General features: G+C 69.5%; 126 protein-coding genes, 7 tRNA genes and 1 other RNA gene (2 of these 134 cut by a window edge). 61 read left to right on the forward strand and 73 right to left on the reverse strand.

Features of this window, described 5'->3' with window-relative positions; translation table 11 throughout:
- The 18 genes from GN153_RS07375 to GN153_RS07460 form a co-directional block, all read right to left on the reverse strand.
- Window position 1, reverse strand: a 1-nt sliver of a protein-coding gene (locus tag GN153_RS07375; protein ID WP_159901290.1) for a hypothetical protein. 1,328 nt of this gene lie to the left of the window's left edge; just 1 of its 1,329 coding nucleotides falls inside the window; only part of the start codon is in view: it crosses the left edge, with 1 base visible at window position 1; the stop codon falls past the left edge of the window.
- A gap of 72 nt (window positions 2-73) precedes the next feature.
- Complete coding sequence (locus tag GN153_RS07380) at window positions 74-811, reverse strand: isopentenyl phosphate kinase (protein ID WP_159901292.1); 738 nt, start codon at window positions 809-811, stop codon at window positions 74-76.
- Complete coding sequence (gene mvk, locus GN153_RS07385) at window positions 808-1,812, reverse strand: mevalonate kinase (protein WP_159901294.1); 1,005 nt, start codon at window positions 1,810-1,812, stop codon at window positions 808-810. Before mvk ends, GN153_RS07380 begins: the two co-directional genes overlap by 4 nt.
- Before the next feature lie 37 nt (window positions 1,813-1,849).
- On the reverse strand, window positions 1,850-2,218 hold the full coding sequence (locus tag GN153_RS07390; RefSeq protein WP_159901296.1) for a DUF5518 domain-containing protein: 369 nt from the start codon (window positions 2,216-2,218) through the stop codon (window positions 1,850-1,852).
- Between the two features lie 61 nt (window positions 2,219-2,279).
- On the reverse strand, window positions 2,280-2,666 hold the full coding sequence (locus tag GN153_RS07395; protein WP_159901298.1) for a DUF5518 domain-containing protein: 387 nt from the start codon (window positions 2,664-2,666) through the stop codon (window positions 2,280-2,282).
- Window positions 2,667-2,781: 115 nt separating this feature from the next.
- Entirely contained in the window at window positions 2,782-3,624 is an 843-nt protein-coding gene (gene rpsB, locus GN153_RS07400) for a 30S ribosomal protein S2 (protein ID WP_159901300.1), read from the reverse strand.
- On the reverse strand, window positions 3,621-4,850 hold the full coding sequence (gene eno / locus GN153_RS07405) for a phosphopyruvate hydratase (RefSeq protein WP_159901302.1): 1,230 nt from the start codon (window positions 4,848-4,850) through the stop codon (window positions 3,621-3,623). Before eno ends, rpsB begins: the two co-directional genes overlap by 4 nt.
- Window positions 4,847-5,026, reverse strand: a complete 180-nt coding sequence (locus GN153_RS07410; protein WP_159901304.1) for a DNA-directed RNA polymerase subunit K — start codon at window positions 5,024-5,026, stop codon at window positions 4,847-4,849. Before GN153_RS07410 ends, eno begins: the two co-directional genes overlap by 4 nt.
- Window positions 5,026-5,226: a DNA-directed RNA polymerase subunit N gene (locus tag GN153_RS07415; RefSeq protein WP_159901306.1), complete on the reverse strand. Its 201-nt coding sequence runs from the start codon at window positions 5,224-5,226 to the stop codon at window positions 5,026-5,028. Before GN153_RS07415 ends, GN153_RS07410 begins: the two co-directional genes overlap by 1 nt.
- 2 nt (window positions 5,227-5,228) lie before the next feature.
- Window positions 5,229-5,627, reverse strand: a complete 399-nt coding sequence (locus GN153_RS07420) for a 30S ribosomal protein S9 (protein ID WP_159901308.1) — start codon at window positions 5,625-5,627, stop codon at window positions 5,229-5,231.
- Window positions 5,621-6,064 carry a 50S ribosomal protein L13 gene (locus tag GN153_RS07425; RefSeq protein WP_159901310.1) on the reverse strand — a complete coding sequence of 148 codons (444 nt, stop codon included), beginning with the start codon at window positions 6,062-6,064 and terminating at the stop codon, window positions 5,621-5,623. Before GN153_RS07425 ends, GN153_RS07420 begins: the two co-directional genes overlap by 7 nt.
- Complete coding sequence (locus GN153_RS07430; protein WP_159901312.1) at window positions 6,061-6,411, reverse strand: 50S ribosomal protein L18e; 351 nt, start codon at window positions 6,409-6,411, stop codon at window positions 6,061-6,063. The genes GN153_RS07425 and GN153_RS07430 overlap by 4 nt, the downstream gene beginning before the upstream one ends.
- 108 nt (window positions 6,412-6,519) lie before the next feature.
- Window positions 6,520-6,604, reverse strand: a tRNA-Leu gene (locus tag GN153_RS07435).
- A gap of 123 nt (window positions 6,605-6,727) precedes the next feature.
- The gene (locus GN153_RS07440; protein WP_159901314.1) at window positions 6,728-7,504 is read right to left on the reverse strand and encodes a DNA-directed RNA polymerase subunit D; all 777 of its coding nucleotides are present in this window, start codon (window positions 7,502-7,504) and stop codon (window positions 6,728-6,730) included.
- Window positions 7,505-7,506: 2 nt separating this feature from the next.
- Window positions 7,507-7,887, reverse strand: a complete 381-nt coding sequence (locus GN153_RS07445; protein ID WP_159901316.1) for a 30S ribosomal protein S11 — start codon at window positions 7,885-7,887, stop codon at window positions 7,507-7,509.
- Window positions 7,887-8,408, reverse strand: a complete 522-nt coding sequence (locus GN153_RS07450) for a 30S ribosomal protein S4 (RefSeq protein WP_159901318.1) — start codon at window positions 8,406-8,408, stop codon at window positions 7,887-7,889. The genes GN153_RS07445 and GN153_RS07450 overlap by 1 nt, the downstream gene beginning before the upstream one ends.
- Window positions 8,408-8,926, reverse strand: a complete 519-nt coding sequence (locus GN153_RS07455) for a 30S ribosomal protein S13 (RefSeq protein ID WP_159901320.1) — start codon at window positions 8,924-8,926, stop codon at window positions 8,408-8,410. The genes GN153_RS07450 and GN153_RS07455 overlap by 1 nt, the downstream gene beginning before the upstream one ends.
- Before the next feature lie 18 nt (window positions 8,927-8,944).
- A tRNA-Ser gene (locus GN153_RS07460) sits at window positions 8,945-9,028 on the reverse strand.
- 224 nt (window positions 9,029-9,252) lie between these two features.
- Here GN153_RS07460 and GN153_RS07465 point away from each other — a divergent pair.
- Window positions 9,253-10,308, forward strand: a complete 1,056-nt coding sequence (locus GN153_RS07465) for an Mrp/NBP35 family ATP-binding protein (protein ID WP_159901322.1) — start codon at window positions 9,253-9,255, stop codon at window positions 10,306-10,308.
- Between the two features lie 54 nt (window positions 10,309-10,362).
- Here GN153_RS07465 and GN153_RS07470 read toward each other — a convergent pair whose 3' ends face one another.
- From GN153_RS07470 to GN153_RS07530, 13 genes are all read right to left on the reverse strand, one after another.
- The gene (locus tag GN153_RS07470) at window positions 10,363-10,746 is read right to left on the reverse strand and encodes a DUF7344 domain-containing protein (protein ID WP_159901324.1); all 384 of its coding nucleotides are present in this window, start codon (window positions 10,744-10,746) and stop codon (window positions 10,363-10,365) included.
- Window positions 10,747-10,850: 104 nt separating this feature from the next.
- Complete coding sequence (locus GN153_RS07475) at window positions 10,851-11,300, reverse strand: hypothetical protein (protein WP_159901326.1); 450 nt, start codon at window positions 11,298-11,300, stop codon at window positions 10,851-10,853.
- A gap of 38 nt (window positions 11,301-11,338) precedes the next feature.
- Window positions 11,339-13,141, reverse strand: a complete 1,803-nt coding sequence (locus GN153_RS07480; protein WP_159901328.1) for a Na(+)/H(+) antiporter subunit D — start codon at window positions 13,139-13,141, stop codon at window positions 11,339-11,341.
- On the reverse strand, window positions 13,138-14,871 hold the full coding sequence (locus GN153_RS07485) for a cation:proton antiporter (RefSeq protein ID WP_159901330.1): 1,734 nt from the start codon (window positions 14,869-14,871) through the stop codon (window positions 13,138-13,140). Before GN153_RS07485 ends, GN153_RS07480 begins: the two co-directional genes overlap by 4 nt.
- Complete coding sequence (locus GN153_RS07490) at window positions 14,868-16,382, reverse strand: proton-conducting transporter transmembrane domain-containing protein (protein WP_159901332.1); 1,515 nt, start codon at window positions 16,380-16,382, stop codon at window positions 14,868-14,870. Before GN153_RS07490 ends, GN153_RS07485 begins: the two co-directional genes overlap by 4 nt.
- On the reverse strand, window positions 16,375-16,740 hold the full coding sequence (locus tag GN153_RS07495) for a cation:proton antiporter subunit C (protein ID WP_159901334.1): 366 nt from the start codon (window positions 16,738-16,740) through the stop codon (window positions 16,375-16,377). Before GN153_RS07495 ends, GN153_RS07490 begins: the two co-directional genes overlap by 8 nt.
- Window positions 16,737-17,309, reverse strand: coding sequence for an MnhB domain-containing protein (locus GN153_RS07500; protein ID WP_159901336.1), 573 nt, complete (start codon window positions 17,307-17,309; stop codon window positions 16,737-16,739). The genes GN153_RS07495 and GN153_RS07500 overlap by 4 nt, the downstream gene beginning before the upstream one ends.
- Window positions 17,306-17,848: a DUF4040 domain-containing protein gene (locus GN153_RS07505; protein ID WP_159901338.1), complete on the reverse strand. Its 543-nt coding sequence runs from the start codon at window positions 17,846-17,848 to the stop codon at window positions 17,306-17,308. Before GN153_RS07505 ends, GN153_RS07500 begins: the two co-directional genes overlap by 4 nt.
- Window positions 17,845-18,159 (reverse strand): monovalent cation/H(+) antiporter subunit G, encoded by a 315-nt coding sequence (gene mnhG / locus GN153_RS07510; RefSeq protein WP_159901340.1) that lies wholly within the window; start codon window positions 18,157-18,159, stop codon window positions 17,845-17,847. The genes GN153_RS07505 and mnhG overlap by 4 nt, the downstream gene beginning before the upstream one ends.
- Window positions 18,156-18,446, reverse strand: a complete 291-nt coding sequence (locus GN153_RS07515; RefSeq protein ID WP_159901342.1) for a cation:proton antiporter — start codon at window positions 18,444-18,446, stop codon at window positions 18,156-18,158. The genes mnhG and GN153_RS07515 overlap by 4 nt, the downstream gene beginning before the upstream one ends.
- Window positions 18,443-19,618 carry a monovalent cation/H+ antiporter subunit E gene (locus GN153_RS07520; protein ID WP_159901345.1) on the reverse strand — a complete coding sequence of 392 codons (1,176 nt, stop codon included), beginning with the start codon at window positions 19,616-19,618 and terminating at the stop codon, window positions 18,443-18,445. The genes GN153_RS07515 and GN153_RS07520 overlap by 4 nt, the downstream gene beginning before the upstream one ends.
- 109 nt (window positions 19,619-19,727) lie before the next feature.
- Window positions 19,728-21,179 carry a hypothetical protein gene (locus GN153_RS07525; RefSeq protein ID WP_159901347.1) on the reverse strand — a complete coding sequence of 484 codons (1,452 nt, stop codon included), beginning with the start codon at window positions 21,177-21,179 and terminating at the stop codon, window positions 19,728-19,730.
- Between the two features lie 52 nt (window positions 21,180-21,231).
- Window positions 21,232-22,563, reverse strand: a complete 1,332-nt coding sequence (locus GN153_RS07530; RefSeq protein ID WP_159901349.1) for a PKD domain-containing protein — start codon at window positions 22,561-22,563, stop codon at window positions 21,232-21,234.
- 105 nt (window positions 22,564-22,668) lie between these two features.
- Between GN153_RS07530 and GN153_RS07535 the strand changes: the two genes are divergently transcribed.
- Together GN153_RS07535 and GN153_RS07540 are read left to right on the forward strand one after the other, a co-directional pair.
- The gene (locus GN153_RS07535; RefSeq protein WP_159901351.1) at window positions 22,669-23,709 is read left to right on the forward strand and encodes a tyrosine--tRNA ligase; all 1,041 of its coding nucleotides are present in this window, start codon (window positions 22,669-22,671) and stop codon (window positions 23,707-23,709) included.
- Window positions 23,706-24,392 carry a class I SAM-dependent methyltransferase gene (locus tag GN153_RS07540; RefSeq protein ID WP_159901353.1) on the forward strand — a complete coding sequence of 229 codons (687 nt, stop codon included), beginning with the start codon at window positions 23,706-23,708 and terminating at the stop codon, window positions 24,390-24,392. Before GN153_RS07535 ends, GN153_RS07540 begins: the two co-directional genes overlap by 4 nt.
- 229 nt (window positions 24,393-24,621) lie before the next feature.
- Here the strand turns inward: GN153_RS07540 and GN153_RS07545 are convergent.
- The 3 genes from GN153_RS07545 to GN153_RS07555 all read right to left on the reverse strand — a co-directional run bounded on the left by GN153_RS07545 (window position 24,622) and on the right by GN153_RS07555 (window position 25,340).
- Window positions 24,622-24,694: transfer RNA gene (locus GN153_RS07545), tRNA-Gly, on the reverse strand.
- A gap of 51 nt (window positions 24,695-24,745) precedes the next feature.
- Window positions 24,746-25,126: a hypothetical protein gene (locus tag GN153_RS17475; RefSeq protein WP_201287864.1), complete on the reverse strand. Its 381-nt coding sequence runs from the start codon at window positions 25,124-25,126 to the stop codon at window positions 24,746-24,748.
- Window positions 25,119-25,340, reverse strand: a complete 222-nt coding sequence (locus GN153_RS07555) for a hypothetical protein (RefSeq protein WP_159901355.1) — start codon at window positions 25,338-25,340, stop codon at window positions 25,119-25,121. The genes GN153_RS17475 and GN153_RS07555 overlap by 8 nt, the downstream gene beginning before the upstream one ends.
- Window positions 25,341-25,441: 101 nt before the next feature.
- Between GN153_RS07555 and GN153_RS07560 the strand changes: the two genes are divergently transcribed.
- The gene (locus GN153_RS07560) at window positions 25,442-26,965 is read left to right on the forward strand and encodes a cryptochrome/photolyase family protein (protein ID WP_159901357.1); all 1,524 of its coding nucleotides are present in this window, start codon (window positions 25,442-25,444) and stop codon (window positions 26,963-26,965) included.
- Between the two features lie 13 nt (window positions 26,966-26,978).
- Here GN153_RS07560 and GN153_RS07565 read toward each other — a convergent pair whose 3' ends face one another.
- The 4 genes from GN153_RS07565 to GN153_RS07580 form a co-directional block, all read right to left on the reverse strand.
- Complete coding sequence (locus GN153_RS07565; protein ID WP_159901359.1) at window positions 26,979-27,314, reverse strand: hypothetical protein; 336 nt, start codon at window positions 27,312-27,314, stop codon at window positions 26,979-26,981.
- 74 nt (window positions 27,315-27,388) lie between these two features.
- On the reverse strand, window positions 27,389-28,210 hold the full coding sequence (locus GN153_RS07570) for an HD domain-containing protein (RefSeq protein ID WP_159901361.1): 822 nt from the start codon (window positions 28,208-28,210) through the stop codon (window positions 27,389-27,391).
- A gap of 30 nt (window positions 28,211-28,240) precedes the next feature.
- Window positions 28,241-28,714: a redoxin domain-containing protein gene (locus GN153_RS07575; RefSeq protein WP_159901363.1), complete on the reverse strand. Its 474-nt coding sequence runs from the start codon at window positions 28,712-28,714 to the stop codon at window positions 28,241-28,243.
- Between the two features lie 81 nt (window positions 28,715-28,795).
- Window positions 28,796-29,050 carry a hypothetical protein gene (locus GN153_RS07580; RefSeq protein WP_159901365.1) on the reverse strand — a complete coding sequence of 85 codons (255 nt, stop codon included), beginning with the start codon at window positions 29,048-29,050 and terminating at the stop codon, window positions 28,796-28,798.
- 193 nt (window positions 29,051-29,243) lie between these two features.
- On the opposite strand from GN153_RS07580, the gene GN153_RS07585 reads away from it, so the two are divergent.
- The 5 genes from GN153_RS07585 (at window position 29,244) to GN153_RS07605 (ending at window position 32,955) form a co-directional block, all read left to right on the forward strand.
- Entirely contained in the window at window positions 29,244-29,657 is a 414-nt protein-coding gene (locus tag GN153_RS07585; protein WP_159901367.1) for an EamA family transporter, read from the forward strand.
- A gap of 71 nt (window positions 29,658-29,728) precedes the next feature.
- Entirely contained in the window at window positions 29,729-30,952 is a 1,224-nt protein-coding gene (gene aroC, locus GN153_RS07590) for a chorismate synthase (RefSeq protein WP_159901369.1), read from the forward strand.
- A gap of 147 nt (window positions 30,953-31,099) precedes the next feature.
- Window positions 31,100-32,020, forward strand: coding sequence for an alpha/beta fold hydrolase (locus GN153_RS07595; protein ID WP_159901371.1), 921 nt, complete (start codon window positions 31,100-31,102; stop codon window positions 32,018-32,020).
- 69 nt (window positions 32,021-32,089) lie between these two features.
- On the forward strand, window positions 32,090-32,845 hold the full coding sequence (locus tag GN153_RS07600; RefSeq protein ID WP_159901373.1) for a hypothetical protein: 756 nt from the start codon (window positions 32,090-32,092) through the stop codon (window positions 32,843-32,845).
- Between the two features lie 26 nt (window positions 32,846-32,871).
- Window positions 32,872-32,955 (forward strand) — tRNA-Ser (locus GN153_RS07605).
- Window positions 32,956-33,119: 164 nt separating this feature from the next.
- Here GN153_RS07605 and GN153_RS07610 read toward each other — a convergent pair.
- The 3 genes from GN153_RS07610 to GN153_RS07620 form a co-directional block, all read right to left on the reverse strand.
- Complete coding sequence (locus GN153_RS07610) at window positions 33,120-33,437, reverse strand: cupin domain-containing protein (RefSeq protein ID WP_159901375.1); 318 nt, start codon at window positions 33,435-33,437, stop codon at window positions 33,120-33,122.
- Between the two features lie 77 nt (window positions 33,438-33,514).
- Window positions 33,515-34,273, reverse strand: a complete 759-nt coding sequence (locus tag GN153_RS07615) for an ABC transporter ATP-binding protein (RefSeq protein ID WP_159901377.1) — start codon at window positions 34,271-34,273, stop codon at window positions 33,515-33,517.
- Window positions 34,270-35,346: an ABC transporter permease gene (locus GN153_RS07620; RefSeq protein ID WP_159901379.1), complete on the reverse strand. Its 1,077-nt coding sequence runs from the start codon at window positions 35,344-35,346 to the stop codon at window positions 34,270-34,272. Before GN153_RS07620 ends, GN153_RS07615 begins: the two co-directional genes overlap by 4 nt.
- 163 nt (window positions 35,347-35,509) lie before the next feature.
- On the opposite strand from GN153_RS07620, the gene GN153_RS07625 reads away from it, so the two are divergent.
- The 5 genes from GN153_RS07625 (at window position 35,510) to GN153_RS07645 (ending at window position 37,449) form a co-directional block, all read left to right on the forward strand.
- A complete protein-coding gene (locus GN153_RS07625; RefSeq protein WP_159901381.1) occupies window positions 35,510-35,809 on the forward strand; it encodes a DUF5785 family protein in 300 nt (99 codons plus the stop codon).
- A gap of 132 nt (window positions 35,810-35,941) precedes the next feature.
- The gene (locus GN153_RS07630) at window positions 35,942-36,268 is read left to right on the forward strand and encodes a DUF7344 domain-containing protein (protein WP_159901383.1); all 327 of its coding nucleotides are present in this window, start codon (window positions 35,942-35,944) and stop codon (window positions 36,266-36,268) included.
- A gap of 32 nt (window positions 36,269-36,300) precedes the next feature.
- Complete coding sequence (locus tag GN153_RS07635; protein ID WP_159901385.1) at window positions 36,301-36,882, forward strand: CBS domain-containing protein; 582 nt, start codon at window positions 36,301-36,303, stop codon at window positions 36,880-36,882.
- Complete coding sequence (locus tag GN153_RS07640) at window positions 36,882-37,364, forward strand: GNAT family N-acetyltransferase (RefSeq protein ID WP_159901387.1); 483 nt, start codon at window positions 36,882-36,884, stop codon at window positions 37,362-37,364. The genes GN153_RS07635 and GN153_RS07640 overlap by 1 nt, the downstream gene beginning before the upstream one ends.
- A gap of 11 nt (window positions 37,365-37,375) precedes the next feature.
- Window positions 37,376-37,449 (forward strand) — tRNA-Thr (locus tag GN153_RS07645).
- 282 nt (window positions 37,450-37,731) lie between these two features.
- Here GN153_RS07645 and GN153_RS07650 read toward each other — a convergent pair.
- Window positions 37,732-38,406: a helix-turn-helix domain-containing protein gene (locus GN153_RS07650; RefSeq protein WP_159901389.1), complete on the reverse strand. Its 675-nt coding sequence runs from the start codon at window positions 38,404-38,406 to the stop codon at window positions 37,732-37,734.
- Window positions 38,407-38,639: 233 nt separating this feature from the next.
- Here GN153_RS07650 and GN153_RS07655 point away from each other — a divergent pair, with 233 nt between their 5' ends.
- The 7 genes from GN153_RS07655 to msrB all read left to right on the forward strand — a co-directional run bounded on the left by GN153_RS07655 (window position 38,640) and on the right by msrB (window position 44,024).
- Window positions 38,640-39,599 (forward strand): quinone oxidoreductase family protein, encoded by a 960-nt coding sequence (locus GN153_RS07655; RefSeq protein ID WP_159901391.1) that lies wholly within the window; start codon window positions 38,640-38,642, stop codon window positions 39,597-39,599.
- 53 nt (window positions 39,600-39,652) lie between these two features.
- Window positions 39,653-39,937: a winged helix-turn-helix domain-containing protein gene (locus tag GN153_RS07660; protein ID WP_159901393.1), complete on the forward strand. Its 285-nt coding sequence runs from the start codon at window positions 39,653-39,655 to the stop codon at window positions 39,935-39,937.
- An 87-nt stretch (window positions 39,938-40,024) separates the two neighbouring features.
- Window positions 40,025-40,327: a hypothetical protein gene (locus GN153_RS07665; protein ID WP_159901395.1), complete on the forward strand. Its 303-nt coding sequence runs from the start codon at window positions 40,025-40,027 to the stop codon at window positions 40,325-40,327.
- Between the two features lie 72 nt (window positions 40,328-40,399).
- On the forward strand, window positions 40,400-40,996 hold the full coding sequence (locus tag GN153_RS07670) for a COG4315 family predicted lipoprotein (RefSeq protein WP_159901397.1): 597 nt from the start codon (window positions 40,400-40,402) through the stop codon (window positions 40,994-40,996).
- A gap of 66 nt (window positions 40,997-41,062) precedes the next feature.
- On the forward strand, window positions 41,063-41,548 hold the full coding sequence (locus GN153_RS07675; protein WP_159901399.1) for a hypothetical protein: 486 nt from the start codon (window positions 41,063-41,065) through the stop codon (window positions 41,546-41,548).
- A 140-nt stretch (window positions 41,549-41,688) separates the two neighbouring features.
- Entirely contained in the window at window positions 41,689-43,059 is a 1,371-nt protein-coding gene (locus tag GN153_RS07680; RefSeq protein ID WP_159901401.1) for a hypothetical protein, read from the forward strand.
- A 560-nt stretch (window positions 43,060-43,619) separates the two neighbouring features.
- A complete protein-coding gene (gene msrB / locus GN153_RS07685; protein ID WP_159901403.1) occupies window positions 43,620-44,024 on the forward strand; it encodes a peptide-methionine (R)-S-oxide reductase MsrB in 405 nt (134 codons plus the stop codon).
- Window positions 44,025-44,063: 39 nt separating this feature from the next.
- Here the strand turns inward: msrB and GN153_RS07690 are convergent, their stop codons facing one another.
- Window positions 44,064-44,876, reverse strand: a complete 813-nt coding sequence (locus GN153_RS07690) for a DUF7839 domain-containing protein (protein WP_159901405.1) — start codon at window positions 44,874-44,876, stop codon at window positions 44,064-44,066.
- Between the two features lie 411 nt (window positions 44,877-45,287).
- On the opposite strand from GN153_RS07690, the gene GN153_RS07695 reads away from it, so the two are divergent.
- The 6 genes from GN153_RS07695 to GN153_RS07720 all read left to right on the forward strand — a co-directional run bounded on the left by GN153_RS07695 (window position 45,288) and on the right by GN153_RS07720 (window position 50,116).
- Complete coding sequence (locus tag GN153_RS07695; RefSeq protein WP_159901407.1) at window positions 45,288-46,046, forward strand: hypothetical protein; 759 nt, start codon at window positions 45,288-45,290, stop codon at window positions 46,044-46,046.
- 54 nt (window positions 46,047-46,100) lie between these two features.
- Window positions 46,101-46,184 (forward strand) — tRNA-Leu (locus GN153_RS07700).
- A gap of 340 nt (window positions 46,185-46,524) precedes the next feature.
- Window positions 46,525-47,574, forward strand: a complete 1,050-nt coding sequence (locus tag GN153_RS07705; protein WP_159901409.1) for a Gfo/Idh/MocA family protein — start codon at window positions 46,525-46,527, stop codon at window positions 47,572-47,574.
- Between the two features lie 196 nt (window positions 47,575-47,770).
- Entirely contained in the window at window positions 47,771-47,911 is a 141-nt protein-coding gene (locus tag GN153_RS07710) for a hypothetical protein (RefSeq protein ID WP_159901411.1), read from the forward strand.
- A 131-nt stretch (window positions 47,912-48,042) separates the two neighbouring features.
- A complete protein-coding gene (locus tag GN153_RS07715) occupies window positions 48,043-48,849 on the forward strand; it encodes an inositol monophosphatase family protein (protein ID WP_159901413.1) in 807 nt (268 codons plus the stop codon).
- Window positions 48,850-48,970: 121 nt separating this feature from the next.
- Window positions 48,971-50,116 carry a DUF63 family protein gene (locus GN153_RS07720; RefSeq protein WP_159901415.1) on the forward strand — a complete coding sequence of 382 codons (1,146 nt, stop codon included), beginning with the start codon at window positions 48,971-48,973 and terminating at the stop codon, window positions 50,114-50,116.
- Window positions 50,117-50,172: 56 nt separating this feature from the next.
- Here GN153_RS07720 and GN153_RS07725 read toward each other — a convergent pair whose 3' ends face one another.
- The 3 genes from GN153_RS07725 to GN153_RS07735 form a co-directional block, all read right to left on the reverse strand.
- Entirely contained in the window at window positions 50,173-51,921 is a 1,749-nt protein-coding gene (locus GN153_RS07725; RefSeq protein ID WP_159901417.1) for a YcaO-like family protein, read from the reverse strand.
- A gap of 84 nt (window positions 51,922-52,005) precedes the next feature.
- Entirely contained in the window at window positions 52,006-52,806 is an 801-nt protein-coding gene (gene tbsP / locus GN153_RS07730) for a transcriptional regulator TbsP (RefSeq protein ID WP_159901419.1), read from the reverse strand.
- A gap of 50 nt (window positions 52,807-52,856) precedes the next feature.
- Window positions 52,857-53,837, reverse strand: coding sequence for a transcription initiation factor IIB (locus GN153_RS07735; protein WP_159901421.1), 981 nt, complete (start codon window positions 53,835-53,837; stop codon window positions 52,857-52,859).
- A 154-nt stretch (window positions 53,838-53,991) separates the two neighbouring features.
- Between GN153_RS07735 and gatC the strand changes: the two genes are divergently transcribed.
- From gatC to GN153_RS07750, 3 genes are read left to right on the forward strand one after another with little or no spacing between them, the layout of a single operon-like run.
- Window positions 53,992-54,270: an Asp-tRNA(Asn)/Glu-tRNA(Gln) amidotransferase subunit GatC gene (gene gatC / locus GN153_RS07740; protein ID WP_159901423.1), complete on the forward strand. Its 279-nt coding sequence runs from the start codon at window positions 53,992-53,994 to the stop codon at window positions 54,268-54,270.
- Between the two features lie 2 nt (window positions 54,271-54,272).
- Complete coding sequence (gene gatA / locus GN153_RS07745) at window positions 54,273-55,577, forward strand: Asp-tRNA(Asn)/Glu-tRNA(Gln) amidotransferase subunit GatA (protein WP_159901425.1); 1,305 nt, start codon at window positions 54,273-54,275, stop codon at window positions 55,575-55,577.
- The gene (locus GN153_RS07750) at window positions 55,574-56,521 is read left to right on the forward strand and encodes a PfkB family carbohydrate kinase (RefSeq protein WP_159901427.1); all 948 of its coding nucleotides are present in this window, start codon (window positions 55,574-55,576) and stop codon (window positions 56,519-56,521) included. The genes gatA and GN153_RS07750 overlap by 4 nt, the downstream gene beginning before the upstream one ends.
- 18 nt (window positions 56,522-56,539) lie before the next feature.
- Here GN153_RS07750 and GN153_RS07755 read toward each other — a convergent pair whose 3' ends face one another.
- From GN153_RS07755 to GN153_RS07770, 4 genes are all read right to left on the reverse strand, one after another.
- Entirely contained in the window at window positions 56,540-56,956 is a 417-nt protein-coding gene (locus GN153_RS07755) for a CBS domain-containing protein (protein ID WP_159901429.1), read from the reverse strand.
- 112 nt (window positions 56,957-57,068) lie between these two features.
- On the reverse strand, window positions 57,069-58,190 hold the full coding sequence (locus tag GN153_RS07760; protein ID WP_159901431.1) for a glycosyltransferase: 1,122 nt from the start codon (window positions 58,188-58,190) through the stop codon (window positions 57,069-57,071).
- A gap of 86 nt (window positions 58,191-58,276) precedes the next feature.
- On the reverse strand, window positions 58,277-59,836 hold the full coding sequence (locus GN153_RS07765) for an ATP-binding protein (protein WP_159901433.1): 1,560 nt from the start codon (window positions 59,834-59,836) through the stop codon (window positions 58,277-58,279).
- A 138-nt stretch (window positions 59,837-59,974) separates the two neighbouring features.
- Window positions 59,975-61,048, reverse strand: a complete 1,074-nt coding sequence (locus GN153_RS07770) for a glycosyltransferase family 4 protein (RefSeq protein ID WP_159901435.1) — start codon at window positions 61,046-61,048, stop codon at window positions 59,975-59,977.
- A 157-nt stretch (window positions 61,049-61,205) separates the two neighbouring features.
- On the opposite strand from GN153_RS07770, the gene GN153_RS07775 reads away from it, so the two are divergent.
- The 3 genes from GN153_RS07775 to GN153_RS07785 all read left to right on the forward strand — a co-directional run bounded on the left by GN153_RS07775 (window position 61,206) and on the right by GN153_RS07785 (window position 62,701).
- Entirely contained in the window at window positions 61,206-61,490 is a 285-nt protein-coding gene (locus tag GN153_RS07775; RefSeq protein WP_159901437.1) for a ribonuclease P protein component 4, read from the forward strand.
- An 87-nt stretch (window positions 61,491-61,577) separates the two neighbouring features.
- On the forward strand, window positions 61,578-61,823 hold the full coding sequence (locus tag GN153_RS07780; RefSeq protein ID WP_159901439.1) for a YhbY family RNA-binding protein: 246 nt from the start codon (window positions 61,578-61,580) through the stop codon (window positions 61,821-61,823).
- A complete protein-coding gene (locus tag GN153_RS07785; protein WP_159901441.1) occupies window positions 61,820-62,701 on the forward strand; it encodes a mechanosensitive ion channel family protein in 882 nt (293 codons plus the stop codon). Before GN153_RS07780 ends, GN153_RS07785 begins: the two co-directional genes overlap by 4 nt.
- 31 nt (window positions 62,702-62,732) lie before the next feature.
- On the opposite strand, the gene GN153_RS17480 is transcribed toward GN153_RS07785, so the two are convergent.
- The 5 genes from GN153_RS17480 to GN153_RS07805 form a co-directional block, all read right to left on the reverse strand.
- On the reverse strand, window positions 62,733-62,903 hold the full coding sequence (locus GN153_RS17480; RefSeq protein ID WP_201287822.1) for a hypothetical protein: 171 nt from the start codon (window positions 62,901-62,903) through the stop codon (window positions 62,733-62,735).
- A gap of 140 nt (window positions 62,904-63,043) precedes the next feature.
- Window positions 63,044-63,356, reverse strand: an RNA gene (gene ffs, locus GN153_RS07790) — signal recognition particle sRNA.
- A 42-nt stretch (window positions 63,357-63,398) separates the two neighbouring features.
- The gene (locus GN153_RS07795; RefSeq protein WP_159901443.1) at window positions 63,399-63,785 is read right to left on the reverse strand and encodes a DUF7548 family protein; all 387 of its coding nucleotides are present in this window, start codon (window positions 63,783-63,785) and stop codon (window positions 63,399-63,401) included.
- Window positions 63,786-63,892: 107 nt separating this feature from the next.
- Window positions 63,893-65,020, reverse strand: a complete 1,128-nt coding sequence (locus GN153_RS07800; RefSeq protein WP_159901445.1) for a hybrid sensor histidine kinase/response regulator — start codon at window positions 65,018-65,020, stop codon at window positions 63,893-63,895.
- On the reverse strand, window positions 65,017-65,460 hold the full coding sequence (locus GN153_RS07805) for a response regulator (RefSeq protein ID WP_159901447.1): 444 nt from the start codon (window positions 65,458-65,460) through the stop codon (window positions 65,017-65,019). The genes GN153_RS07800 and GN153_RS07805 overlap by 4 nt, the downstream gene beginning before the upstream one ends.
- Before the next feature lie 237 nt (window positions 65,461-65,697).
- Here GN153_RS07805 and GN153_RS07810 point away from each other — a divergent pair, with 237 nt between their 5' ends.
- The 4 genes from GN153_RS07810 to GN153_RS07825 all read left to right on the forward strand — a co-directional run bounded on the left by GN153_RS07810 (window position 65,698) and on the right by GN153_RS07825 (window position 69,972).
- On the forward strand, window positions 65,698-66,483 hold the full coding sequence (locus GN153_RS07810) for a helix-turn-helix transcriptional regulator (protein WP_159901449.1): 786 nt from the start codon (window positions 65,698-65,700) through the stop codon (window positions 66,481-66,483).
- A gap of 276 nt (window positions 66,484-66,759) precedes the next feature.
- Window positions 66,760-68,211, forward strand: coding sequence for a sensor histidine kinase (locus GN153_RS07815; protein ID WP_159901451.1), 1,452 nt, complete (start codon window positions 66,760-66,762; stop codon window positions 68,209-68,211).
- Window positions 68,212-68,296: 85 nt separating this feature from the next.
- Window positions 68,297-68,629 (forward strand): DUF5798 family protein, encoded by a 333-nt coding sequence (locus GN153_RS07820; protein WP_159901453.1) that lies wholly within the window; start codon window positions 68,297-68,299, stop codon window positions 68,627-68,629.
- Between the two features lie 110 nt (window positions 68,630-68,739).
- Window positions 68,740-69,972 (forward strand): LolA family protein, encoded by a 1,233-nt coding sequence (locus GN153_RS07825; RefSeq protein WP_159901455.1) that lies wholly within the window; start codon window positions 68,740-68,742, stop codon window positions 69,970-69,972.
- Between the two features lies 1 nt (window position 69,973).
- On the opposite strand, the gene GN153_RS07830 is transcribed toward GN153_RS07825, so the two are convergent.
- Window positions 69,974-70,381: a CoA-binding protein gene (locus tag GN153_RS07830; protein ID WP_159901457.1), complete on the reverse strand. Its 408-nt coding sequence runs from the start codon at window positions 70,379-70,381 to the stop codon at window positions 69,974-69,976.
- A gap of 98 nt (window positions 70,382-70,479) precedes the next feature.
- A complete protein-coding gene (locus tag GN153_RS07835; RefSeq protein ID WP_159901459.1) occupies window positions 70,480-71,112 on the reverse strand; it encodes an RAD55 family ATPase in 633 nt (210 codons plus the stop codon).
- A gap of 148 nt (window positions 71,113-71,260) precedes the next feature.
- Between GN153_RS07835 and GN153_RS07840 the strand changes: the two genes are divergently transcribed.
- Window positions 71,261-72,064 carry an enoyl-CoA hydratase/isomerase family protein gene (locus GN153_RS07840; RefSeq protein WP_159901461.1) on the forward strand — a complete coding sequence of 268 codons (804 nt, stop codon included), beginning with the start codon at window positions 71,261-71,263 and terminating at the stop codon, window positions 72,062-72,064.
- A 4-nt stretch (window positions 72,065-72,068) separates the two neighbouring features.
- Here the strand turns inward: GN153_RS07840 and GN153_RS07845 are convergent, their stop codons facing one another.
- Together GN153_RS07845 and GN153_RS07850 are read right to left on the reverse strand one after the other, a co-directional pair.
- Complete coding sequence (locus GN153_RS07845) at window positions 72,069-72,974, reverse strand: MBL fold metallo-hydrolase (protein WP_159901463.1); 906 nt, start codon at window positions 72,972-72,974, stop codon at window positions 72,069-72,071.
- A gap of 55 nt (window positions 72,975-73,029) precedes the next feature.
- The gene (locus GN153_RS07850; protein ID WP_159901465.1) at window positions 73,030-74,337 is read right to left on the reverse strand and encodes a DUF7405 family protein; all 1,308 of its coding nucleotides are present in this window, start codon (window positions 74,335-74,337) and stop codon (window positions 73,030-73,032) included.
- A gap of 184 nt (window positions 74,338-74,521) precedes the next feature.
- Between GN153_RS07850 and GN153_RS17675 the strand changes: the two genes are divergently transcribed.
- Window positions 74,522-75,277 carry a hypothetical protein gene (locus GN153_RS17675; RefSeq protein WP_236544767.1) on the forward strand — a complete coding sequence of 252 codons (756 nt, stop codon included), beginning with the start codon at window positions 74,522-74,524 and terminating at the stop codon, window positions 75,275-75,277.
- 140 nt (window positions 75,278-75,417) lie between these two features.
- Window positions 75,418-76,257, forward strand: coding sequence for an alpha/beta fold hydrolase (locus GN153_RS07860; RefSeq protein WP_159901467.1), 840 nt, complete (start codon window positions 75,418-75,420; stop codon window positions 76,255-76,257).
- 332 nt (window positions 76,258-76,589) lie between these two features.
- On the opposite strand, the gene GN153_RS07865 is transcribed toward GN153_RS07860, so the two are convergent.
- Window positions 76,590-77,024 (reverse strand): universal stress protein, encoded by a 435-nt coding sequence (locus GN153_RS07865; protein ID WP_159901469.1) that lies wholly within the window; start codon window positions 77,022-77,024, stop codon window positions 76,590-76,592.
- Window positions 77,025-77,338: 314 nt separating this feature from the next.
- Window positions 77,339-78,211 (reverse strand): alpha/beta fold hydrolase, encoded by an 873-nt coding sequence (locus GN153_RS07870; protein WP_201287823.1) that lies wholly within the window; start codon window positions 78,209-78,211, stop codon window positions 77,339-77,341.
- A gap of 359 nt (window positions 78,212-78,570) precedes the next feature.
- On the opposite strand from GN153_RS07870, the gene GN153_RS07875 reads away from it, so the two are divergent.
- The 7 genes from GN153_RS07875 to GN153_RS07905 all read left to right on the forward strand — a co-directional run bounded on the left by GN153_RS07875 (window position 78,571) and on the right by GN153_RS07905 (window position 83,358).
- Window positions 78,571-78,969, forward strand: a complete 399-nt coding sequence (locus GN153_RS07875; protein WP_159901471.1) for an ArsR/SmtB family transcription factor — start codon at window positions 78,571-78,573, stop codon at window positions 78,967-78,969.
- Window positions 78,966-79,406 carry an arsenate-mycothiol transferase ArsC gene (locus GN153_RS07880; protein ID WP_159901473.1) on the forward strand — a complete coding sequence of 147 codons (441 nt, stop codon included), beginning with the start codon at window positions 78,966-78,968 and terminating at the stop codon, window positions 79,404-79,406. The genes GN153_RS07875 and GN153_RS07880 overlap by 4 nt, the downstream gene beginning before the upstream one ends.
- A complete protein-coding gene (arsM, locus tag GN153_RS07885) occupies window positions 79,399-80,247 on the forward strand; it encodes an arsenite methyltransferase (RefSeq protein ID WP_159901475.1) in 849 nt (282 codons plus the stop codon). The genes GN153_RS07880 and arsM overlap by 8 nt, the downstream gene beginning before the upstream one ends.
- Window positions 80,240-81,403, forward strand: coding sequence for an ACR3 family arsenite efflux transporter (gene arsB, locus GN153_RS07890; RefSeq protein WP_159901477.1), 1,164 nt, complete (start codon window positions 80,240-80,242; stop codon window positions 81,401-81,403). Before arsM ends, arsB begins: the two co-directional genes overlap by 8 nt.
- A 126-nt stretch (window positions 81,404-81,529) precedes the next feature.
- On the forward strand, window positions 81,530-82,201 hold the full coding sequence (gene nthB / locus GN153_RS07895; RefSeq protein ID WP_159901479.1) for a nitrile hydratase subunit beta: 672 nt from the start codon (window positions 81,530-81,532) through the stop codon (window positions 82,199-82,201).
- Window positions 82,202-82,273: 72 nt separating this feature from the next.
- Complete coding sequence (gene nthA / locus GN153_RS07900) at window positions 82,274-82,918, forward strand: nitrile hydratase subunit alpha (protein WP_159901481.1); 645 nt, start codon at window positions 82,274-82,276, stop codon at window positions 82,916-82,918.
- A complete protein-coding gene (locus GN153_RS07905; RefSeq protein ID WP_159901483.1) occupies window positions 82,915-83,358 on the forward strand; it encodes a nitrile hydratase accessory protein in 444 nt (147 codons plus the stop codon). The genes nthA and GN153_RS07905 overlap by 4 nt, the downstream gene beginning before the upstream one ends.
- 148 nt (window positions 83,359-83,506) lie before the next feature.
- Here the strand turns inward: GN153_RS07905 and GN153_RS07910 are convergent.
- The 3 genes from GN153_RS07910 to GN153_RS07920 all read right to left on the reverse strand — a co-directional run bounded on the left by GN153_RS07910 (window position 83,507) and on the right by GN153_RS07920 (window position 85,572).
- Window positions 83,507-83,581 (reverse strand) — tRNA-Arg (locus GN153_RS07910).
- A 72-nt stretch (window positions 83,582-83,653) separates the two neighbouring features.
- Window positions 83,654-84,778 (reverse strand): phosphotransferase family protein, encoded by a 1,125-nt coding sequence (locus tag GN153_RS07915; RefSeq protein ID WP_159901485.1) that lies wholly within the window; start codon window positions 84,776-84,778, stop codon window positions 83,654-83,656.
- Window positions 84,775-85,572 carry an enoyl-CoA hydratase/isomerase family protein gene (locus GN153_RS07920; RefSeq protein WP_201287824.1) on the reverse strand — a complete coding sequence of 266 codons (798 nt, stop codon included), beginning with the start codon at window positions 85,570-85,572 and terminating at the stop codon, window positions 84,775-84,777. The genes GN153_RS07915 and GN153_RS07920 overlap by 4 nt, the downstream gene beginning before the upstream one ends.
- 143 nt (window positions 85,573-85,715) lie before the next feature.
- Here GN153_RS07920 and GN153_RS07925 point away from each other — a divergent pair, with 143 nt between their 5' ends.
- Complete coding sequence (locus tag GN153_RS07925) at window positions 85,716-86,726, forward strand: NADP-dependent oxidoreductase (RefSeq protein WP_159901487.1); 1,011 nt, start codon at window positions 85,716-85,718, stop codon at window positions 86,724-86,726.
- Window positions 86,727-86,778: 52 nt separating this feature from the next.
- Here GN153_RS07925 and GN153_RS07930 read toward each other — a convergent pair whose 3' ends face one another.
- Window positions 86,779-88,344, reverse strand: a complete 1,566-nt coding sequence (locus GN153_RS07930) for a long-chain-fatty-acid--CoA ligase (protein ID WP_159901489.1) — start codon at window positions 88,342-88,344, stop codon at window positions 86,779-86,781.
- A gap of 110 nt (window positions 88,345-88,454) precedes the next feature.
- The gene (locus GN153_RS07935; RefSeq protein WP_159901491.1) at window positions 88,455-89,078 is read right to left on the reverse strand and encodes a MogA/MoaB family molybdenum cofactor biosynthesis protein; all 624 of its coding nucleotides are present in this window, start codon (window positions 89,076-89,078) and stop codon (window positions 88,455-88,457) included.
- 147 nt (window positions 89,079-89,225) lie between these two features.
- Between GN153_RS07935 and GN153_RS07940 the strand changes: the two genes are divergently transcribed.
- Window positions 89,226-89,996: an MOSC domain-containing protein gene (locus GN153_RS07940; protein WP_159901493.1), complete on the forward strand. Its 771-nt coding sequence runs from the start codon at window positions 89,226-89,228 to the stop codon at window positions 89,994-89,996.
- 54 nt (window positions 89,997-90,050) lie between these two features.
- Here GN153_RS07940 and GN153_RS07945 read toward each other — a convergent pair whose 3' ends face one another.
- Window positions 90,051-90,962, reverse strand: a complete 912-nt coding sequence (locus GN153_RS07945; protein WP_159901495.1) for a DMT family transporter — start codon at window positions 90,960-90,962, stop codon at window positions 90,051-90,053.
- Between the two features lie 151 nt (window positions 90,963-91,113).
- On the opposite strand from GN153_RS07945, the gene GN153_RS07950 reads away from it, so the two are divergent.
- From GN153_RS07950 to GN153_RS07970, 5 genes are all read left to right on the forward strand, one after another.
- Window positions 91,114-92,223 carry a putative sulfate/molybdate transporter gene (locus GN153_RS07950; RefSeq protein WP_159901497.1) on the forward strand — a complete coding sequence of 370 codons (1,110 nt, stop codon included), beginning with the start codon at window positions 91,114-91,116 and terminating at the stop codon, window positions 92,221-92,223.
- 71 nt (window positions 92,224-92,294) lie between these two features.
- A complete protein-coding gene (locus tag GN153_RS07955; RefSeq protein ID WP_159901499.1) occupies window positions 92,295-92,744 on the forward strand; it encodes a hypothetical protein in 450 nt (149 codons plus the stop codon).
- Between the two features lie 186 nt (window positions 92,745-92,930).
- Window positions 92,931-94,073 (forward strand): substrate-binding domain-containing protein, encoded by a 1,143-nt coding sequence (locus GN153_RS07960; protein ID WP_159901501.1) that lies wholly within the window; start codon window positions 92,931-92,933, stop codon window positions 94,071-94,073.
- Between the two features lie 88 nt (window positions 94,074-94,161).
- Entirely contained in the window at window positions 94,162-95,484 is a 1,323-nt protein-coding gene (locus GN153_RS17680; protein WP_236544768.1) for an ABC transporter permease, read from the forward strand.
- Window positions 95,481-96,575 carry an ABC transporter ATP-binding protein gene (locus GN153_RS07970; RefSeq protein ID WP_159901503.1) on the forward strand — a complete coding sequence of 365 codons (1,095 nt, stop codon included), beginning with the start codon at window positions 95,481-95,483 and terminating at the stop codon, window positions 96,573-96,575. Before GN153_RS17680 ends, GN153_RS07970 begins: the two co-directional genes overlap by 4 nt.
- Here GN153_RS07970 and GN153_RS07975 read toward each other — a convergent pair.
- Window positions 96,568-96,975 (reverse strand): desampylase, encoded by a 408-nt coding sequence (locus GN153_RS07975; protein ID WP_159901505.1) that lies wholly within the window; start codon window positions 96,973-96,975, stop codon window positions 96,568-96,570. The genes GN153_RS07970 and GN153_RS07975 overlap by 8 nt on opposite strands.
- 87 nt (window positions 96,976-97,062) lie before the next feature.
- Between GN153_RS07975 and GN153_RS07980 the strand changes: the two genes are divergently transcribed.
- Window positions 97,063-97,389 carry a ubiquitin-like small modifier protein 1 gene (locus tag GN153_RS07980; protein WP_159901507.1) on the forward strand — a complete coding sequence of 109 codons (327 nt, stop codon included), beginning with the start codon at window positions 97,063-97,065 and terminating at the stop codon, window positions 97,387-97,389.
- Here GN153_RS07980 and GN153_RS07985 read toward each other — a convergent pair.
- Window positions 97,377-97,793, reverse strand: a complete 417-nt coding sequence (locus GN153_RS07985) for a MoaD/ThiS family protein (RefSeq protein ID WP_159902228.1) — start codon at window positions 97,791-97,793, stop codon at window positions 97,377-97,379. The two genes, GN153_RS07980 and GN153_RS07985, sit on opposite strands and share 13 nt — an antisense overlap.
- A 161-nt stretch (window positions 97,794-97,954) precedes the next feature.
- Here GN153_RS07985 and GN153_RS07990 point away from each other — a divergent pair, with 161 nt between their 5' ends.
- The 3 genes from GN153_RS07990 (at window position 97,955) to GN153_RS08000 (ending at window position 99,085) form a co-directional block, all read left to right on the forward strand.
- Window positions 97,955-98,341, forward strand: coding sequence for a hypothetical protein (locus GN153_RS07990; RefSeq protein ID WP_159901509.1), 387 nt, complete (start codon window positions 97,955-97,957; stop codon window positions 98,339-98,341).
- A 95-nt stretch (window positions 98,342-98,436) separates the two neighbouring features.
- On the forward strand, window positions 98,437-98,703 hold the full coding sequence (locus tag GN153_RS07995) for a hypothetical protein (protein ID WP_159901511.1): 267 nt from the start codon (window positions 98,437-98,439) through the stop codon (window positions 98,701-98,703).
- A 19-nt stretch (window positions 98,704-98,722) separates the two neighbouring features.
- On the forward strand, window positions 98,723-99,085 hold the full coding sequence (locus tag GN153_RS08000) for a hypothetical protein (RefSeq protein WP_159901513.1): 363 nt from the start codon (window positions 98,723-98,725) through the stop codon (window positions 99,083-99,085).
- 43 nt (window positions 99,086-99,128) lie between these two features.
- Here the strand turns inward: GN153_RS08000 and GN153_RS08005 are convergent, their stop codons facing one another.
- The 3 genes from GN153_RS08005 to GN153_RS08015 form a co-directional block, all read right to left on the reverse strand.
- Window positions 99,129-99,488: a hypothetical protein gene (locus GN153_RS08005; RefSeq protein WP_159901515.1), complete on the reverse strand. Its 360-nt coding sequence runs from the start codon at window positions 99,486-99,488 to the stop codon at window positions 99,129-99,131.
- Window positions 99,489-99,575: 87 nt separating this feature from the next.
- Window positions 99,576-101,516, reverse strand: coding sequence for an aldehyde ferredoxin oxidoreductase family protein (locus GN153_RS08010; RefSeq protein WP_159901517.1), 1,941 nt, complete (start codon window positions 101,514-101,516; stop codon window positions 99,576-99,578).
- Between the two features lie 239 nt (window positions 101,517-101,755).
- Window positions 101,756-103,747 carry an SLC13 family permease gene (locus GN153_RS08015; protein WP_236544770.1) on the reverse strand — a complete coding sequence of 664 codons (1,992 nt, stop codon included), beginning with the start codon at window positions 103,745-103,747 and terminating at the stop codon, window positions 101,756-101,758.
- A 99-nt stretch (window positions 103,748-103,846) separates the two neighbouring features.
- Between GN153_RS08015 and GN153_RS08020 the strand changes: the two genes are divergently transcribed.
- Together GN153_RS08020 and moaC are read left to right on the forward strand one after the other, a co-directional pair.
- Window positions 103,847-104,275 carry an acyl-CoA thioesterase gene (locus tag GN153_RS08020; RefSeq protein ID WP_159901519.1) on the forward strand — a complete coding sequence of 143 codons (429 nt, stop codon included), beginning with the start codon at window positions 103,847-103,849 and terminating at the stop codon, window positions 104,273-104,275.
- 95 nt (window positions 104,276-104,370) lie between these two features.
- On the forward strand, window positions 104,371-104,853 hold the full coding sequence (gene moaC, locus GN153_RS08025) for a cyclic pyranopterin monophosphate synthase MoaC (protein ID WP_159901521.1): 483 nt from the start codon (window positions 104,371-104,373) through the stop codon (window positions 104,851-104,853).
- A gap of 33 nt (window positions 104,854-104,886) precedes the next feature.
- On the opposite strand, the gene moaA is transcribed toward moaC, so the two are convergent.
- Window positions 104,887-105,879 carry a GTP 3',8-cyclase MoaA gene (gene moaA / locus GN153_RS08030; RefSeq protein WP_159901523.1) on the reverse strand — a complete coding sequence of 331 codons (993 nt, stop codon included), beginning with the start codon at window positions 105,877-105,879 and terminating at the stop codon, window positions 104,887-104,889.
- Between the two features lie 143 nt (window positions 105,880-106,022).
- On the opposite strand from moaA, the gene GN153_RS08035 reads away from it, so the two are divergent.
- Window positions 106,023-106,856, forward strand: partial view of a molybdopterin molybdotransferase MoeA gene (locus GN153_RS08035; protein ID WP_159901525.1) — the 5' portion only. The gene runs 378 nt beyond the window's last position; only the first 834 of its 1,212 coding nucleotides appear in the window; its start codon is at window positions 106,023-106,025; its stop codon lies beyond the right edge, outside the window.

Genomic DNA, 106,856 nt, shown 5'->3' on the forward strand with positions numbered 1-106,856 from the left:
TACCCTCACCATGGACGAACGGGATCAAAGAGCTTTCGGCCCCGTCGTCGTGGTTCACTCACTGCGGGGGCGGTCACCCGCCGCCGATCGCCGTCCCGGGTGCCCCGCCGGCGAGAAACGGCTCCAGCCCGTCGGGACCGAAGACGTGTGCGGGAGTCGATAGGTCGAGCAGCGTGCGGACTTTGCCCGCCATGCCGCCGGTGACGTCGGCCCCGGCGCTCCCGCCCAGCGCCCCGGCGGCGTCGTCCCAGCTGTCGATACGGTCGATGACCGCCCCGTCGGCGTCGAGCACGCCGGGCACCTCGCTACAGAGGCCGACGCGGTCGGCGTCGAGCGACCGGGCCAGCGAGGTCACTATCTCGTCGCCGCTGAGGATGGTCGCGCCGGCACCCTCCTGGACCACGGGGTCGGCGTGGACGACCGGGAGAAACCCCTCTCCGAGCATCCGCTCGACGGCGCCCGCTGGCAGCGAGAGGGTGCCGGCCGCGTCCCGCGAGGCGACGGCGAGCGTGTCGACCGGCAAGGCCGGCACCCCGCGCTCCTGCAGTGCCCCGACGACCGCGTCGCTGAGGTCGGTCATCGCGTCGTGGATGTCCGTCACGGCCGCGGCCTCGCGGGTTCCGTCGGTGTCGGTGACGCCGTGGGCCTCGGCCCGCGGGTGGGCGAAACTCCCCCCGCCGTGGACGAGCACGAGCCCGTCGCTCGCGGCCGCGACGGCGTCGGCGGCCGCAGCGAGCCCCGCCCCGTCGAGCGTTCCCTCGCGTTCCTTGTCGGTGATGACGCTCCCGCCGAGTTTGAGCACCGTCGTCATGTGCTGCCCCCGGCCCCGTCGCTCTCTACCCGGACGCCGTCCGTGTCGAGTTCGGCCCGGAAGGAGCGCTCGCAGCCGGGCGTGTAATCGAGCGCGGTGGCGGTCTCGCTGGTGTCGTCCAGCGCGACGATGCAGCCGCCCCCGCCCGCGCCCGTGAGCTTGGCGCCCATCGCGCCGGCGTCCCGCGCGGCCCACACCATCGCGTCCAGCGACCGGGAGGAGACGCCCAGCGCCGACAGCAGCCCGTGGTTGAAGTCCATCAGCCGGCCGACCTCCGCGACGTCCGCCTCGGCCAGCGCCCGCTCGCCACTGCGGACGATGTCGCCGATCGCGGCGACCGTGTCGGCCGCGAAGTCGTAGGACTCCCGCAACTCGCGCACGCTCGCCACGAGCGCGCCCGTGTCGCCCGCGCCGCCGTCGTACCCGATCACGAACGGGAGGTCGGGCGCGTCGGTCGTCCGGCAATCTTCCCCCTCGACGCGGACCGCCCCGCCCATCGTCGAGCAGAAGGTGTCCGCGCGCGAGGCCTGGCCGTCCTGGACCGTGTGCTCGACGCGGTAGGCCCGGTCGGCCAGCTCCCCGCGTGAGAGTTCCACGCCCAGTTCGCGGGTGGCGGCGTCGATGGCCGCGACGGCGACCGCCGCCGACGAGCCCAGTCCGGCCCCCAGCGGGATGTCGCTCTCGATGGTGATCTCGAAGCCCGCGTCGGGGGCGTCGGCCGCGTCCCTGGCCTGTTCGACGGCCTCGTTGACGTAGCCCATCGCGGCCTCCAGCAGCGTGTCCGGGACGTCCACGTCCGGGCGGCCGGCCGCGTCGCCGCTGTACTCGACGGTGAACCCGTCGAGCGTGAGGTCGGAGGAGTGGACGCTGAGCCCCTCCGGCCGGCGCTCGGCGGTGACGCTGGCGCGCTGTTCGATGGCACACGGGACCGCCGGCTCGCCGTAGACCACCGCGTGCTCGCCGAACAGGTACACCTTCCCCGGGGCGCTCGAGGTGACCATGTCCGACCCTGTGTGCGCCGGTAAATACCGGTGTCGGTTAAAATCGTCCGCGGACGCAGGCGCCAACCCACCCGCCGAGCGTCGAGAGTCCGACGATGTAGAAGACCCCGAAGGGCACAGCCGTGACCACGGCCGCCAGTCCGATCCCCTCCACGAACGAAGGCAGACCGAGCACCGCACCAGTGAAGACCGGGAAGAAGACGCTGGTGAGCGTGATGGCCAGCGCGCCGAGCAAAACGAACGCGACCAGGCCGGCCAGGAGGCCCACCTGGAACCCACTGGTCCGGTCGGTCCCGGCCACGTAGCCGCCGACACCCCCGCCAAGCAGGGGAGCGCACGGGAGCAGCGGGGCGGCCGCCACCGTCACGAGAGTTCCGACCAGGACCGCTGTGGCCGTGTCTCTCATACCGAAGGGCGCCCGCGTCCCGGAAAGTGTCTTGTGGGGCGTCCCGTCCCTGACCAGTGCCTCAGAGCAGGTCTTCGTCGTGGATGCGGACGCCAAGCCAGCCGCCGACCGCCGACAGCCCGACGACGTAGACTCCCACGAACAGCGCGCCGAGGAGGAACACGGCAACCCCGAGCCCCGAGACGAAGCCCGGCGGCGCCCCGACCAGACTCGCGATGACCACAAAGAGAAGGCTCCCCAGCAGGACGGCGAAGACCAGCAGCGCCAGGAACGCAACGACACCGGCGAGAGCCCCGACCCGGAGCCCGTCGTTCCGGGCCGTCTCTTGCTCGTCGGCCTCGAGGTAGCCCGCCACCGCCCCGCCGAGCACCGGGGCGAAGGGCAACACGGGTGCGAGCACGAGCGTCACGATCCCGCCGAGGGCGGCGTTGAGCCAGGTCTCGGCCATGGACCCCAGGTCTCCGGGTGCGCGAAAGTGTCTTGTGGTGGTCCGTCTCCGTGGTGGCCACTCACCACGGTGCGACGGAGGAGAACTGTCCTTCGACGGAGGTAGGTCAGCCGGCTCAGATCCCGGACTCGAAGTCCTCGAGGGCGTAGGCGGGCTCGGCACCGCGGCGGTCGAGCGTCTCGTTGGCCAGCAGCCAGTAGACGACCGACAGCGCCTTGCGCCCCTTGTTGTTCGTGGGGACCACGAGGTCGACGTTCGAGGTGGTGTTGTTCGAGTCGCACATCGCGATCACGGGGATGCCGACCGTGATCGCCTCCTTGACGGCCTGGGAGTCGCCGATGGGGTCCGTGACCACCACGACGTCGGGCTCGATGTAGCCGTCGTACTTCGGGTTGGTGAGCGTCCCGGGGATGAACCGGCCCGTGCGTGCGCGGGCGCCCACGGCCTCCGCGAACTTCTCGGCCGGGAACCGGCCGTACTGCCGCGAGGAGGCCACGAGGATCTGCTCGGGGTCGTAGTTCGCCAGGAAGTCCGCCGCCGTCCGGATCCGGCTGTCGGTCATCGAGACGTCCAGCACGTACAGGCCGTCGGTCCGGACGCGGTGGATGAACCGCTCCATGTCCTTGGTTTTCTGCTGGGTGCCGATGTGGACACCCGCCCCGAGGTAGTCGTCGACGGGGATCAGCAGGTCCGCTTCGCTCTCCTCGTCGGGCATCACGTTCTCGTCGAGGGTCGGGCCCGTGTCGTCGGCCTCCTCGGCGTCGGGGTCGCCCTCGCCGGCCTCGCCGGCCGCGTCCGGCTCGGCGTCCGCGTCGCTCGTCGTCTCGGCCCCGGCCTCGGGGGCGGGCTGTTCTGTCTCGGCCTCGGCTTCGTCGGACGCCTCCGGCACCGCCTCCTCGGCGGGCTCGTCGGCGTCGGACTCGGCTGTTTCGAGGCCCTCGTCGTCGTTGCCGCTCATGCGTTGTGTTCGATCCTGATGAGTTCGTTCAGCTTGGCTGTGCGTTCGCCGCCGACCGCGCCCGTCTTGATGTATGGGGCGTCGGTCGCCACCGCCAGGTGGGCGATGGTGGTGTCCTCGGTCTCGCCGCTCCGGTGGGAAACCACGGGGTCGTAGCCGCTCGCGACCGCGCGCTCGATGGCGTCGAACGTGTCGGTCAGCGTCCCGATCTGGTTTGGCTTGACCAGGATGCTGTTTGCCGCGCCGGCCTCGATGCCCCGCTCCAGGCGCTCGACGTTCGTGACGAAGAGGTCGTCGCCACAGACCAGCGTCCGCGCCCGGCCGGAGCCGCCGGGGTCGTTCCCGCCGACCCGCTCGGTCAGCCGGGCGAAACCCTCGAAGTCGTCCTCGTCGAGCGGGTCCTCGACGTAGACGAGGTCGTACTCCTCGACCAGCCCGAGCACGTACTCGACCTGCTCGTCGGGGGTCCGCTCCCGGTCGCCGTACCGGTAGACCCCCGAGTCGCCGTCGTACAGCTCCGCGCCGGCCACGTCGAGCCCGATGCGGACCTGGAAGCCCACGTCGTCCTCGACGCGGGCGACGGCCTCGGCGACGACTTCGAAGGCCTCGCTGTCGTCGATGGAGGGCGCCCACGCGCCCTCGTCGCCTTTCCCGCAGGCGACGCCGCGGTCGGCGAGCAGGTCGGCGACGGCCTCGTGGACGGCCGCGTTCGCGAAGGCCGCCTCCTCGACGCTGGGGGCGCCGACCGGCGCCGCGAGGAACTCCTGGATGTCGGTGGCGTCGGCGGCGTGCTCGCCGCCGCCGACCACGTTCCCCAGCGGGACGGGGAAGCTGTTCCCCCGGAAGGTGCCCCCCAGATGCTGGAAGAGCGGGAGGCCGGCGACGTCGGCACCGGCCTTCGCGGCGGCCATCGAGATGGCCACCGCGCTGTTCGCGCCGATGCCGGAGAAGTCGTCGGTACCGTCGGCGGCGTGCAGCGCGGCGTCGACCTCGCGCTGGTCGCCGGCGAAGACCTCGCCGACCAGCCGTGGGACCGCCTCCGCCCGGGCGGCCGCGATGGCCTCCTCGACGGGCAGTTCGACGGCCTCGTACTCGCCGGTGCTGGCTCCCGACGGCGCCTTCGCGCGACCGAACCCGCCGCTCTCGGTCTCGACGTCGGCCTCGACCGTCGGGTTCCCCCGGGAGTCGAGCACGCGCCGCAGGCGCACGTCGGTCACCAGCGTCACCGGTCGCCACCCCGCCGGACAGTGAAGGGGAGCACGTCTGCGTCGTACTCCTCGGCCGCGATGAGGATCGGCTGGGTCTGGTCGGTGTCGACCAGGACCGGCGCGCCGTAGGCGACCTGCAGGGCTCGCGCCCCGATGATGCGTGCCTTCTCGTAGCGGCTGTCGGTCCGTGCCATCACTGGTAGGGTGCCACGATGTCCACCAGGTCCTTGTGCGAGACGAGCATCCGGCGACAGCAGTGTCGCTCCACGCCGAGTTCGTCGAGCACCTTCTCGGGGTCCTCGGGCTCCTCGGCCTCGCGGGTGCGGGCCTTGAACTCCTCCCAGTGCTCGCCCACGACGTTCCCACACGTGAAACACCGGACTGGTACCATCATGGTTAGCGGTAGGACTTCTGGTAGCGGGCCCGGGCGCCGGGGCCACCCCACTTCTTCTGTTCGGACTGGCGCACGTCGTTGACCAAAAGCGACCGGTCGAAGTCCATGTACGCGTCCCGCAGCTCGGCGTCGTTCGTGTACTGGACGAGGCCGCGGGCGATGGCGGTCCGGGCCGCGTCGGCCTGGCCCATCACGCCGCCGCCCTCGACGGACACCTCGATGTCGACGCCGTCGCGCAGCTCCTCGCCGGCGATCCGGAACGGCTCCAGCATCTTGAGCTGGGCCGACTCCGGCTCGACCAGTTCGACCGGCTGTGCGTTGACCCGCACCTTGCCCTCGCCCTCGCGGACGGTGGCGCGTGCGATCGCCGTCTTCTTCTTGCCTGATGTGTTCGTTACCATGTCACGTTCGCTCCGAGTGCCTCGCTGATGTCGCCCAGCGGGACGAACTTGATGTTCGAGAGCCGGTCCAGCGACGTCCCCTCCAGCACTTCCGCTTCCACCTCGTCCTCGTAGGGGTTGCCCACGTAGACGCGGACGTTCTCGATGGCCTCGCGGCCGCGGGGTCGCTTGTGGGGAACCATCCCGCGGACCGACCGCTTGAAGATGCGGTCGGGCCGGCGGGGATAGGCGGGCCCGCGGTCCGAGCCCACCTCCCGGCGCCCCTGGTACTTCTCGACCAGCTGGTCCTCGCTGCCGGTGATCACGGCCCGCTCGGCGTTGACGACGGCGACTCGCTCGCCGTCGAGCGCGCGCTCGGCGACCTGCGAGGCCACACGGCCCAGGATGCAGTCCCGGGCGTCGACAACGAGGTCGGCGTCGAACTCCGCGACGCTCATCGGATCACCCGCACGTTCGTTCCGTCGGGGTTGTCTTCGAGTGCCTGTTCGAGTCGTTTGGTCTCACCGACCTGCTGGATCTTCGTCTCGGCCGTCCCGGAGAAGTCCACGGCGGCGACGGTGACCTCCTTGCGGAGGGCACCGCTGCCGAGGACCTTCCCCGGCACCACGACCGTCTCGTCCTCCCGGGCGTACCGCTCGATGCGGCCCAGGTTGACTTCGGCGTGGGTGCGCCGCGGTTTCTCCAGGCGGTCGGCGACGTCGCTCCAGACGTCGCCACCGCCGTTTCGGGCGGCCGACTTCAGGTCGGCGATGAGACTACTGAGTCTCGGGTTTGTCTTGCTCATGACCTACCTCCTGAAAAGTACAGGGAGCGGCTGGACAGGGGGGTTCTGAACCTCCCGGGGCCGGCCGCTCGTTCGAGTTTCACGGCTCTGTCGGGTCGAGCCGGAAGATGCAGGGAGCAGGATTTGAACCTGCGGACCCCTACGGGACAGCGCCCTGAACGCTGCGCCGTTGGCCAGACTTGGCTATCCCTGCGCGCATCCGACGGTACTGCCGGGCCCCACAAACCGCTTTCGGAACGGCCGCCGGCCGCCCCAGCCCCGCCGCTCTCCAGCGGGACTGCGACGTTGCCGGCTCGGGCTCGTGGGACTCGGACCATCACAGCTGGACTGCCTCCTTGAGTTCGGTCGCCCGGTCGTCGAGCGTTCCGACGGCCCGAGTCACGAGCTCGTCGACGCTGAAGGAGCCGTCGGTCTCGACGCTGAACACGAAGGCGTTGTCGACGTCGTGGACCTCGAGGTCCTTGCCGGGGTACCGCTGCGTGAGGTCGTTGTCGAAGGTCTCCGCGGGAACCAGGTCGCCGTTCTCGGCGTCGCCCGTCGCGTGTTCGGCCTCCGCTTCCTCGATGACGCCCCGGAGGATCTGGGGTTCCTCGTCGGCGAACTCCTCGCGGTCGCCGACGACCTCGACGCGCTGGAGGTGCCGGTACGCGACCGCCACGCCCCCCTGGTGTTTGGCGTGTTCCCGGCCCGTGTCGAGCACCGCGTCGGCCTCGACTTCCAGCCGCTGGTCCTCCTTGAGGTCGATGACCGGGATGTTGTCGTCGGCCGGCTCCACCATCGGGTCGCTGGAGACGATATCGCCGGAGTAGGCGGTGTCCGGACCCCGGACGTCCAGCGACAGCGTCACCGTGTCGCCGACCTCGAAGTCGTCCAGCGGCGTGGTCAGCGGCACCAGCCCGAGCCGGAGGCCGATCTGCTCGTCGAACATCACGCTCGAGTTCTCGATGACGCGGACGGTGTCGATGCTGAAGGTGGGCACGTCCGCGATCATCGCGCGACGGATCCCGTTGGCGAAGGCGGGAGTGATCCCGCGGACGAGAAACGTCGCCTCGCGCTCGGACCGGTCGACGAACTCGACCTCGTACTCGCTCATGGTCAGAAGCCCGCGTTCTTGGGGCCGCGGGTCCCGTCGTGGGGGATGGGGGTCACGTCCTCGATGCGGCCGATCTCCAGCCCCGCCCGGGCGAGCGCCCGGATGGTCGCCTGGGCGCCCGGCCCGGGGTTTTGCTGCTGGTTGCCGCCGGGGCCGCGGACGCGGACGTCCACGCCCTCGATCCCCTGGGCGAGCACCTCCTCGGCGACGGTCTCGGCCATCTGCATCGCCGCGTAGGGCGAGGCCTCGTCGCGGTTCTGCTTGACGACCGTCCCGCCCGACGACTTCGCGAGCGTCTCCGCGCCCGTCTGGTCGGTGATGGTGATGATGGTGTTGTTGAACGATGCGTGCACGTGGGCGATGCCCCATTTCTCGTCTGCCATTATTGGTCCTCCGCTCGTTCGGGGTGGAGTTCGTCCGTCAGCGGCGAGGCGCTGTCGAAGCCGACGCTGTCCTCCTCGGCCACCTCGACGGTGTAGGAGGGGATGCCGACCCGCTGGCCGTCGACCGTGATGTGGCCGTGGCTGATGAACTGCCGGGCCTGCTGGGGCGTGTTGGCGTAGCCCTTCCGGTAGACGACCGTCTGCAGGCGGCGTTCGAGCACGTCCGTCACGTCCAGCGACAGGACGTCGTCCAGCGAGTCTTGGCTTCCGAGCACGCCGATCCGCTGGAGCCGGGTGAGAAACTCCGCCGACTCCTCGGCGGTGCCGGCGTCGCCCTGTGCCCGGCCCAGCAGCTTCCGCGCCTCCCGGCGGTAGTTGCGCAGCTGGGACTGGGCGCGCCAGAGCTCCTCCTTGTTCTTGAGGCCGTACTTGCCGACCAGCCCGGACTCCTCGGCGATCCGCTCGCCCTGGTAGGGGTGGTTCGGCGTCTCGTAGGCCTTCGTGTTGCTTCCGAGCGCCATTACTCCTCACCCGCCTCCTCTTCCTCGGCCTGCTCTTCCTTGATGGCCTCGACGTTGACGCCGATGGTACCCTCGGTCCGGCCCGTGGACTTGGTGCGCTGGCCGCGGACCTTCTGGCCGCGCTTGTGGCGCACGCCCTTGTAGGAGTCTATCATCTTCATGCGGTTGATGTCCTGCTGGCGGGTCAGGTCCAGGTCGCTGCCGGTCTGGTGGGTCGTCTCGCCGTCGAAGAAGTCGTTGCGGTGGTTGGCGAGCCAGTCCGGCACCTCCTCTGCGAAGCCCTCCACGAGGTCGACGACCTCGTCGATCTTCTCGTCATCGAGTGCACCGATCGTCTCCCGGCGGTCGACGCCGGCCTTCTCGGCGATGATCCGGACGGCTCGGTGCCCGATGCCGTTCAGTTCCGTCAGCGACCGTTCGACGGACTTGGTGCCGTCGAGGTCGTTCTGTCCGATGCGGACGAAGTACTGGATGTCCTCCTCTTGCTCGTCCGCGTCCTCGGGTTGTTCTGCGCTCATGTGTGGGTTGGCTGTGCACGTCGTGGCTGGGATTCGAACCCAGGAGGCTTGCGCCACAGAGTTAGCAACCCTGCGCCTTGGGCCAGGCTTGGCTACCACGACACGCGGGTGGTACTCGCGCCCTCGCGGACTCGGGGCCGGAGCCCCTACACGACTGTACCCTCACTACCCCACCCGGCGTATTTAAACACAACGAAACGGGCGGCCGGCGGCTCCCCGGGTTCGCCGGCGACCGGGACCGACACCCGGAGCAGCGGCTCGCGCGGGCGAGGCGGCGGTCGAGAGCCGTTCACAACCCTTTTCGCTCCGCCAGCCGGAGGGATGCCATGGACGAATCCGACGTACGCGACCGGCTCCGGGCGGTAGAGGACCCCGACCTGGGTGGGGACATCGTCTCGCTGGGCCTGGTCAACGAGGTCGAGGTCGGCGAGACGGTCCACGTCGACCTCGCGCTCGGCGCGCCCTACTCCCCCGCGGAGACCGCCATCGCCGGCGACGTGCGGGAGGCCCTGTCGGACCTGGGGCTGGAGGTCGAGCTGTCGGCCTCGGTCGACCGCCCCGGCGGCGAGGAGGACGTGTTGCCCGGCGTCGAGAACGTCATCGCCGTCGCCTCCGGCAAGGGCGGCGTGGGGAAGTCGACCGTCGCCGTGAACCTCGCGGCCGGACTCGCCGAGATGGGCGCCGAAGTCGGCCTCTTCGACGCCGACATCTACGGGCCGAACGTCCCCCGGATGGTCGACGCCGACGAGGTCCCCTCCGCGACCGAGGACGAGCGGATCATCCCCCCCGAGCAGTTCGGGATGAAGCTGATGAGCATGGACTTCCTCGTCGGCGAGGACGACCCGGTCATCTTCCGGGGGCCGATGGTCCACAACGTCCTCACCCAGCTGTGGGAGGACGTCGTCTGGGGCCGGCTCGACTACATGGTGGTCGACCTCCCGCCAGGGACCGGTGACACCCAACTGTCCCTGCTGCAGTCGGTCCCCGTCTCCGGGGCGGTGATCGTCACCACGCCCCAGGAGGTCGCGCTGGACGACGCCCGCAAGGGGTTGCGGATGTTCGGCCGCCACGACACACCCGTCCTGGGGGTCGTCGAGAACATGGCGGGCTTCGTCTGCCCGGACTGTGGCAGCGAGCACGCCATCTTCGGGGAGGGCGGCGGCGAGCGCTTCGCCGCCGACGTCGACATGCCCTTCCTCGGCTCGGTCCCGCTCGACCCCGCCGTCCGCCAGGGCGGGGACGACGGCGCACCGATGGTCCGCGGCGAGGGCGACACCGCCGAAGCGCTCCGGGAGTTCACCCGCAAGACCGCGAACATGCAGGGGATCGTCCACCGCCGCCGGGTCAGCGGAGCCCGGGCAGGAGCCGAATCCGGAGACTGACGGCCGGGAGCCGGCACGTGCCGGCGTCCCGGTCGACACGCGGCGGCTGCGGCGTCAGCCCCCGGACCGGTCCTCGCCGGGGTCGAGTCGCTCGCGGATCGCCTCCAGGGCGGCCAGCACCTGGTCGGCGTGCTCGCCGCCCCCCACGACTTCCGCGTCCGGGTCGAAGGTGACGACCCCACCCTCGACGAGTTTCGGGATGTGTGCGTGGTACAGCGAGGTGTAGACCCCCTCGTACTCCCGTTCGGTGACCCCCGACGCCGGAACGTCGTTCTCCACCGCCGCGACAGCCGTGGCCATGTCGGCGAGCGTCCACTCGTCGTCCCGGAAGAGCAGGTAACAGAGGTACCGCCGGCGTGGATGCGCCAGCGCGTCGTAGAGGTAGTCGAGGTGGAGTGTCGCGGGAATCTCTGGGGCGTCGCCGCCAGCATCCTCCATGTGACGGTATAGCCGCCAGACACGAGATAAATACCCCAGTCAGTTTTCCGGGTTGTTACCGGCTACGGACCCGTTACGCGCCGTCTACGCCGGGAACAGACCAGTTAATCCGCGTGTCGTTGCTCGCGGAGGTCCTCCATCGTCCAGACCGTGACACGGGCCTCGACGAGGTCACGGGATTCGACGTCCGCCCCCTCCTCGTGAGCCTCCAGCGTCTCCCGGGCGGCGGCGAGCATCTCGCGCTCGACGGCCTCCTGGTCCTGGCGGTCCCGGACCTCGTTGGTCAGTGCCTCGAAGTCCTCCCGGAGGTCGAAGTCCGCACAGGCGGCGTTGCACTTCCCGATGGGGTTCATCCCGACCTCCAGCGTCAGGTCGCGGACCGTCTCCCAGTCCGCCTCACAGAAGTACAGCGACACCTCGCCGACCACGTCCCGCCAGGAGATCCGCCCGCTGCGGTCCATCGCCTCGATCGCACGTGGCGGGAGGTCCAGCCGGTGGCTGGTCTCCGGGTTCCGGCAGAGACAGCAGGGGCGCTGGCGCTTCCCGGTGTACATACCCATGACTGGGCTCGAACCCTGTTGAGCCTGGCGGTTCAGCCGACCGTCGCCAGGAACAGCAACAGGAGGCCGACGACGAGCACACCCAGCACGACGAAGGTCGCCTGGCCGATGTTGACGTCGAGTTCGGGGTCGACCTCCCTGTCGCCGTTGGCCCGGGCGTCCGGGAGCATCCACGGCGCGACGCGGTCGAGGGCGGGGACGGGGTTGCGGGCGGTCCAGACCGCCGTCCGGGCGACCCCGACGGCGACCCGGTCGACCGCGGCGTAGAGCTCGGTCACGCCGACGACGACCGCCCGGCTCCCGTAGAAGACGGCGCGGTTGTAGACGGCGTCGACGTCGGGCACCCGGCCGACCCGGGAGAGGGGGCCACGGAGCAAGGCGAACCCGACCAGCCCCAGTGCCGCGAGCCCGAAGCCCTCGACGAGGTGGCCGACGGTGAAGACGGTGTACGTGCTCGCTCCCGCTCCCGGGAGCGCGGCGTAGGCGCCGGCCTCGACCCCCGGGAGTATCGCGAACAGCGCGCCGGGGACGAGCCCGTAGAGGACACACAGGGCCGCCACCGAGCCCATCGCCGCCTTCTGGCCGAGGTTGAGTTCCCGCCCCGGGACCGGCTGCTGGGCCTCCCCGTGGAAGAAGGCGTAGTAGCCGAACTTGATAAACGAGAGGAACGTTCCGACCCCGCCAAGGAGCAGGATGTACCAGAGCGCGTCGAGGTGCTCCTTGTGGGCGGCGCCGACGACCATCCCCTTGCTGACGAAGCCGTTGAAGCCGGGGAAGCCGGCGATCGAGAGCGCGGCGACCCCGAAGATCACGCCAGTCAGCGGCATCTCCCGCCAGAGCCCGCCCAGCTTCTTGAGGTTCTCAGTCCCCGTCCGGTAGATGATCGCGCCGGCACACATGAACAGCAGGCTCTTGTAGAGAATGTGGTTGAAGACGTGGCCGAAAGCCCCGGAGAAGGCGAGCGCGGAGCCGATCCCGACGCCGGCGACCATGTAGCCGACCTGGGACTGGATGTGATAGGAGAGCAGCCGGCGCATGTCGTTCTGGAGGAGCGCGGTGAAGGCGCCGAAGACGGCCATCGCCCCGCCCATGTACGCCAGCCAGAGGTGGCCGTCCGGAAACGCCCGCCCCAGCCCGTAGACGCCGGTTTTCGTGGTGTAGACACAGAGGAAGACGCTGGCGGCGATGTGTGGCCGGGGGTAGGTGTCGGGCAGCCAGACGTGGAGGCCGACGTAGCCGACGTTGACCCCGAAGCCCAGCGCGTACAGCGCGGCGGGGACTCCGGGCGCGATCCCGTCGGCAGCCCCGAACAGGAACGACCCCACCTCGACGTAGTGCCAGACGACCCCCGCGAGGATCAGGCTCCCGCCCAGTCCGTGCCACAGCGCGTACCGGAAGCCGGCCCGGACCGCCCGTCCCCGGTAGTGCCAGACCAGCAGCGTCGAGGCGGCGGCCATCAGCTCCACGAAGAAGACGAGAGTGAGCCAGTCACCCGCGAACACGGCCAGGAGGCTGGTGCCCACGTAGCCCAGCGCGAACGCCGTCTGGGTGGTGTCGGCCTCCGTCGCGTAGGAGTAGCCCACCGCGACGGCGCCGATGAAAGCGAAGATAAGCCCCATCAACACCGAGAGTTCGTCGACGTTCAGGAGGACGGCCTCGAACCCCAGGAACGGTACCTCGAGGTAGGTCCCCGACGGGAGCAGATACACCCAGAGGAGGACGCCGCCGGTCGCGAGGAGACCCAGCGCGTGCCCGACCCGCCGGGAGAGAAGCGGGAGGACGAGCGCGGCCGCGAGGACGGCAAGCCCCGGCGGGAGCGTGGTGAGCGCGCTCACAGCACCACCCCCACGTCGGCGACGACTCGCTGGACGATCCGGAGGAACAGAGCCGTCGCGGGCACGACGCCGAGCGCGACCGCGCCGGCTGCGGCAGCGAGGATCGGCCCGAGCATGAACCAGGTCGACTCGCCGCCGGTCCACCCTCGGTCCTCCCAGCCGCCGGCGGGCGGCCCGCCGTGGTGGCCGTCGTGGTTCCCGTGGTCGTCGTGGTCTCCGCCCTCCTCGTGGCCGTCGCGTTCGTCGTGGGCACGACCCCCGGCGTGGTCCGCGCTGTCGGCGCTGTCGGTCTCGTCGGCGCCCCCGTCGGCCCGGACCGGGTCACCGACTTCCGGCCCGACGCCGGGGTCGGTGCGCCCGCCGAACCGGCCGGCCAGCAGCGGCTTCTCGTCGTGGTCGTCGGGCGTCTCGAAGAAAGCCTGGTAGACGACCGGCCAGAAGTACGCGATATTGAGCAGCCCGGAGAGGACCAGTGCCCCGGCGAAGACGGCCTGGCCGGCGGAGACGCTGCCGATCAGGAGATACCACTTGCTGACGAACCCCGCGACGAGTGGGATGCCGGCCATCCCGGCGCTGGCGACGGCGAAGGCGGCCATCGTCAGCGGCATCCGCTTCCCGATGCCGGCCATCTCCGAGATGTCGTCGGTGTGGGTCTCGACGTGGATCGCGCCGGCACAGAAGAAGAGTGTCAGCTTCATGAACGCGTGTGCGGGGATGTGCAGCAGGCCGCCGACGATCGCCTCCCCGGAGAGCACCCCGAGCCCGAGCACGATGTAGGACAGCTGGCTGATGGTCGAGTACGCGAGCCGGCGTTTGAGGTTGTCCTTCCGGAGTGCGATGAGACTCGCCACGGTCAGCGTGACCACCGCCACCGCCGCCAGCGGCAGCCCGACGCCGAGGTCCTGGACAGTTTCGGGGCCGAACACGTCGAGTGTGACCCGGGCGATACCGAAGACGCCGCTTTTGACGACGGCCACGGCGTGCAGGAGTCCGGAGACGGGCGTGGGGGCGACCATGGCGTCGGGCAGCCAGGAGTGGACCGGCATGAGCGCGGCCTTGACCCCGAACCCGCCGGCGAGCAGCGCGAACGCCAGCCGGGCGAAGACCGGGTCCGACGTGACCAGTTCGGGGATCCCTCCCGCCGTGAAGGCCGTCGTGCCGGTCATCCAGAAGAGGAGGACGGTGCCCGCGAGCACCGCCACCCCGCCGATGAAGGTGTACGCGAGGTACTTCCGGCCGGCGGCCCGCGCCTCGGGGGACTCGTCGTGGGCGACCAGCGGGTAGGTCGCGACCGTCAGCAGCTCGTAGAAGATGAAGAGGGTGACCAGATTGCCCGCGAAGGCGACGCCGATAGCGGTGCTGAGGCTCGCGGCGAAGGCCGCGAAGTACCGCGACTGGTTGTGTTCCGACAGCCCGCGCATGTAGCCGATGCTGTAGAGGCTGGTGACCACCCACAGCCCGCTCGCGAGCAGGCCGAAGAGAATACCCAGCGCGTCCGCCCGGAGGACCAGGTCGATGCCGGCGACGAAGGTCCCCAGGTCGGTCACGAAGACGTCCCCGGCTAGCACGCCGGGAACCATGCTCCCGACGAGCCCGACCTTCAGCAGCGCCGCGACCATCGTCCACCCCTCGCGGAGGTTCGGCCGACGGGCAGAGCCCAGGATGAGGGGGACCGCGACTGCCGAGACCAGCACCGCCGCCAGCGGCCGCAGGGAGGCGACCTCGCTCACGCGGGGAACACCTCCGCGAGCGTCGGCTCCAGCAGCGTTTCGAAAGCCCCGCCGGCGAAGCCGAGCGCGACGGCGACCACGGCCGCGAGCACGACGACCGCGACCATGCCCGGCGAGACGACAGGTCCGCCGTCGGTCGAGACCGCGGAGAGCCCCGGCGGGTCCGCCGAGTCAGAGTCGGCCGAGTCTGTCTTGGCGGCCGGCTCCGCGAAGTACATCCGCTCGATGACGCGGGCGACGTAGGCCAGCGTCAGGACGGTGCTGACGAGGATGACCGCCGCGACCGGCCACAGGCCCTGCTGGACGGCGCCGACGGCGACGTACCACTTGCCGACGAAGCCGACGCTCGGCGGGACGCCCACCAGCGCCAGCCCGAGGACGCCGACGGCGGCCGCCGCGACCGGTGCCCGGCCGACCAGGCCGGCGTAGTCGTCGACGGTCCGGCCGCCAGTCCGCACGGCGACGATTCCGGCAGCGGCGAACAGCCCGCCCTTGATGACCGCGTGGCCGACCAGGTGGATGAGCCCGCCGGTCGTTGCGGTGCTCGAGACCATCGCGAAGCCGGCGACGACCATCCCGAACTGCGAGACCGAGGAATACGCCAGCATCCGCTTGATGTCGGACTGCATCACCGCGAGGGCGCTCCCGGCGACGATGCTGACCGCGGCGGCGTAGACGACCGCGTCGCGAGCGGCCGGCACCGCGGCGAAGAAGTCGACGGTGAAGACGGTCAGCAGGACCCGGGCCAGCGCGTAGGCCGACACCGTCGAGACCAGCGCGGCGATGAGCGCGCTGACGCTGTCCGGCGCACTCGCGTAGGCCTCGGGCTGCCAGGAGTGGACCGGGAACAGCGCTATCTTCACGAGCAGCCCGACGACCAGCAACGCGAAGGCCGCAAGCACCAGCCGCGAACCGTAGCCCGCCTCGGGAAGGCGCGCGGCCAGGTCGACCATGTTCAGCGTTCCCGTCGCGATGAAGGCGTAGGCGGCCCCGAGCAGGAACAGCGAGGCGCCGACAGTCCCGACGATGAGATACTTCAGCGACGCGACGGCGCTGCGCGCGGAGTCGCCGCTCGCGACCAGCGCGTACGCCGCGAGCCCGGTCACCTCGAGGAAGACGTACATGTTGAAGATGTCGCCGGTCAGGGTGATCCCCGCCAGGCCGGCGACGAGAAGCAGATAGACCGTATAGAAGGCGTTACCCCGCGGCCCGGCCTGGCGGGCGTAAGCAAGCACCGCCAGCGCCACGGCCGCGACGAGCCCGAGCACCGGCGCCGAGAGGCCGTCGGCGACGAGTTCGATCCCTGCCGGGGGTGCGAAGCCGGCGAGTTCGTAGCTCCGGCGCCCCGCCTGCAGGACCGTCGCCAGGACGACGCCCGCCAGCAGCAGTTCGACCACGCAGGTGACGGCGGCCACCAGCCACCCCGACCGGTCCCACCGGGTACCGGCCGCGAGCGCGGCGAGCGCTCCCAGCAGCGGCGCGACCACCGCGAGGACGATCGCGTCAGTCATCGCCCTCCGTCTCGAGTTCCGCGATGAGGTCCTCCCTGAGCGTGCCGTACTCGCTGTAGATGCGGACCACGAGCGTCAGCGCCACCGCGCTCAGGCTCACCCCGACGACGATGGCAGTCAGCACCAGCACGTGCGGCAGCGGGCTGACGTAGGTCTCGACGCCCTCCTCGACCACCGGCGGGGCTCCCCCGGAGACGAAGGCAGCCGTGATCAGAAACAGGAAGATGCCAGTCTGGAAGAGGTTCATCCCGATCACTTTCTTCACCAGGTTGCGGTCGCCGACCACCAGATACAGCCCGGCGGCCATCAGCAGAACCGCACCGACGTAGTTGTACCGCGTCGCCAGCAACTCGATCATTTCTCACCCTCCCTGTACTCGAAGCCGTGGGCGATGGCAAAAAAGAGTCCCGAGATGACGCCGGCGACGACCGCGCCGATCCCGAGCTCGACCCCCTCGATGGCGTACTTCGAGGCCTTCTTGATCCCGAGGGCGGATTCGTAGAGGCTGTACTCGAGGAAGCCGCCCCCGAGCAGCATCGGCCCGAACCCGATCACCGCAAACAGGAGGACACCCCCGGTCGCAAGCGCCACGACGGCGGAGTTGACAAACCACTCCCGCGTGGGTCCGATCCCGAAGGCAAAGGCCAGCATGAGTACCATCGCCGCGACGACCGTGCCACCCTGGAATCCCCCGCCGGAGGAGTCGGCGCCGTGAAACATCACGAACAGACCGAACGTGAGCACGAACGGCGCGACGACCTGGACCGTCGTCATGATCACGCTGCTCTCGGTGTAGGGCCGGCGCCTCTCGGTGCGCCCGGCCCCATTCGCCGAGTCGGCAGCACCCGCCGCTCCACCGTCGGTCCGGGTATCTACCGTGTTGCCGCCGGGGCTGTTGTCGTTTGCCGGTCCGGTGTCACCGCTCATGTGAACCGCTCCTCCCTGAGGACGACGAGGACGGCCACGCCGGCGGCGAAGACGACGACAGCCTCGCCGAGAGTGTCGAACCCCCGGTAGGCCGCCAGCACGGCTGTCACGACGTTCTCGACGCCGGTCTGTGCGAGGGCGTTGTCCAGGTAGAACTGGGTCACCTCGGGGTTCGCCCAGGCCGGGGCCTCCGGGTCACCGATCGCCGGGATCGCGGGGACCGTCCACAGAAGCGCCGCGGTGAAGACCGCGACGACACCCATCGCCGGCCAGTCGATCCCCTTGAACGTCGAACCCTCGGCACTCGGGCGGGCCGTCTTGGTCAGCGTCAGCAGAAACAGGACCGTGGTCACGCCGGCCCCGATGGCCGCCTCCGTGAGCGCGACGTCGGGTGCCTGCAGCGTCACCCAGACCAGCGCGAGCCCCAGCCCGTAGGCCGCGAAGGCGATGACCGAAGCCAGGACGTCCCGCAGGAACACCGTCGCGAGCGCGCTCGCGAGGACGAAAACCAGAAGCGCCGCGTCGACGGCGGTTATCATTCGGCGTCACCCCCGTCGTCGGTCCAGGGTTCGATCCCCTGGTCGTAGGCCGACCGGGTGATCGCGTGGGTCGCGGTGGGGTTCGTGATCAGCATGAACACCGCCAGGATGAGCAGTTTCGCGCGGGGCACCCCCGCTTCGAAGGCAAGCGCCACGCCGGCCAGCGTGAGGACGGTCCCCAGGGTGTCGGTCTTGGAGGTCGCGTGTGCCCGGGTGTACAGGTCCGGCATCCGGACCAGTCCGACCGCCGCGACCAGCGTAAAGAACAGGCCGGCGACGATCAGCCCGATACTGACCCAGATGAGCGTCACAGTACACCCCCCCGTTCGACCGTGAACTTCGAGATGGCGATGCTCACGAGGAAGTTCAACAGGGCGTAGACGATCGCGACGTCCAGAAAGCCGGGCTGGTCGAACGCCGCCGCGACCAGCGCGAGCACGAGTACGGTCGTCGTCCCGGTGGCGTTGACCGCGATCACGCGGTCGTGGGTCGTCGGCCCGCGGGCCACCCGGTAGAGGGTGAGGGTGCTGGCGACGACGAACGCCGCGACGAAGCCGAAAAACAGCGTCTCGAACCCGCCCTGGCTGGCCAGCGTCATGTGGTATCGTCCTCCTCGTTCTCCCCGGACCCGGCGTCGGCCGCCGGACCCGAGACCTGCGGTTCACCCTCGCCGGGCCCGTTCGCCCCCTCGGCGCCGTCTCCGTCGGTGCCCTCGCGCTCGGCAGTCTGCCCGCGCTGTCGCGGGCTGGGGAACCGGGCGGCACCGCGGCCGAAGAAGACGAACCGGATGGCTCGCTCCAGCCCCCCGTCGTACAGGGCTTCGCGGGACGACTCTGTCAGCGCGTGGACGTAGAACTCCCCCTCTCGGGCCTCGACAGTCACTGTCCCCGGCGTCAGTGTGATGCTGTTGGCGAGCGACGTCACCGGCAATCCAACCGGGACCGCCGGCCGGAACCGCTCCATGCTGGGGTCGATCGGCAGAGACGGGTGGAGGATGATGTACACGATCTGGACGTTCGCCTTCGCTATCTCCCAGAACAGGTACGGGATATAGACGAGCCACCGGGCGCCCGTCAACAGCGCGCTCACGGGACGGAGATCCCGGGTGAACGTGATCCCGGAGAGAACCGCCGCGACGAGCGCGGCGCTGAATGCGCCTGTCACGTAGTCGAAGGTGCCCGCGAAGCCACCGAGCACCTGATAGAACAGAAAGGAGAGCCCGAACACCGCGAGGAAGGCCCTGGTCCCGGCAGTCGCGCGGAGGAGCTGCCGACCGCGGATCCCGCGCTCGACGGGCGCCTCCTCCCACGTGACCCACTCGGTGAGGTCGAGCTCCGCCTCTAGCGGTGAGAGCAGCGGCGCGCGCGCGTCCGGCTGATACTCCGGGTCGAGCACGATATGGTCCAGCCCGTGTTCCTCGGCATAGGAGAGGAGCACTTCGGCGTAGTCCCTGGGACTGAACAGGTACTCGTCGAGGGCGATCACCTCCGCGGTGACCGAGACCGGCAGCGACTCCCCCTGGAGGTCGTCGGCGCCGAGGTCTTCGCGGACCCAGGCCTGCACGCGGTCGAGGAGAGCCTCGGCTTCCTCGGCTGGGTCGGCGTCGAGGTTCTGGCTACGCCAGCCGGCGGGATAGACGAAGTGGACGACCGGCCGCGCGCCGTCCTCGGCGGCCTCGACGGCCTCGCGAACGACGTACGCGACCGTGTTCCGGAGGGTTTCCGAATCGCCGACGGGCACCAAGGTCCGCCGGATCTCTCCTCCACTCATTGTGCTCTCATTCGTCGTCGTCGTGTTAACGGTGACTATCTTTCAGCCCTCCGGAACAGCGTCGGGTTTGTTCGAGGGAAACAGTGGTAGCTGGATCGGTGTGTGAAGGTTACGAGCCAGGGTCCTGATACCGCTCAATGACCTCGATATCGAGTCCGAGTCCGACGAGGCTGGTTTCACCGTTGATGTACCCGACAGCGTCGGAGTTCGGGACATGGATTTTGGCGTACTTTTCACCGTCTGGTGTATATTGGACGATCATGACTCCGTTTGCCGGCATGAACTCTGCGCCGTAGTTCACCGCCAGCCGGCCGTATTTTGCACCGATGACATCGCGCTGTCGCAGTGGGAGACTATCGTCGCCGACCTCGCTCCGGGTGAATTGTTCGACTACGATCGTCTCGTTATCTAAATAGACGTCACGGATCCGCATATCCACATCTTTCCACACATCAGTTTCATCGGCCGCTGTATATCCTTCGAGACTGACTGTTCCTGTAACGTTCTTTTCGAGTTTTTGAGTTGTGAAACGTAAACGTTCGTGCCGGCTAGAAAATGACTTGTCAGGCTGTGCAGCACCCATGACGTTCGTGTATTGCCCGCCGGTCGCGGTTCGCTCCGGGAGGTAGAATCGAACCGGTACCCGATCACGGAGGCTGTTTTTACACTCCCCAGAATTAACCGGATTCTCGTTTTCACACCGATCTAGCAGATGGGGGAATTCTCTTTTCTCCCCGTTTACTTTGAGAGTTCCAACGACAGCCCGAATGTACGTCGGATAGGACATTGGTGCGTAACTGTCGGGAGAAGTATTCCCGAATGCGTATTGATTCATCCATCGCGGTTTGATTGTCGCCGTCGCGTTCAATTCTCCTTTCCTGAAATAATTGAATGTCACCGTTTCTGGGTACGCTGTTTTCGGATCGAAGTGACTCCGGACGTAGAGTCCGGCTGTGCGGGCAACAGCGATCTCGTATCGCTCGATTAAATCGAGAGAATCAATGGAAAAGTTGAGCGTTACAGTCTGGCGCTCCGTGTCGTACGAACCGCCTAAAAAGGTTATATAAGGGGGGTCGTAGGAATCCCGTGCCAAAACAGGATAGGTCTCCTCTACATCGGCGAGGAGTCGTTCATATCGATCCGATTTACGCGAATCTGTATCGTCTTCAGTTGAGATAGGCGTTGATGAGACTGACCCGTCCGGAGTTGGAGGGTTCGTATTGGGCGTCGTTGTTTGGAGTGCAGCCGAAGTTCCGGTGGGCGTGGATGTCGTTGCCTTACTTTCATTTATATCCAATGCGGGTGACCTACTCTCGTCTCCGAGTGCGAGGGTCGCTGTGCCACCAACCAAACCGCCCGCGGCAACGAGATATACAAGTACGGCCACACCGGCGAGCATACCACCGCCGCGTTGGATTCCTGGTAAAGAGGCAAGGCGGTCGGCGATACCGCGGTAGTTAGTAGCCGTCGCTATGGGTACCGTGACCGGGAAGAAGATCAAGGCAACGACCCCGCCGAGGAGTTTTACCAACCGGGCAGCCGATAGAGTAGAGGAACTCATATTGTGTGTTGCTGCTGTCTTTTATTTTTATTCATCTTACTTGTGTGGGACATCAGATGATCGTAACGGTGTCTGGTCCGTGCCTCGGGGTATCCGTTGCATCGCCGCCGGAGTTGCTTTCCGGAACCGACTCCGCGGCCGGAGAGTCTGCCTCGCTCTCTGCCGAGTCCGATGATTCATCGAGACCGGAGCTCGTCGTCTCCCCGCCAGGGGTGATCGTGACCGTCTCGGAGGATGGTGGTCCGGTGAGGTCGGTTCCAGTAGTGGTGTCTGATGTACTCGTTGGACCGTCTGGTGGAGGTGTTAGCGAGTCTTCACCATCCGGTGGACTGGGTGCTTCTTCTGTCGCATCTTTTGTATAGGGGTTGATCCCGCCAACGGCACCATTTCCATGGTCGTCCCTGTTTTCCCGTGCTCGTTCGAAGATCTTGTTTGCTTGCGATTCATCCACTAAGTCATCCCTCACGAGCTCTCCCAAATTCACGTTGTGCCAATTATATGGTTCCAAATAGTCCTCTGCTTCTTCCTCACTCACCAGCGTAATGTCCCCCGGTCCTGCAGTGTTCGCGATAGTGATCGCAGAATCGCCGTCAGCGTAGTTGTTGACCGATAGGTCGGAGTAAGTCCGGATAGTGTCGCTGTTAGCTACCACGTAGTCAGTGCTCGCGTCCGGCGAATCGCCCCCACCACCGCCGGCAGTCGATGGAGCACTGGAGCCGGAGGAAGGCGAGGTCTCGACAACCTCGACCGTGTGCGTGTCGGTCACGGTCCGACCGAGGACATCCGTTACGGCCGCGGTCACTGTGTGGGTTCCGGCATCGCCGAACGAGAGCGCCCGCTCGCGCGTTCCGGAACCGGTCAGTTCCTCGGTTCCGACTTCGCTCCCGTCGACCGACCAGACCAGCCGCGAGACCGGATCGTCGCCGGCCGTCACGTCCGCGCTCGCGGTTCCGTCACTCCCGACGAACAGCGACTCCGGCCCGGTGAGCTGGAGCTCGGGTGGGTCCGGCTCCTCGACGGTGACGTAGACCGTATCGCTGGTCCGCATTCCGGTCCCGTCGGTGGCGGTCACCGTCACGTTGTACTGGCCGGTTTGCGTCGCCCGGAAGCTGGTCAGCTCGCAGGTGACACAGTCGGGCTCGAATTCCGTTCCGTTGGGCGCGACGACGGACCAGTTGTAGCCGGCCACTTCGCCGTCCGGGTCGTATGACCCGCCGGCATCGAGGTAAACGGTCGCGTTCCGCTCGACCGCCTGGTCGAGCCCCGCATCGGCGACCGGCGGCTCGTCTGCCCCGACGACGCCGCCAGCCGCGAGCAGACCGGTACCGAGACAGACCGCAACCACCAGTCCGAGCCCCGCACTCACACCCCCGGACACCCGCATACCGGCGGATTGTCGTGCGTTCGCATAAAAAGTCTTGCCCGTCGACAGGACCAGCCCCGAGGCGGCAAGCAAACCATTTATTCGGCGGCCACGGGGAATCGGAGTATGGACACGGCCGAGCGGCGTGCGCTCGTGACGCGCCACACGGAGGAGGTCGTCACCGACGAAGAGCTGTCGGACCTGCTGGAGCGTGACTCCCCCTCGGTCTACATCGGGTACGCGCCGACCGGAGAGATGCACATCGGCCACTTCACCACGATCCGGAAGCTGGCGGACTTCGCGGAGGCGGGACTGGAGGTCACGGTCCTCGTGGCGGACCTGCACGCCCACCTCGACGACGAGAAGAGCCCCTTCGAACTGCTGGACGCCCGCTCGGCGTACTACCGGACGGCGATCGAGGCGATGGTCGAAGCGGCCGGCGCAGACCCCGACGCAGTCTCCTTTGTCCGCGGAACGGAGTTCCAGCTCGACGAGGAGTACACCCTGGAGATGTACCGGATGGCCGCAGAGACGACCGTGGCGCGGGCCCGCCGCGCCGGCAGCGAGGTCGTCCGCGAGAGCGAGAGTCCGAACCTCGGCGGACTGATGTACTCACTGATGCAGTCACTCGACGTGAAGGCGCTGGAAGCGGACATCGCCTACGGCGGGATCGACCAGCGGGGGATCTACATGCTCTCCCGGGAACTGCTCCCCGACCACGGCTGGCACGAGCCGGTCTGTCTGTTCGCGCCGCTGCTCTCCGGGCTCACCGGCGGGAAGATGAGCGCCTCCGAGGAGGGATCGAAGGTGAACCTCACCGACGACCCTGCGGCGGTGGCCGAGAAGATCGACGACGCCTACTGTCCGATGGGGGAGGCCGAAGACAACGGGGTCCTCGAGTACCTGGAACATCTCGTCTTCCCGGTGCTCGAGGCCCGCGGCAGCGAGGAGTTCGTCGTCGAGCGCCCCGAGGAGTACGGCGGCGACCTCGTCTACGGCTCCTACGGGGAGCTGGAGGCGGACTTCCTGAGCGAGGAACTGCACCCGGCGGACCTCAAGCCCGCGGCGGCCGAGGCCATCTCGGAAGTCATCGCGCCGGTCCGCGAGCGGCTAGCCGACGAGGAGGAACTGCTCGCCGAGGCGTACCCGGAGACCTACGGCGAGTGAGCGACGGCGACCCCGAGGCAGAGGAGCCAGGGGACACGCCCTCCGAACACCGCTCGCCCGAGCGTGTGCGCGAGGTGTACGACAGGATCGCCGCCCACTTCGCCGAGACCCGCCACCACGCCTGGCCCGAAAGCCGGGAGTTTCTCGACGGGCGAAGCGGCGCGGTCGGCCTGGACGTCGGCTGCGGAAACGGCCGCAACGCCGAACTCCTGGCCGAGCGGGTCGACCGCGCGCTGGGGCTGGACGCCAGCCGCGGACTTCTCGGGGAGGCCCGGTCACGGGTAGGGGAGACGGTGGAACTCGTGCAGGGGGACGCCGGCGGCCTGCCCGTCACCGCCGACACCGTCGACATCGCCCTTTACATCGCGACGCTACACCACCTGGCCGACCGCGAGACGCGACGGGCGAGTCTCGCCGAACTCGCCCGCGTGCTCGCGCCAGATGGGCGAGCACTCGTGAGCGTCTGGAGCACCACCCACGACCGCTTCGACGCCGGCCCCGAGGACCCGGTCGGCTTCGACACGACCGTCGACTGGACGCTCCCTAACGGCGAGACGGTCCCGCGGTTCTACCACATCTACGCGCCCGCGGAGTTCGAGGCCGACCTCGCCGCGTCCCCTCTGACCGTCGAGGCGACGTGGCTGGCGAGCGGGAACTGCTACGCGCGGGTCCGCGGGGAGTAACACGCGAGTCCACAGGGAGTGGGGGCGTGCGTCGTCCGCCGTGCTCACGGGTCGCTTCGCTCCCCGCTCGCAACCGAGGCGCTCCCTGGGGTCGCCCCTCGCATGCGCGGTCCGGGATCCGAACCGAGCGGAGACGGTCCGCCTGCGGCGCGATGCGCCGGTCCGGGCTGCGACTCCCCGGGCTCGAACCCGGGGCGATGCCACTCCTCGCTGTCGCTCGAAGAGAGCATGCGCGGTCCGGGATTCGAACCCGGGCAAGTGGCTTGGAAGGCCACTGTCCTGACCAGCTGGACCAACCGCGCTTACCCGGTTGTGGGTACGCGTCGGGTAAAGGGACTTTCCATTGCCCGCGTTCACCGCAGGCGGAGCGCGGCGGCCGCGACCCCGCGGGGCCGGAGTTCCACGGGCCCGAGGCCGAGCCGCCGGGCGAGCGGCCCGGGCACCGCGTCGGCGCCGGCCACCGCGACGACCGCGTCGCCGACCCGTATCTCGGCAGTCTCTCCGGCCTCCGCGAGCAGCGCTGCGGCGGCGAGCAGCCGGCCGCGCTCGCCCCGGGCGAGCCGGGCGCAGGCGCTCACCGACGGAACCTGGACGCGCAGCCGACCTGCCTGGGTGCTGACCGCGAGCCGAGTCCGGTCGACTGTCACCGAGAGGTTGGCGTCGATCTCGAGCGCGGGACCGGCCCGGACCAGTGCCTGGATGGCCTCGAAGAGGCCGGTCTCGCCCTCACTCACGCTCGTTGGTCGTGATCCGCACCGTTCCGTCGACCTCCCAGTAGGCGTGCTCGGCGTCCTCGCCGGTCCTGCTCGGGACCGCGACCTCCATGTCCTCGAACTGGTAGACGATCTCCGCGCCGCGGCCGGTGAGTCGGTCGTAGAGACCGATGGCCAGCTCCGGCCAGCTCGTGGTTTCTTCGATGCGTTCTTCCGGGCCTTCCGTTTCGCTCATGCAGACAGTAACAGGGGCGAGAGTAACTTATAGTTTTGTCAACCTTTTCCGCCGGCAATTTATTCGGGTCGGGGCCCTGGCGTAGCCATGGAGTGGTCCCCGTGACAGTGCTCGTGCTGGGCGACCAGCTGACCCGGCAGGTCGGCCCGCTGACCGACCGGCCCGACGACCGCGTGCTGATGGTCGAGGCCCACGAGTTCGCGCGGCGGCATCCCTATCACCCCCATAAGCTGACGCTCGTGTTCAGCGCGATGCGGCACTTCCGCGACCGGCTGCGTGCGGACGGGCGCGCGGTCGACTACCACACCGTCGGAACGTTCCGCGAGGGGTTCGAGGCACACTTCGACGCTCACCCCGACGACACGCTGGTCGCAATGGAGCCGCCGAGCCACGGCGCGTCCGCGGGGCTGCGCGAGGCAGCCGGGGCTGCCGGCGGCGACATCGAGTTCGTGGAAAACGACCTGTTTCTGTGTGACGCCGGGAGCTTCGACGGCTGGGCCGGCGACGGGCGCCTGCGCCACGAGGACTTCTACCGGTTCATGCGCCGCCGGACGGGCTACCTGATGGAGGACGGCGACCCTGTCGGCGGGGAGTGGAACTACGACGACCAGAACCGCGAGACACCACCCGAAGGCTGGAATCCTCCGGAGCCGCCAGCCTTCGAGCCCGACGCACTCACCCGGGAGGTGGCCGAATTGGTCGAGGAGCAGTTCGCCGGCGGGTACGACGAGCCGCCCTACGGTGGGGCGTGGGCCGACCCCGGGGAGTTCCGCTGGCCGGTCACCCGCCGGGAAGCCTGCCGGGCGCTCGACGACTTCGTCACCTACCGGCTGCCGGAGTTCGGCGACTACCAGGACGCCATGCTCGAGGCGGAGTGGGCACTGTGTCACAGCCTCCTCTCGACGTCGCTGAACCTCGGTCTGCTCCACCCGCGGGAGGTCGTCGAGCGCGCCGTCGCCGCCTACCGGGAGAGGGATGCGCCGCTGCACTGCGTCGAGGGCTTCGTCCGGCAGGTGCTCGGCTGGCGGGAGTTTCTCAGACACGTCTACCGCCGGGAGATGCCCGGCCTGGCGACGGCCAATCAGCTCGGCGCCGGCGAGGACCTGCCCGACCTCTACTGGACCGGCGACACCGACATGGCCTGTCTCTCTGACGTCGTCGAGGGAGTCAGGCAGCGGGGCTACTCACACCACATCGAGCGCCTGATGGTCCTCTCGAATTTCGCCCTCGTCTACGGCGTCGAGCCCGCACAACTGAACGAGTGGTTCCACGCCGCCTACGTCGACGCCTTTCACTGGGTCACGACCCCCAACGTCGTCGAGATGGGGCTGTTCGGCGCCGGTGTCTTCGCCACCAAACCCTACGCCTCCTCGGCGAACTACATCGACCGGATGAGCGACTACTGTTCGGGCTGTCCCTACTACAAGACCAAGACCACCGGCGAGGGGGCCTGCCCGTTCAACGCGCTCTACTGGGACTTCCTGGACCGCAACGAGGACCGGCTCCGGTCGAACCACCGGATGGGGCTGGTCTACAGCCACCTCGACGACAAGGGCGAGGACCTGGCGGCGATACGCGAGCAGGCGGCCGACATCCGCGAGCGCGCCCGCGACGGCGAGCTGTAGCGGCAAGCGGCGGTTACCGCTCGACCTCCTCCCAGGTGTCCGACTCGATGTACGCCCCGTCGCCGTCGGAGACACGCAGGTGTCCGTCCGTCCGGGAGGCAGTGAGTTCGCCGGTCCCGGCCGCGGCTTCCGGGGGCGACGCGTCTCCCCTCGCGTCGCGTCCCGGGGGCCGACCGCTCCGGCCGGCATCCCAGTCACCAGCCGGGCCCGACAGCGAGTCGGCGCCCAGCGCATCCCGGAGCCAGGCGGCCGCACCGGCGAGAAACGCCCGGAGGCGTACGCGGAGCCCGCCGCCGTCTTCCGGATCGGGGGTGCTGTCGGAGGGCTCGTGCTGCTCGTCGGTGTGCATGCGAGTGCCGATGACAGTTGGATGTCAACGTATTAAACAGTTTGGACCGGCGGGTCACGGCGCCCCGGTCCGCGTCAGTCGAGCTCGACCCGCTCGACGATGTTGTCGCTCGCCTCGTGGGTGTTGACCGCGACGATCCGGACAAGGTCCTCGAGCCCGGAGTCCTGGAGTTTCGCTTTCAGGAGGTTGTCGACCTGGTAGACGCCGGCGGCGTTGGTCATCTCGATCTCCACGAGGACCGGAGCGCCGTTCCCGGGGGAGAGAGTCACGTTCTGGATCGCCTGGCTCGAGACGGTGTTGATCCCCCGTCCGCCCCGCTCGTAGGGGATCCGCGACCTGCCGTACTCCATGTCCAGCGCGTCCGCGACCCGGACGACGCCCGCCTCCATCGTCAGCGGGTCCTCCTCGGTGTGGTGACAGAGGATGGCGTGGAGCACCTCGCCTTTCATCCGGACCGCCGGCTCGGTGTCGTAGAACTGCGGCAGCAGGCGGTCGAGGATGTCGGCCGCGAGCGGGATCGAGTAGTAGGGGTGGTCGTCGCGGTGGACGACGTGGCCGATGTCGTGGAGGACGGCCGCGAGTGCGACGATCACCGGCTCGTCGGCTTCCTCCAGGCCGTGGTCGGCCGCGCCATTAAAGTCGACGCCGCCGGCCTTGAGCAGGCTGTAGAGCGTCAGCGCCCGGTTCCGGACGATCTCGATGTGTTTGGTGCCGTGGTCGTTGTACCGCTTGCGCTTGACGGGGTTGACGTTCTGGGCCTCCAGATACGCCCGGACCTCGGCGTCGTCGTCGACGACGGCCATTACCTCCTGGAGTCGTTCGTCGGGGAACGGATGCTCGCCGTCGGGGTCGAACGCCCAGGATTCGGGCGAGTCCCCGCTCGTCTCGTCGACCATACCGGACCGACGACGGCCCAGGTCAAAAACTCACGCCTCGTGGACGGCCTCGAGGACCTCGTCGTAGTCGGGCTCGACACCCGGGTCGTCGCTCACCCACGCGTAGGTGACCGTCCCGTCGCCGTCGACGACGAACACCGCGCGCTTCGCGACGTCGTGGACACCCAGTGCCTCGAAGTCCATCGACGCGTCGTAGGCCTCGATGACGTCCTTGTCGGCGTCGCTCACGAGGTCGAAGGTCAAATCGAGCTTGTCGCGGAACTCGTTGAGCGCGAACGGGGAGTCGACGCTGACGCCGTAGACGGAGCCGCCGGCCTCCTGAAACTCCTCCAGGCGGTCCTGGAAGGTGTTCATCTCGTGGCTGCAGACGCTGGTGAAGGCGCCCGGAAAGAACGCGAGGACCAGCGGCGCTTCGTCGAGGCTCTCCTCGAGGTCGAACTCCTCGACGTCGCCGTTGGCGAGCGGTGCGGTGAACGCGGGGGCGGTGTCGCCTGTCGAAACCATATCCTTGGGATTGCCGCTCCTCGTGTATTATCGTTGTGACTTCGTCTCCCCGAGCCGGCCCGCGGCGGGCGGCAGGCGGAGTCACTCGCTCAGGGCGTCGGTCGGGTCGCCGAAGGTGTCCGCGAGCCCGTCGGCCACGGCCATCTCGGTCACGTACTCCGAGACCTGTTCCGAGTCAGTCCAGTCGGGCGGTACCTCCCGGCGTGTCGTCTCCCGGGCCTGCGTCTCGACGACCTCCTCCGTTCCAGTCACGTCCAGAAAGAGCACCCGGAGGCGTTCGGAGTCCCCCCGGCCGTCCCCCTGTGACGGGTCGGGGTCCGACAGGTCGCCGCTCATCGCGACCGCCCTCCGGTCGCCCGCTCCCGACCTCCGGTCCCGCCACCGCCCCGGTTGTGAGTTGTTAACACAGTGAGTCACCGATCCCCGAGACTCGTCTTCAGTATTCGCTACACAAGCCGGCGTAGCCATCCCTTACGCCCGGGCCCGCGGAGACCGGAACCACTACCTCGCCGGGTCGCGACGGAGCGGTATGCTCCCGACCGGACTGGTGCTCGCGCTGGGTGCGATGGTCTGCTGGGGCGTCTGGACCCTGTTCGCGACGCTGGCGACGCGGTCGCTGGCCCCCGAGGCCGCGATGGTCGTCTCCTACACGACCGGCGCCGCGCTCGCGCTCGGCTACGTGGTCATCTCGCGTGGGGCACCCTCCCTGCCCGGGCGAGGTGTGGCCTTCGCCGGGCTGGCCGGCGTGTTCGCCGGCGCCGGTGCGGTCGCCTTCTACGCCGGCCTGGCGGAGGGGAACTCGGCGGTCGTCACGACCGTCAGCGCGCTGTACTTCGTCGTCGCGGCCCTGCTCGGCGTGGCCGTGCTCGGCGAGTCGCTCGGGCTGCGTGACGTGGCCGGGGTCGGCTTCGCGGTGCTGGCCATCGCGCTGCTGGCGACCTGACCCGCGGCTGGACGCCCGTCGCGGCGGAGACACTGCAAAGGCTAAGTGTCGGGATCCACGACGTGGGTGCAATGAACGGCAACCGCTTCGGGCGGCTCTTCCAGGTGACCACCTTCGGGGAGTCCCACGGGGAGGCGATGGGCTGTACGGTCTCGGGCTGTCCCGCCGGGGTCGAACTGAACGAGGCGGAGATCCAGGCAGAACTGGACCGTCGCAAGCCCGGCCAGTCGATGATCACCACCTCCCGTGGCGAACCCGACGAGGTCTCGATCAAGTCCGGGCTACAGGACGGCTACACGACCGGCACGCCGCTGGGGATGGTCATCCAGAACAAGGACGCCCGCTCGGGCAAGTACGAACCCTTCGTCACGGCACCCCGGCCCTCACACGGCGACTTCACCTACTCCGCGAAGTTCGGCACGCGCAACTGGGGCGGGGGCGGGCGCTCCTCGGCCCGCGAGACGGTCAACTGGGTGGCCGCCGGCGCGGTCGCCAAGCAGGTCCTCGACCAGTCGGACTACGACATTCGAGTCAAGGCCCATGTCAACCAGGTCGGCGACATCGAGGCTCCCGAGGTGAGCTTCGAGGAGATGCTCGAACACACCGAGGACAACGAGGTGCGGTGTGCCCACCCCGAGACCGCCGAACGGATGCGCGAGGCCATCGACCAGTACCAGAAAGAGGGTGACTCTATCGGCGGCTCGGTCTACTTCGAGTGTCGCGGCGTCCCCCGGGGGCTCGGCGCGCCCCGCTTCGACTCGTTTCCCGCGCGGCTCGGGCAGGCGATGTTCTCGGTCCCGGCGACGACTGCCTTCCAGTTCGGGAAGGGTCGGGACGCCCGCACGATGCGTGGCACCGAGCGCAACGAGGACTGGGAGTTCGACGACGGCTCCCGCGAGGAGGTCGTCAGCGAGGCCGGCGACCCGGTCCCGGAGGGCAACGACCACGGCGGTCTCCAGGGGGGTATCACCACCGGCGAACCCATCTACGGCGAGGTGACCTGGCACGCGCCGACCTCGATCCCCTCGACCCAGGAGACTGTCGACTGGGAGACCGGTGAGCGCAAGGAGATCCAGGTCGTCGGCCGCCACGACCCCGTCCTGATGCCCCGGGCCGTCCCGGTCGTGGAGGCGATGCTCCGGCTCACGGTCCTGGATTTCATGCTGCTGGGCGGGCGGATCAACCCCGACCGCCTCGACGACCGCCCCGGCGAGTACGACACCGACTACCACCCGGAGAGCCCGGTCGACGACCCCGACGACGCTGACACGAAAGCCGACACTATCGACGGGTGACGCGACGCGGCTTCCCGGAGCGTGTCCGCCGACCCGAAACGCTAAGGCTGTCTTACCGCTTACACGGTGTGTGCAGGACGCGAACGACGACGAACCGGTCGGACGTGTTGCTGACGGAAACTCCCCCGACCGGAGTCCCCGATACCGATGTTCGAACCGACGCTGAGTCTGAGTCGAGCGGCAGGGCAGCTCGCATTCGACGGGTACGCCGAGGTGGCGCCCTTTCAGCCGGACCTGCCGAGTGGCTACCTGGAGCGGCGGTACGCGAACGGTGCCTCCCGGTTCGTCGACGTGGACGGCGCCCGCGTCCACTACCGCGACGAGGGGCCACGTGACGGACCCACGCTGGTCGCCCTCCACGGGATGTACTCCTCGCTTCACACCTGGGACGACTGGGTCGAGGCGCTGACCGACCGGGTCCGCGTCGTCCGGATGGACCTGCCCGGCTTCGGCCTGACCGGCCCCACCACCGCCGGGACCTACGACATGCCCTACTACGTCGACGTCCTGGAGGCGTTCTGCAGGCGACTCGACCTCGGCGAGGTGGCGCTTGCGGGCAACTCGATGGGTGGCGGGGTCGCCTGGCGGGTCGCCGCCGAGCACCCCGGGCTGGTCGACCGGCTGCTCCTGCTGGATTCGGTCGGCCGGCAGGTCGTCCCCGACGGGGCCGAGTTCCTCGTCCAGCCGGGAGTCAGCGTCGTGCCGCGGTATCTCACACCGCGGGCGGCCTTCCGGGAGATCCTCCGGGACGCCTACGGCGACCCCTCGAAGCTCGAGCGCGGGGACGTCCGCCGGTACCACGACCTGCTCCGGCGTACGGGGAACCGGCGGGCGGTCCTCTCCCTGCTGCGGGCGGCCTCGCCCGCCGACGTCGACCCGGCCGAAGTCACCTGTCCGACCCTCGTACAGTGGGGGGAGCGAGACACCTGGCTCCCGCTCTCGCTGGGGGAGAAGCTGGCCGGCGAGATCCCCGACGGGAGGCTCCGGACCTACGAGGGCGTCGGGCACATCCCGATGGAAGAGGCCCCGGCCGCGACCGCCGCCGACGCCGTCGAGTTCCTGACCTGAGCGGTCGTGGCGATAGCCGCTCGTCTGCAGAGCGCAAGCGCCAAGACCGTCGTGGGCCGACGGGTGAGCATGACGACCATCGTCGTGCTTGCGGACCCGCCGGCGCCCGGCGTCGCGTCGCCCGGGCTCGCCGCAGGGACCCCACTCTCGGAAGCGGAGGCGGCACGGCTCTACGAGGCGATGCTGGTCGACGTCTGCCGGACGGTCCAGGCCGGCGGCGCGGACCTGCTCGTCAACTATCCGCCGGCCGACCGGGCGCCGGTCGACGAGCCCGAGCGGGCGTTGCGGGATGCGCTGGCCGACGAGCTCGAGGAGCCCGCCGAGGCCCGATACGAGGTCCAGGTCGGCGAGACCTTCGCCGGGCGGGTCGGCAACACGGTCACTCACCTGCTGGAGGAGGAGGGTGAGCGGCAGGTCGCCGTGACGACCCCCGCCGCGCCCTTCCTCCGGCGGGACCACGTCGGCGGGCTGGGGATGTCGCTGCGGACCGAGGAGGTCGCGCTCGCACCCGCGTGGGGCGGCCGCGTCGCGCTGGCGGGCTTTACCGAGCCGATCGACTTCACGGACGCCTTCGCCGCGCCGGCGGTGGAGACGCTGGCAATGCGGGCACGCGACGCCGGACTGTCGGTCGACTTCCTGCCGCGACAGCCGGTGGTGGAGACGTCCGCGGACCTCGCGGACGCGGTGGCGTACGCGACTGCCCGCGTGCGAGCCGAGCGACTGGTTCCCGGGCGGACGGTCGGAGTTATCGAGGACCTGGGGCTGCGTGCGGTCGAGGCCGGGGGGGAGACGCTGACGGTGAGTCGCGAGTCCGACAACTCTTAGACCGCGCGGACGGTAGGCCCGCGTGCGGTGGGGTGGCGGAGCGGCCTAACGCGCCTGCCTTGAGAGCAGGTGTCCGAGAGGACTCATGGGTTCAAATCCCATCCCCACCGTCAGACTCCCTGCAGTCGTCTGACGAGCCCTGCCTCGCCTTACTCGGCAGGACACCGTGAGTGCGCGGCGCATCAACGCGCCGCGCCGAACGTGACGTGGGATTTGAACTACGCGAGACGAACACAGCGAGTCTCGCCATCGAGTTCAAATCCCATCCCCACCGTCAGTCCGCACCGACGATGACCATCTGGCTCGCCTCCTCGAAGTACAGCTGGCGGGTCGACTCGGCGTCGACGCGGACGGCGTCACCGGGCTCCAGCGCGGTCTCCTCGCCGTCGACGGTGATCTGCCCGGAGCCGTCGAGCAGCAGATAGACCTCCTCCTGACCGTCGCCGGTGTGGTCGTGTTCCTTGCCCGTCCAGCCCTCGGCGGCATCGAGGACAGTGACCCCGAGGTTCTCGCAGTTCAGGTCCTCCCGGAGGAAGTGCATCCCGGGGGCGAACGGCTCGACCTCCTCGTAGTTCGTCTTGTCGAATCCCATGGTCGGGATCCGGCGAGGGCCGGCAAAACGTTTGTCACGCGCGCCGGCGGGTCGAGACCCGCATCGCGACCGGGCAGTCACTCGTGTCTGGAGGACCCGGTATCCCGGTCGGCGTCACTCCGTCCTGGCTGCTGTCCGGCCGTGCCGCCGGCCCCGCCAGCAGCCCGCTCGTGTTGTCGGACCAGCGCGACGTAGTACGCCTGCAGCGAGTCGTGGCCGTCGAGGTCGAGCTCCTCGGGGCGGGCGTCGAGGACGACCCGCCCCTCGTGCATGACCGTCAGGCGGTCGGTGTAGGGCTCGAAGTCCCCGACGTGGTGAGTCGAGACGAGGACGGTCGCGTCGCCGGCGTAGGCGGAGAGAAAGTCGAGCAGCCGCTCCTTGGAGACGTCATCCAGCGCCGCTAGCGGCTCGTCGAGCAGTAGGTAATCCGGCCGCTTGAGCAAGGCGAGTGCGAGGTCGAGCTTGCGCGCGAATCCGCCGGAGAGGTCGTGGGCCGGCCGGTCCATCGCCCGCCGCAGCCGGAGTTCGTCGACGACGGTCTCGCGCCACTCCCGGCCGGGCGAGCCGACGAGGCTGGCGAAGACCGTCAGGTTCTCCCGGACAGTGAGGTCCGGGTAGAAGTTCGGCCGCTGGAAGCCACAGCCGACCGCGTCGGGGACCGACAGCGTGCCGGCGGTCGGCCGCGCGAGCCCGAGCAGCAGCCGGAAGACGGTGGTCTTGCCCGACCCGTTGGGGCCGACGAGACAGTGGAACTGGCCGCCCCCGACCGACAGCGAAACGTCCCGGACGGCCACGACGTCGCCGTACTCCTTGCGGACGCCGTCGAGTTCGATCATGTGGTCCTCCGGTAGTACATCGCGCTGAGTTTCACGCAGGCGAGCGTCAGGAGGGCAAAGCCCGCAAGCGCGAGCAGCCAGTCGGCAAACAGCGACAGCTCGGCGTCTTTGAGCATGAAGCTGCGGGTCATGATGGTGGAGTAGTGGACCGGGTCCGCGCGGATGATCGCCTTCCGGACCGGCGAGAGGTAGCCCACGGGGAAGGCGAGCCCGGAGAAGGCGGTGATCCCCAGCAGGATGACGACGTTGACGAACCGGCCGAGCGTCCCGAACCGGAGCAGGACCATCACGGCCGTGCTGATCGCCGCGAGATAGAAGAAAGTCAACAGCAGTGTCAGCACGGTCCCGACGGAGAGGGCCGTCGTCGCGTAGTCGAAATACGCCGCGGCGCCCTGGAAGACGAGGATGGGGACGAGCATCAGCACGCTGAAATAGATCAGCTTCGAGAGCACCAGCGTCTCCAGCGAGGACTCCGCGCGGATCCGGTCGAGGACGTTACTCTCCTTGGCGAGGTTGTAGGGGACGTAGGTGAACGCAAAGAGCATGATGATCGCCATCAGGAAGGAGGGGACGAGATACTCGGAGAGGGAGTTCTCCGTGCCGACGACCTCCCGGCGGACCGAGATGTCCGCCTCGAGGAAGGGCGCGTCGTTGAGCGCGCGGGCCATGATCGCGCGGATCGCCTGCGAGGGCCGCTCGAAGGGCGTGATGCTACCGTCGACAGTGAGGACGAACGTGGCGTTGTCGTTGTCGGGGTCGGTGATGTCGGGGGGGACCTGGACGATGGCGTAGACGGACTCCCGGCGGAGCATCCGTTCGGCTTCCTCGGGCGAGTCGACCCGCTTCGGGTCGGAGAAGGGTTCGAAGGCACCGGTGATGATCGACAGTTCCTGGTCGGTGACCTCCTCGCTTTCGGGCGTGACCGCGACCGGCGCGTCCCGCGGGACGACCGTGCCGAAGACGACGCTGGTCGAGGCGAAGAAGGCGGGCAGGAGGAGCAACACGAAGGCCAGCGCGAGTGCGTTGTGCTTGCTCCAGTGGAACTCCTTTTTCAGAAGCGAGCGCAGCGACACGGTTACCGACCCACCCCGGTGGCGTCGTTACCCTCGGTTCCAGCCCCGTCGACCCCGGTGCCCGCGGCCATCACATCGCAGTCAGCGGTCAGCAGTTGGATATAGCTTGTGGACCGGGCGCGCGGAGAGACATCCTTTTGTGCCCGTCGCCGAACGAACGGGTATGGACTGGCCGCACAACCCCGACGGCGAGGAGGGAAGCGAAGGGCGGCGCAAGTACGGCCACGCCGTCCTCGCGAAGAAGATCGACGAAGATGAGGACTTCCCGCTGACCGCAGAGGAGTACGTCGACGCCTACGGCGACCATCCGGTCCGGATCGACTACGAGCGGGTCGTCAGCGTCGAGGATATCTTCGAACACGTCGAGGAAGACGAGTTCTCGGACTTCCCCGAGTTCCACAAGGCCCTCGGCCGGGCGCTCCGGGAGGCCGACTACTGGCCCTACCGCCTCGAACACGCCTGACGCGCCGGATATCGGCCTCCGTCGCGTGTGGGGACGAGTACGACCCCGGAACACGCGTGGGCCTCCCGTGGCCGCACTCGAGTGGTATGTGTTCACACAACATACTTGTGCCCCACCGGTGTAGTTCCGGGTATGGCAACCGAACACCCCCAGGCGAGTGACCGGCTGCCCGAGCGGGTGGTGGCCGACCTGCTCTCCTCGGACCGACGGCGACGGCTGCTGACCTGTCTGGAGGAACACGGGGGCTGTCTGCCCGTGACAGACCTCGCGGCGGCCGTCGCGGCCCGGGAGGCTGACGTGGAGTCGGAGGCAGTCGACCCCGAACGACACCGGACGGTCCGGGAGGAGATCTACGAGCGCCACCTGCCGAAGCTGACGGCGACCGGCGTGGTCGAGTTCGACTCGATGCGTGGGACCGTCACGCTGACGGGATACGGTCTCGCGGAGGCCGGGAGATAGCTTTTTTCCGGCCGTGCGCTAAACTATCACGTATGAACAGGGACGTGACGGTCAGGGAGGTCGCGAACCGGGAGTTCGTGGGCGTCAGCGAGTCGGACGACCTCTTGGGGACGGTCGAGCTGATGGTCGGGGAAGGCGCGGACACCGCGCTCGTCGTCCAGGGGGCCGAGCCCGTGGGCATCCTGACCGACCGCGCCGTCCTCGAGTTGCTCGCCGCCGAGGGCGGGGTCGACGGCGCGGTCGTCGGCGACGCGATGGAGCCGACCGTCCCGACGATCGAGTCCCAGGCCACCATCGAGGAGGCCGCCGACCGGATGTCCGCTGAGGGGACCCGCCGGATGGTGGTCACGGACGCCGGCGAGACGGTCGGCATGCTCACCGAACACGACCTCTTCGCCACGCGGCCGCTGGCAGCGGACGGCCCCGAGGCCGGACTGGCCCACCCGGCGGGGGAGGCCGAAACCGCGCTCGCCGCCGACTCGGAGACCGGCGTCGAGAGCGGGGCCGGCGAGGGGTTCGAGGAACAGAGCATCTGCGAGGGGTGTGGGACGCTGACCGGCGACCTGGTGGCCTTCAATGGCCAGCTGCTCTGTGGCGACTGCCGGGACATATAGTGGTCACCATCGAGACCCCCGACGCCGACCTCGCCGAGACTGTCACAGACCTCTGGGTCGCGCTGGCGACCGGGCAACGCGAGTACGGCTCGCACATCCTGGCCGAGGAAAACCGGGCACGCATCCGCGAGCAGATCCTCCGGCACACCGTCGACGACACCCTGCTCGTGGCCCGCGACGGCGGTGTGGTCGGGTTCGCCACCGTCGAGCGCGAGGGGGGCCCCTACGCCCAGAGCGGCGCCAGGGGACTCGTCACGAACCTCTACGTCCGCCCGGCGTTCCGCGGGGAAGGGGTCGGGTCGGAACTGCTCGCTGCCGCCGAGGACCGGCTCCGGGAACTGGGGGTCGACACCGTCGCGCTGGAGGTGATGGCAGACAACGAGGGAGCCCGGCGGTTCTACCGGCGTGCGGGCTACGAGCCCCACCGGCTGACGCTGGAGAAGCCAGTCGAAAGCGATACGCACTCAAGGGGTGACGAGTAACTCCCGGACGCGCTAGGGGAGCTTGGGTGGTCCAAGCACCCGACTTGTAATCGGGAGTTCGAGGGTTCAAATCCCTCCCCTAGCTCTTCTCCGCGAGCGACAGTGAGCGAGAACGGCGGGACGTGGGATTTGAATCAGGGAGTGGAGTAACACGGAACGACCGTGGTTCAAATCCCTCCCCTAGCTCTTCTCCGCGAGCGACAGCGAGCGGGAACGGCAGGACGTGGGATTTGAATCAGGGAGTGGAGTAACACGGAACGACCGTGGTTCAAATCCCTTAGCTCTCCTGTGACGAGCGGACGCGAGGAGCGGGAACTGCGAGGGGAGGCGCAGTCCGCGAACCGAGCGGGACGGTCTCCGAGCCGGGTCAGTGCCCCGCCGGCACGCTTTCGACGACCGCGTTGATCAGTTTCGCTTCGGCCTTCTGGAGGTGTTCGCTCGCCGTGTTCGGCGCACAGCCGAGCTCTGCGGCGATCTCCTCGTGGGTGGTCGCCCGGGGCTGGTTGTAGTAGCCCAAGTCGACCGCCGTCTCGAGAGCCTCCCACTGCCTGTCGCTCAGGTCCGAGGCCGGGTTCGCGCGGGCGCTGGGGAACCGGCCGACCTCCTCGAGCGTGACGTCCATCGCGTCCGGCGCCTCGTCGAGTACCGCCTGGAGCGCTCCGGAGTCACCGACCACGTGTCCGTGGATCCGCCCGTCCCGGTAGACCAAGGGTCGCCGAACGACCAGCCCGGCCCGGGCGAGCGCCTCCTCGACGACCCCGAACATCGGCACGACGTCGTCGCGCACGTCGAGCAGCGCGTACGAGCGAGCCGCGTCGACCGCCGACAGCGCCACGGACTCGACACCCGGCGTATCCGTCGCTGCGTCCCTGAATCCGGCGACGTCGCCGTCGACCGCGTACAGGTGTGTCGTCGTCGCCGGGTCCGCCCGGTTCCAGTCCACCGCCCGTGCTTCCTCCACGTCCGGCGAATCGAGGAGGTACGCGACGAACCCCGGGGACCGGTCGAGGTCCGGCCGTACCGTGACACGGATGTGTTTCATAGGTAAGCGAGCCTGACGGAACGACTTAAACCTACAGAGCATACCCCGCAGAACCGCTACCCGGACGGCCCCACACGTCCGAACTGCAATGAGACCCGAACCCCAGACCGGACGCGGCGCGGGACGCGCCGGCGGTCACGGTCGGTACGGACGCGGCAGGTACCTCTTCCGGACAGCACAGCTCGCAACAGGCCCGGTCGGAGGGCGGCTGCTACTCCAGGGGTGACAGACGGATGCGAGCAGTCCGCTACCACGAGCACGGCGACCCGGACGTCTTCCAAGTCGACGAGGTGCCCCGGCCGTCGCCCGCCCCCGACGAGGTGCTGGTCGAGATGCGGGCCGCGAGCGTCAACCCGGTCGACCTCCTGGTCCGCTCCGGTCTCTACGGCGACGTCTCCCTCCCGTCGGTCCCGGGCGGCGACGGGGCCGGGGTCGTCGCAGCGGCGGGCGAGAAGGTGGAAGCCCTTACGGAGGGCGACCGGGTTGTCGTGTCGGGCATGGACCGGTCGGCGGGCGGCACGTTCGCGGAGTACGCCGCGGTTCCGGGGACGAAGGTCGCGGCGCTTCCCGAGAGCGTCCCCTTCGAGGTCGCCGGCGCGGTCGGGAACGTCGGCGCGACCGCCTGGACGGCCCTGGCGGAGGTCGCCGGCATCCAGCCGGGGGACAGGGTGCTCGTCCACGGCGGCGCTGGCGGCGTCGGCCACGCCGCGGTCCAGGTCGCCGCCAGCGCCGGGGCCGACGTGGTCGCAACCGCGGGCAGCGAGGCCGCGCGTGCGCGGGTCGAGGAACTCGGTGCGAGCGTGGCGCTGGACTACGACAGCGACTCGCTGGCCGCGGAGGTACTCGAGGCGACGGGCGGGGCGGGCGTCGAGACCGTCCTCGACCACCGCCTCGAGGAGTACCTCGAACTCGACCTGGAAGTGCTCGCCGAGGGCGGCCAGGTCGTCAGCCTCATGGGGAACGTCCCGGAGGCGAGCGCGCTCCCCTTCTACGCCAAGGAGGTGACGCTGCAGGCGCTCCGGATGGATAACCATCCGGTGCGGACGCCGATGCTTGAACGGGTGCTCCGGCTGGTCGAGCGCGGCGACCTGACGCCGGTAGTCGCGGACACCTACGACTTCGCGGAGGTCGAGCAGGCCCACCGCGACCTCTCCGAGGGCGGCTACGTCGGCAAGCTTGTCGTCGCGCCGTAGGTTCCGGCGCCCCTGCATTGATAACGGTGCGCGGAGAGGTGCCACCGACGCCGATGGACGACGTGCTCTGGTACGTGCTGGCCAGTTCCCGCGGCGGGCCGACCAGAGTCCGTCTTCTGCAGGCGCTCGAGGAGCGGCCGCGGAACGCGAACGAGCTCGCGACGGAACTCGACCTCGACTACACGACTGTCCGTCACCACCTGGACGTCCTGATGGACAACAACATCCTCCGGCGGTCCGGCGATGAGTACGCGGCGGTCTACCTGTTCACCGAGCAGGTCGAGGCCCACTGGGAGACCGTCGAGGAGGTCGTCGAGACCGTCGATGCCACGGAGTGACCCGAGTATGACCCCCACAGCGACCCCCGGCGGCTGCATCGTGGACAAGACAGTTATCCCCGGTTCCCCAACCACGGAGGACGAGCGATGACGCTCTGGCTCAGCCTGGCGTGGCTGTCGGCGGGGTTTAACGCGGTGCTGCTGGTCCTGCTGGGGTCGGTCTGGCTGCGCAACTACCGTCAGCACGGCGCCAGCCACACACTCGGGCTCCTCGTGGTCGCCGCCTTCCTCCTCGTCGAGAACGGGCTCTGGCTCTACTTCTACCTGCTCAACCCCACGTTCCGCGGGTGGTTTCTCTCCACCGGGACCGACATCCAGGTCGGCGTGACGCTGCTCTGTGGGCTCGAACTCGTCGCGTTGCTCGTGCTCGCGCGGGTGACGTGGCGCTGACTGCCGGATCCTGGACGAAATTCGGACGGAACCCGGAAAATCCTCTTGTCGGGTTCCGCCCTCGGCCGAGACATGCGACCGACACGACGGGCGGTCCTGGGCGCAGCGGTCACAGTCGGCATCGCGGGCTGTCTCGGAGGCCCCGGCGACGGTGACGGTGAGAGCGGCGACAGTGGAGGAATGACGCCGGCCGGGACGGACGAAGGGAGCAGGACGGCCACGGGCTCCCCGGTAGTCTCGACGGCAACGGACGGGTCCGCGACGGTGCAAGTCCGGATGCACGAGAGGCTTGGTCCGCTCCTCGCCGGCCCCGACGGGCTGACGCTGTACATGTTCGACCGGGATACACAGGAGGCGGACGCGAGCGCGTGCTCCGGTGGCTGTGCCGACGTCTGGCCGCCGCTGACCGCGGACGGCACCCCGACCCGAGGGGAGGACGTGACTGCGACGGTGGGCTCCTTCGAGCGGGCGAGCGGCGACCGGCAGGTGACGGCCGGCGGCTGGCCGCTCTACTACTACGCCTCTGACGGGACGCCGGGCGACGCGGCCGGCCAGGGGGTTAACGACGTCTGGTGGGTCCTCGACCCCGCCGGCACGCCCGTGCGGCCGACCGCGACCGAGACGGCAGGACCGGGTGAGACCACGGACGGAGGGTCTGTCGGCTACTGAACCAGCCGAGCCCCGGACGGAGAGTCGACACCCGCAATTTTACCCCCGCTACTGCTACGGATCCACATGGGAAACCGTGACCCCGTATCGTGGGAGACGAGGGAGGCAGCCCTCGGGGCTCCCGCCGCGGAGGTGGAAGAGTACGTCGACCGGCTGACGGCGGAGGTGCGCGGAGAAGAGCCATACGCAGCGGTCAAGACGGTCCACGACGCGCTCAGCGAGGACCTCGAGGACGAGGAGCGGTCCGTCCCCGGGCTCGGCGAAGTCTTCATCACCGCGTACCTTCTGGAGAAGCGCGGTGTCATCGGACCGAGCGCCGGCGACCGCGGCGAGTACCCGTCGCTCGTCGACCGCCGCCCGCCGACCGACCGGCTCAGGGAGCTGTTCTGGGCCCGGGAGCGGACGCTGTGGTGGATCGGCATCGTGACCGGCGTCCACCCGAGCCTGGTGACCTACTGGCTCTACGAGGACGACATTCCGCTGATGGAGCGGAACTACACGGCCGAATCGATGGCACGCATCCGGGCGTTTCGGGAGAGAGAACCGGAGTAGACCGGCCGCCGACGGCGACCCACCGGCACCCGGTGGCGGTGTCGGAACGTCCCGGGAAGGTGGTGTATTCTCAAATCTTAAAACATGGCTACATTATAACTACCCGCAGGTACCTTGTGGATATATGGGGGGTAAGACGCATGTCTGACGACGGAACGAACAAGGAAACGACGATCGTCTCCGAGGAAGTCTCGGTGACAAAGCGACTCGAACTCGAGGAGTTCGACGACCCGGTCATCGCGTTCGACATCGAATCGCGCCGGGGCGACCCGGCGACCGTGACGGTCGTCGACGCGATACCCGAAGACGTCTCGCCGCGCGACCTGCGGTTCCATCCCGAGTACGGCAGCGAGCACTGGGTGATCGACGAGGGAGAGCTCGTCTTCGAGCGGGAGTTCGACCCCGACGAGGAGTACATCACCGTCTACAGGCTCTGTGAAGCGAAGGAGGAGGTCGTCGACTCGTTCGAGGACCCGACCGTCGAGACGGACTCCGGCATGGAGGCGAGCGAAGGGACCGGCAAAGCCCGGGGGATGGTTCGCGGCGCGGGCGCCGGGCTGACCAACGGCGGGTCCGTACCGGACCCGGATTCCGGGGCCGGCGAGGCGCCCGGGAACGAGGGCGACGTACCGACGCTCGACCTCAACGACCCGGTCGCCAGCGACGGAGCCGGGGAGGGCCAGCGCGAGCCCGCAGAGGACCGAACCACGACGGTGATGGCGGGCGCGGAGAGCGCAGAGTCCGAAGGTGAGAGCGGGTCCGCGGACGGAGCCGAAAGCGAGGGCGACATCCTGAGCGAAAACGGGGATGAGACCCTTGACGAAGGTGAGGGCGACATCCTGAGCGAAAGCGGGGATGAGACCCTTGACGAAGGTGAGGGTGACATCCTGAGCGAGGACGATGGTGACATCCCGGGCGGGAGTGAGGAGACCGCCCCGAACGAGGACGGACCCGACGCGCAGGCCGGGAGCGAGGCGACCGACGAGTCGCTCGTCGCTTCGCTGGCGGCCGAACTCGAGGAGGGGAACGTTCCGGACGAGGACGTCGAGCGGCTCCGGGCGGCGCTGGGCCAGGAGGAGAGCAGTTCCAAGAGCCTCGTGGTCCGGGTAGAGAAACTCCAGCGGGACGTCGACGAGGTGCTCGCCTACACGGACGCGCTCGCGGATTTCCTCGACGAGAACGGGACCGGCGAGGAGATGATCGCGGAGTTCCGCGAGGAAGTCGACGACTTCCAGGCGGAGATGGAGCGGTTCGAGACCGACCTCGAAGAGGTTGGGACGACGGCCGACCGGACGGAGAGCCGGGTCGACGAACTCGAGACCGACCTCGAGGACGGGTTCGAGGACGTCCGCGACGACCTGACGGCACTCCGCGAGGAGGTCGAGGAGGTCAGAGACGAGCTCGAGGACGGCGACGTCGACGAGCGGCTCTCGACGCTGGAGGAGGACATCGACAGCCTCCAGGACTGGCGCGGACGGCTCGCCTCGGTTCTCCAGGAACCGGAGCAGTAGCTCGCTGGCGGGTGGTCTTTTCCGCCTCCGTTCGGACGCTCGTAACTGTCTCCCGGCAGTCGTCGGTGCCGGGCTGGCGACGCCCCGGAGTGGCTCGCGACAGCCCGTCCCGCGCGGCCGGAGCCTCCAGCCGGACTGCCCCGAGACCGGCAGGAGCGGCGCCGCCGGGTGGTTCGTGGGATTCGAAAACCGACCCGCTGGGGCCGGAGATGCCCCACCGGCGGAGAGGGGTTGGGGGGGAGTTTGGCGGCCACACGCCGTGCCGCCAGTCGTGGCGTCATCAAGAGAGTTATTAAAAGTACGGATAACCGTAGTCGCTGCCGGCAGGGCGGTCGTCCCGCGGAGGCGGCCGGGTCGGTCGCGGGAAGAACGGGGACCGGGGACCGACTCCCCCCGAAACGGCCCCCGGTGTGTTTTTCGCAATGTGAACACAAAAACCCACAGAAAGTCCGACAGTATGTCACTCGCCACTGCCAGCCGTCGCGGGCCCCGGGCCGGCCGCGTCACGCCCGGCGAACCGGTCTGCGCAGACTTATGAGCGAGCAGCCCCAACAGCGTGTATGAGCGAACAGGAGCCGATCCCGGACTCGGAGGAGAAGTGGCGCGAGATACTCACCGACGAGGAGTACCGGGTGCTACGCGAGGCCGGCACCGAGCCGAAATTCAGCGGGGACCTGCTGGACGTCGACGAGGAGGGGACGTTCACCTGCGCCGGCTGCGGCGCGGAGCTGTTCGACTCCGAGGAGAAGTTCGAGTCCGGAACCGGGTGGCCGAGCTTCTGGGACGTCTACGAGGAGGGCAACATCGAGACGCGGCTGGACACCAGCCACGGGATGCGCCGGACGGAGGTCGTCTGTGCCCGGTGTGAGGGCCACCTCGGACACGTCTTCGACGACGGCCCCGAGCCGACCGGCAAGCGGTACTGCATCAACTCCGCCGCGCTGGACTTCGAACCGGAAGCCTGAGCGGGACCCGGGTCCGCGGCGGTCGATGCGGGTGCTGACTCAGTCGGCGCCCGGTTCGACGACCTCGTAACTGATGCCGTCGTCCCGGAGCTTGTCGGTGTGCGTCGAGAGCCGGTCGCTGGCCGCGAGCAGCAGTACGTCGAGCCCCTTGGCCGCGGCCTCGCGGACCGCCTCGGGCGTGCCAAAGCGGACGTCGGGGTCGAGGTCGGCCGCCCGCGCGAGCGCGAGCGCCTCCGGCCCGGCGACCGCGAGCAGGTCGTGGTCCCCGGCCAGCTCCGCGACCCGGGCGGCGTCGACCGCCCGGCTGCCCCCGTTGCGAACGCTCGGGACCGGCACGGCGGTGACCGCCCCGAGTTCGTAGTCGACGACACCCTCGAAGTCGGTGACGCCGACCTCCTGACCGGCGTCGGCTGCCGTCACCGCGACGGCCGTCGCGGAGCCTTCCTCGCCCGGAGCAGCGCGCAAGACGCCGTCGCGCATCGTCAGCGAGATGCGGTCGCCCTCGTCGATGGAGCCCGTCGCCAGCGCGCTCTCGACCTCGACCTCGTCGATGACTTCCTCGGAGACGTGGGAGACCAGCTCGCGGAGCCCGTCGGTCCGGGAGATGAGCCAGTCCACCCCTTCCTTGGTGACCTCGTAGCGCCCGCGGCCCAGCTTCTCGACCCACCCCTGGTCGACGAGCCCCTGGAGGTAGTTGCTGACCGCCTGGGAGGTGATGCCGATAGCGTCGGCGACCTCCTGCTGGCTGACGGCGGGCTGGCGGTCCGCGATCTGGACCAGGATACGGTACTGCGTCGCCGCACGCTTGCTGTCGAGGACGCTCCCCGGCTCCCCCTCGACGCTGTCACTCATCGGTTGTTCTCTGGGCGGGAAAAGACAAGTATTTTTGCACCCGCCGGGGCGCACTCCGTCTGAACCGGTACTCGACGGCGGGCAGCCGGGCCGGTCGGCGGGGATACAACTGAATTTTTCCCGGATCCAACGCAGATGGGGCTCGGGCGTGGCGACACGACGTGGATAGCCCCACAGCCGACCGATTTATTATCGATGATGATAACAAACGACTGGTGACGTGCTATCGGAGACCACACTCAAAATACGGCAGAAGAGCTCGAACCGTGGGGATCGTTCGAGCGGCTCGACCCGGAGCGTCTCGATGGTATCACTCGTGAGAACGAGAGGGCGCTGGCGACGGTCCGGAGTCCGGACGGGCTGACACGGGCGGACGGGAACGACGAGCGCCGGGTCGACCTCCCGGTCCTGATGGTCGTGACCGACGCGCGGCTGGTCTTCGTCCCTGCGGACGCGCCGGGGGCCGAGGAGGCCGGGGCGCTGGCATACGGCGACCTCGCGGGTGTCGACGTAGCGAACTCGCTCGCGCTCCGGTCGGTAGACGGGGTCACCTGGCAGTTGCCGGTCGAGGTGGACGAGCCGACCGCGGCCCACCTGGAGTGGGTCAGCGACGTCCGGGAGCGGGTCACGGACCTCGACGAGGACCTCGACAGTGCCGCGCGGCGGCTCGACGCCCTGACCGGGGAGCGCGCCTGGGACGACGCCGAAGAGGTGTACGAGCGACACCGCGGCCGCCTGGACCGGCTGCTCGGTTCCGTCCAGCGCAGCCCGCTCCCCGACGACAGGGTCGCGCCCGGACTGACGCGGATGGAGCGGACGCTGGAACGGGCCTACGCGTGGCTCTGTATCGCACGCGCGGAGTCACGGGTCGACCGCAGCCACGGGCCCTCCGCCGAGGAGGCCGGGTGCCGTGCGACGGACCCGGTGGCTGCTGCCCGGGAATTCCGCGACCGTGCCTGGAGCCGGGTCGAGGAGAGCCGACGTCCCGACGGGTTCCACTTCGGCGAAGAGCGCGAGCTCGAGACCGCACTCGACCAGCTCGACCTGGAGGTCGAGACGGCAGCGGTCGGAGCGGAGCTGTCCGCCGACGACACGCAAGCTCTCGAGGAGACGGAGGCGGGGGTCGACGGCGACCACTACCCCGAGACCCTCGAGTTGAGCGACGACTGAGCGCGACCGGCTTCGTGACACCTAAGAGGACCCCAGCCGGACAGACCGACGCGTGCGAGGGTAGCCAAGCCTGGAAACGGCGGCGGACTCAAGATCCGCTCCCGTAGGGGTCCAAGGGTTCAAATCCCTTCCCTCGCATGCGTGAGCACGAGCGGACGCGAGTGCTCCGCTGCACACGGAGGGAGTTGAACGCTGTCGGCGCCGCCGACTGAAGTTCAAATCCCTTCCCTCGCACTGCAGGACCCACGCGGTCCCTCGCCAGTGCGGAAGACCCGCGAGGCCGAACGGGAGGCCTCGTTGCGAGCGGGGAGCGCAGTGGCGACCCGCGAGCGGAGCGGTCTTCCCTCGCAAACCTTCTCCGGAACGACGCGACAGACGAGGGGCTCGCGGGGAGGGACGAGCACTCGGGTCGCTGTCGTCCGGAATCCGGCAGTATCCGGAGGATAACAATCCGGTCTGTCGGTGTCGGGGGGAGACCATGAGCGGGCTCTCGGTCGGAGTGGTCGGGTGTGGCTATCGGGCAACCGAATCACACCTGCCCATCTACCGCGAAACGGAGCTGCCGGTGACGGTCGACTGTGTCTGTGACCTCGACCGCGAGTTGGCGACGCGGGTCGCACGCCAGTTCGACGTCCCCACCGTGTACGACGACGTGTCCGAGATGCTCGGCGATGCGGACCTCGATGTCGTCAGCGTCTGCGTGCCCCCGCAGGCGCACTTCCCCGTCGCGCTCGAGGCACTACGAAACGGCTGTCACGTGTTCGTCGAGAAGCCGTTGACTCTCAGCGTCGAAACGTGCGACGAGCTGATACGGGCGGCCCGGGAGCGCGACCTGAAAATCGGGGTGATGCACAACATGCTCTACAACGAACCGTTCAGGGCCGCCAAACGGCGGATCTCCGCCGGCGAGATCGGGGAGGTGACCGGGGTCCGCACGCTTCTGACGAACCCCCGCGACGGACGGCTTTCGGAGCGGGACCACTGGTACCACGACCTCCCCGGCGGCCTCCTGACCGAGACGTTGCCACACGTCTCGTACATCGCGCTGGACCTGATGGGGTCGGTCGACGACGTGGCCGTCACCGCACAGCAGGCGACGACCTTCGAGTGGGCGCCACACGACGAGTTCGAGATCCTGTTCGAGGGGCCGGACATCATGTGCTCGACCCGTGTCTCCTATTCGGGGACCCTGCGAACGATGCGGGTCGACATCCTCGGAACCGACGGCCACCTCCAGGTCGACATGATGGCCAACGCGCTGTACCGGTTCGGCCTGACGAGTATGGACTTCCTCTCGCTCGGGGTCTACTCGCTGAGCCAGATCGGACAGCGGGTCCGGCACCTGCTGGGCAATGTCGCGGCCGTCGTCGCGGGGGACGCAACCGCCGGGTCGAGGGTCGTCATCGATGGGTTCCTCGAGAGTGTCCTCCGGGACCGGGCGCCGCCCGTCGACGGCGAGGACGGACGGCGATCCGTCGCGGTTCTCGAGGAGACCATCCAGCGCTACGAAACCAACTACGGGGGCTGAGCGCACCGCAACCGCCCACCCCTGTGCCGGGAGACGGGACCGGCAGCCACCGGCGCCGGTCGAAAGAAGCGGCCGCCGGCGGCGTTCCGAAGGCGTGTCAACGTATAACACACAAAAAATCATTACATTTATTACCGTCCCGTCAAAGGAAACCGGTACGTCCCTCATGACAGACCATGAGGGATCCCGACCAACCATGTACACCCGATTCACGGACGCCGAGAACACCGGAGCACCGATGGTCCCGATCGTCGAGGAAGAGCGGGTCGCCACCGACGGCGGCACGACCCGCGAGGAACTGGAAGAGGTCGTCCTCAGCCACCGGATGCGGGAGTAAGGGGTCTGGAGATGCGCGCCACACCGCCGACACCGGGGGCGAACCGGGACACGCGGGCCGTCGGAACCGCGGTACCGGGTGTACGCAGATAGAACCGACGACGCTTTTTTGTCCGGCTGCGAGCCGGGGACATGGACGAGACCCACCGGGCAGCCGTCGCCGAACGGGCCGCCCGGGCGGGCGGCGTCGTCGCCCGGGAGATGTTCCGACAGGAGATCGCCGTCGAGACGAAAACCGACAAGAGCGACGTCGTCACCGTCGCCGACAGGGACGCCCAGCAACAGGCAGTCGCGACCGTCCGCCAGGAGTTCCCCGAGGACCCCTTCCTCTGTGAGGAGGAGGTCGCGGTCGTCGGCGGCGTCGACCGCCGCGATTCCGTGCCGACGACCGGCCCGGTCTGGGTGGTCGACCCCATCGACGGGACCGCAAACTACGTCCGCGGGCTGCGGTACTGGGCGACGGTCGTCGCGGCGCTGGTCGACGGCGACCCCGTCGGCGTCGCCACCTATCTCCCAGCGCAGGATGACATCTACACGGCCGGGCCGGAGAGCACGACGAAAAACGGCGAGCCCCTGCGGGTCAGCGACCGGTCCGACCCCGGCACGTTCGCCCTCGGGGCAGTCGGCCGGTGGCCCCGGGAGGACGGCGGGGCCAGCCTGGACGACCTCGGGAGCCGGTTCGGCGACGTCCGACGGGTCGGCAGCATGCAGGCGACGCTCGCGCTCGTCGCCGCCGGCTCCCTGGAGGGGGCGGTCGCGACCGGCACTCCCCACCCCTGGGACAGCGTCGCCGGCGCCGAACTCGTCCGGCGGGCGGGCGGAACCGTGACCGACCTCCGGGGCGAGCCGTGGACACACGACAGCACCGGCCTGGTGGCCTCCAACGGGCGGGCGCACGAGCGCTTGCTCGACGCTGTGAGCGAGCCCGACGGGGACTGAGCCCTCGGGGCCGAGACCACCGAATCCCCGGGAACGCCGCCGCGGGCGTGCGGGCAGCGCACGCGCGAGACCGGCGCACGCGACCGGAACCCTGAACACGGCGGCCCTCACCCACACCGGTATGGAAGTCCTCGACCGGTACGGGGTGAGCCCGGAGCAGGCGTGGGTCGGCAGCCTCGTGGCCGCGGTCGCGGTCATCGTCGGCGCCGCGGTCGCCTTCACCGAGCAGGTCTACTACGGCTTCATCTGGCGGTACTTCTGGGGCCCGGTCCACGCCGACGCCGTCAGCGTCGAGTGTCTGGTCTACGTCCGCGAGACCGGCGAGGTCGTCCGCGGAGCGACGCTCGCGGAGGGGTGTTCCCGCGCGACCGCGAACTTCGTCGCCGAACCCGGCTACACACTGGTCTCCGAGGCCGGCTACGCGGCGACGCTCGTGTTCATGCTCGCGGGCGTCTACCTCCTGCTCCGCCGGCTCGACCTGGAGCCGTACCGCGGGTTCCTGTTCGCGCTCGTTCCCTTCTTCCTCTTCGGCGGCGCTCTCCGGGTCGTCGAGGACGCCTTCGACAGGGGGCTGGAGAGCGGGTTCGGGGTCGCGCTGGAGTACCCGCTCAACACCGTCCTCATCAGCCCGCTCATCTACTTCACCGTCTTCGTGCTCGCGCTCGTCGCCCTGGTCGTGAGCAAGTACCTCCAGCGCGAGGGGGTCACCGACACCTTCCACTACCCGCTCGCCGGCTTCGGCGTGGCCGCCTCCCTCCTCACAGTCGGGTACCTCACCTACCTCTCGGCGACGACCCGGTACGTCCAGTTCTACCCGCTCGTGTTCGTCACGACGGTCGGGCTGGCGACGCTGATCGCCTTCGGCGCCTACTACCTGCTCGAGCGGGTCGCCCCCTGGGTCAACGAGGGAACCGGCACGCTCGGCATCGTGGTCGTCTGGGCCCACGCTATCGACGGCGTGGCGAACGTCATCGCCTCGGACTGGGCGACCGCCTTCGGCCTGGCCAGCCTCTACGGCTCGAAACACCCCGTCGACCGCATCCTCTCGGGGATCTCGGAGTCGGTCCCCGTGCTCGCGGCCGTTCCCGGTGACTCCTGGCTCTTTCTCGTGGTCAAGGTCGTCGTCCCGGTCGCCATTCTGGCGATCTTCGAGGAGGAGTTCTTCGAGGACAGCCCCCGCTACGCCGTCATCCTCCTTGGAGCGATCATCGCCGTCGGCCTCGGACCCGGCACGCGGGACATGATCCGGGTCACTTTCGGGATCTGAGCGGCGACATCCCCGGCGACCGGCCGTCCGGAGCCGGTTCCGACGGTCCCGGCTCGTCAGGGGAAGGGGTGGTGCTCGCGGTCTAGGCGTGCCTCGAAGCCGAGGCTCTCCGGGACTGACCGGGCGCGCTCCCCGAAGTAGGCCTCGCCGAGAAAGAGCGGCTGGGCCGGCGGAACGACGACCCGGACCGCTTCGAACCCGAGCGCGGCGACGTCGCGGGTCGTCAGCCGCGCGGCGTAGGCGTCCAGGCCGGCGTCGGCGAGCCGCTCGAGGACGGCCTCGAGTTCCGCCCCGCCCGACAGCTCCGGAGCGGAGACCGACTCCGCGGTGACGGCCGCGTCGGCGTCGACGAAGTCCGCGGCCGCCGGCGGCAGGTCGGCGTAGCGGCCGATGGCCCCGCTCTCCTCGCGGGCGCCCTCGGGCCCCATGCTCCGGAGTTCGGTCCAGTTCTGGAGCGCCTCGGCCAGCGCCGACCGCGCGGCGGCGGCCGCGTCCAGATTCGCTCCCGAACCCAGCGCGAAGCGGGGCCACTCCCCGCGGTGGACGGCCGCCGCCACGACCGGAACGTCGACGTCCTGCGTGAGCAACAGGAGGGTCACCTCCAGCCCCTCCGACCGGGCCCGGTCGGTCAGCGTCCCCACCACCTCGTCCTCGACGGACAGCTCCAGCGGGTCGACGGTCGAGTACCACGACAGCATCGTCGCGTCGCGTTCGATCACCTCGTAGAGACCGGCCAGCAACGCCCCCACGCCCCCGTTACCGAGGCCGAGGCCGGTCGTGAGCGGCGGTCGAAATCGCTCGGTCGGCGGCGGGTGCAACACGAAGGCCGCGGGCAGGTGGACAGCCTCGCCGGCTGCGAGCGGGTCCCCGGCGGCGAGGTGTTCGCCCTCGACCCAGTACAGCGGCGCCGTCACCTCCGGGTCGTCGCGACAGACGAAGGCCGACGGCGGGACCGGGGACTCGACGTCTTCCGGGAGCCCGCGGGGCAGGTCCGACCGGCGGTAGACGCCCGCGCAGTACCGCTCCATCCCCTCCCCGAGCGCCTTCATGAAGGCCCCGTCCCAGCCGGCGTCGACTCCCGCCGCCTGTCGCTGGGCGCTCGCGTCGCTGAACCCCGACGTGTCGCAGGTCTCTGCCAGGTAGTACGGCACCGGGAACGACTCCGCCTCGCCGACCTCCCGGACGACTCCGACCCGCTCGTCGACGCCGCGCTCGGCCCGGGCGAGGGCCCCGTCGACGTCGCGGTCGGCCTGTGAGCGGTCGAGGTCGCTCCCGGCGCCGTGACTGCCGGCGTCACACCGACAGCCCGGCAGCCCCAGCAGGTCGCGCTCGACCGGCGGGGAAGCCACCTCGGTGACCCGTCCGAAGATGTCAGCCCCCGCAGTCAGGTGTCGGGCGAGCGCGTGCCCCGCGAGCGCGCCTGCGAAGCGCGCCGTCTGCGGGGGCGTTTCGGCCCCGGCACCGGTTCCGGCCGCGGCTCCGGTCTCCTCGTCCAGGTTCGCCTCGACCCGCCCGCGGAGACACTCGTAACAGGCCGTCGCCGGGGAGAGGGCAGCGACGGCGGCCTCCGCGACCGGGGTGCCACCCACGCCCCCGAGTTCGACCGCCAGCCAGGGCGTCCCGCCGTCGAGGGCGGCGTCGTTGGCCCGGTCGAAGCGGTCGTCGCCCGTGTCACCGACGACGACGCCCACCTCGACGCCCCCGGCGTCGACCGGGTCCACCGCTCGCGTGTCGGCGTCCACGTCCGAAAGCGCCGCCTCAACGGCAGCGACCGCGGGCCCGGACCCGACCAGACCGACTGTCATACCCGACGGGACGGCAGGCGGGGGCAAAAGCGCCGCGGGTCAGGCGTGAGAGAGATACGGGCGGCGGACGCGACGGCCCGAGTCTCAGAGACGGTCCCGGGCCTCGCGGGCCAGTGCGTCGACCGACTGACCGGCCAGTTCCGGCGGCAGCGTCAGCCGGAGACGGGGCCGGCCCACGTCGATTGGGACCTTCTCCGTCCCGAGCAGCCCGGCGTCCTCGAGGGCCGTCTTGGTCCGCGAGAACGTCGCCTTGCTCGCCAGACCCACCTCCTCGCCCCACCGGCTGACGTCGTACAGCAGCTGCTCGTTACGGGCCGCCGCGAGCAGGCAGAGTGCGACCGCGTCGGCGTCTCTCCCGCCATCGACAGCCCGCAGCAGCGCCTCGAAGTCGGTCGCCACCGCCTCACCGAGCGCCGACTGGAGCGTCTCCCTGACCCGCGAGAGCGGCGGCGTCCCGAGGTCGTACTCGGGGGCCGCCCCCCACCGTCTGTCGAAGTCCTCGTACGCCCCGGAGACGAAGCCCTCGTCGGTCGTGACGAGACCCGCGACCAGTTCGGGACCCGGCACCAGCGCGACCACCGACTCCGGGGAGAGCAACAGCGCGTTTCGGGGGACCGACTGGAGGGTCCGGACCGCGACGACCCCGTCGGCGACCAGGTCCGCGAGCGTCGCCGCGGGGACGAACTCCGCGAGCAACGCCTTCAGCGTCTCCGGGTCCGCGAACAGGCGCACGCGCGGCGGCTCCTCGGTCGCCGAGAGCCGGTCGACGAGCGCCACCATCGCCGCCCGCGAGGGGTTGACGACGAGAAGCTCCTCCGACCGACCGAGCGCGTCGGCGACGACGTCACCGACCGACTCCCCGACCCTGTTCGAGGACAGCGACATACCCTCCGGTAGTCGGATGGCTCATTTAGGTGTAGTGGCCGACCGAGTCCTCAGACGCCGGGGACGCCTTCCTCGGCCTCGAGCAGTTCGTGGTAGCGGTTGCGGATGGTGACCTCGGAGATGTTGGCGACCTCCGAGACCTCGCTCTGGGTGACCTTCTCGTTGGTGAGAAGCGAGGCGGCATACACCGCGGCGGCCGCGAGCCCGACCGGTGACTTGCCGGAGTGGACGCCCTGTTCTTTGGCGTTCTGGAGCAGCTGGCGGGCGCGGCGCTCGGACTCCTCCGAAAGGTCCAGGTCCGAGGCGAACCGGGGCACGTAGCTCTCCGGGTCCGCGGGCTGGATCTCCAGGTTCAGCTCCCGCACGACGTAGCGGTAGGTGCGGGCGATCTCGTCTTTCTCGACGCGGGAGACGCTCGCGATCTCGTCGAGCGAGCGGGGGGTGCCGGCCTGGCGGGCGGCCGCGTACAGCGCCGCCGTGGAGACGCCCTCGATGGAGCGACCGGGCAGGAGGTCCTCGTCGAGCGCGCGGCGGTAGACGACCGAGGCGGTCTCGCGGACGTTTTCGGGGAGGCCGAGCGCGGAGGCCATCCGGTCGATCTCGCCGAGTGCCTGCTTGAGGTTGCGCTCCTTGCTGTCGCGGGTACGGAAGCGCTCGTTCCACGTACGCAGGCGCTGCATCTTTTCGCGCTGGCGGCTGGAGAGCGCGTTACCGTAGGCGTCCTTGTCCTGCCAGCCGATGTTCGTGGACAGCCCCTTGTCGTGCATCATCTGGGTGGTCGGCGCACCGACGCGGGACTTCTTGTCCTTCTCCTTGGAGTCGAAGGCGCGCCACTCCGGGCCGGGGTCGATCTCGTCTTCCTCGACGACCAGCCCACACTCCTCACAGACCGTCTCCCCGTGCTCCGCGTCGCTGACTAACGTTCCGCCACACTCCGGGCAGACCAGTTCCTCCTCGTCTTGCGTGTCTTCCTCCTCGCGCTCGTCGCGCTCGCGCTCGCGTGTACCTCGCCTCGTGGTAGTGTCGGTCATGGTGGGCAAAGCGGGTGAGAACACCCGGAAAACGCCGTCTCGTACCCTTCTGTTGGGCTTTCGGCAACTTAAAGTCTTTGGAGGGATTACGGCCGCGTTCGCCGGTGTGAACGGCATCGAAACGCTTAGTGACGGGACGGGCCTCGCGGTAGCCATGAGCGAGTCAGCCGTCGACCCCGAGGAGGTCGCCCACGTCGCCGACCTGGCGCGGGTCGACCTCGCAGACGACGAACTGGAGGCCTTCGCCGAGCAGTTCGCCGACATCCTCGCGTACTTCGAGACGCTGGACGAGGTGCCCGAGGTCGAGAGCGAGCCCGACCTCACCAACGTGATGCGGGCCGACGAGGTCGAGGCGTCGCTGAGCCAGGCCGAAGCCCTCGAAAACGCCCCGGACGCCGAGGACGGCTTCTTCAAGGGCCCGCGGGTCTCGTGAGCATGAGTCACAACGCCTACATCACCGCCGAGCCCATCGAGGGCAGCGACGACGGGCCGCTGGCCGGCCTGACGGTCGCCGTCAAGGACAACATCTCCACCGAGGGCGTCCCCACGACCTGCGGGTCGGCGATGCTCGCGGAGTACGTCCCGCCCTACGACGCGACGGTCGTCCGCCGGCTGAAGGAGGCCGGCGCGACCATCCCCGGCAAGACCAACATGGACGAGTTCGGGATGGGGACGACGACCGAGACCTCCGCCTTCGGCCCCGTCGAGAACCCCGCCGCCGAGGGCCACGTTCCGGGGGGATCCTCCGGGGGGTCGGCCGCGGCCGTCGCCGCCGGCGAGGCCGACCTCGCGCTGGGCAGCGATACGGGCGGGTCGGTCCGGTGTCCCGCCGCCTTCTGTGGCGTCGTCGGGATCAAGCCCACCTACGGGCTGGTCTCGCGGTACGGGCTGGTCGCCTACGCCAACTCCTTAGAGCAGATCGGCCCGCTCGCCCCCACTGTCGAGGAGGCCGCCGAACTGCTCGAGGTCATCGCCGGCCCGGACGACCGGGACGCCACCACCCGGGACGCCCGCGCGGAGACCGGCGACGACGACGCCTACGACTACGCGGGCGCCGCCGACGGCGACGTCGACGGGATGGAGGTCGGCGTGCCCACCGAACTGCTGGAGGGGGCCGACGAGGGCGTCACCGAGCAGTTCTGGGCTGCCATCGACGACCTCGAGAGTCGGGGCGCGAGCTACCACGAGGTCGACCTGCCCTCGCTTTCCCACGCGGTCGAGGCCTACTACGTCATCGCGATGTCCGAGGCCTCCTCCAATCTCGCCCGGTTCGACGGCGTCCGCTACGGGCTGCCAGCCAGTGAGACCGATGAGGGGTACGAGGGCGACTGGAACGACACCTTCGCCCGGGTCCGCGAGGAGGGCTTTGGCGAGGAGGTCAAACGCCGGGTCCTCCTTGGGACGTACGCCCTCTCGGCGGGGTACCAGGACAAGTACTACAAGAAGGCCCAGGACGCCCGCGCCTGGGTGAAGCGGGACTTCGACGAGGCGCTGTCCGAGGCCGACGTGCTCGCCTCGCCGACGATGCCCGTCCCGCCCTTCGAGCGCGGCGAGAGCCTGGACGACCCGCTGAAGATGTACCTGGCCGACGCCAACACGACCCCGGTCAATCTCGCCAACCTCCCCGCCATCTCTGTGCCCGCCGGCGAGACCGACGAGGGGCTTCCGGTGGGCCTGCAGCTGGTCGGGCCCGCCTTCGGGGAGAAGACGGTCATCCGGGCGGGCAGCGCACTGGCGTGACGGGGGCGCCCGCGGTCTGCAGCCTCGGGAGCATCAACGTCGACAGGACCCACCGCGTCTCCGGCGCGGAGCTGTCCGCTCTCGCCGACAGGTACGAGTGGTTCCCGGAGCGCGGCCGGACGGTCCGGGTGGGGACAGCGACCATCCCGCCGGCGTTCGACGACGCCGACGAGGTCCGCCACGGGGGCAAGGGGGCCAACCAGGCCGTCGCGGCGGCGCGGGCGGGAGCCGACGTGACGATGCTGGGGACGGTCGGCACGGACCACGAGGAGTTCGGAGTACTCGCCGCCCTGCAAGAGGAGGGCGTCGACACGAGCCGCGTCGGTGTCGCGGCGACACCGACGGGCCGGGCGGACGTGTTCGTCGACCCCGGCGGCGACAACCGGATCGTCGTGCAGCCGGGAGCGAACGATGCCCTCGACGAGGCCTACATCAAGGACCACATCGAAGCCATCCGGTCGGCCGACTGCCTGCTGTTGCAAAACGAAGTTCCGGCCGCCCCGGTCGTGTCCCTGCTCGAGGAGCTGGCTGCCGCGTCCGACCCGCCGGTCGTGGTCCTCGACCCGGCGCCCCCGGAGGGCGCCGAGGGTCTCGTCGGCGCGGGCGGGGTCGACTACCTCACCCCCAACGAAACCGAGTACGAGGTGCTCCGTCCTCACCTCGACGGCTTCGGCGGCGTGCTGGTCCGCAAGCGCGGCGGGGAGTCGGTCGTGGTCGAGGACAGCGAGCGGTTCGCGGTGACGCCGCCGGCGGTCGACGTCGTCGACACGACCGGTGCCGGCGACGTGTTGAACGGCTTCCTCGCGGCCCGGCTGGCGGCCGGTGCCCCGCTGCGGGCGGCCGTCGAGACGGCGGTCGTCGCGGGGTCGCTGTCGGTCCGCGAGCGGGGGGCACGCGCCGGAGTCCCGACGCTCGATGACGTGCGGGCGTTCCAGAAGCGGTGACGGGCCGCGCGGGCGGCCTCAGTAGGCCGGCCGCTGCGCGCGGATGACGTCCGCGAACTGTTCCTGTTCGTCGGCGAGTAGTTCGTGCAGGTCGTCGGCGGTGACGATGCCGACGAGGTCGCCGCCGTCCGTGACCGGGAGCCGGCGGACCCCGTGTTCGCTCATCAGCTCCGTCGCCTCGTAGAACCCGGCATCGGCCGGCACCGTGACCAGGTCTTCGGACAGCACGTTCTCGGCGACCAGGTCGGTCGGGGCCGCGTCGGTCAGTGCGCGGACGGCGAGGTCCCGGTCGGTGACGATCCCCACGGGCTCGTCGCCCTCGGTGATGACGATGCTGCCCACGTTCTCGTCGGCCATGCGCTCGGCCAGGTCCGGGACGGGCGTCTCCAGGTCGGCCGTGACGACGTCCGACCTCGCGAGGTCTGTTACTGGCATTGTATTTCTCCCCGATTGACACTCTGGCGGCTGACCTCATATACTGCACGGTGGTTCTCACCTGCTCGGAACGCGCCGGTCCGGGCGGGCGGCAGCGAGCGTGGACGGCCCGTCAGCGTCGAACAGACTGGGCCCGGAGTCGGTCGTAGACGGCGGCCAGGCGGTCGACAGCGTGCTCGACGCTGAGGGAGTCCCGGCGGGCGAGACAGGTCTCGCCGAGCCGGTCGCGCTCGGCGAAGGTGCGCTCGATGGCCGCCGCGAGCGCCTCCGGGTCGTCGGCCGGGGCTCTGTAGCCGGTCTCGCCCTCCTCGATGGTGTCCGCGAGCGCGCCGGCGTCCACCCCTGCCACGGGCGTCCCGCAGGCGTTTGCCTCCAGCGCGACCAGCCCCTGGGTCTCGACCGGGCTGGGGAAGCCGAAGACGTCGAGCGCGGCGTAGAAGGCAGGGAGGTCCTCGCGGTCCAGAAAGCCCAGAAAGCGGGCGTCGAGGCCGCGCTTCTCGACCAGCCGCTCGAGGTCACCGCGGGCCGGCCCGTCGCCACCGAAGACAAGCGTCACCTCCCGGTCCAGCCGTGCGACCGCCTCGACGAGCACGTCCAGCCGCTTCTCGTGACCGTGGCGTCCGGTGTAACCCACGAGCGGCCCGTCGGGCAGGTCGAAGCGCTCGCGGGGGTTCTCGACGGGCGCGAACACGTCCGTATCGACCCCGTTGGGGACGACCGTCACCTCGGTGTCGACGGCGACGACATCCTCGACGTGGGCCGCCGTGCGCTCGCTGGGCGCGACGACGACGTCGGCGTGGCCGAGAAACCACCGCTCGTAGCCGGTCGCGGCCCGCCGGACCGTCCGCTTCACCCGGCCGTTGACCGAGAGATACTCCGCGTACTCCGCGCAGGGGGTGTGGTAGGAGGCCACAAGCGGCCGGTCGCCCGCCCGGGCCGCCCGCAGCGCGCCCAGGCCGACGCCGAACGGCGTATGCGCGTGGACGACGTCGGCGCTTTCGACCGCGTCGGGGACGCTGGGCAGCCCCACCCGGAAGCCGTCGTAGAAGGGGAAGGGGATGCTCCCCACGGGGTGTTCGGCCGCCGCCGGGTCGTGGTCGCTCTCCGGGAAGACGACGTCCATCCGGCCGCCGCGCTGTTCCCAGCGGTCCCGCCACGTCCGGACGGTGTAGGTCACCCCGTTGACCGTCGGGAGGTACGTGTCGGTGAACGCAGCCACCCGGGGGAGCGTCATCGGCGCGGAATCGTCGGTGGAGGGACTAAGTAGTTGTTATTCGCCGGAGTCCGGGCAGGTCAGACGGTGGGCCGCGCGACGGGCACTCAGACGACCGGAAGCCGCTGGCCGAGCCCCGCAAGTCGCGGGATGACGTGCCTGTACCCGAGGACCGTGAGCGCCGCCAGCGAGACACCCCAGACGAGGTGGCTGACCAGCAGTCGCCCGGAGAGGTTCGGCACCGGCGCCGGGGTCCCGACCAGCTGTAGCCAGACCGGGGCGACGAACCCGGCGGCGACCACCCAAACGGCGGCCCCCCAGGCGAGGCCGGTGAGAACGTAGACCCAGGCGGTGTTCCGGAACCGCCCGAGCGCGAGCGAGAGGAGGCCGACGTACATGAACCCGAAGACGACGCTGTGGAACTCGTGGGTGAGCCACCCGACGACGGGGTCGACGGTCCCGTAGAAGACCCCGATGCCGGCGATGGACCCGCCCAGGGACTCCGAGACGAGCCCGTAGGGGACGCCGGCAGCGATGGCCGCGAGACACGTCACGGCGAGGTGCGGAGCGGCGGGGCGCACGCCGGTCAGGTCCACCCGGTTGGGCTCGCGAGCCCCGTCTGTCGTCACCCGCGGCAACCGCACGGTGACCGTCGTTCCGCGGCCGCTGACATCGGTTTCGATCGTCCCGCCGTAGCTCTCGACCAGCAGCCGGACGATGTTCAACCCGAAGCCGACCCGGGGGTCGTCGAACTCCGCGATGTCGCCGCTCTCCAGGAGCGACTGCTGGCTCTCGGGGAGACCCGGCCCCTCGTCCGCGATACTGACGCGGACTGTCGTCGGGGTCGCGTCGACGTCGAGCGTCGGCGTGTCGTCGGTTCCGTGGACGATAGCGTTCTCCAGCAGCTGGGTGAAGACGACCGGGAGCCGGTCGTTCGCGCGCACGCGGAGGGTCTCGGAGGGCGACTCGACGGAGACAGTCGCGTTCGGATGCCTCTCGGTGACCGTCTCGACGCTCTCGCGGAGGGCCTCGCCGAGGTCACGCGGCGCGCCGGACGAGCCGTCAGCCCCGGTCCGCTCGGTGAGGTATTTCACCTCCTCGATGGTCTCCTGGATGTGCTCTGCGCGCTCGTCGATCACCGTCATCCCGTCCTCGGTCTCGCTCGACCCGATGCTGGCGTAGCCGCGGATCGCCGTCACGGCGTTGAGTATCTCGTGACGGAGCAGCCGGTTGAGCGTCACGAGGCGGTTCGCCTGCTGTCTGAGTTCGCCTCGCTGTCGGCGGTTGCGCGACGCGTACAGGCCAGTGAGCGTGCCGCCGACGCTCCCGCCGATGAGGAAGTTGGAGAGGTATGTCTGGGACCGGACCGTCGACGGGTCGACCGCCCCCCCGGGAGACGACCCGAGAAGCGTGAGCACGACCAGCGCGAGCATCGTCCCGAAGCCGACGACACACCAGACGGCCGTCGTCCGGACCATCGCCGGGTCCACGTCGGCAACGGTCAGTGCCACCCCGAACGCGGCCAGTCCGAGCCCGGCTGCGAGCGGGACGACGCCTGCGAGGTAGAACTGCACCGTGTCCTCGAGCGCGAGCGTGACCGTGAACCGCGTGAGGAAGAACGCGAGCCCGGCGACGACGACGCCGCTGTAGTTGAGACGGCTCTCCATCTCTCGTGTGTGTCACACCACAGCAACCGTCTTGAAGATACCGGCAGGCAGACGGCCACAGCTACGCCGGGCAGCACATCGGGGACTGCCCGAGGGGAGAGCGACGCCGGTCGGCTGGTGTGACCGGAGGCTTCCGGGTCACTCCACGACCCGCCCGGGCTCGCCGGCGAGCGTCGCCTCGTAGGCCTCGACCAGCCCCTCGCCGACCCGTTCGAGGCCGTGCTCGCGGGCGGTCTCGCGGGCGTTCGCGCCGAGGCGTTCGCGCAGGCCCGGGTCGGCGGCCAGCCGGTCCAGCGCCTCGCGATACTCGGCCCGCGTCGAGCACAGCAGGCAGTCGTGGCCGTCCTCGTAGAACTCCCGGAACACCGGGATATCGGAGAGGACGACCGCCTTCCCGCAGGCCATCGCCTCCAGGACGGCGATCCCCTGGTTCTCTGCCTTCGTGGGAAAGAGGTAGACGTCGCCGGCACCGTACGCCCCGCGGATGTCGTCGACCCAGCCGGTGAAGGTGACGTTCTCGGGCGGGTCGCGGGTCCACGTTCTGACTGTCCGGGAGGCCTGGGGCCCGTCGTCGTAGGGGCCGAACCACGCGAAGTCGTAGTCGGTCTCCTCGGCCAGCCGGCAGAAGGTGCTCAGCCCCTTGCGCTCGAAGACGTTGCCGACCGCGAACACCACCATCCCCGAGAGGTCGAAGCGGTCGCGGTACGCCTCCCGGAGGCTCTCGTGGCCCGCGAGCGCCCCGGTGTCGACCCCGTTGCTCAGCGGCTGAATGGGGGCGTCGACGGGGTAGTCCCGGAGGGTGCGCTTGGTGTACTGGCTCGGACACAGCACCAGGTCCGCCTGCGAGTAGTACCAGCGCAGATAGCGTCGCAGCGCGGGCGCGACGGCGTGTGACCCCCGGAAGCTCCCTCGGAAGTCCTCGCTGGTGACGTGGGTGTGGAGGACGACGGGCCGGTCGTGCCGGCGGGCGTGTGCGACCAGGGCGGCGCTGGCCGGCCCCATCATGTTGCAGTGCAACAGGTCGTACTCCCGTAGCGGGGCGGCCCCGCCGGCGAGACTGGCCAGCGCGCGGGTCGGACTCGCGCCCTGCCAGGGCGAGGTGAAGAAATCGACGCCGGCGTCCGCGAGCGCCCGCCGCTGGTGGTCGACGGAGGTGCCGATCCCGCTGCGGTCCAGCTGCGCGGCCAGCTCCAGATAGTGTAACACCCGCACGGGCGAGGCGAAGCGAGGCGGGGGCAAAACGGTACCGGAACCGCGAGCCTCCGGCGGAGAGTCCCCGAACCGCCGGGGGTCGGCGCGAGGTGGTCGAAGCCACGCTCGGGTGGCGGGAGAGCACAACGCATACGCCCTCGGGCGGTGAAGGGAGCGTGTGAGTATCGCGGCAGAGCGGATCGAGATGCTGCACGAACTGGCCCGGGAGGCCGCGAGCGAGGGCCACGACGAGCGGGCGCGCCGGTACGTCCGCCGCGCCCGGCGGGTCGCCGAGCGCAACCGTCTGTCGCTGCCCCGGCAGTTTCTCCGCTTCACCTGCGACCGGTGTGACGCCTACCTCCGCCCCGGGCACAACGCCCGGGTCCGCCTGCAGGACGGCCACGTCGTCGTCACCTGCGACTGCGGCGAGCACGCCCGCTACCCCTACCGCGAGGGCGGGTGAAGCGGTTCCGCCGGGGAGCGGCCCGCGTGCCGGGCGGGAACAGGTGGGATCACTTTTAACTCCCGCGTGGCTGTGTTCCGGGTAGACATGACCACGGAGCGCAGTCGGGCGGTCCACGAACTCGACGCGACGGTGCGGGTCGGCAAGCGGGGCGTGGAGGCGGTCGCCGACGAGCTGGCCAGCCAGCTCGAACACGAGCGGTTCGTCAAGGCGAAGTTCCTCAGGGCGGCGCGGGGCGGGACCGAGACCGAGGAGCTGGCCGCCGACCTGGCCGAGCACGCCGGTGCCGAGGTCGTCGACGTCCGGGGCCACACGGCGGTGTTCGAGCGATGATCCCGCTGCAGTCGGCCGTCTTCTCGGACATCCTCCAGGACGCTGGGGTCCCCTACGCCCAGCCGGTCGGGTCGGCGATCACCTTCGTCCTCGCCTTTCTCGTCCTCTACATCGTCGGGCGGGCGGTGGTCGGCCGGCTCGTCGGCCGCGTGCTCGACCGCCGCGGGCTCGACGACCACGCCAAGCGCCCCCTGCAGAAGCTGACCCGGGTCGTCATCGTCTTCGCGGCCATCGCCATCGCCTTCGGGCTTGCCGGCTACGGGAGCTTCCTGGGCGCGCTCGCGACGGTCGCCGCCGCCGCCACGCTCGCCATCGGCTTCGCCATGCAGGACGTCATCGCCAACTTCGTCGCCGGCGTGTTCATCTACACCGACAAGCCGTTCCGGATCGGCGACTGGATCGAGTGGGACGGCAACTCCGGCGTGGTGGAGGACATCTCCCTGCGCGTGACCCGGGTCCGCACCTTCGACAACGAACTGCTGACCGTCCCCAACTCCCAGCTCACCGGCGGCGTCATCAAGAATCCGGTCGCGAAAGAGCAGCTCCGGCTGAAATTCCTCTTCGGCATCGGCTACGACGACGACATCGACCGTGCGACGGAGATCATCATCGAGGAGGCCGAAAAGCACGAGGAGATCCTCGACGACCCCGCCCCCTCGGTCCGGCTCACCGAACTCGGCGACTCCTCGGTCGGGCTGCAGTCCCGCATCTGGATCGACAACCCCTCGCGGGCGGACTTCGTGAAGACCCGCGGCGAGTACGTCACCGCCGTCAAGGAGCGCTTCGACGAGGAGGGGATCGACATCCCCTACCCGAACCGCACCATCGGCGGCGACCTCGCCATCGAGAACGCGGTCCTGGAGCCCGCCGACGACTGACCGGAGCCTGTGGCGGCGGGCCGACCCCCGCTCAGAACTCGACGGCGCCGACCGCAAGATCCTCGGCGCAGTCCTTGCACTCGTAGGAGGTGTGGTACTCCAGACAGGACTCGTGGTACTGCTGCCCGCAGGACTCACACGCCACGAACTCCTCCTCACGGAACCGGCCGTTACAGATTCGACATATGTTGGCGTGTGTCATGGTAGCGTGAAACTCTCGTAGTCGGTGACAAAGCGTTTGCGGCCCGGGCGGGTACGCCGTAACCAAGCGGAGACCACCCCTCACGGGCCGGGAGACGACCAGGTGAGCGAAGTGTACGGACAGGCCTCTATCAGGTATGGAAACGGACAGCCGGGGTTGCCCGGCGTTCGGGCGCGGGTAGTCCCGCGCGCCTCCTCCACCCCGCGGCCCTGCGAGCGAGGGCTGTCCGGGGGTCCGCTGCTCGCTTCCGCGCCTGGCGGGGTGCCCCCGGTTAACCGCACGCCTGCGCCCCTGCAGGCACAGCCGTACGGACCGCCGTCCCCGCAGGACGAGGCTTCGACGTTGGCTTGCGGGGCCCGCGTCCGTCTGACCGGACGCGTCCGGTGTTCGGTCCCCACTTGAGGCCACGTGTGGGAGTGTGAGCGGGGCCTAACCGCCCGACCTAGTCCATCTGTGACTACCGCGGGTCCGCATAAGGGCCTTTCGGGTACGGCCTCAGAGAAGCGAGAGCGCCCGGGCGTACCACAGGGCCGCCAGCGGCGCGACCAGCGCGAGCGCGGCGGTAACCCACCGGTGTGCGTCCGGCAGTTCGACCGCGTCGACGCGGACGGTCAGCGCCCACCCGAGGAGGATAAGGAAGGCGAAGACGGCGAACACGAGCGCCGCGCCGGCCGCGAACTGCGGGTCGGAGCGCTCCTCGCGACCGGCGGCGAAGACGATGACGGCCACGAGCGCGAGGACGGCACCCACCAGCGGGTTCACCACACCGGTCCCGTAGTAGGTCCCGACAGCGTCGGCCGCCAGGTAGGGGTAGACGAGCGCCGCGAGGACGGCCAGACAGCCGGCGATCCCGACCAGCGGCGCGGCGCGGCGGTGGTCCATGTGCCCGACTCCGGCCGGCCGGCTCTTAAGCCGGACGGTCCCGGACCGTCCCGGAGGGCGCGAGCGGGTCCGCCACGCCGTTCACCCCGGAGGGACGGCCACCAGCCTCAGGACGTGCGGCTCCAGGCCTCCTGGGCCGCCGGGAGGGCGATGTCGAAGACTGTCCCGCGGGGGTCGTTGTCCTCGACGGTCACCTCGCCGCCGTACCCCTCGACCATCGTCGCGACGAAGTAGAGCCCGAACCCGCCGCCGTCGGGGTCGGCCTGGACGCCGCGGCCGAAGACCGACTCCCGCAGCCCCGCAGGGATCCCCGGGCCGTTGTCGGCGACCCGGACGTGGACCGTCCCGTCCCGTTCGACGACGTCGACGGTCACCTCGGGGTCGTCGCTGTCGTTGTGCTCGACGGCGTTGGTCAGGACGTTGCCGAACACCGCCGAGAGCATCCGGTCGGCCTCGACGGTCACCCCCTCGGGGATCGACGCCTCGACGGTCACGCCCTCCATCGCGGCGACCCGGTCGACCTGTTCGCGGAGCGGCTCCGCGATGTCGACCCGGGAGCCGTCGCGGGCGTCGTCGGTGACGGCGCTCAACATTCCCTGGACCTTCCGCGTGAGGTCGATCATGTCGTCGCTCCAGGAGACGATCGTCTCGGCGTGGTCGCGTTCGTCGCCCGAGAGGCGCTCGGAGAGTACGGTCCCGTGCTTGTGGATGACGTCCATCCCGTTTTGAACGTCGTGTCGCAGGACGCTGTTGAACAGTTCCAGCTGGTGGTTCTGGCGGCGCAACCGCATCGCCTGCTTGTGTCGCTCGACCGCGTACCGTATCGACCGCATCAGCCGGTCGGTGTCGAGGTCGTCTTTCGGGAGGTAGTCCTGTGCTCCCCGCTGGATCGCCTCGACGGCAGTCCCGTGGTCGTCCAACCCCGTGAGGACGACCACCGGGAGGTCCTCGGCAGCCTCGGGCAGCCGGTCGAGCGTGTCGATCCCTGTCGAGCCCGGCAGGCCCAGGTCGAGCAACACGAGGTCGAATTCCCCGTCCCCGAGCCGGTCGGTCGCTGCCTCGACGGTCTCGACGTGAGTGAGCGTGACCTCGTCGGCGACGTCGAACACCGACCCCTGGCGGAGGTGGTGCTCGACGAGCGTCGCGTCCCCGGGGTTGTCCTCGACGAGGAGGACCCGCAACACGTCCTCCTCGGTCCCGTCACCGGCGTCGTCGGGGTCGGGACGAGGCGTCATTTCGGGGGCATCTTGACGACGGAAAACCAGAACTCCTCGATGCGTTCGATGATGTCGACGAAGCCCTCGAAGTCCACCGGCTTCGTGAGGTAGGCGTTGGCGCTGAGCTCGTAGGACTTGACGACGTCCTCCTCGGCCTCGGAGCTCGTGAGCACGACCACCGGGATCCGCCGTAGCTCCGGGTCCCCGCGCATCTCCTCCAGCACCTCCCGACCGTCCTTCCGGGGCATGTTGAGGTCGAGCAGGACCAAGTCGGGCTGGGGTTCGCCGGCGTACTCACCCTCGCGGCGGAGGAACCGCATCGCCTCGACGCCGTTCTCCGTGACGTGGAGGTTGTTGACGATCTTCCCCCGCTCGAGGGCCTTCTCGGTCAGCCGGACGTCGCCGGGGTTGTCCTCTGCGAGCAGTATCTCGATGGGCTCTCCTGCCTCCGACTGCATCGCTTCCCCGAAGGGAGGGCGCGTGTATCAGTCTTTGGCCCGCGGGGCTCATCCGGGGACGGAAGCGCCGCCGTGTCGTTGGGGATAAAACCCCCCTGGTCGTAGCTGTCCCCGGGCGCGGTGCCGTCGACCCTCATCTTCCTCCCCCCTCCCCCCCAGTCGGCGAGCCCGCGCCCGTCGTCGGCCGGCCCACGACGGGTCCGGTCGACTTATGACGGGTCGGGAACACGACACGGTATGACAGCCGTCAAGGACGAACTCGAGTTCCTGTTACGGTCGGGTAACCGGACGGAGCTGCTGGTGGCGCTGGCCGAGAGCCAACCGCTGGACCGGTACGACCTCGAACGGCGGCTCGACGCCTCCCGGCGGACGGTCACCAGGGCGCTCGACGCGCTGACCGAACGGGGCTACATCCGGGAGGTCGAGGGGGAGTACATGTTGAGCGCGTTCGGTGCGTCGCTCGCGGAGGCGTACCGCGACTGTCGCCGGGACGTGGAACTCGCGGCGGAGTACCGCCCGCTCCTCGAGCGGGTCGACACCCGAACCCTCGACCTCGACCCGTCGCTGCTCAAGGGGGCCGACCTGCTGCTCGCGAGCGAGCGGAGCCCCTTCGTCCTGCTCAACCGGACCCTCGAACTCCGGGCGGAGGCGAGTCACATCCGGGAGACCGCCCCGGGGGTCGAGAAACGGAGCGTCGAACAGCTCGCCGAGCGGCTCCGGAACGGGGAGGACCTCGAGGTGGAAGTGGTCCTCCCGGCCACAGCCCTCGAGGCCGCCGAGGGGACCGACGCCTTCAGCGCCGACCACGCCGTCGCACGCGAGGCCGACGCCGTCGACTTCTACGTCGTCGAGGAAGAGTTCTCGGTGTTCGTCGGCGTGATGGACGAGACCGTCACGGTGGGGGCCGGAACCGGCGGCGAGCCGGAGGTGATGGTCGAGAGCGACCGGCCCGCGCTCCGGGAGTGGGCCGAAGCGCACCTCGACGAGGTCCGCGACGCCGCCACGCCGCTTTCGGAGTACTGAGCCTGCGGGTCCCCGCCCGGCCGCCGCGCCGGCCCGTCACGCCGTGTCGTCTCGACAGCAGATGTCATTATTTCCCCTCCTCCCGTTTCGACTCGTGGGGGGAGAGATGGGGGCCACGACGGCCTCGTGTCGGGTCAGGGGACGGACCCGATGGGGCGGATCTGGTACCTCACCACCAGCCGTTCCGGCGCCGGTCCGGACGGCAACAGACTCCTGCATCGGACCCCGGACAGCTATCCCACCAGAGTTAACCGTCGGTTCGGACACTAACAGACGATGGGGCTGAGCAAGCGGGGTTACGCGTGGCTCGGGGCCGGGCTGGCGGCGCTGCTGTCGGGGCTGGTCGCACGCGACATCTACGTGGACTGGGCCGTCGAGGGGAAACCGCTCTGGTCGACACTGGTCGAGAACGCCGTCCCGCTCGCGCTGGGTGGGGTGCTGTTTCTCGCCGTCTACTGGACCTACAGCCGCCACGACGCGGACTACGTCTCGCGGGTCACGCGGTGGCAGTACGTCGGCGCCGTCGGCATCTTCGGCATCGTCGGCTGGGTGGTCGCCCTCCAGCTCGTCCAGGGCGAGTTGAAGCCGTACCTGCTCGTCCTCCAGACCTCGCTGGGGGGCGCGGTCGCCGGGACCGTCGTGGGGTACGCGACCGCGAACCTGGACGAGGCGCGCCGCACGGTCGAGCGCGAGCGCGACCGGTTCGAGGCCCTCTTCGAGAACGCGCCCGCCGAAGTCGTCGACTGCCGGGTCGGCGGGGACGAACTCCTCATCGACCGCGCCAACGGGGCCTTCCTCCAGGCCACGAACCTGCGGCGCGAGGAGGCGGTCGGAAGCCGGCTCTCGGAGGTCGTCGCCCACGAGGAGGCGACCATCGACGAGATACGCCGGGCGCTGGCCGACCGGGAACAACTCGAGACCGAGACCGTCACCCCGACCGACGACGGCCGCCGGTACTTCCAGGTCCGGGTGGTCCCCTACGGCACGGACCGGGGCTATGTCGTCTACACCGACGTGACCGACCTGAAGGAGACCCAGCGCGAACTCGAGACGGCCGTCGACCAACTGGAGCGGTCGAACGACCGCCTCCAGCAGTTCGCCTACGTCGCCTCCCACGACCTCCAGGAGCCGCTGCGGATGATCTCCAGTTACGTCGACCTGCTCGCGACCGAGTACGGGGACGAACTCGGCGACGAGGCCGACGAGTACATCGAGTACGCCGTCGACGGGGCCGAGCGGATGCAGGACATGATCGACGGGCTGCTGGACTACTCGCGGGTCCGCTCGCAGGGCGAGGCGTTCACCGAGGTCGACGCCGCGACCGTCGCCGAGCAGGTCCGTCGGGACCTGGAGCTGCTCGCCGAGGAGCACGGCGCGACGGTGACCGTCGACGACCTCCCGACCGTCGAGGCCGACCGCGACCAGCTCGCACAGGTGTTCCGGAATCTCGTCGAGAACGCCCTGGAGCACGGCGGGACGACGGTCCGCGTCGGCGCCGAGCGACGCGACGACGCCGTCGTCTTCTCCGTTGACGACGACGGTCCGGGCATCCCCGAAGACGAGCAGGATGCGGTCTTCGACCTCTTCGAGCAACGCGACCGCGACAGCGACGGGACGGGCATGGGGCTGGCGATCTGCCGGCGGATCGTCGACCGCCACGGCGGGGACATCTGGGTCGAATCCGAGCCCGGCGAGGGGACGACGTTCCGCTTCTCGGTCCCGGATTGAGGCGTCGCGGCGATGGCCGCGGCCGGTCGAGTCACTCGGTTCGGCCACCACAACACACAGGTGGGCGGCCCCGCTACCCCCGGCCATGGCACTCGGTGGGACGGCAAAGAAACTCCAGAAGGTCATCGACGCCGCCGAACAGCTCTACAGCAAGATGAACGAGGTGATCGAGCGGGTCGGGAAGGTCGAGGAGGACCTCGAGAAGACCAGCGGACAGGTCGACGGTATCGAGCGCGAACTCGCCGAGCAGCGCGCGCTCGTCGAGGCGCTCGCCGAACGGCAGGGCGTCGACGTCGAGGAAACGCTCGCGGCCGCCGACCTTCCGGAGACCGCGGCAGACGAGGGCGGAGACGGGGACGGGGCGGACGCGGGCGGTGGGGACGACGGAGCCGGGACGACCGAAGCAACGGCCGAGTGACCCTCCCCACCCGTCTGTGACGGGTGCGTCGCCGGCCGGAACAGGGCCGCAACACCCCGGACGTTCCGAAGCGCTTATACTTTGACGCCCGCCTCCTGACACTCGTGCGGATGCCCTCCAACGCTCCCTCCCCCCGTCACGTAGCGCTGGCCCTCGTCGCGGTGGCCGTGGTGGCCGCCGGCGTCCTCGCCCTCGCCCCCGCCGACAGCGGCGCGGACGCCACAGCCGGCCAGCACATCGGCCACAACGCCTCCGAGCGGCTCCAGTCCCTCGAGGGACTCACCGCGACCGTCGAGACGACGCTGGTCCGGGGCAACGAGACCGACCGGACGGTCAGACGCGTTAGTATGCGACCCGGGACCGGCGAGGTCAGGTCGGAGCCGGTCGGCGGGAACGGGTCGGTGGTCGTCTCCAACGGGACGGTCATGTGGCTGTACGACCCCGCCGACCGCGAGGCCACGCGGCTGGAGGTCTCCGGGATCAGGTCGACAACCGACACCCAGGGCGAGCGCATCGAGCGGCTGTTCAACCGCCTGAACGTCAGCCGGGCGGCCGCCGGGGAATCCGAGACGGCCCCGCCCTCGCCGCGGCTCGTCCCCCTGCCGGTCGTTCCGGCGGGTCCGGCCGCCGGGGCGGCGCCGGAGGGCGTGAATCGAACGAGTTTCGGCGTCCGGTACGAGGGCACCGACACCGTCGACGGGCGGGAGACGTACGTCCTCACGCTGACGACCGGGGCCGACGGCGGCGCGAACCTCGAGAGCTACACACAGCGGATGTACGTCGACGCGGAGTGGTTCGTCCCGCTGCGGACCCACACGGAGTGGACGCTCGACGGCGAGCGGGTCACGGTGACGAGCGTCTACCGGAACGTCACCTTCGAGCCGGGGCTCTCGGACTCCGTCTTCCGGTTCGACCCGCCCGAGAACGTCACCGTGACCGAGGGACCGAGCGTGGCGGTCGAGGCGTACGACTCCGTCGGGGCGCTCGAGGAGAACACCTCGGTGTCGGTCCCCGACCCGGACGTGCCGCCGTCGTTCGACCTCGAGACCGCCCGGTCGACGGCCGGGGAGGGACGGTCGGTATCGCTGCAGTACGCCAACGCGACCTCGCGGCTGACCGTCAGCAAGAGCGTGGCGGCGAACGCCACCAACGGCACGGCCGGGAACGTCACCGGCGACGGCGGCGAGCGGGTGACCGTCGGCGGGCAGGAGGGCGTCTACCGGCAGGTCGCCACCAGCAGACTCGTCTCCTGGTCGTGTGACGGGGTCCGGTACACGGTTTCGGGCACCGGCGTGAGCCGCGGCCTGGTCCTCGAGGTCGCGGACTCGGTCGGCTGCGGGTAGCTCACAGCAGCCGGGCGTGTTCGACTTTGATGCATCTGTCCTGGACGACGCGTTTGCCGGCCGCCTCCGCGCGGGCGGCGGCCTCGTCGTCTCTGATCCCCAGCTGCGTCCAGATGACACCCGCGTCCTCGCGGCCGAGGGCCTCGTCGACGATCCCGTCGACCTCCTCGCTGGGCCGGAACACGTCGACGATGTCGACCTCGTCGGGGACCTCGGACAGCGAGTCGTATGCGGTCCGGCCGAACACCTCCTCGGCGAAGGGGTTGACCGGGACCACGTCGTAGCCGTGGTCGAGCAGGTACCGGGGGATGTCGTGGGCGTCCTTCCCGGGGGTCGCCGAACAGCCCACGACCGCGACGCTGTCGAGCGCGAGTATCTCGCGGAGTTCCTCGTCGGAGTCGGCTGGCATACCGGGAGCGAGGCCGCCGCCGGTCAAAAGCCTGCCGTCGGACGCGGGTCTCGGCTCCCGGCGGACACTGCCTCCGGCGGCGCTCGCGCCCGGCGTGCTCACCCCCCTGCCGCGCTCGCGCCCGGGTCGGGGAGCCTGACGCTGACCTCGCGGTCCTCGTCGACCTCGACGACGCCGTCGAACAGCTGCGTGAGCGTGTTCATCGTCTCCGGGTCGTGGGCCGTCGAGTCGACGACGTAGAGCCCCAGGGCGCCGGCGTCCTCGACCCGGTTCGTGAACACGTGCATGAACTGGAAGACCGTCTGGAGGTCGGTGTACATCAGAAGCGTCGACAGCGAGTCGAGCAGGACCCGGTTGCGCCGGTACCCGCGCTCGTAGAACTCCTCGAGAAACTCCGAGAAACTGATCCCGATCCCCGTCATGTCCGTCGGGGAGGAGACGTAGGTCACGGACTCGGAGTCCGTGGGCGAGCCCCCCTGATTCCGGGTCACGCAGTCGACGACACCGACGGCGGCGCTCCCGGGGTCGGCCACCAGCGACCGGTACTCGGAGAGCACGCGCTCGGCGGAGTCGCGGGTGGTGACGGCCACCGCTCCCTCGCCGGCGGCCGCCCCCGCCGCCAGCAGCTCCATCGCCAGGCGCCGCTTGCCGGTGAGCGGCGGCCCGGCGACCAGGAGGTTCGTCCCCGGGTCGACGGTGGCGTCGTCGAGTTCCGGTCCGAGGTCGTACATTGGCGGTCGGGGTGGCGGAGACAGCGCGCCGCGTCGCGGGTCGTCCGGCCGTGCCTGCAGGCTCCGTGGCCGGGTACAAATGGTTTGCTGTTCACCACCCCTTTTGCCACCCTAAACGCCAAGGTGGCCCCGGGTCACAGAGTGTGGTATGGCGACACCAGAGCCAGACCACGGAAGTTACGAGAACTTCGAGACGAGCTTCGAGGACGGCGTGCTCCGGGCGGAGATCCACAGCACCGCCGACATGAACGCGCTGAGCGACACGATGTCCGACGAGCTGCTCGACCTCGCGGTCCGGCTCCACGAGGAACACGTCCGGTGTTTCGTCCTCACCGGCTCCGACGGCGTGTTCTGTGCCGGCGGCGACGTCACCAGCTTCACCAGCGAGAGCCCCTCCGCCGGGATGCGCAAGGGCGCCTCGGTGCTGCACGACGCCATCGTCCAGTTCCACGAGGCCGAGGTCCCGATCGTCACCGGGATCAACGGCCCCGCGGTGGGTGCGGGGTTCAGCCTCGCCATCTTCGGCGACTACGTACTCGCGAGCGAGAACGCCTACTTCCAGTTCGGCTACCCCGGCATCGGCGCGACCGGCGACGGCTCGGCGACGTACTACCTTCCCCGGGTGGTCGGGCTCCGGCAGGCGAAGCGGCTCGCGCTCACAAACGACAAGGTCCAGCCCGAGGAGGCCGTCGACCTCGGGCTCGCGACCGAGGCCGTCGACCACGAGGAGTTCGACGACCGGCTGACGGAGCTCGCCGGCGAGATAGCCCGGGGCCCGACGGTCGCGCTCGGGCGGACACAGCGGCTGCTCGACCACAGCACCTCCGCGAGCCTCGAGGAACAGCTCGCCGCCGAGACCGACACCATCGCCCGGACCGCGAACACCGAGGACTTCCGGGAAGGAGTCCGTGCGTTCACCGAGGGCGAGCGCCCCGAATTCGAGGGGAAGTGACGGCTCAGGCCGGCGCGGCGACCACGTAGGGGCGGCGCTCGACGCGGATCTCTCCCCGCTCGGCAAGGTGGACGGCGTAGGCCGAGGCGACGTTCGCGAGGAAGGAGACGGTCGCCTCGGTCGCGTTCAGCGCTTCCACGGCGAGTTCGTGGGACGCGAGCTCACCGTGCTCCTCGACGGCCGCGAGTATCGCCTCTTCGGCCCGGCGGGCCTTCTCCAGGGCGTCGTCCACGCGGGCGGCGGGGTCGTCCATCGGGTCGCCGTGTCCCGGCAACAGGAGCTCCGGGTCGGCCTCCCGGAGCCGCCGGAGGCCGGTCTTGTACTCGCCGATGTCCCAGTGGACCGGGCCGTACATGAAGTGGCCGTTGGTCGAGACGATGTCGCCCGACAGCGCCACGCCCGACGGCTCGTGGTGAAGCGTCATGTGCTGGTGGGAGTGGCCGGGCGTGTGGACGACCTCACAGTCGTAGGGCCCCACGCGGACCGTGTCGCCGTGGCCGACGACCCGCTCGAAGGCGACCTCGTCGGTGGCGTAGTCGAGGTCGACCGGGAAGTAGACGTCGTCGGGTTCGGGATCGCCCTCGTACAGCCCCGAGGAGAGGGCAGCCATCTCCTCGCGGGCCTCGACGAGGTACCCGTCGTACTGCCGGACCAAGTCTTCGGCGCCCTCGTAGACGACGTGGGGGAGCTCTGTCACCGCGTCGACCGTCAGCGAGCCGCCGACGTGGTCGATGTGGGGGTGGGTCAGGACGACCCGCTCGACGCCCGCGAGGCGGTCCTCGAGGGCCGCTTCCAGGCGCTCGACGGACTCGTCGCAGACGTGGCCGGTGTCGACCAGCGTGTCCCCGACCCGGTAGGCGTTGGCCCCGCCGTAGTGGGGCTGGACGAGTTCGATGCGCTCGTAGTCCATACGCCCACCACCAGGGGCGGGGACAAGAATGGTGGCGTCGGCAGTCAGTCCCCGGTCAGGTCGCGCCGGGACGCGGCCGCGGCAGCGACCGGTGGCGGCGCGGGGGCACGAGGAAGTAGCCCCGCCGGCGGGTGAAGATGTACTCGAGGATGCCATTATTAACGCGCTGGCGGACCGCAGGCGTCTCTTCGGTGACGTCTTCGCCGTTCATCGCCCGCCGGACGGCCTCGAACTCCCCGACGTGTCGCTGCAGGGAGGGGAAGTGGAGGCTCGCGACCTGCTGGTCTGAGCCGATGTCGTCGGTCGACTCGAAGTGCCTGCGCAGCAGGCGGACGTTGCCCTCCCCGTCCCGGTTCGTGCGGGCGGCCTTCTGGGCGTGGCCCACGCGGCCGTGCTCGCGGGCGTCGGCCATGAGGTCGTCGACGAAGCGGTCGATCCCGCTGTCGTCGCCCAGGTTCGACCCGACACCTTCGACGAGTCCCTCCTCGGCGTGGCCCGGGCTGAACAGCTCCATCACCCGCTGGTCGTAGGTCTGCTCGCCGTACCAGTCCTCGAGGCGCTGGCGGATGTTCGAAATCACCTTGGTTGTGCCGCCGGCCATCGGCCCCTCTTCGATGGTGACGTACTCCTCGGTAGCCTGGTTCCCCCTGAACCCGGCCTCGAAGCCCATGAACAGCGGCGAGGCCTCGGGCACGGGGTCGCCGTCGGGGATCCCCGCGGCGTCCTGGTGCTCGGCGGGCAGGCCCGCGCCGACGAAGCCGGTCCGCCGGGAGTCCACAGTCAAAGCGTCGGTGAGCCGGGCGGCGACCTCCTCGCCGTTCGCGGTCCCCCGGTCCCCGGTCAGCGCCGCTTCGGCCTCGAGTACCACGTCCGCGCGGTCGCTGGCGAGGTGGACGACGGCGTCCTGGGTGTCGAAGGTCGGGGTCTCGAACGAAGAGAGCGCGCGGGGCCGGGGTAGCTCGACGTTGTCGGGGAGGGCGGCGTCGAACCGGTCGAAGTAGGACCGGGAGTAGGCGACCGAGTGGACCAGCCCCTCACTGCTCCACTCGTAGGCCCGGTCGAGCGTCGACAGCGCCTCCTCGACGACCCGGCGGTCCTCGGTCGTCGGCGGGCCGTCGCCGTCGAGGCTCACGTACAGCAGGACCTGGTGGTTCGGGAGCAGCGTGTTGCCGTGCTCGTCGGTCCGGAGGGAGGCGTTCCAGGCGTGCTGGCTGGCGGGCTTCGCGTCGGGGTTACCCGTCGGGACCGGGTCGCGCTCGCGGTCGGCCTCGCCGAGGCAGGCCGCGAGCGCGCTCGCGCCGCCGAGGGCGACCGCCGCCTTCAGCACGTCCCGGCGGGGAACGCTCCCGTCGGTGAGGGCCATACCCGTGGTTCGGGCCCGACCAGCAAGTGGGTTGCGTCCTGCGGTTCGGTCGGGGCCACTCGCCCACTCCGTCGAAGATCCCGTACGTTTCTGGTCCGTATCCCGGAGGAAGTTCGTCCTCTCCGGCGGCCAGACCTATGCAAAAGACAATAATAACGATAATGACACCTGCCGACCGCGGCACATGGGATTGCCAACCAGGCGACAGGTAGTGCTCGCGTGCGCGAGCGGGGCGGCGGCCGCGCTCGCCGGCTGCAGCGGTGACCAGAGCACTCCGGGCGGGACGGACGACGGGGCGCCGACAGACGGCTCCGGCGACGGCCCCACCGCGACCGAGGACGCCGGCGGAGGGACCGACGGCTCCGGAAGCGGGACCGGGACGACGGACGGCGGCGGAACGGACAGTGGGGCCCCACAGCTCGGCGACACGGTCGTGTTCCCCGACTCCTTCGCCATGACGGCGACGGTGTCGACAGGCGGACAGACCTTCGAGATGTCGGGGCGGTTCGACGGGGAGGACCTCTACTGGGAGTTCGAACAGGGAGGGCAGGTGATAGAGTGGTATCTCGTCGGCGAGAGCAGCTACGTCGTCACGGGAGGGCAGTGTTTCAGCGGGTCGCTCCAGCAGGGCATCAGCCGGGAGGACGTCGACCCGGGCACGTTCTCCGAGGGAGCGTCGGCGAACCCCGCCGTCGAGCCGGTCGGTACGGACACCATCGACGGGGAAGAGGTGCTGGTCTACGAGGTGTCGGGGAGCGGTGCAGCGGGCGGGGAGACCCTGACCTACTACGTCCTCGCCGACTCGGGCTACCCCCGGCGGATCGAGTCGGAGTCGATGCAGTGGGACTTCCACTCCTGGGGTGAGGTCGAGCCGGTCGAGGCACCCGAGATGGACTGCCGGACGATGCCGGGCTCGACCCCCGCACAGTCCGGTGGATAGGGCCCCACGGGTCGGCGTTTCCGCCGCTTGCCGGACCTGCGGGCCGGGCGTCCACCTGCGGACGGGCCGGTCCCCGGAGCACACGACAGCGCTCGGGTTCCGGACAACAACTATACCCTGTGCTGTCGAACCCGGCAGTCGTGAACTCACACACCATCTCCGGCGGCGGGGGCGTCGACCTCCGCGTCGACGAGACCGGGAACCCGGACGGCCGACCGGTCCTCTTCGTCCACGGGTACTCCCAGTCCCGGCTGTGCTGGAGCCGTCAGCTGGAGTCGGAGCTCGCGGACGACTTCCGGTTGGTCGCCATGGACAACCGCGGTCACGGCCGGTCGGACAAGCCCGAGGGCGCGTACGCCGACTCGGCGCTGTGGGCCGAGGACGTCCACTCGGTCATCGAGGGCCTCGACCTGGACCAGCCCGTGCTGGTCGGCTGGTCCTACGGCGGACTCGTCATCTCCGACTACCTGGGGGAGTACGGTGACGAGCACGTCGCCGGTATCAACCTCGTGGGGGCGATCTCGAAAAACGGGACCGGAGACGCGATGGCCGTCATCGGCGAGGACTTCACCGACCGGGTCCCGGGCTTCGAGAGCACCGACATCGAGGAGAGCGTCGCGACGCTGGAGCGGTTCCTGCGGGACTGCATGTACGCGGAGCCGTCGCCGGAGGACCTGTCGTTCATGCTCGGCTACAACGTCCTCGTGCCGCCACGCGTCCGGACGGCCCTGCACTCCCGGACGGTGACCCACGACGACGACCTCCGGGCGGTCGAGGTCCCGGTGCTGGTCACCCACGGGGAGGCAGACGGGATCGTCCTGCCCGCGGCTGCCGAGGAACACGCCGACCTCATCGAGACCGCAGAAACGTCGTTCTACCCCGAGGTCGGCCACTCGCCGTTCTGGGAGGCCACGGAGCGGTTCAACCGCGAACTCCGCGAGTTCGTCGGGTCGACCGACCCGCCTCGGAGGGACAAGTAGACGGCGGTCCTACAGGACCGGCAGTCCGGACGGCGACCCGCCGCGCGGCTCCGTCCAGGGCAGCGAAGGCACCCGAGCGAACCGCACCTGTTGGCCCCGTCGGGTTAGCACGGCGCGTCACCGAACTGCGGTGTGAGGAGGGTGAAACGAGAGCGTGTCGGTGTCGGCGGGACCGCGCCAGTGCCGGCACTCTCCCCGACCCATGCTGCACGTGAATTCGTAGAGTGGCCAAGTAGCACGCCCACGGAAACCTCACGTAACTGAACGTTGCGGCGAGGCGCGGGCGGACACCGGCACGTCGCGGCCGCCGAGGCCGGACTCCGCGGGGCCGGTCACTGCTTCTCAACGTCGGTCACGGTAACCGGGACACTGGCGTTGAGAAGCACCGACTGCGCGACGCTTCCGAGCAGCACCTTCCCGACGGGGGTGCGCTTCCGGCCACACATGACGATCTGGTCGGCACCGAATTCGTCGGCCGCTTCCACGATCCCCGGTCCCGGCTCGGCGATCTTCCGGTGTTTCTCCACAGTGATGCCCGCACGCTCCAGCACTGCCGTCGCTCTCCCCACGCTGGCCGGGAAGTCCTCCTCGTCGTACCACTCCTCCGAACTGACGGTCCCGCTGTCGACGCTGGAGACCTCGATGTCCTCGTGGACGTTCAGGACCGTGACGCGGATCTCGTCGGCCGCACACGGCTGCGCAGCAACGGTTTCCGCGGCCGCGACTGCGCGCTCCTCGTCGGCGTCCACCGGCATGAGTATGTGCATGCCCGGTACTTTACTATACAGAATAATTACATTTTCGGGTTACTTATGTGGTATCTCCGGGCGACTGTCCGCAAGTGGTTGTCCCGCCGAGCGCCACAGGCGAATATCCACGCGGGTCCCGGTTCGGGCAGATTCTCACGCCTCTCGCGGCGTCCGTCCACGGTCATGCGACGTCGGTCTGTTGTCTGCCACAGGGGGTCGAGACGCGGCTGCGAGTGGCTCACGCCGCTCCTGGAACCCGGGTGTGGCGCACCGGCGGGTCCCGCAGGGCGGCCACTTCCGCGTGCACGGTTGGCGTGGAGTGCCGTCGTCGATCAGCCCGTCAGGAATTCCGTGAGGGTGTCGTTCAGTTCGCCTGGCTTGTCGAGCATCAGCCAGTGGCTCGCGTCGCTGACCCGTTCGTACTGCCACGGCCCATCGACCTTCTCGGTGGATGCTGTCATCTGTTCCTCAGTGAGGTAGTGGTCCCTGTCACTCCACACACCCAGCACCGGGCAGGTCACGTCGGGGTAGTCCGCTCCGCGTTCCTCCGGGGGCTCGGGCCTGACGTTCGCCCGATACCAGTTGAGGGCAGCTGTGAGCGCCCCCGGTCGGGACAGGTTGGCTATGTAGCGGTCCTGGTCGCCATCGCCACGGCTCCACTCGCGGAACAGCCGCCAGTCGTCGTGCCGGAGCCACGCTTCGGCGACCTCCTCGAACTGGAAGAAGTAGAAGTACCAGGAGCGTTCGCGTTGTTCGACCGTCTGGGACCCCGAATTCCCCGGCGCGCCCACCGACAGCGCGACCAGCCGCTCGACAGTGTCCGGCTGCGTCGCCGCTAGCAACCACGCGACGGCCGCTCCCCAGTCGTGGCCGACGAGACGAACGTTCTCGACCTCCAGGGAACCCAAAATGCGCATCACGTCTTCGGCAGCGTTGGGAACCGCATACGCCTCGACCGGCCCGGGTTTCGGTGCATCCCCGAACCCGCGCATATCCGGTGCGACCACGCGAAAGCCCGCCTCAGCGAGCGCGGGGACCTGGTACCGCCAGAGATGGCGGGAGTCCGGGAACCCGTGGAGCATGAGCACCACCGGGCCGTCCCCGTAATCGAGGACCGGGAACGAGCCGCTCTCGGTCTCGACAGTCCTTGTAGCGTCCGCGACATCGACCGGATCCGGTTCCGCGTCCACCATCGGTTTTGTCACCCTGCCGGTCTACAGGAACCACTATCATAGACTTATCCCATGCCGGACTATCGCCGCGCGGGAGAGGTATGTCTGGTTTTCCTGCCGCCTGGTGTGACGGACGGCTGCCAGCCCCGCCAGGGCTCGGAATCGCTGGCTCCCGAGCGCGCGGTTTTCACTCCGCGGGACGAGAGAGACCTGTCTGGCGAAATAATCGGTGGTCCGGGATATTCAAAGTTCTACCCGGTGTCGGTCGAGTTGCAGCACACGCTCTCTTGCGCGCGCTGGAACCGGGTCTCCGGGACTGCACGGTGCGGAGGTGTCCGGGCAGTCGCCGGACATCCGAACAGTTATCTGAATGGCTGTTCATTTACTCAACCATGAGCCAGCAGTCAGAACGTCTCGAGCGCCTCATCGTCGAACAGGAAGGCGAGTGCTGCGTTGAGGACATCAACGCGCGCGTGGAGGCCATGGAGCGGCACGTCTCGGCGTTCCCGGCCGACACCGGGCGCGACCGGACCGCGCTCAAGGTACTGGGCAACGACACCCGCTACACGATCGTCCGCCTGCTGGCGGCGGCCGGCCGGGAACTCTGTGTCTGTGAGATCACACCCGTCGTCGACGTCAGCGACAGCGCGGTCAGTCACGCCCTCTCGGACCTGTTCGAGGCGGGGCTTGTCACCCGCCGGAAGGACGGTACCTGGCGCTACTACGAGGCGACCGAGCGGGCGGCCGCCCTGCTGGACGCGCTCGACAGGACCCGGGAGGGGTCACAGTGAGCGACGGCGTGCGCGTGGCGTTCGTCTGCGTCCAGAACGCCGGCCGGAGCCAGATGGCGACCGCCTTTGCCGAGCGCGAACGGGAACAGCGGGGGCTGGCAGACGCGGTAGAGGTCCTCACTGGCGGGACCGACCCCGCGGAGGAAGTCCACGACGTCGTCCGGGAGGTGATGGCCGAGGAGGGGGTCGACCTCGCGGACCGCGCGCCACGGGAGGTCACCACTGCGGAGCTCGAGTCGTGTGACTACGTCGCGACCATGGGCTGTTCGACGCTCGACCTCGACGCCGACGAGGGGGCCGTCGACGTCCGGGACTGGGCGCTCGAGGACCCGGACGGCAAGGATCTCGACCGGGTGCGGGAGGTCCGCGAGGCGGTCCGCGAGCACGTCCGCGCGCTGTTCGACGAGATCGAAGCGGAGGTGACCGCGGATGTCTGATTCCGGGGAATCGGGGACGGGACTCGACGCAGCGACCCAGCGACAGGTCGTCCGCGAACGCTACGCCCGGATCGCGAGTTCGGGGACGGGCGAGACGGAGGGAAGCGGGTGCTGTGCGACCGACGAGTGCCGCGCCGGCGAGACGGCAGAGGAGGCGGCCGAGACCGCGGAACAGCTCGGCTACTCGCGACGCGAGGTCGAGAGCGTCGACGGCGAGGCGAATCTCGGACTCGGCTGTGGCAATCCCCGGGCGATCGCCTCGCTCGAGGAGGGCGAGACGGTGCTCGACCTGGGGTCGGGTGCCGGCTTCGACTGCTTCCTGGCAGCACGAGAAGTCGGGGAGTCCGGCCGGGTCGTCGGGGTCGACATGACCCCGGAGATGGTCGAGAAAGCCAGGGAAAACGCGGCCGAGAACGGGAGCGACGCCGTCGAGTTCCGGCTGGGGGAGATCGAGCACCTCCCCGTCGCGGACGCCAGCGTGGACGTCGTCATCTCGAACTGCGTGGTGAACCTCTCGCCGGACAAGCCGCAGGTGTTCCGGGAGTCGTTTCGGGTGCTTCGGCCGGGCGGACGGCTCGCCATCTCGGACGTCGTCCTGACCGCAGACGTCCCGGAGGGGATCCGTGCCGACCCGGACTCCGTCGCCTCCTGTGTCGCGGGCGCGTCGACCGTCGACCGGCTCCGGGAGGTACTCACCGAGGTCGGGTTCGAGCAGGTCGACATCTCCCCCAAGGAAGACAGCGACCGGTTCATCAGCGAGTGGGACGACGAACGCGACGTGAGTGACTTCCTCGTCTCCGCGAGTATCACCGGTCGGAAACCGGAGATCCCCGATGAGTGACGCCGCCCACGCGCACGGCCCGGACTGTGACTGCGAGAGCTGTGGCGACCCCCGGTCGATGGACCTCCTCGACAAGTATCTCACCGTCTGGATCTTCGGGGCGATGGCCGTCGGGGTCGGACTCGGATCCGTCGCGCCCTCGGTGACTCAGCCCATCCAGGACTTCCACCTCGTCGAGATCGGGCTGGTGCTGATGATGTACCCGCCGCTGGCGAAGGCGAACTACTCGCAGCTCCGGGCCGTCTTCTCGAACTGGCGCGTGCTCGGGCTGAGCCTCGTCCAGAACTGGCTGATCGGCCCGACGCTGATGTTCGGGCTCGCCGTCTTCTTCTTCAGCGGGCTCGTCCCCGGCCTGCCGGCCCGTCCCGAGTACTTCCTCGGTCTCGTGTTCATCGGGATGGCCCGGTGTATCGCGATGGTGCTGGTCTGGAACGAACTCGCCGAGGGGTCGACGGAGTACGTCACCGGCCTGGTCGCCTTCAACAGCCTCTTTCAGATCCTCACCTACGGCGTCTACGTCTGGTTTTTCGGCCTCTTCCTGCCGCCGCTGCTGGGCATGGACACCCTGGTCGCCGGCATCGAGACCTTCGACGTCAGCCCGATCCAGGTCTTCGAGGCGATCGTCGTCTTCCTCGGGATCCCCTTCCTCGGCGGCTTTCTCACCCGCTACATCGGGACCCGGACGAAGGGCGAACAGTGGTACGACGAGACCTTCGTCCCCAGGATCGACCCGCTGACGCTCGCGGCGTTGCTGTTCACCGTCGTCGTGATGTTCGCGACCCAGGGGGAGAACATCGTCGCCGCCCCCGGGGACGTGCTCCTGATCGCCGTCCCGCTGACGGTCTATTTCGTCGTGATGTTCCTCGTGAGCTTCGGGATGGGCAAGGGGATCGGCGCCGATTACTCGACGACGACGGCGATCGGCTTCACCGCCGCCTCCAACAACTTCGAGCTGGCCATCGCGGTCGCGGTCGCCGTCTTCGGCGTCGGCTCCGGCGTCGCCTTCGCGACGGTCGTCGGCCCGCTGATCGAGGTGCCCGTCCTGCTCGCGCTGGTCAACGTCGCGCTGTACTTCCAGCGCCGCTTCGACTGGACCGGCGCGACGACCGGGAGTCTCGCCGCCTCCGACCCCGAGCCCACACCGGAGGACGACTGAGCCGCCGGCACGGGCCGAGTACGGTCGTGTCCGCCACTCCCGACCGCTAGCGCCGGGTGAGCCACGGGACCGGTTCCGTGGGGCGACGGGGCCAGGTTTACACGTGCTCGCGACACAGGGCCGGCAATGGACGGCGTCCACGACCTCGGTGGCACCGACGGGACGGGGCGGGTCTCGCACACTCCCACCGAGCCCGTGTTCCACGACGAGTTCGAGCGGCGGATGTTCGGGATGGTGATGGTCACGATGGCGAACCGGGAGTACACGATGGACGAGTTCCGCCACGCCATCGAGCGCATGGCCCCGGCGTGGTACCTCGACTCCTCGTACTACGAACACTGGCTGGCAGCGGTGGAGAAGCTCCTCGTCGAGCGCGGCGTGCTGGAGGCCGAGGAACTGCGCGAGCGCATCGAGCAGGCGCGGGCGGGCGGGGTCACGGTACCGGAACGCGCCGACCCGGAAGCCGCCGAGGCGATGCGTGCGATAGTCGGGAGCGGCGGCGGCACGTATCGCGGCCCCGGTGACCCGGCGTTCGAAGTCGGCGACACGGTCAGGGTGCGGAACATGCACCCGGAGGGACACACCCGCTGTCCCGGGTACGTCCGCCGTGCCGAGGGGACCGTCCGGGAAGTCTACGGCGAGCACGTCCTGCCGGACAGCCACGCACACCGGGACGGGGAGTCCCCGGAGCCGCTGTACTCGGTCCGCTTCGCGGGCGAGGCGCTGTGGGGTCCCGACGCCGAGGCCAACACGGCCGTCTCCGTCGACCTCTGGGAGCGTTACCTGGAGTCGCCGTAGGCGAGCGCCCCCGTACCGGCGGCCCTGGCGACGGTGAGAACCGTTAAGCGCATCGCTACCACACTCCGTGGTATGACCGACGGCCAGGAGCACGACCACGACGACCGGGACCACCCGGTGCCGACGGACGACCCGGAAGCCCGCGCCCGGGCGCTGCAGTCGCTGCTCGTCGAGAAAGAGAAGCTCTCGACCGACGCGGTCGACGAGGTGGTGAGCATCTACGAGGAGGAGGTCGGCCCGATGAACGGCGCCGAGGTGGTCGCCCGCGCGTGGAGCGACCCCGACTACCGCGAGTGGTTGCTCGAGGACGGCACCGCCGCGATCGACGACCTCGGGTACACGGGCGTGCAGGGCGTGGACATCGAGGTCAAAGAGAACTCCCCCGGGACGCACAACGTCATCGTCTGTACGCTCTGTTCGTGTTACCCGTGGCCGGTGCTGGGGCTCCCGCCGACGTGGTACAAGTCCCCGCCCTACCGGTCGAAGATCGTCAAGCGGCCGCGGCGGACGCTGCGCGAGGAGTTCGACCTCGACCTGTCCGAGGACGTCGGGATCGACGTCTGGGACTCCAGTTCCGAGATCCGGTACATGGTGCTCCCCCAGCGACCCGAGGGGACCGAAGGGATGTCGGAGTCGGAGCTGGCCGACCTGGTCACCCGCGACTCGATGATCGGCGTCGAGCGACTGGGCGGGCGGCGTGCGGGGGAGTTGGCGTGACCGACGACCTCGAGGCGACCATCAGTGACGTTCGCGCGGCGACCGAGCCGCCGGGCGAGGACGACATCGTCTTCGAGGCGCCCTGGCAGGCCCGGGCCTTCGCGCTCACTGTCGCGTTGCGCCGCGAGGGCGATTTCCCGTGGGAGGCGTTCCAGACGCGGCTCATCGAGGAACTCGAGGACGTGGGGGGCGGTGCCGCGGCATCTGCCGGTGCCGAGGAGACCGAGGCGGCGTACTACCGGGCATGGCTCGCTGCCGTCGAGCGCCTGCTCCTGGAGGAGGACATACTGGAGGACGAGGAGCTGGCCGAGCGCGTCACGGCCTTCGCCTCGGGGGAGCGTGACGCCTCGGAGTTCGTCGTCGGCGACCACGGTCACGACCACTCCCACGACCACGGGGACGGGCACGCACACGACCACGGGGACGCGCACGACCGGTAAGTACGGACCAGTGTCTCCAGTCAACCACGCGGCGTGGGTAGGTCCGCTCAGTGACGTGTCGATCTCTGCTACTGTGAGTCGTCCGGATGGCGGGGAATGAAGCAGCGTCGAGGAGACCGAGGCCACCCCCGACCGGGCCACGACAAGATGGGCGCTGCAGGATTTGAACCCGCGACAGCTTGGTCCGAAGCCAAGTACTCTGTCCAGACTGAGCTAAGCGCCCTCGTCTCCCACCTATCTAGCTCGCCTCAAAAACTCCCCGATTTCCCAGACTGAGCGGACCACTACCGGGGAGCTACAGTGGCTCCTCGCCCTCGATGATGTCCAGCGCGCGCTCTGCCATCGCGGGCACGCGCTCCTCCATCAGCGGGTAGGCCGGGTTGCTGCTGTTGCCCTCGAGATACCGGCGATACATCATCTCGCAGGCGCCGGCGGATTTGAACACCCCGAAGGTGCGGTAGAAGCGCTCGTTGTCGAAGGTCAGCCCGGTCTGTTCCTCGTAGCGGTCGAGCAGTTCCCGCCGGGAGAGATAGCCCTCCCTCGCTTCGATCCGGTTGCTGAGCGGGTCCTCGCGGTCGGGGTCGCCCGGGTCCGTCCAGGAGATGAGCATCCACCCCAGGTCCATCGACGGGTCCCCGCGGGTGCACATCTCCCAGTCGAAGACGCCGACGAGTTCGGGCGGGGTCCCCGGCCCGAACATCACGTTGTCCAGCTTGTAGTCCCCGTGGACCAGCGTGTGGGCGTAGTCGTCGGGGACGTTGTCGGCCAGCCAGTCGGCCACCTCGTGGAGTTCCGGGATCGGGCGGTCGTCGGCGGTCACCTCGAAGGCCCACTCCAGTTGCTCGGTCCAGCGCTCGACCTGGCGTTCGGTGTAGCCCTCGGGATGACCCATGTCGTCGAGCCCGACCGCGGCGGGGTCGATGGTGTGGATCTCGGCGATGGTGTCGATGAAGGCCTCCGAGAGCAGGCGGCGCTGTTCGGGGTCGGCGAAGCGCTCGGGCTCCTCGTCGCGGATCACGTCCCCCTCCAGCCGTTCCATCACGTAGAAATCGGAGCCGATGACGGAGTGGTCGTCACAGGCTGCGACGGTCCGCGGGACCGGAACAGCGGTATCCTGGAGCGCGTCCATCGCGCGGTACTCCCGGAGGACCTCGTGGGCGGCGTCGGCATGAGCCCCCGCGGGCGGCCGCCGGAGCACCAGTTCGTGGTCGCCCCAGTCGACGAACAGGGTCTCGTTGGAGTGGCCGGCCTGGTGGTACTCGACGTGCAACTCCCCGGGACCGAGCGCGTCTTCGAGGAACGCCGCGAGCGCCTCCTCGTCGAACAGCCGGCCGAGGTACTCCTCGTCGACGGCTTCCTCGTCCAGCCCGCTCACGCCGTCCTCGGTATCCGTGGCGTCGGTAGTATCGTCCCCACTCATCGGTTCTCGAAGTCGGGTTCGCGGCCGTCCAGCCGGGCCTGGATCCCCTCGCGGTAGTCGCGGGTGTCGTAGATCTCCCGACCCAGCGAGCGTTCGAAGGCCAGCCCCTCGTCGATCGGCATCTCGGGGGCGGCGTTCAGCGATTCCTTCGCCCGAACCATCCCCATCGGCGCGTTCGCGCCGAGGTCGTCCGCGAGGTCGCGGGCTCGCTCCTTGACCGCGCCGGGCTCGACGACCTCGTTGACGAGACCGTGGCGCTCGGCCTCCTCGGGGTCGATGAACTCCCCCGCGAGTACGAACTCCTTGGCCTTGGCCATCCCCACCAGCCGAGGGAGGCGCTGGGTCGCGCCGCCGTGGGGGAAGGTTCCGAGCTGGACCTCGATGACGCCGTACTTGGCGTCCGACCCGATGACCCGGAAGTCGAAGGGCAAGGAGAGTTCGAACCCGCCCGCCGGGGCCGCGCCGTGGATGGCCGCCACCGTCGGGAGCGGACAGTCCGCGATGGTGTCCAGGAGGTCGGGAAAGAGGTCGTTGTCGAACTCCTCGGGGGCGTCCGCCCGCTCGCGCATCATGTTCAGGTCCATCCCCGCACACAGGACCGGCCCCTCACCGAGCATGACGACCGACCGTACCTCCTCGAGGTCCCCGACGGTCCGGAACGCCTCCGTCAGGTCCCGCATCAGTTGCTCGCTCATCGCGTTGCGCTTGTGCGCGCGGTCGAGCACGACGTCGGCGCGGTGGCCGTCGGTCTCGACCCGCGCCAGGCCGTGGTCCATCTCCGCGTGTGAAGCCATACCAGCCAGTTCGTCACCGGGTGTGATAAAACTCCGACTGCCTGTCGGCCTGTCGACAGTACGGGGGTGCAGTACGGGGAGGGAGCGAACGCGGGGGCGGGACCCCCACAGTAATGCCCCCGCCCGCCGAAGCCCGGAGACACATGAGTTCGGACACGAACCGGCAGTGGATGCTGGCGAGCAGGCCGACAGGCGAACCGACGATGGACGACTTCGAGATGGTCGAATCCGACGTCCCGGAACCCGGGCACAAGGAGGTGCTGGTCCGGACGCAGTACATGTCCGTCGACCCGTACATGCGCGGGCGGATGCGCGACGCCGACTCCTATGCCGACCCCTGGGCGGTCGGCGACCCGATGCGCGCCCGCTGTGTGGGCGAGGTCGTCGAGTCCAACCACGCCGACTTCGCCGCGGGCGACACCGTCACCGGCAACCTCTACTGGGCGGAGTACGCCGCCGTCGACGGGACGGAACTCGACCACGCCGACACCGGCGACGCCCCGGTCTCGACGGCGCTGCACGTCCTGGGGATGCCGGGCCGGACCGCCTACATCGGGACCGTGGACGTCGGCGAGGTCGAACCCGGCGACACCGTCGTGGTCTCGGGTGCGGCCGGCGCCGTGGGCTCGGTCGCCGGCCAGGTCGCTTCCATCGCCGGCGCGCGCGTGGTGGGGATCGCCGGCAGCGACCGGAAGGTCGAGTGGATCACCGACGAACTCGGCTTTGACGCGGGGATCAACTACAATACCGACGACCTCTCGGCGGCGGTCGCGGAGGCCTGCCCCCGCGGGGTCGACCTGTACTTCGAAAACGTGGGTGGTGCGGTCAGCGACGCCGTGCTCGACCACCTCGCGGAGTTCTCCCGGGTCGCGGTCTGCGGGAAGATCTCGCTGTACAACGCCCAGCCCGGCGACGAGGAACTGACCGGCCCGCGGCGGTTCTACCAGCGGACCAAAACGCGCGTCGAGGGCTTCATCGTCAGCGACCACGCCCACCGCTTCGAGCACATCATGGACCGGCTGCGCCGCTGGACCGGCGACCGGATCCAGTACGAGGAAACCGTCACCGAGGGGATCGAATCCGCTCCCGACGCCTTCCTCGGGCTGTTCGAGGGCGAGAACATCGGGAAACAGCTCGTCCGCGTCGGCGAATAAGAAGGACCGGAAGCGGCACCGTGCCCGGGAGCGCAGCGGGCGGCCGGCGGGCTCAGGGCTCGGCGACCTCGGGGTCGACTTCCTCGCCCTCGCGCAGCTTGAATTTCTGGACCTTCCCGCTGGGGTTCTTGGGGAGTTCGTCGACGAAGTAGTAGGCCCGCGGGCGCTTGAAATCGGCCAGCCTGTCCGTCTCCAGCATGTACTCCTCCAGAGCCTCCGCGGTGGTGTCGCCGACGATGTAGGCGACCACGCGCTCGCCCCACTCGTCGTGGGGCTCGCCGACCACTGCGGCCTCGACGACGTCCTCGTGGGCGTAGAGGACGTCCTCGACCTCGGTGGGGTAGACGTTCTCGCCGCCGGAGATGATCATGTCGTCCTTCCGGTCGACGACGTAGAGGTAGCCGTCCTCGTCGCGGTACCCCAGGTCGCCGGTGTAGTACCAGGTCTTGCCGTCGCCCTCGCGCAGCGACTCGGCGGTCGCCTCCGGCCGGTTCCAGTACTCCCGCATGGTGCAGGGACCGGCGAAGAGGATCTCCCCGATATCGCCCTGGTCGACCACCTGGTCGGGGTCGGCGTCGGGCTCGACGAGCCGGAGGTTGTGGTTCAGCGCCGGCAGCCCCGCCGAGCCCTGTTTGTCGACCTGGTCCTCGGGGTACTGGAAGGTGCCACAGGGGCCGATCTCGGTCATCCCGTAGGCCTGCAGGTAGCCCGCGTCGAACAGGTCCATACAGCCCTCGAGCACCTCCTCGGGCATCGGCGCGGCGCCGTACATCCCCAAGCGGAGCGAGGAGACGTCGGCGTCGACCTGCTCGGCGGCCTGGACCAGCCCGTTCCAGCCCGTCGGCGCCGCGAAGAAGACCGTCACGCCGTGCTCGTCGATTGCCTGCAGCGCGCGAACGGGGTCGAAGTCGTGGTGGATGACGGTGGTCGCGCCGACGTGGATCCGCGGGAACAGCGCGGCCTGGAGTTCCGCACAGTGGTACAGCGGGAACGCCGAGAGGCCGACGTCGTCCCGGCGGATCCCGCCCTCGCCGATACAGATGAGGTTGTGCTCGACCATGTCGCGGTGCTCGTGGACGACCCCCTTGGGCCGGCCCGTCGTCCCCGAGGTGTAGATGAACGCGTAGACGTCGTCCTCCTCGACGACCGTGTCCGGCCGGCTGTCGTCGGCACCCTCGAGTAAGTCGTAAAAATCACGGCTCCACTCGGGGCCGTCGTCGTCGATGTAGAGGTACTCGTCGACGGTTTCCAGGTCCGGTCGGGCGTTGGCGACCGCCTCCGTGGTCCCCTCCTCGAAGACCAGCGCCTGCGAGTCGGCGTCGTTGAGGATGTACTCTACCTCGCCGGCGGGGAGCCGGTAGTTCAGCGGATTGAACACCGCGCCGAGTTTCGCACACGCGAACACCGTCGTCACGATCTCGGTGCCGTTGTGCAACATCGTCGACACCCGGTCACCCTTCTCGATGCCCAGGTCAGCCAGCGCGTTGGCCAGCTGGTTGGCCTTGGCGTCGAACTCAGCGTAGGTCCACCGCTGGTCGCGTCGCGGATAGACCAGCGCGTCCTTCTCGGGGTACTTCTCGGCCGTCAGTTCGAGTGTGTCACGGAGTGTCGTGTGCATGTGGTCCCACCTACCACTGTGTTTGCAACAACCCTGTTAAGTGTTGCCGATACCTGCCTGACAGGCGTCATCCCCGTTTCCGGGTACGACTCGGGGGCCGCCGAGCAGGGTTACCGGCTGGCGAGGCCCGCCAGGTGACTGACCTCGGGGAGGATCAGCTCCCGGGTACCCAGGCGCGCGGCGTTCTCGCTGCCCGGCAGGGCGAAGACGACCGTCCCCTCGACGACGCCCGCCATGGCCCGGGTCCCGACGACCATCGTCCCGATCTCCGATTCGGAGCGGCGCCGGAAGAGCTCGCCAAAGCCCGGCAGCTCCTTCCCGAAGCGCTCCGCCACGGTCTCGATGGTCACGTCGTCGGGCGTGATCCCGGTGCCGCCGGTCGTGACGACGGCGTCGACGTCCTCGCGCCCGACGAACTCGTCGACTGTCTCGCCGATAGCGTCGCGGCTGTCGCCGACCAGGTCCCGAGCCACCAGTTCGGTCCCCTCCGAGTCGCCGACCAGCGACTCGATGGCGTCACCCGACGGGTCCTCCGCGAGCGTCCGCGAGGAGGAGACGGTCAGGACCGCGACCCCCACCGTCTCGACGTCGTGGTGATGATGGTCGCCGTGGTCGCCGTGGTCGTGGTCGTGGTCGTGGCTGTGGTCGTGGTCGTGGCCGCTGTCGTGACTGTGACCCTCGCCGTGGTCGCCTCCATCATGCCCCGCATCGTGGCCGTCGTTGTCCGCTGTCATACCTTGGCGAAGGGGCGCCTCCCCCGTAGGTGTACCGTCGGCCAGTCGGGCGGTCCCGCCACCGGGTCGCCGACCCCCGCCTCACGTTCGTCCATCCCGGTCGCGTTCGCAGGAACCTCTTTACCCGCGCCGGCCGAGGTGCCGACGATGACAGCGCCACGCGTCGAGCGGCTCACGGTCTACCCGGTGAAGGGGCTGGACGGCGTCGACCTCGAGGAGAGCCGCATTCTCGACGGCGGGACCCTCCGGTACGACCGCGAGTTCGCCCTCTTCGACGGCGACGGCGAGGTCATAAACGGCAAGCGGACCGACCGCGTCCACGACCTGGAGACGGACTTCGACCCCGCGACCCGGACCCTCACCGTCGAGACCCCGGCGGGCGAGTACCGCGAGTTCGGCCTCGACGAGGGGGAGGCGGCGGAGTGGTTCTCCGGCTTCTTCGGGGTGGACCTGTCGCTGGAGCGGGACGCCGACCTGGGTTACGTCGACCGCCGGAGCATGGGGCCGTCGGTCATCAGCACGGCGACCCTCGAGGAGGTGGCGTCCTGGTTCGAGGGGATGGCCATCGAGGGCGCCCGCCGGCGGCTCCGCGCGAACGTCGAGGTGTCGGGGGTCGAGCCGTTCTGGGAGGACCGCTTCGTCGGGGAGGGCGCGCCGGCCTTCGAGGCCGACGGCGTCCGGTTCGAGGGGGTGACGCCCTGTGGCCGGTGTGTCGTCCCCGCCCGCGACCCCGACACCGGCGAGGCGCTCCCGGAATTTCGCGAGCGGTTCGTCGGGAAGCGGGAGGAGACGTTCCCGGACTGGGCCGACGAGTCGGCCTTCGACCACTTCTACACGCTGATGCTCATCGCCAGCGTCCCCGAGGCCGACCGCGGCGCGACGGTCGCGGTCGGTGACCCGGTCACCGTCGTCGAGTAGTCGGTGCCGGCGACCGTCCTCGAATGGCCGGACTCGTCGACAGCCGCCGGAGGGTTAGGCCCGCTGAGTGCGGGCACGCCGTAGCTCCGCCCGCAGTTCCCGGCGTTTCAGCAGGACGAACCCGCCGAGGATGAGCAGGAAGCCGACGCCGGTCCAGACGGTGATCGTCTCGCCCAGAAGCGCCCACCCGAGCAGCGTGGCCACGACTGGGACGGCGTAGGAGACGAGGTTGGTCTCCAGCGGGCCGTAGGCTCCCAGCAGGAAGAAGTAGATGACGAAGGCGACGGCGGTGGCGAAGACGGCGATGTAGGTAAGCGCCACGAGTCCCGCCGGGTCGAACTGGACGGCAGCGAGCGACTCGCCGGCCGCGAGGCTGCCGACGTGGAGGATCCCCGCGCCGATGACCATCGCCCACGCGGTGAACGCGGAGTCCGGCAGCGTCGACTCCCAGCGGCGGATGAGCACGCTCCCCAGGGCGACGCTGACGGCCGCGAGCGCCACCAGCGCCTTGCCGACGACGCCGGCCGCGAGCAGGTTCCCGGGGTCGGGGCGGGCGATGACGACGACGCCGGCCAGGCCGACGAGAATGCCGACGAGCCCGAGCAGGGAGTTGCTCTCCTCGGCCAGCAGCGCCCACGCGAACGCAGTCGTCAACAGCGGGATGAGGCTGTAGATGACCGACGCGAGGCTACCGGTGGTGTACTGCTGGCCGAGAAAGAGCAGGCTGTTGCCGGCGATGAGGAAGATCCCCCCGGCCAGCAGCGCGCCGGCGTCCGCCCGCGTCGGCCGCCAGCGCTCGGCCGCGACGACGGCGTAGGCGAGCAGGACGACGGCCGCGAGGTCGTAGCGCGCGGCGGCAAAGAGCACCGGCGGGAACGACTCCAGCCCCACCTCGATGGCGGGGAACGAGGCGCCCCACAGCGCCGCCAGCCCGGCGAACAGGAGGGCGGACCGGTAACGGGTCACGGCCGTCGTCTGGGACCGGCCGGCACATGAGTCTGTCCATTCCGTGCCAGCTCGTGCCACGGCGCCCCCGCACACGCTCACCCGGTTTCGCGGTCCCTGAGCCGGAACGGACGGGGAAATCCTCTTTGTGCCAGTCCCGGTAGGGCGACCGATGGGCGTCTCGGTCAGCTACCGCGGGGAGACCAGACTCACCTTCTCCTGGAGCGAGCTGACCGGCGCAGTCGGCGACTCCGTCACCGTCCTGCCGGTGGTCGTCGCCGTCGCGGTGCTGACCGAGCTCTCGCTTCCGGTCATGCTGGTGTGGTTCGGCGTCTTCCAGGTCGTCTGGGGGCTGTACTACGGGGTCCCGGTCTCCGTCGAGCCGATGAAGGCGCTGGCCGCGCTGGCCATCGCCGGCACGCTCACCGCCGGGGAGTTTCTGGTCGCCGGGCTGCTCGCGGGCGCGGTCCTGCTGGCGGTCGGGCTGACCGGGACGCTGAGCCGTGTCGAGGCCTACGTCGGCGCGCCGGTGATCCGCGGCGTCCAGCTCGGCGTCGCGCTGGTGTTGCTCAAGACGGGCGTTCAGCTCGGAGCGGCCGACCCGCGGCTCGCGGCCGCGGGGGTCGCCGTCACCGCCGGCGCGCTCGCGCTCGGCGCCCGCCGGTCGACCGGGCTGGTCGTCCTGCTCGCGGGGGCGGGCGTCGCCGTCTGGACGACCGGGCTCCCGGTCCCTTCCCTCCCCTCGCTGGAGGGGGTGATGCTGTTCGGCACGGCGGACCTCACCGCCGACGCGGCGGGCGGGGCACTCGCCCAGCTCGGCATGACCGTCGGCAACGCCGCGCTGGCGACGTCGCTGCTGCTCGCGGACTACTTCGACCGGGACGTCTCCGCCGACGAGCTGTCGGCGAGCATGGGCGCGATGAATCTCGCCGCCGTCCCCCTGGGAGCGCTGCCGATGTGTCACGGCAGCGGCGGCGTCGCCGGCAAGTACGCCTTCGGCGCCCGGACGGCCGGCGCGAACGTCATCCTCGGGGTGGGCTACGTCGCGGTCGCGCTGCTGGCCGCCGAGGCCGTCGCCGCCTACCCGATGGCCGTCCTCGGGGTCGTGCTCGGGCTGGTCGCGCTCCAGCTCGGCCGGACGAGCCTCCAGCGGGCCGACGCGAGCGGCTATCCGCTCGTGGTCGCGGTCGGCGTCGTCGGCCTGCTTATCAATCTCGGCGTCGCCTTCGTCGGCGGCGTCGCTGTCCACCTCGCGCGCAGGCGGCTGGCCCGAGGTCCGTGAGGCCGTGTCCCGGAACCGGGGCCAGGAGTCGGGGCGTCAGGGTATTGACCCTCGGCGGCCAAGCACCGCCGATGGGCGGCGATACGGTGACCGTCGCGGGCGACCGCGAGCTGACTCTCCGGGACGCACCCGCGGTCCGCGAGCGCTTCGGCTGGGAGCGGCGGGCAGTCACGATCGACTGCCACAGCGGCCGCACCATCGAGGGGGTGTGGTGCGGTGTCCCGGTCGCTCCGGCCGTCGAGGCCGCCGACTTCCCGCCGGAAACCACCCACCTTCGGGCGACCGCCCGCGACGGCCACCAGGTCTGTGTCCCCGTCCGGACGGGGCTCGCGGGGCTGCTCGGCTTCGTCTGCGAAGAACTCGACGACGGTCGCGAGGGGACCGGGGGAGACACCGCCGAAACCCCGCGGCTGGTCGCCCCGGACATCGACTCCGCCCGGGCTGTCCGCGGCCTCACGCGAGTCGAGCCGGCCGCTCTCCCGCCCGGTGAGGACCCACGGGGCCACGAGACAGTCGGGTAGTCGGCGGACCGTGAGGGTGCCGCCACGCTCTGTTCCGCTCGTTCGGCGTTACGTCTCCCCGCAGGAGTAGCCTCCGGGTCCCGACCGGACAGCGGATCGACAGTACCCCACGCTGCATTGCGACCGATATATCCCGAGTGATACAAGCATTTATGTGGATTCCGCTCGCCGCTCGTTATACCAGCTATGACACAACGGGACCCGGAGACGGAGAGCGCTCGCGGTACGTCCAGACGCTCGCTGCTGAAGGCTGCCGGGACCGTCGGTGCGGCGGGGGTCCTCGGGCTGGCCGGCTGTGCCAGTCGGGGCGGCAACACTGACGACGGGTCGACCGACGCCGGAGGATCCACCGACGGCGGCGGGACAGAGACGGGGGACGGCAGCGGGAGTGGAGGCGGGAGCGAGAGTGCGACCCCCGAACTCGGCGACTCGATGACCATCTTCCACGCCGGGAGCCTCGCGCCGCCGTTCGACGCGGCCGAACCGCAGTTCGAGGAGGAGTACGGCGTGGACGTCACCCGCGAGGCGAAGGGGTCGGTCGCCTCGACCCAGAAGATCACCCAGCAGGGCCGCGTTGCGGACGTGCTCGGCACGTCGGATTTCCGGCTCATCCGGAACCGCATCCTCCCGGAGTACGGCGACTGGTACACCGTCTTCACCACCAACTCGATGTCCATCCAGTACCGCGAGGACTCCCCCGGCGCCGACGAGATCTCCAAGGACAACTGGTGGGAAATCCTGACCCGGGACGGCGTGACGATCGGCCACTCCGACCCGGCGGTCGACCCCGGGGGGTACCGGGCGGTCATGTCACAGCAGCTTGGCGCCATCGAGTTCCGGGGGAGCCGGCTGTACGACGACGCGACCTATCAGAAGCTCCGCGAGAACTCGACGGTCCCGACGGGGACGGAGACGAAACTGGAGGGACAGCTCCAGTCGGGCGCGCTGGACTACGCCATCTACTACCAGTCCATCTCCTCGACCTCCGGTCTCCCGTACATCGACCTCCAGGACCAGGTCGACCTCTCGCAGGCGACAAGCGAGTACGCCAGCCACTACGCGAAGGCGGAGGTCGAGACGGGAAGCGGGACGTTCACCGGCGCCCCCATCGCCTACGGGATGACGGTTCCGAGCGTCGCCGAGAACCCCGGCCGCGGCGCGCAGTGGGTCGAGTACTTCGCCACCGAACCCGGTCGCCAGATCCTCCGGGACCAGGGACTCGTCCCGGTCGACCCCATCGTGGTCCCGGGCAGCAGCGAGGACGCGGTCCCGGACCGGGTGATGAACGTCGCGAGCGCCAAGGAAGCCCTCGGCCCGCTCGAGCTGTGACCGAGTGGCTCTTTCCCCCCGAGCCACGCGGTCCCGGACACCGCGGGCTCCGTAACACTATCGTCTCACAGGCGAGCTAACCCAATCCATGGCAACCATCGAGGGCTCCTGGTACCGGTCGGGTCGGCTCCGTCGCGGGTCAGTCGCGGCCGCCTTCCTCCTCGCCCAGCTGGTGGCGGTCGCGGTCGCCTACCGGGCCGGGCGACCGACGCTCTATGCCTTCTTTCTCGTCTTCAGTACGGCCGCGGCCGCCTACGCCGTCGAGCACGACGGCGGGACGCTGCTCGCCCTCGTCCGGTTTCTCGTCGTCCAGACCGGCGCGCTCGGGGTCGCCGTCCTCGCCGAGCGCGGCGTCGCGCTCACCACGACCGGTCGCGTCGAGGTGGGGTTCCAGCTGTGGGCCCTCCTGCTCGTCGGCTTCGCCGTTCCCGGCCTGCTGTACGTGCTGCGGCGGGCTGGCACCTGGTCGGCCGGGGCCGTCGGCGTCGTCGGCGTGGTCCTCCTCTCGGCGACCGCCGCGTTCGTCGTCGGCGGCGGGTTCGCGATCTTCCTCCCGCTGTGGGGCGTTCTGTACGTCGTCCTCGGCGTTGTTGCGGTCGCGTACACGCTCAGGGGGAGTCTTTTCACCGTCGCCACGGCGACTCTGGGGAGCGTCCTGATGGTCGCGCTGGGCCTGCCGCTTGCGCTGTTCGTCGCCAGGCAGGCCCCGTCGGTTGTCGTGGAAAAAGCGCTCGACCCGAACGTCCACCGGATGCTCTACCTGGGCATCTACGGCCCGCTCCTGGCTGCGCTTCTCAGCCTCGTCTGTGGCATCCCGCTCGCGCATCTCCTCGAGCGCGGATTCACCGGTCAGGCGCTCGTCGAAAGCCTCGTCGACCTGCCGCTGGTCGTCCCCCACAGCGTCGCGGGCATCATCATCCTCTTTGGCTTCGGACGTGGAGGTGCGTTCCCCAGCGTGCCGGTGCTCGGTACGGTCGTCGGGATGGTGCTGGCGATGACGTTCGTCAGCGCCCCCTACGCCGTCAACGCCACCCGCGAGGCGTTCGAGGCTATCGACGACCGCCTGGAGTACGCATCCCGCATCCACGGCGCGAACCGCTGGCAGACGTTCCGTCGCGTCACAGCGCCGCTGGCCGTCCGGGGGATCGTCACCGGCGGCGTGCTCGCGTGGGCGCGGGCCGTCTCCGAATTCGGCGCCGTCGCGGTCGTCGCCTACACCGTCGACTTTTTCTACCCGCTGGCGGGCGAGTCGGTCCGGGCCCAGCACGCGCCCGTGTTCGTCTACAACACCTACCTGCAGGGCGGGCTCACCGAGAGCGGCGCCGTCGCCTTCCTTCTTTTGGGCGTGTCGGCGCTCATCTTCCTCGTCGTCCGCTGGCTCACCGGCGACACCGGAGGGGTCCTCGGGTGACGCTCGAGGCCGACATCGCGGCGACGTTCTCGGCCGACGGCGCGGAGCCCTTCGTCGTCGACGCCGCCTTCGAGGTCGAACGCGGCGAGACGCTCACGATACTCGGGCCGAGCGGCAGCGGCAAAACGCTGCTGCTCGAGTCCGTCGCCGGGTTTCACGCCCACGACGGACGCGTCGCGCTCGACGGCCGACCCCTCAGCGACCGCCCCCCGGAGCAGCGGGACTTCGGCTTCGTCTTCCAGGACTACGCGCTCTTTCCCCACGCGACCGTCTCCGAGAACGTCGCCTTCGGCCAGCGGTACCTCGGGCCGTCGTGGTGGGAGCGGGCCAGGGAGCTGGCGACCGGCGACGACAGGCGCTCGCGGCTGCGGGCCCTGGTCCGCGACGACGGGCGGAGTCGGCGGGAGCGACTCCAGCATCTGGCGCGACTCCAGCGCGAGGGGCCGGACGCGCCGGACCCGGCGCGGTTGCTCGAGGAGTTCGGCATCGACGACCTCGCGGACCGGTACCCGCCGACGCTCTCGGGGGGCGAGCGCCAGCGGGTGGCGCTCGCGCGCGCGCTGGCGGTCGAACCGGAGGTCCTCCTGCTGGACGAGCCCCTCTCCTCGCTGGATGTCCCGACCAGACAGTCGCTCCGGCAGGACCTGCAGGACGTCCTCGCGGATGTGACCGCGGTCTACGTCACCCACAACCGGACGACCGCGCGCGCACTCTCCGACCGCATCGTCGTCATGAACGACGGCCGGGTCGTCCAGTCGGGGTCGCCGGAGGCGGTGTTCGAACGCCCGGCCTCGCCGATGGTCGCCCGCTTCACGGGCGCGAACTGCATCCCGCTCGCGGACGTTCCCGGTCTCCGGGACCGCCTCGACGTCACCGCGGAGTACGTCGCTATCCGGCCGGAGGCGGTAGGTCTCGCCGACGACGGGGACCTCCGCGGGGCCGTCGAACGGGTCGTCCGCGAGGGCGCTTCCTCACGGGTGACCGTCGACGCTGGAGAGGCGCGCATCGAGACACTCACCGAAAGTCCGCCGGCCATCGGGGCCGACGTGGCGTTGCAGTTCCCCCGCGACCGGCTGCACCCGGTCAGCTGAGCGCAACCGCCTCCCGCGCGAAGCGTTCGCCCGTCCAGCGCCACGACCCGACGTATGGCCACTCCCCGTCGAGGACGACGATGAGGTACGAGCGCTCGGTCCAGGTCGCCCGCCGCCGGTCCGTGGGGCTCGGCTCCGCCGGCCCGTGCGGGTGCGAGTGATAGAAGCCGACGACCTCCTCGCCCGCTGCCTCCACCTCCTCCATCAGCGCGAGCTGTTCGGCGGGGTCGATGCGGTACTCGGTGCGGGGGTCGGCGGCGACGTTCTCCGCCCGGCGGAGCGTCCGCGCGTGGCTCGTCGCGCCGCGCTCGCCGCCGAGGACGCCACACACCTCCGCCGGTGCGCCCTCGCGTGCGTGGTCGATGGCGGCGTCGTAGACCTCGCGGGTCAGCCGGAGCATACCGGGGCTTCGGTCCAGGAGTCCAAGAGGGTACTCCCGGCCGGCCGCGGCGACGCCTTTTATGACATCCGGCCCCCACCCCGGCACATGGAGATCGAGATGCGGTTTTTCGCCAACTTCCGGGATGCAGTCGGCCAGAAGACCGTCACGCGGGAGTTCGACGGGGAGACCGTCGGTGACCTCCTGCAGGACCTCGCCGCGGAGTACCCCGGGATGGACCTGTTCGAGGACGACGGCAGCCTCCGGGACTTTCTCACGATCATGAAAGGCGGCAAGGATATCGCCCACCAGGAGGGACTGGACACCCCACTCGAGGACGGGGACACCGTCAGCGTCTTCCCGCCGGTGGCTGGCGGGAGCGGGCGCGAGGACCAGAGCAAAACGGGACTGTCGTCCCGTGCTCAGCAGCAGTAGATGAACGGGTAGATCATCGCGACGCGGTCGCCGTCCTCCAGCTCCGTGTCGAGCCCGTCGAGGTGCTCGTTGAACGTGCCGTTGACCGCGACGCGGGCGTACACCCGTGTCTGCTCGCCTTCGGGGTTCTTCGCGTAGTTCTCCCCCGGCAGCGACTCCAGCTCCGGCGCCCACCCCTCAGTCGTCGCCTCCTCCTCGGTCTCCGCGATGAGCATCTCCCCGACGTCGTAGTCCTCGAAAAACGCCTCCAGGAAGTCCCGGAGGGTGCCCCCCTCGAAGGTGTACTCGACCCGCGGCTCGCCGACCGCCGTCCGGACGTGACCGGTACACCGCGCCTCGACTGTCGTCCGGACCGGTGTCCCCGGGTCGGCCTCGCTCGCCCCGGCGTCGCGTGCCTCCTGCATGTGCGTGTTGCTCATACGACACACTACCGGCACGGGCGACAAGTCCGTTTGCCGGAACATGTTCGGCCAGTCAGACCGACCGGGCCGGGACCGAGTGAGCGTGGGTGCTCACGGGCCGGCACTGCCGGACGATTTATGGAGCGAGCACGCCGAGAGCCGGTGTGGACGAACTCGAACTGACGATCCCGGAGGGTATCGTCGACTCGCTGCCGGCCGACAGCGACGACACGAAACAGGACATGGGCAAGGCCGTCGCCGGCTGGGAGCGCGAGCTCAACGCCGCCCTCACCGTCGAGAACGAGGACGAGGCAGTCAGCGCCGTCGTCGACATGATCGAGCACTTCCAGGAGCGGTGGGAGGCCTACGACGAGTTCGTGGTCGAACTGCGCGCCTGGGGGCAGTCGCCCATCTACGCGATGGCCTGGCGTGACCTCCACGCCGCGGTGCTCCAGCAGGTCTACGACCACGAGGACCTGGCCGACCGGATCGACCGCGAGCGCAACTTCCGGGCGGTCGACGACGGGATCCGCCCCGGCTCCGGCGGCTGAACGGCCGCGAGAACTCGCCGCGGACGGTGAACGTCGGGCCTCTCCCGCGCACGCGCCCGACAGCTTTAGCCCCCTGCCGCCGCTACCGGGAGACGATGATCGAGCGCGAACGGAGTTACCGCGGGATCTCCGCCAGGGCCGCGGTCGGCTATCTCGAAAATCTCGGCGGCGAGCGGGTCGAGGACGGGATCGTCGAGGACAGGGACGGCAGCTGGCGGGCCTCCCTCTCCGAGGAGAAGGTAGACGTCGGACCCTCGCTGAAACTCACCGAAGTGACGGTTGCCTTCGAAGGTGAAAGCGAGGACGCCCTGGACCGTCTGGTCGAGGAATTCTCCCAGAAGGCGATCCGTGCGGGCGGCTGACAGGTCTTCCTCCACCCCCATGTCCGAGCAGACCCATCCAATCGAGGGGCAGGTCGTCCTGCTGGCCGGCGCACAGGCGAGCGTCACGCTCCAGGCACTCTCCGCGCTACTCGAAGACGCCCAGCGCCACCTCGTCGACCGCCGCGAGGACTACGGCCGCCGCTTCGAGCGCGTCGAGGCCGGCAGTCGGACCTACTATCTGGCCGACGCGAACCACTGGGAGCGGGTCGGAGAAGAACTCGGACTCGGCGACAGCGAGGCGGACGCCGTCCGGCGGGCTCACGGGGCACAGTTCCGGCGGGACGGCCGCCGGCTCGACCGGAAGGCGGAGTTCGAGACCGCGATGGAGATCCGCGACCCCGTCGCCATCGCGTCGCCCTGAGCCGGCGGCGCCGGCCAGGTGCCGGTGTTAGGGGCGGTGCCGGTCACTCCGCGAGCTCGATCGTCTCGACGACCTTCTCGGAGAACTCCACCTCAGTGAGGTCGCCGTTGTGCAGCCGGTCGAGCCACGCCGCCTCGACGTGCCATCGGCCCCGCTCCTCGCCCTCGAAGTCGGTCACCACGGCGTCGATGTCCGCCCCGCTCCAGTCCTCGTCGTGCAGGTCCCGGAAGACGTTGATCACCCGTCCCACCTCGCGGTGGGGGACCACGCCCTCGCTGTCGGCGGAGATCGACTCGTAGGTGACCGCGTAGCCCCCCTCCCGCTCGACGACCTCGTCGACGTAGACGCCGTGGCTGGTCAGCCGCGACTCTACGCGGAACTCGAAATCCTCGTCGTCGGTCATACCCGCAAGAAGGTGGCTCGGGACCGTAAGTGGTCGGCTCCGGACCGCCGGTCCGGACCGGGCGCCGGTGGGTGGCTCGCGGCGGGCTCAGTCGTCGGCGGGTGCCTGCGAGTCGCCGCCGGCGGAGACGCCGGTGCCGGGCCCGACCTCGATGCCGAGCTCGTCGAGCTTCTCGTCGGGGACGACACCGTCGACCCAGCCGCGGACCTCGTAGTACTCCGCTTTGAGCTGGTCGAGTTCGGCGAGCTGACCCTCGCTGCCGCCCTGGGCCGGGATGGCGTCATCGTGACCCTCGACGAAGCGGCCCGGCAGGTCGTCGTCGTCGCCGTCGAAGCCGGCGAGGTTGTTGTAGTACCGCTCGAGATTGTAGATGCGCTCGCCGGCCTCCAGCAGCTCCTCCTCGCTGACGTCGCGTCCGGTCATCCCGTTGTACTGGAGGACGTACTCCTCGATGCCCTCCGCGAAGGCGTTGAACTTGCAGATGTCGAAGGAGTCGGAGATGGCGTGCATGTCCTGGAAGGTGACACAGAGCTCACCCTTCCCCTCGGGCTCGTGGGGGTCGACCTGCTCGAGGATGCCCAGGATCTCCGCGGCTGGCGTGTACCCCCGGAGGTGACAGGCCCCGCGGTTCGAGGTGGCGTAGCCGATGGCCATCCCCTTCATGCAGCGGGGGTCGTAGGCGGCCATCGTCTGGCCCTTCACGGCGAGGGAGTTCTCCTCTGCGTCGAACTCCGCTTCGAGGTGGGCGGGGCCGCCGGCAAGGTGGTCGGCGAACTCCGTCTCCCGGTGGGCGATCCGGTCGAGCAGGTCGACCATCTCCGAGGAGTCGCCCCAGTCGAGACCGTCGCCCTCGACATCGTCGAACTTGCCCTGCTCGGTCATCTCCATGGCCATCGCCATGGTGTTGCCGGCGTCGATGGTGTCTATCCCGAGGTCGTTGCATCTGTCGACCATCAGGACGGAGTCGTCGAGGTCGGTGTGCGCGGAGTTGGGGCCGAGCGCCCAGGCCGACTCGTACTCGAAGGACTCCATCCGGACGTTCATCTCCTCGCCTTTGTGCATCGCCTGGACCTCGACCTCCTTCTTGCAGGCGACAGGACAGGAGTGACAGGTCGGTTCGTCGACCAGGATGTTCTCCCGGACGTGCTCCCCCGAGACCCGCTCGGCGTCGATGTCCACACCTTCGGAGTCGCTCATCGACCGCGTCGAGGAGTACCGGCCGTTCTTGGTCGGGAGGCCGTCCATCTCCTCGGTGACGTTCATCAGGACGTTGGTCCCGAACATCGAGAGCCCGCCCTCGTTGGGCGCGGTGACGTCCGACTCCTGGATGAGCTGCATCGCCTGCTTGTGGCCCTCCCGGAAGGTCTCGGGGTCGGCGGGCTTTTGCATCTCCGTGGAGGACTTGACGACGACCGCCTTGAGGTTCTTCGACCCCATGACGGCGCCGGTCCCGCCCCGGCCGGAGGCGCGGTCGTCCTCGTTGACGATGCAGGCGTAGCGGACCTCGTTCTCCCCGCCGGGCCCGATGGCCATCGCCGAGAGGTTCTTGCCGTACTCGCCGCCGATCTCGTCTTCGATCTCCGCCATCGTGTCGTGGACGCCCCACCCCCAGAGGTGGGAGGCGTCCCGGAGTTCCACCTCGCCGTCCTCGACGTAGGCGTAGACCGGGTGCTCCGCTTTCCCTTCGAACAGCAGGCCGTCGAAGCCGGCCCACTTCAGCCGCGCGCCCGACCAGCCGCCGTGGTGGGAGTCGGTCACCTGCCCCTTGATCGGCGACTTGGTGCAGATGGCGATCCGGCCGCTCATGGTGACCTGCGTCCCCGTGAGCGGGCCGTTCATGAACGCGATGAGGTTGTCCGGCCCCAGCGGGTCCACGTCCGGCCCCTGGTCGAAGACGTACTTGACGCCGAGCCCGCGCGCACCGATGTACTTCTTCGCGTCCTCGTCGTCGACGCCCTCGTAGGCCACCTCACCCTCGCTGAGGTCTACCCGCGCCACGTGGTCGTGGAAGCCACCTAAGTCGGTCATGATAGTCCACTGCAAACCAGGGACCGCAACGCACTTAACGATTCGGTCCGGCTGCCGCCGAAACTGTCGTATTCCCGGGACAGAACGGTTGAGTTGCCGATATTTCGCTACAGACACAACGGTGGCTCACGGGTCGTCTCCGGGGGCACGGCCCGGCTGTGAGGGAGAGCAAACACCGTCGACCACGCTAGAACGACTCACAGAAGCGGTGTCGGGTTCGGACGGCAGCGGCCCCGCTGTCAGGCCGCCCAGGGCGGGAGCGCCGTGACGTCGATCCCCCACGCGAACGGCAGCCAGGTCAGCGAGAGGAGGATGATGAGGAGGACGCCGAGGAGGTTGAGGCCGAACCCGGTCCGGACCATCTGTGGCATCGTGATGTATCCCGACCCGAAGACGACGGCGTTCGGCGGCGTGGCGACGGGGAGCATAAAGGCGAAGGAGGCGGCAGTCGCGCCGGCGACCATGACCGCGTAGGGGTGGACCGAGAGCCCGAGCGCCAGCGACGCCAGGACCGGCATCAGCATCGCGGTCGTCGCGGTGTTCGACGTGACCTCCGTCATGAAGATAGTCAACACGACCACCACCGCGACGACGGCCAGCATCGAGGCCCCCTCGAGTGCGCCCAGTTGCTCGCCGATCCACACCGCCAGCCCCGTCTCGTCGAAGGCGCTCGCGATCGAGAGTCCGCCGCCGAACAGCAGGATGACGCCCCAGGGGATCTCAAGCGCCGTCGTCCAATCCAGCAGGAAGGTGAGCTCCCCCTCCGAGTCACGCGCCGGGATCAGAAAGAGCGCGAGCGCCCCGGCGACGGCGATAGTGCTGTCGTCGACCATCGGCAGCACACCCTCGACCACCAGGTCCTCCGAGAGCCACCCCAGGACGACGAAGTCGTTGATCACGTAGGGCCGGGAGATCCACGCCAGTGCCGTGAGTCCGAACACCGCGAGCACCAGTTTCTCCTCGCGTTTCATCCCGCCGAGAGCCTCCAGTCGCTCGTCGATGACGCCGACACCGCCGGGAACCCGGTCGATCTCGGGCCTGATCAGAAACTTTGTGACGTAGACCCAGATGAGCACCACGCCCACGACGGCGATCGGGATCCCGTAGGTCATCCACTGGAAGAAGGAGACCTCCTGGCCGAACTGCGCCTCGACGACGCCCGCGAAGACGATGTTCGGCGGCGTTCCGATGAGCGTGCCGACGCCGCCGACCGACGCCGCGTAGGCGATACACAGCATCAGCCCGGTGCCGAAGTCGAACTCCCCCTGTTCGACCGTGACTGACGGGTCCTGCTGGCGGACCAGGTCAGCGACCTGCAGGACGACCGCCAGACCGATAGGGGTCATCATCACCACCGTGGCCGTGTTCGACACCCACATCGAGAGGAACGCGGTCGCGGCCATGAACCCGAGGATGATCCGGGTCGGACTGGTGCCGATCGCGCGGATCGTCCGGAGCGCGATCCGCCGGTGGAGCCCCCACCGCTGGAGGCTCACCGCGATGAAAAACCCGCCGATGAACAGGAAGATCAGCGTGCTCGCGTAGGGTTGTGTGGCGCCGCCCGGCTCGACTGCGCCGGTCGCCGGCAGCAAGACGACCGGCAACAGCGACGTGGCCGGGATCGGGATCGCCTCGGAGATCCACCACACCGCCACCCACGCCGTGGTCGCGCCGACGGCCTGCCCGGCCGGGGAGAGCCCCTCGGGAGTGGGGGCGGCCAGAAGCACCACGAACAGCAGGGGGCCGAGCAGGAGACCGATCTTCTGTCGGCGGCTGTAGCGCCCGCCGGTGTCGAAGGACGACCCCTCTTCGGTCCGGGCGAACCCGGCGTCGAAGTCGCCAGTCTCGTCGTCTTCGGGGGTGTCCCCGCCGGTCTCGTCGTCGGGGTCGTCCCCGCCGTTCCCGCCGTCGCCGGGGGCGTTCCCCCCGTTGCTGCTCGGGCCGCCGCCGTCCGGACCGCTACCGCTTCCCCCGCCACCCTGGCCACCGGAGGAGCCGCCACCTCCCCCACCGGGTGACGGGCCGCTCGTGCGTGCCGGGCCCTGGCCGGCCCCGGCCGGGGGTGACCGGTCGTCCCCGAACAGCCGTTCGGCCAGTTCCCGCTCCCGCTCGTCCATCCCCGGCGAGTTCTCCAGCAGCGCAACGGGCTCCATTCGGAGCAGCCGTCTCGTCTCCCGGTCCAGCCGCCACAGATGCCGCCACAGCCGGCCGGCCCGTGACCTGTCGGCCATGCGTCACAATTGCGCGACCACGATCAAAAGCCTGTGGTGGACCGGCCTGATGGCAGACCGACCGGCACGGTTAACTACGCCACGGGCGCCACCCGGTGTATGGACCTACCGGAGATCTGGGAAAACAGGGTCCGGTTCGAGGAAACCGACCGGCAGGGCATCGTCTTCTACGGCAACTACGTCACCTTCCAGGACGAGACGGTCACGCAGTTCTTCCGCGAGACCGGCTTCGACTACACGGAGCGACACCAGGAGTGGGACGTCCACGTCGTCAACGTCGACCTGAACTATCACGGCCAGGCGGACGTCGGCGACGAACTCGTCCACGGCGTCCGGGTCGAGTCGTTCGGCACCTCGAGCATGACCTTCGAGTACGCCGCCCACCGGGCCGACGACGGCTCTCTCCTCGTCGACGGGTCGGTCACCCACGTCGCGGTCGACGGGGAGACCCGGGAGCCGACTCGGATCCCCGATGACTTCCGGGCGGCCGTCCGGGAGTTCCAGGACGAGCCACCCGTGGAGTCCTGACGGCCCGGCGCTGCCGCGCGCCACGTGCCGGGGCTGAGAGGCAAGCTAGGACCCGGAGAGGCAAGCTACAACCCTCCCGCGGACGAACGGCAGGTATGAGCGACGACCTCACACACACCGACGAGACAGGCGAGGCGCAGATGGTCGACGTGGGCGACAAGCCCGACTCCCGGCGGCGGGCGGTCGCCGCGGGCCAGCTCGAACTGCGGCCGTCGACCGTCGAGGCGGTCCGGGACGACGAGGTGGAGAAGGGCAACGTGCTCGCTACCGCCCGCGTCGGCGCCGTTCAGGCGGTCAAACACACCTGGGAGACGGTCCCGATGTGTCACCAGATCCCCATCACGAACGTCGATACCGACTTCTCGCTGGACGCCGAGGCCGGGACCGTCGACCTCGAGGTCGCGGTCGAGACGACCGGCAAGACCGGCTGCGAGATGGAGGCTCTGGAAGGGGTGACGACGGGACTGAACGTCGTCCTTGACATGGTGAAGGCGGCCGAGAAGAATGCGGACGGACAGTACCCCGAGACGCGGCTCACCGACGTCCGGGTCGTCGAGAAGGTGAAGCGGTCGGTCTGACGGTCGGTGCTCCGCCAGCGCGGCCCCGGGTGGTCAGTCGTCGGCGGTCGCGGGCTTTCTGACGTACTTCTCGTTGAGCACCCACTCGCCGTCCTCCTCGACGAGGTACTCGCCGTAGTAGGGGACGCGGTTCGCGACGGTCTCCCGGAAGGTCTCCCGGATCTCGGGTTTGGTCATCCCGCCCATCGGACGGTGGTCGTCGCCGCGATTGAGGCAGCCCTTCAGCTTGCCGTCGTGGGTCACCCGGACGCGCTCGCAGTTGGCACAGAACTCCTCGTTCTCGACGGGGTCGACGATCTCTACCATCCCCTCTCCGTCCCCGTCCTCGGAACTCACGTAGTAGCGCCGGCGGTCGTGCATCTCGCGGTGTTCGACCCGGTCGGCCTGCTCCTCGAGCCAGCCGTGGACGCGGTCGATGTCGACCGCCCACTCCGGATTGCCGACGAGCTCGGGCATGTACTCGATGAGCTGGAGCTGGAGGCCGTCGTTTGCGGCGACGTGGTCGACCATCCGGGGAATGTAGCCCGCGGTCGCCTCGAAGACCACCATGTTCAGCTTGACGGGAGCGAGGCCCGCCGCCAGCGCGGCCTCCACGCCCTCGATGACCTGGTCGTAGGCACCGCTTTTGGTTATCTGTGCGAAATCGTCGGGGTCGAGTGCGTCCTGGGAGACGTTGACCCGTTCCAGCCCCGCTGCCTTCAGGTCCGGCGCCCGACCGGGGAGGAACGTGCCGTTGGTCGTCATCGAGACCTCCATTCCGTCGGGGGTCCGGCGGATGATCTCCTCCAGGTCCTGCCGGAGCATCGGCTCGCCGCCGGTGAACTTGACTGCCTCGACGTCGAACTCCCGGGCCACTTCCAGGAAGCGGACCACGTCGTCGGTGTCCATCTCGTGGTCCTGCGCGTCCATCGGCCCGCGGGTGTCGCCGAGCCCCTCGTTGTGACAGTAGACGCAGTCGAAGTTACACCGGTCGGTGAGCGAGACCCGCACGCCAGAGACCGCCCGGCCGAAGTCGTCGACGAGCATCGATCGTTTGTGATTCTACGTCCACGGGCTAAAGTCTGTCCCACAGTCACACGGAGTGATCGAGTGGACAGGTCGACCACCAGGGCCCAGCGGACGGTCGAGCGGAGGGCCAGCTTTTCGGTCGCCGACCGCTAAGGCGGGGTATGACCCACGAGTTCGACGACGTCGCGCGCCTGGCCGAGGCCCGCGAGCGCCTGCGGGAGGTCGTGACACCGGACGAGGCCGAGACGGTCCCCGTGGGAGAGGCCGCCGGCCGGACCCTCGCCGCGCCGGTCCGGGCGCGGCGGGCCGTCCCCCACTACGAGCGGGCGGCGATGGACGGCTACGCGGTCCGCGCGGCAGACACCCAGCGTGCCGGCCGGTCACCGGTCGCGCTCGACCCGGCCGGGGACGAGGTCGGCCCGGGGGACGCGGCCCAGGTCCACACCGGGAGTCCGCTGCCCGACGGCGCCGACGCCGTGGTGATGGTCGAGCGGACCCGCGAGGTCGGCGACACCGTCGAGGTGTCCTCGAGTGTGACCCCCGGCGAGAACGTCGCGCCGGTCGGCGAGGACGTCGGCGCCGACCAGCACCTCTACGACGCCGGCCACCGGCTGACCGCCGCGGACCTCGGCCTCCTGCGGAGCGCCGGCCACGAGGAGGTCGAGGTCTACGAGCGTCCGCGGGTCAGCGTCGTCCCCACTGGCGAGGAGCTCGTTCCCGCGGGCGAGGAGCCCGAGCCCGGCGAGATCGTCGAGACCAACGGGCTGGTGGTCTCCCGGCTCGTCGAGCGGTGGGGCGGGGAGGCGACCTACCGCGGGGTCGTGACCGACGACGTCGACGCGCTCGGGGCGGCCATCGACCGCGACACCGACCACGACGTCGTGGTCACGACCGGGGGCACCTCCGTCGGCGAGCGGGACCTGCTCCCGGCGGTCGTCGGGGAGCGTGGCTCCGTCGAGGTGCACGGCCTGGCGGTCAAACCGGGCCACCCCGCC

It is taken from the genome of Salinirussus salinus (genome assembly GCF_009831455.1).
Lineage (GTDB): Archaea > Halobacteriota > Halobacteria > Halobacteriales > Haloarculaceae > Salinirussus > Salinirussus salinus.

Coding starts and splice junctions, on each gene's coding strand:
- GN153_RS07755 (WP_159901429.1), bottom strand. CDS start 56,956: ATGCCAGTAACAGACCTCGCGAGGTCGGACGTCGTCACGGCCGACCTG.
- GN153_RS07580 (WP_159901365.1), bottom strand. CDS start 29,050: ATGAGCGGCGACCTGTCGGACCCCGACCCGTCACAGGGGGACGGCCGG.
- GN153_RS07625 (WP_159901381.1), top strand. CDS start 35,510: ATGGACTGGCCGCACAACCCCGACGGCGAGGAGGGAAGCGAAGGGCGG.
- aroC (WP_159901369.1), top strand. CDS start 29,729: ATGAACGGCAACCGCTTCGGGCGGCTCTTCCAGGTGACCACCTTCGGG.
- GN153_RS07395 (WP_159901298.1), bottom strand. CDS start 2,666: ATGGCCGAGACCTGGCTCAACGCCGCCCTCGGCGGGATCGTGACGCTC.
- GN153_RS07420 (WP_159901308.1), bottom strand. CDS start 5,627: ATGGTAACGAACACATCAGGCAAGAAGAAGACGGCGATCGCACGCGCC.
- GN153_RS07535 (WP_159901351.1), top strand. CDS start 22,669: ATGGACACGGCCGAGCGGCGTGCGCTCGTGACGCGCCACACGGAGGAG.
- GN153_RS07675 (WP_159901399.1), top strand. CDS start 41,063: ATGGGAAACCGTGACCCCGTATCGTGGGAGACGAGGGAGGCAGCCCTC.
- GN153_RS07805 (WP_159901447.1), bottom strand. CDS start 65,460: ATGCAGTCGGAGGCAGGAGAGCCCATCGAGATACTGCTCGCAGAGGAC.
- GN153_RS07795 (WP_159901443.1), bottom strand. CDS start 63,785: ATGGACCACCGCCGCGCCGCGCCGCTGGTCGGGATCGCCGGCTGTCTG.
- GN153_RS07735 (WP_159901421.1), bottom strand. CDS start 53,837: ATGACCGACACTACCACGAGGCGAGGTACACGCGAGCGCGAGCGCGAC.
- GN153_RS07780 (WP_159901439.1), top strand. CDS start 61,578: ATGACCACGGAGCGCAGTCGGGCGGTCCACGAACTCGACGCGACGGTG.
- GN153_RS17680 (WP_236544768.1), top strand. CDS start 94,162: ATGGCAACCATCGAGGGCTCCTGGTACCGGTCGGGTCGGCTCCGTCGC.
- GN153_RS07390 (WP_159901296.1), bottom strand. CDS start 2,218: ATGAGAGACACGGCCACAGCGGTCCTGGTCGGAACTCTCGTGACGGTG.
- GN153_RS07610 (WP_159901375.1), bottom strand. CDS start 33,437: ATGGGATTCGACAAGACGAACTACGAGGAGGTCGAGCCGTTCGCCCCC.
- GN153_RS07710 (WP_159901411.1), top strand. CDS start 47,771: ATGTACACCCGATTCACGGACGCCGAGAACACCGGAGCACCGATGGTC.
- GN153_RS07830 (WP_159901457.1), bottom strand. CDS start 70,381: ATGCCAGCCGACTCCGACGAGGAACTCCGCGAGATACTCGCGCTCGAC.
- GN153_RS07655 (WP_159901391.1), top strand. CDS start 38,640: ATGCGAGCAGTCCGCTACCACGAGCACGGCGACCCGGACGTCTTCCAA.
- GN153_RS07875 (WP_159901471.1), top strand. CDS start 78,571: ATGAGCCAGCAGTCAGAACGTCTCGAGCGCCTCATCGTCGAACAGGAA.
- GN153_RS07835 (WP_159901459.1), bottom strand. CDS start 71,112: ATGTACGACCTCGGACCGGAACTCGACGACGCCACCGTCGACCCGGGG.
- GN153_RS07930 (WP_159901489.1), bottom strand. CDS start 88,344: ATGCACACGACACTCCGTGACACACTCGAACTGACGGCCGAGAAGTAC.
- GN153_RS07600 (WP_159901373.1), top strand. CDS start 32,090: ATGACGACCATCGTCGTGCTTGCGGACCCGCCGGCGCCCGGCGTCGCG.
- GN153_RS07985 (WP_159902228.1), bottom strand. CDS start 97,793: ATGCAGGAGGCACGCGACGCCGGGGCGAGCGAGGCCGACCCGGGGACA.
- GN153_RS07650 (WP_159901389.1), bottom strand. CDS start 38,406: ATGAAACACATCCGTGTCACGGTACGGCCGGACCTCGACCGGTCCCCG.
- gatA (WP_159901425.1), top strand. CDS start 54,273: ATGAGTCACAACGCCTACATCACCGCCGAGCCCATCGAGGGCAGCGAC.
- rpsB (WP_159901300.1), bottom strand. CDS start 3,624: ATGAGCGGCAACGACGACGAGGGCCTCGAAACAGCCGAGTCCGACGCC.
- GN153_RS07430 (WP_159901312.1), bottom strand. CDS start 6,411: ATGAGCAAGACAAACCCGAGACTCAGTAGTCTCATCGCCGACCTGAAG.
- GN153_RS07955 (WP_159901499.1), top strand. CDS start 92,295: ATGGGCGGCGATACGGTGACCGTCGCGGGCGACCGCGAGCTGACTCTC.
- GN153_RS07595 (WP_159901371.1), top strand. CDS start 31,100: ATGTTCGAACCGACGCTGAGTCTGAGTCGAGCGGCAGGGCAGCTCGCA.
- GN153_RS08020 (WP_159901519.1), top strand. CDS start 103,847: ATGGACCTACCGGAGATCTGGGAAAACAGGGTCCGGTTCGAGGAAACC.
- GN153_RS07565 (WP_159901359.1), bottom strand. CDS start 27,314: ATGCACACCGACGAGCAGCACGAGCCCTCCGACAGCACCCCCGATCCG.
- GN153_RS07940 (WP_159901493.1), top strand. CDS start 89,226: ATGACAGCGCCACGCGTCGAGCGGCTCACGGTCTACCCGGTGAAGGGG.
- GN153_RS07455 (WP_159901320.1), bottom strand. CDS start 8,926: ATGAGCGCAGAACAACCCGAGGACGCGGACGAGCAAGAGGAGGACATC.
- GN153_RS07980 (WP_159901507.1), top strand. CDS start 97,063: ATGGAGATCGAGATGCGGTTTTTCGCCAACTTCCGGGATGCAGTCGGC.
- GN153_RS07840 (WP_159901461.1), top strand. CDS start 71,261: ATGGCGACACCAGAGCCAGACCACGGAAGTTACGAGAACTTCGAGACG.
- GN153_RS07380 (WP_159901292.1), bottom strand. CDS start 811: ATGACGACGGTGCTCAAACTCGGCGGGAGCGTCATCACCGACAAGGAA.
- GN153_RS08005 (WP_159901515.1), bottom strand. CDS start 99,488: ATGACCGACGACGAGGATTTCGAGTTCCGCGTAGAGTCGCGGCTGACC.
- arsB (WP_159901477.1), top strand. CDS start 80,240: ATGAGTGACGCCGCCCACGCGCACGGCCCGGACTGTGACTGCGAGAGC.
- GN153_RS07725 (WP_159901417.1), bottom strand. CDS start 51,921: ATGACAGTCGGTCTGGTCGGGTCCGGGCCCGCGGTCGCTGCCGTTGAG.
- GN153_RS07705 (WP_159901409.1), top strand. CDS start 46,525: ATGAGCGGGCTCTCGGTCGGAGTGGTCGGGTGTGGCTATCGGGCAACC.
- GN153_RS08010 (WP_159901517.1), bottom strand. CDS start 101,516: ATGACCGACTTAGGTGGCTTCCACGACCACGTGGCGCGGGTAGACCTC.
- GN153_RS07960 (WP_159901501.1), top strand. CDS start 92,931: ATGACACAACGGGACCCGGAGACGGAGAGCGCTCGCGGTACGTCCAGA.
- GN153_RS07760 (WP_159901431.1), bottom strand. CDS start 58,190: ATGACGCTCCCCCGGGTGGCTGCGTTCACCGACACGTACCTCCCGACG.
- GN153_RS17675 (WP_236544767.1), top strand. CDS start 74,522: ATGGGATTGCCAACCAGGCGACAGGTAGTGCTCGCGTGCGCGAGCGGG.
- nthA (WP_159901481.1), top strand. CDS start 82,274: ATGACCGACGGCCAGGAGCACGACCACGACGACCGGGACCACCCGGTG.
- GN153_RS08015 (WP_236544770.1), bottom strand. CDS start 103,747: ATGGCCGACAGGTCACGGGCCGGCCGGCTGTGGCGGCATCTGTGGCGG.
- GN153_RS07505 (WP_159901338.1), bottom strand. CDS start 17,848: ATGATAACCGCCGTCGACGCGGCGCTTCTGGTTTTCGTCCTCGCGAGC.
- GN153_RS07490 (WP_159901332.1), bottom strand. CDS start 16,382: ATGACTGACGCGATCGTCCTCGCGGTGGTCGCGCCGCTGCTGGGAGCG.
- GN153_RS07410 (WP_159901304.1), bottom strand. CDS start 5,026: ATGGCACGGACCGACAGCCGCTACGAGAAGGCACGCATCATCGGGGCG.
- GN153_RS07825 (WP_159901455.1), top strand. CDS start 68,740: ATGCCCTCCAACGCTCCCTCCCCCCGTCACGTAGCGCTGGCCCTCGTC.
- msrB (WP_159901403.1), top strand. CDS start 43,620: ATGAGCGAACAGGAGCCGATCCCGGACTCGGAGGAGAAGTGGCGCGAG.
- GN153_RS07820 (WP_159901453.1), top strand. CDS start 68,297: ATGGCACTCGGTGGGACGGCAAAGAAACTCCAGAAGGTCATCGACGCC.
- moaC (WP_159901521.1), top strand. CDS start 104,371: ATGAGCGACGACCTCACACACACCGACGAGACAGGCGAGGCGCAGATG.
- GN153_RS07415 (WP_159901306.1), bottom strand. CDS start 5,226: ATGATGGTACCAGTCCGGTGTTTCACGTGTGGGAACGTCGTGGGCGAG.
- GN153_RS07815 (WP_159901451.1), top strand. CDS start 66,760: ATGGGGCTGAGCAAGCGGGGTTACGCGTGGCTCGGGGCCGGGCTGGCG.
- GN153_RS07975 (WP_159901505.1), bottom strand. CDS start 96,975: ATGCTCCGGCTGACCCGCGAGGTCTACGACGCCGCCATCGACCACGCA.
- GN153_RS07680 (WP_159901401.1), top strand. CDS start 41,689: ATGTCTGACGACGGAACGAACAAGGAAACGACGATCGTCTCCGAGGAA.
- GN153_RS07515 (WP_159901342.1), bottom strand. CDS start 18,446: ATGACGCTGGCCAGCCAGGGCGGGTTCGAGACGCTGTTTTTCGGCTTC.
- moaA (WP_159901523.1), bottom strand. CDS start 105,879: ATGCTCGTCGACGACTTCGGCCGGGCGGTCTCTGGCGTGCGGGTCTCG.
- GN153_RS07810 (WP_159901449.1), top strand. CDS start 65,698: ATGACAGCCGTCAAGGACGAACTCGAGTTCCTGTTACGGTCGGGTAAC.
- GN153_RS07660 (WP_159901393.1), top strand. CDS start 39,653: ATGGACGACGTGCTCTGGTACGTGCTGGCCAGTTCCCGCGGCGGGCCG.
- GN153_RS07530 (WP_159901349.1), bottom strand. CDS start 22,563: ATGCGGGTGTCCGGGGGTGTGAGTGCGGGGCTCGGACTGGTGGTTGCG.
- GN153_RS07465 (WP_159901322.1), top strand. CDS start 9,253: ATGGACGAATCCGACGTACGCGACCGGCTCCGGGCGGTAGAGGACCCC.
- GN153_RS07690 (WP_159901405.1), bottom strand. CDS start 44,876: ATGAGTGACAGCGTCGAGGGGGAGCCGGGGAGCGTCCTCGACAGCAAG.
- GN153_RS07425 (WP_159901310.1), bottom strand. CDS start 6,064: ATGAGCGTCGCGGAGTTCGACGCCGACCTCGTTGTCGACGCCCGGGAC.
- GN153_RS08000 (WP_159901513.1), top strand. CDS start 98,723: ATGTCCGAGCAGACCCATCCAATCGAGGGGCAGGTCGTCCTGCTGGCC.
- GN153_RS07470 (WP_159901324.1), bottom strand. CDS start 10,746: ATGGAGGATGCTGGCGGCGACGCCCCAGAGATTCCCGCGACACTCCAC.
- GN153_RS07475 (WP_159901326.1), bottom strand. CDS start 11,300: ATGTACACCGGGAAGCGCCAGCGCCCCTGCTGTCTCTGCCGGAACCCG.
- GN153_RS07495 (WP_159901334.1), bottom strand. CDS start 16,740: ATGATCGAGTTGCTGGCGACGCGGTACAACTACGTCGGTGCGGTTCTG.
- GN153_RS07695 (WP_159901407.1), top strand. CDS start 45,288: ATGGTCGTGACCGACGCGCGGCTGGTCTTCGTCCCTGCGGACGCGCCG.
- GN153_RS07845 (WP_159901463.1), bottom strand. CDS start 72,974: ATGGACTACGAGCGCATCGAACTCGTCCAGCCCCACTACGGCGGGGCC.
- GN153_RS07445 (WP_159901316.1), bottom strand. CDS start 7,887: ATGGCAGACGAGAAATGGGGCATCGCCCACGTGCACGCATCGTTCAAC.
- GN153_RS07440 (WP_159901314.1), bottom strand. CDS start 7,504: ATGAGCGAGTACGAGGTCGAGTTCGTCGACCGGTCCGAGCGCGAGGCG.
- gatC (WP_159901423.1), top strand. CDS start 53,992: ATGAGCGAGTCAGCCGTCGACCCCGAGGAGGTCGCCCACGTCGCCGAC.
- GN153_RS07720 (WP_159901415.1), top strand. CDS start 48,971: ATGGAAGTCCTCGACCGGTACGGGGTGAGCCCGGAGCAGGCGTGGGTC.
- GN153_RS07850 (WP_159901465.1), bottom strand. CDS start 74,337: ATGGCCCTCACCGACGGGAGCGTTCCCCGCCGGGACGTGCTGAAGGCG.
- GN153_RS07665 (WP_159901395.1), top strand. CDS start 40,025: ATGACGCTCTGGCTCAGCCTGGCGTGGCTGTCGGCGGGGTTTAACGCG.
- GN153_RS07670 (WP_159901397.1), top strand. CDS start 40,400: ATGCGACCGACACGACGGGCGGTCCTGGGCGCAGCGGTCACAGTCGGC.
- GN153_RS17480 (WP_201287822.1), bottom strand. CDS start 62,903: ATGACACACGCCAACATATGTCGAATCTGTAACGGCCGGTTCCGTGAG.
- GN153_RS07520 (WP_159901345.1), bottom strand. CDS start 19,618: ATGAGTGGAGGAGAGATCCGGCGGACCTTGGTGCCCGTCGGCGATTCG.
- arsM (WP_159901475.1), top strand. CDS start 79,399: ATGTCTGATTCCGGGGAATCGGGGACGGGACTCGACGCAGCGACCCAG.
- GN153_RS07800 (WP_159901445.1), bottom strand. CDS start 65,020: ATGACGCCTCGTCCCGACCCCGACGACGCCGGTGACGGGACCGAGGAG.
- GN153_RS07635 (WP_159901385.1), top strand. CDS start 36,301: ATGAACAGGGACGTGACGGTCAGGGAGGTCGCGAACCGGGAGTTCGTG.
- tbsP (WP_159901419.1), bottom strand. CDS start 52,806: ATGTCGCTGTCCTCGAACAGGGTCGGGGAGTCGGTCGGTGACGTCGTC.
- nthB (WP_159901479.1), top strand. CDS start 81,530: ATGGACGGCGTCCACGACCTCGGTGGCACCGACGGGACGGGGCGGGTC.
- GN153_RS07920 (WP_201287824.1), bottom strand. CDS start 85,572: ATGGCTTCACACGCGGAGATGGACCACGGCCTGGCGCGGGTCGAGACC.
- GN153_RS07585 (WP_159901367.1), top strand. CDS start 29,244: ATGCTCCCGACCGGACTGGTGCTCGCGCTGGGTGCGATGGTCTGCTGG.
- GN153_RS07785 (WP_159901441.1), top strand. CDS start 61,820: ATGATCCCGCTGCAGTCGGCCGTCTTCTCGGACATCCTCCAGGACGCT.
- GN153_RS07570 (WP_159901361.1), bottom strand. CDS start 28,210: ATGGTCGACGAGACGAGCGGGGACTCGCCCGAATCCTGGGCGTTCGAC.
- GN153_RS07575 (WP_159901363.1), bottom strand. CDS start 28,714: ATGGTTTCGACAGGCGACACCGCCCCCGCGTTCACCGCACCGCTCGCC.
- GN153_RS07995 (WP_159901511.1), top strand. CDS start 98,437: ATGATCGAGCGCGAACGGAGTTACCGCGGGATCTCCGCCAGGGCCGCG.
- GN153_RS07630 (WP_159901383.1), top strand. CDS start 35,942: ATGGCAACCGAACACCCCCAGGCGAGTGACCGGCTGCCCGAGCGGGTG.
- mvk (WP_159901294.1), bottom strand. CDS start 1,812: ATGGTCACCTCGAGCGCCCCGGGGAAGGTGTACCTGTTCGGCGAGCAC.
- GN153_RS07525 (WP_159901347.1), bottom strand. CDS start 21,179: ATGAGTTCCTCTACTCTATCGGCTGCCCGGTTGGTAAAACTCCTCGGC.
- GN153_RS07935 (WP_159901491.1), bottom strand. CDS start 89,078: ATGACAGCGGACAACGACGGCCACGATGCGGGGCATGATGGAGGCGAC.
- GN153_RS07450 (WP_159901318.1), bottom strand. CDS start 8,408: ATGGCGCTCGGAAGCAACACGAAGGCCTACGAGACGCCGAACCACCCC.
- GN153_RS07715 (WP_159901413.1), top strand. CDS start 48,043: ATGGACGAGACCCACCGGGCAGCCGTCGCCGAACGGGCCGCCCGGGCG.
- GN153_RS07555 (WP_159901355.1), bottom strand. CDS start 25,340: ATGAGCGAAACGGAAGGCCCGGAAGAACGCATCGAAGAAACCACGAGC.
- GN153_RS07950 (WP_159901497.1), top strand. CDS start 91,114: ATGGGCGTCTCGGTCAGCTACCGCGGGGAGACCAGACTCACCTTCTCC.
- GN153_RS07915 (WP_159901485.1), bottom strand. CDS start 84,778: ATGAGTGGGGACGATACTACCGACGCCACGGATACCGAGGACGGCGTG.
- GN153_RS07925 (WP_159901487.1), top strand. CDS start 85,716: ATGAGTTCGGACACGAACCGGCAGTGGATGCTGGCGAGCAGGCCGACA.
- GN153_RS07500 (WP_159901336.1), bottom strand. CDS start 17,309: ATGAGCGGTGACACCGGACCGGCAAACGACAACAGCCCCGGCGGCAAC.
- GN153_RS07865 (WP_159901469.1), bottom strand. CDS start 77,024: ATGCACATACTCATGCCGGTGGACGCCGACGAGGAGCGCGCAGTCGCG.
- GN153_RS07765 (WP_159901433.1), bottom strand. CDS start 59,836: ATGGAGAGCCGTCTCAACTACAGCGGCGTCGTCGTCGCCGGGCTCGCG.
- GN153_RS07615 (WP_159901377.1), bottom strand. CDS start 34,273: ATGATCGAACTCGACGGCGTCCGCAAGGAGTACGGCGACGTCGTGGCC.